Source organism: Citrobacter rodentium NBRC 105723 = DSM 16636 (genome assembly GCF_021278985.1).
GTDB classification, from domain to species: Bacteria; Pseudomonadota; Gammaproteobacteria; order Enterobacterales; family Enterobacteriaceae; genus Citrobacter_A; species Citrobacter_A rodentium.
In genome coordinates this window covers 2008780-2123753 of the sequence record NZ_CP082833.1, presented here as the reverse complement: position 1 = coordinate 2123753, position 114974 = coordinate 2008780, and the positions used below count along the sequence as shown (strand labels likewise).

The window sequence follows — 114974 nt, the reverse complement described above, 5'->3', positions numbered from 1 at the left end:
GCGCTGAACGCCTCGGTCGAAGCGGCGCGCGCAGGAGAGCAGGGACGGGGTTTTGCGGTGGTGGCGGGTGAAGTCCGTAACCTCGCCAGCCGGAGCGCTGAGGCGGCGAAAGAGATCCGCACGCTGATCGGCGATTCTCAGGCGCAGGTCCACGAAGGCAGCGACCTGGCGATGCAGGCGGGGGAAACGATGGATGAGATCGCCAACGAAGTGATGCAGATGACGACGCTGATGCGGGAAATCGCCAGCGCGTCGCAGGAGCAGAGCCGCGGCATTGAACAGGTGAATGTTGCAGTCAGCCAGATGGATGAGACGGCGCAGCAGAACGCGGCGTTAGTGCAGCAATCTTCCGCGGCCACCCGCTCGCTGGAAGAGCAGTCTCAGGCGTTAATCGAGGCGATGTCTGCATTTAAATTACAGACGGCTTAAGGGGAAATGCCGGATGGCTCCGGCCTACAACACACGGTCTGTAGGCCAGTTAAGCGTTAGCGCCATCCGGTCAGGTTTTACGCGTCGGGGAACTCACGAATAAAACGTTCTACGTCCTCAACCATATGGTCGTTGCCGACGAAGAACGAGCGGCGCTGATGCAGGCTCTCCGGAACAATGTCCAGGATACGCTCTTTCCCGTCGCTCGCTTTGCCGCCTGCCTGTTCCGCAAGAAACGCCATCGGGTTGCATTCATACAGCAGACGCAGCTTCCCTTCCGGGTGGCTGGCGGTGCTTGGGTAGAGATAAATTCCGCCTTTCAGCAGGTTGCGATGGAAGTCCGCCACCAGCGAACCAATGTAGCGCGAAGTGTACGGGCGGTTGGTGGACTTATCCTCTTCCTGGCAGAATTTAATGTACTTCTTCACGCCGTTCGGGAACTTGATGTAGTTACCTTCGTTGATCGAGTACGTTTTGCCCTTCTGCGGGAAGCGCATACGCTCCTGGCACAGGCAGAACACGCCCAGCGACGGATCGTAGGTGAAAGCGTGCACGCCGCAGCCGGTGGTGTAGACCAGCATGGTGGAAGAGCCATAAACCACGTAGCCCGCGGCAACCTGTTTGTTGCCCGGCTGGAGGAAATCTTCTTCCGTTACCGGCGTGCCGACCGGCGTGACCCGGCGATAGATAGAAAAAATCGTTCCGACAGAAACGTTAACATCGATGTTGGACGAACCATCCAGAGGATCCATCAGCACCACGTACTTCGCGTGTTCACAGCCTTCAAAGACGACGATCTCATCTTCTTCTTCAGAGGCGATGCCCGCGACGATATCGCGTGCCTTGAGCGCCGCTTTCAGTTTCTCGTTCGCGAACAGATCGAGCTTCTGTTGAACCTCGCCCTGCACGTTCTCAGCACCGCTGGCACCCAGGATATCGACCAGTCCGGCCTTATTGATATCACGGTGGATGATCTTGGCGCCCAGCTTTATTGCCGACAGCAAAGCAGTGAGCTCACCGGTTGCATGCGAGAACTCGTGCTGCTTTTCGACAATAAATTCACCTAACGTTTTCATAACACTTTCCCTGCAATTGATATGGAGTAAAGCGACCTTAACAATCTTAACAAATATTTCAGGGACTGCGCTCAGGTGAATCGCGCCAGCAAACTACGGATTATCCTGAAATGCGTTTCTCACCGGGCTGACATATGCGTAAAATGGCTCCCGGATTAAAAAAGGATAGTGACGTATGCGCATTCATATTTTGGGAATTTGTGGCACCTTCATGGGCGGTCTGGCGATGCTGGCGCGTTCGCTTGGTCATGAGGTAACGGGTTCGGACGCCAATGTATATCCGCCAATGAGTACCCTGCTTGAAAAGCAGGGCATTGACCTTATTCAGGGTTATGACGCCAGTCAGCTCGACCCGCAGCCCGATCTGGTGATTATCGGCAATGCCATGACCCGCGGTAATGCGTGCGTTGAGGCGGTGCTGGAAAAAAACATCCCGTACATGTCCGGGCCGCAGTGGCTGCACGATTTTGTGCTGCGCGACCGTTGGGTGCTGGCCGTGGCGGGAACGCACGGGAAAACCACCACCGCCGGGATGGCCGCCTGGATTCTGGAAGCCTGCGGCTACAAGCCAGGCTTTGTGATTGGCGGCGTGCCGGGCAACTTTGAGGTGTCGGCGCGTCTGGGCGAGAGCGATTTCTTCGTCATTGAGGCGGATGAATATGACTGCGCCTTCTTCGATAAGCGTTCTAAATTTGTTCACTACTGTCCGCGCACGCTGATCCTCAACAACCTTGAGTTCGATCATGCGGATATTTTTGACGACCTGAAGGCAATCCAGAAACAGTTCCACCATCTGGTGCGCATCGTGCCGGGCCAGGGGCGCATTATTTATCCGGAAAATGATATCAACCTGAAGCAGACGCTGGCGATGGGCTGCTGGAGCGAACAGGAGCTGGTGGGCGAGCAGGGACACTGGCAGGCGAAGAAGCTGAACGCCGACGCATCGGCGTGGGAAGTCTGGCTGGACGGCGAAAAGGTCGGCGAAGTGAAGTGGTCGCTGGTGGGCGAACACAACATGCACAATGGCCTGATGGCTATCGCCGCAGCGCGTCATGTTGGCGTACAGCCAGCCGATGCCGCGGCGGCGCTGGGATCGTTTATCAACGCCCGTCGCCGCCTGGAGCTGCGTGGCGAAGCGAACGGCGTTACGGTGTATGACGATTTCGCCCATCACCCGACGGCGATTCTGGCGACGCTGGCGGCATTACGCGGCAAAGTGGGCGGTACGGCGCGGATTATCGCGGTGCTGGAGCCGCGTTCCAACACCATGAAAATGGGGTTGTGCAAAGACGATCTGGCGCCGTCGCTGGGCCGCGCCGATGAGGTGTATCTGCTGCAACCGCCGCACATTCCGTGGCAGGTGGCGGAGGTCGCCGATGCCTGCGTTCAGCCTGCGCACTGGAGCGGCGACGTCGACGCGCTGGCGGAGATGGTGGTGAAAACGGCACAGCCTGGCGATCACATCCTGGTGATGAGCAACGGCGGGTTTGGCGGAATTCATCAGAAGCTGTTAGACGGTCTGGCGAAGAAATCCCAGGCTGGCGAGTAATAAAAATGCCCGGAGGCGCTGCGCTTTCCGGGCCTACATCACTATCCGCGCCATAGTTCTGTAGGCCGGATAAGGCGCATTGCGCCGCCATCCGGCATTGCCGACGCGCGAAATTACGCTTCGTTTTCCGCCAGTTCGCGCAGATACTGGAAAATCTGGCGTGCGGATTTCGGCGGCTTGTTCCCTTCTTTCTCTTTCTTCGCGTTGCGGATAAGCGAACGCAGCTGCTGACGGTCTGCGTTCGGCCACAGGTTCAGCACTTCCGCTATCGCCTCATCCCCGTCGACGAGCAGGCGATCGCGCATTTGCTCCAGCTTATGGAACAGCACGACCTGCTGGTTATGACGGTTTTTCAGCTTGTCCAGCGCCTGACGGATGGGTTCAACGTCACGCTGGCGCAACATTTTACCAATCAGCTGCAGCTGACGGCGGCGGCCTTCCATTTTAATACGCTGCGCCAGCTCAATTGCGGCGCGCAGATCCGGATCCAGCGGGATTTTATCCAGCGCGTTTTTACCCAGATCGACAATCTCTGCGCCCAGGCGCTTCAGCTCCTCGGCATCACGTTTAATTTCACTTTTGCTGACCCAGATAATTTCATCATCTTCGTCTTCGTTTTCATCACCGGGCACGTCGTCGAGCCAGTCTTCGGGCTGCTTTGTCATCTCAGGCTCCTTAAAAAAAGAGGCTAATGTTACCAGTTAAGATGCGCACTGAAAAACGGTTCTCTGTTAGACTTCAAAGAAACTCTCACTACATTATGGCATTTGCAATGAAAGTAATCTCACAAGTTGAAGCGCAGCGTAAGAGCCTGGAAGAAGCAGTCTCGACGGCGCTGGAGTTAGCCTCAGGCAAATCGGACGGGGCGGAAGTATCGGTTAGCAAGACCACCGGCATCAGCGTAAGCACCCGCTATGGTGAAGTGGAGAATGTTGAATTTAACAGCGATGGCGCCTTAGGCATCACCGTTTACCATCAGAACCGCAAAGGCAGCGCGTCATCGACGGACTTAAGCCCGCAGGCTATCGCCCGCACCGTGCAGGCAGCGCTGGACATAGCGCGCTATACCTCGCCAGACCCGTGCGCGGGCGTGGCTGATAAAGAACTGCTGGCCTTTGACGCGCCGGATCTCGACCTGTTCCATCCGGCGGAAATCTCCCCGGACGAGGCCATTGAACTGGCCGCGCGTGCCGAGCAGGCATCATTACAGGCGGATAAACGCATTACCAATACCGAAGGCGGCAGCTTTAACAGCCACTATGGCATTAAAGTGTTCGGCAACAGCCACGGTATGTTGCAGGGCTATTGTTCCAGCCGTCACTCGCTGTCCAGCTGCGTGATTGCCGAAGAGAATGGCGATATGGAACGCGACTACGCTTATACCATTGGCCGCGCGCTGGGCGATCTGCAATCGCCGGAGTGGGTCGGCGCCGAGTGCGCTCGCCGCACGTTATCGCGCCTTGCGCCGCGTAAGCTTTCGACGATGAAAGCGCCGGTCATTTTCGCTAATGAAGTGGCGACCGGGCTGTTTGGTCATCTGGTTGGCGCAATTGCCGGCGGCTCTGTTTATCGTAAATCGACGTTCCTGCTGGATTCGCTGGGCAAACAAATACTGCCTGAGTGGCTGACCATCGAAGAACATCCGCATCTGCGCAAAGGGCTGGCTTCCTCGCCGTTCGACAGCGAAGGCGTGCGTACCGAACGGCGTGACATCGTTAAAGACGGCGTGCTGACCCAGTGGCTGCTGACCAACTATTCGGCGCGCAAGCTGGGACTAAAAAGCACCGGCCACGCGGGCGGCATTCACAACTGGCGTATTGCCGGGCAGGGGCTGAGCTTTGAGCAGATGCTGAAAGAGATGGGTACCGGTCTGGTGGTCACCGAACTGATGGGCCAGGGCGTAAGCGGCATTACCGGGGATTACTCGCGCGGCGCGGCTGGCTTCTGGGTCGAAAACGGCGAAATTCAGTATCCGGTTAGCGAAATTACCATCGCCGGGAACTTAAAAGAGATGTGGCGCAATATCGTGACCGTGGGCAACGATATTGAAACCCGCAGCAATATCCAGTGTGGTTCCGTTCTTCTGCCGGAGATGAAGATCGCCGGTCAATAAGCTTCGCTCTGCGTTAAACGTAAAACGTTTATCCCCTTGATACTGTCGGTATCAGGGGGGAAGCGTTATAAAAGGATTTGTGGATGTTTGATTCCACAGGCTCTGGCATAGCGGGCGATGGTTTCCAGGCTGGCCCTGACAATATTGGCCTCCATTCTGGATACCGTCGGTGGCGTGACGCCCATTCTCTCTGCAACCTGTGCGCGGGTTAAGCCAGCATGATTGCGCCATTCTGCGAGCATAGCCTGCAGACGCGCTTTACGTTCTTCTGCTTCCATTGCAGCCTGTACCTCAGGACTGGACAGAAGGTCTGTTCTGACCTCGTCCCAGGCGACACTTTTAGTTTTCTTCATTGAGCATCTCCTCCAGCCTTGTGAAGGCTAACAGCATTTCGTGTTCCGGCGTTTTCTGCGTTTTTTTAATAAAGACCCGCAGCAGGTAGATCCTTTTACCTTTCTGATAAACATACAGGCCCCGGGCGATCCCGATCCCCATAGTGCGTATTTCAAACAGTCCCGCGCCGAGGGGCTTACTGTCCGGTTCCCGAAGCACTGTGGGGTTCGCTTTTAACTTATCGATCAGGCGGATCATTTTAGCCTGAACAATGGGCGGCAGCTCGGCTAATTCTTTGGCGACGTCGACATGCAATATAACGGTGAACATGGCCTCTCCCTGAATAAATATTAGCATAAAAGCTAAATTAGCTTATAGGCTAATTTCTCTCTCTTCCCTGCGAATGGCGCTGTAAATTTCCTCTATCCTGAAGCATCGTCGCTATTTCTGTCTCAGAAAGTGACGATCTCTGCGTAGCGCTTTGCAAGAATTCGTCATAACGCTTTCTGATATCACCCGCAAAAATCGTTTGTTGTTCACAGTTCTGTGTTTTCTTCCATGTTGCAGACAAGGCAAAAAGACCTTAATAACCGTGAAGGTAATCACATTTTTCCGTCGATAACGCCTCAAAACCGCCTTTTTTGCGGCACAGATCACTATTGCCACTCGCCTTTCCACTTCGAAGTGGAAAACAACTCGCTACAAACTTTTTACCCTCATCGTTAGTTTTAACTCAGAGCCATTAACGGGGTAAGACGAGTGAATAACGGAGCAGTAATGAACGACATGGGTGAACAGGCGGCGCAGCCTGGTGAACTGGCCGATCGCATGCTGGCGCAGGTTTATGCGTTACTGCGTGAACATCACATCATTCCCAACGCCGTACAGGAACAAATGCTGACGTCTCATGTTCGCGCCATGGCGCACCGGTCGCTGACCGGCGAGCCTTTGCCGGAAGTGGATGCCAGTTTATTTGATGAAATATCCGCCGAATCAATGGCGCTTGCCCGCGACGTGGTCGCAGCGTTTGGCAATCTTCCCGAGGAAGAGGCCTGGCTGCTGTCGGTCCACTTTGAAGTCGCGAAAGATAATCTTTAAGGAGCGAAAAATGGAACAAATTACCGTTGTGATTGGCGATCGTCTGGGAAAAGGCCAGAAAGTGGCGGCAGGCGTCGAAAAAGCGGGCGGCCGTGCGGTTGTGGTGCCGGGCGTGGCGGCGGATATGAAGCTGGGTGATGTGATGAAGGCGGAAAACGCCACCTTCGGCATCTCTTTCTGCGGCAGCGGCGGCGCAGGAGCGATCACCGCGCAAAACAAACACGGCTACAAGGCGAAATACGGCATGCGTTCGGTAGACGAAGGCGTGACGGCGATCAACGAAGGCTGCAACGTGCTGGGCTTCGGTTTTATGGATAAAGAAGAGCTCGGCGAACGTCTGGTACAGGCGTGGCAGAAAAAATACGGCGCCTGAGTATGAAAGAACAATTCACCACGACGGTGAGAGTGACCGGCAAGGGCGAAGCCAAAGCGCGCGCCTTTGCCGATGCCCTGAACCACGTTCAGGCCGCGGTGATGAAGGCATCGCCGCATATTTTACTGCGTATTGAGCCACAGGATGTGCAGGTTGTTCAGGCGCGTGAAGCGGTGCGTAAAGAAGCATTTTTGTTTTTCTTTTTGCGCCGGGAAAGACACACGTACAGCGTGGAGCTGGACGTGACCGTGAACGTGACAGCCATCAATCTGGACAAGGTGGATTTCGTCTCGCAACGCTGATTCTTGTTAAGAAGGCATAACTATGTTCCTGATAATTTTAATAAAATCGCTCATCATCGGCGGCCTCGTCGGCGTAGGTGTGGGGGCCGGGGCTGCACGCATGTTTCATGCGCCTACCACTCAGGGGATGGGCGCGTTTCGCACACTGGGAGAGCTGAACTCCTGCGAAGGGGACCCCGCTTCTCACTTCTCCTTTGGCCTGGGCTTCTTCTTCAACGCCTGGGCGTCTTCCGTTGCGGCGGGCTCGTTCACCCAGGACGTCGACCACCGCATCATCCCTAACTGGGGGGCGGCGGCGCTGATGGTGAAAAACCGTAACGTCGGTGAGACGCTGCACGATCCGAAAAAGATGGCGATTGCCTGCGGCATCATCGGCATGATTGTCGTTACCTTCCTCAACCTGACCGCCTCCTCGGTGCCGGAAGCCCTTCAGGTCACCGCCGTGAAGGTGCTGGTGCCAGCGGCTAACCTGCTGGTGAACACCGTGATGCCGGTCATTTTCTGGCTGGCGGCAATCGACGCCGGTAAGAAATCGGGCTTCTGGGCCACCGTATTCGGCGGCGCGGCGCAGCTGATCATGGGTAACGCCGTACCGGGTCTGGTGCTTGGCATCCTGATCGGCAAAGGCGTGGAAGAGAGCGGCTGGAACCACGTGACCAAAGTGATGATGGTCGCCATCGTGCTGCTGTTCGTACTGGGCGGCTTCTTCCGCGGCTTCGACATGAAGATGATCGAATCCTTCCACATGACCGTGCCGAACTGGCTCGAACTGATCCACAACTCGCTTAGCGGCAAATAACGGAGGCCACAATGGAACAGAATAAAGGTTTTTGGTTTGCCGACTGGTCGTTCCCGATCTTCGTTGGCCTGCTCTCCTCCGGCGTGTTTGCCGGGACGCATATGTACTACCTGTACGGCATCGGCGCGTTCAACGAAGTGGCCTTTGTGGCGATGCTGAAGGCGGGGATTGATACCGGCTCCTACGGCGCGGTCGCCGCGTTTGGCGCCAGCTTCCTGTTTGCCCGCATCATCGAAGGCTCGCTGGTGGGGATTCTGGATATCGGCGGCGCCATTCAGACCGGTATCGGCCTCGGCGTGCCGGCGCTGCTGCTCGGCGCGGGCATTGTTTTCCCGGTAGAGAACTTTATCGCTTCGCTGGCGACGGGTCTGGCGCTTGGTCTGGCGATTGGCTACATCATTATCCTGGCGCGTAAGTTCACCATCAACCAGAGCGACTCCACCTATGGCGCCGACGTTATGATGGGCGCCGGTAACGCCTCCGGTCGTTTCCTCGGGCCGTTGATTATCCTCAGCGCCATGACTGCCTCGATTCCGATTGGCGTGGGTTCGCTGCTGGGCGCTCTGCTGTTTTACATCTGGCAGAAGCCGATCACCGGCGGCGCGATCCTCGGCGCGATGATTTTAGGTTCCATCTTCCCGATTGCGATTAGCTAACCGCCCGATGGCGCTGCGCTTATCAGGCCTTGTATTATCCCTTCAGTGCAGGGAGAACCGGCCAGTTCTCTCTGCCATGCGGTCCGCATGCCGTATCAGGCCTCAGGCTAATAACCTGTGACGTAGATTTATGCAGCGGACCGCCGTTCTCCACAAGTGACAAACCGGACAGTATCATGGACCGGTTTTCCCGGTAATCCGCATTCACAAGGCTGGTCTCACTATGGAACAGGAACTTCATTTTATCGGTATCGATGTCTCTAAAGCTAAGCTGGATGTCGATGTGTTGCGGCCTGATGGCCGTCACCGCAGCAAAAAATTTGCCAACACCCCGAAGGGCCACGACGAACTTCTCCGCTGGCTCAGCGGTCATCGCGTGGCACCGGCACATATCTGCATGGAAGCCACCAGTACGTATATGGAAGACGTTGCCGCTCATCTCAGTGATGCCGGTTACACCGTCTCCGTCATCAACCCCGCCCTGGGTAAAGCCTTTGCACAGAGTGAAGGTCTGCGCAGCAAAACCGATGCAGTGGATGCCCGTATGCTGGCAGAGTTCTGTCGTCAGAAGCGCCCTCCGGCGTGGGAAGCCCCGCATCCGGTTGAACGGGCCCTGCGGGCTCTGGTGCTGCGCCATCAGTCGCTGACGGACATGCACACGCAGGAGCTGAACCGCCTGGAGACAGCGCGTGAGGTGCAGCGTCCGAGTATAGACGCCCATCTGCTGTGGCTTCATGCCGAACTTAAGCGCATCGAAAAGCAGATAAAGGACCTGACGGATGATGACCCGGATATGAAGCACCGCAGGAAGCTGCTGGAAAGTATCCCGGGCATCGGGGAGAAAACGTCCGCGGTATTACTGGCTTATACCGGTCTGAAGGAGCGCTTCACCCATGCCAGGCAGTTCGCCGCTTTTGCGGGTCTGACGCCGCGGCGGTATGAATCAGGCAGCAGTGTGAACAGGGCCAGCCGGATGAGTAAAGCCGGACATGCGTCGCTTCGCAGGGCGCTGTATATGCCTGCGATGGTGGCGGTAAGTAAAACGGAATGGGGAAGAGCGTTCCGTGACCGTCTGGCAGGGAACGGTAAAAAAGGGAAAGTGATAATCGGTGCGATGATGCGCAAGCTGGCGCAGGTGGCGTACGGTGTTCTGAAGTCAGGCGTGCCGTTCGATGCGTCCCGGCATAATCCGGTAGCAGCGTAAAATATGGTGGAAGGGATGAAAAAACAGCGCCTGACGGCGCTGTGACTGGTATGCCTGCAATCCGGTAAGGCGGAAAATAAAAAAGCTTGCAGGCGATAACAGTATCTACGGGTAAGCGCAACTTTGTAAGCCGGATAAGGCGGTAACGCCGCCATCCGGCACATCATCCCGGCGGACGTGGAAGCGTCCGCTCAAACAGGAGAGAGATATGTTTGATTTACTCCTGCGCCATGCGCGTCTGGTTGACGAAACGATCTGCGATATTGCGATTAAAGGCGGCAAAATTGCCGTGCTGGGCAGGACTGATGAACCGGCGGTAAAAACGCTCGATTTACGCGGCGAATGTTACGTCAGCGCCGGATGGATTGATTCCCACGTGCACTGCTATCCGAAATCGCCCATTTATCATGACGAGCCGGACAGCGTCGGCATCGCGACCGGCGTGACCACCGTGGTGGATGCAGGCAGTACCGGCGCCGATGATATTGACGAGTTCTACACCCTCACCCGCGATGCGGCGACTGAGGTGTATGCGCTGCTGAATATCTCCCGCGTCGGGCTGATCGCGCAGAACGAACTGGCGAACATGGCCAATATCGACGCCGATGCGGTGAAGCAGGCGGTGAAGCGCCACCCGGACTTTATCGTTGGCCTGAAGGCGCGGATGAGCAGCAGCGTGGTCGGTGAAAACGGCATCACGCCGCTGGATCGCGCTAAAGCGATGCAGCAGGAGAACGGCGAACTGCCGCTGATGGTCCACATCGGCAATAACCCGCCGGATCTCGATGAGATCGCCGAACGCCTGAGCGCGGGCGACATCATTACCCATTGCTACAACGGCAAACCGAATCGCATTTTAACGCCGGAAGGCGAACTGCGCGCGTCGATCACCCGGGCGCTGCAGCGCGGAGTGCGTCTCGACGTCGGTCATGGCACCGCCAGCCTGAGCTTTGCGGTGGCGAAGCGCGCGATCGGCGCAGGCATTCTGCCGCACACCATCAGCTCGGATATCTACTGCCGCAACCGCATCAGCGGTCCGGTGCATTCGCTGGCTAACGTAATGTCGAAATTTCTCGCCATCGGCATGACGCTGCCGCAGGTCATCGACTGTGTGACCGCCAATGCCGCCGACAGCCTGCGGCTGAAAACCAAAGGCCGCCTCCAGCCGGGGATGGACGCCGATTTAACCCTCTTTACGCTTAAACGCCAGCCAACCGTGCTGGTGGATGCTGAAAACGACAGCTTACAGGCTGAGAAGCTGCTGGTGCCGCTTGCCGCGATTCGCGCGGGCAAGGGCTATATGACCGAACAAGGGAGCGCGGAATATGCCTTCGATTTTTGAGAAATACAATTTAAAACAGGTAATTAATACATCTGGCCGCATGACGGCGCTGGGCGTTTCCACGCCGCGTCCGGAAGTGGTGGAAGCGGCGATGGCCGGAATGAACCAGTATTTTGAGATGAAAGATCTGGTCAACAAAACCGGCGAATACATCGCGAAGCTGCTGGATGTGGAGGGCGCGACGGTGGTTTCCTGCGCGTCAGCGGGCATTGCCCAGTCGGTGGCCGCGGTTCTGGTGCAGGACAGCGACTGGCTGCTGGAAAATCTGCACGTCACGCCAGTTGAAAATAACGAAATCGTGCTGCCAAAAGGCCACAACGTTAACTTTGGCGCGCCGGTCGGCACGATGGTGGCGCTGGGCGGCGGTAAGCTGGTGGAAGCAGGCTACGCCAATGAATGCTCGGCAGCCCATCTGGCGGCGGCGATTACGCCGCGTACCGCGGCCATCCTCTATATCAAATCACACCACTGCGTACAGAAAAGCATGCTCAGCGTTGAACAGGCGGTCGTGGTCGCGCGCAAACACAACCTGCCGCTGATTGTTGATGCGGCGGCGGAGGAAGATTTGCAGTGCTACTACCGCGCCGGCGCGTCGCTGGTTATCTACAGCGGCGCGAAGGCCATCGAAGGGCCGACCAGCGGACTGGTGATTGGCAAAACCCAGTATGTGGAGTGGGTGAAGCGCCAGTCGGCGGGCATTGGCCGGGCGATGAAGGTCGGTAAAGAGGGGATTCTCGGCCTGACCTGCGCCATCGAACACTATCTCAGCGCGCAAAAAGAGAGCGGGGCGGAGATGGTGGAAAAAATGACGCCGTTTATCGACACCCTGAACACCTTCAACGGCGTGAGCGCCCGCGTGGTGTGGGACAGCGCCGGACGCGATATCGCACGTGCGGAGATTAAGTTTGATGAAGCGGTAACCGGCATCGCCACCAGCGATCTGGTGGAGGCGCTCAAACAGGGCGAATACGCGATTTACTTCCGCGGGTACAAAGCCAACGAAGGGATTATTGAAGCGGACGTACGCAGCGTAGACCGCGCGCAGCTGGAGATTGTGGCGCGCCGTATCAACGAAGTGATTAACCAGGAGAAAAAAGCATGAAACTGACCCCGAACTTTTACCGCGATCGCGTCTGCCTGAACGTACTGGCAGGCTCGAAAGAGAACGCTCGTGAAATTTATGAGGCGGCTGAAGGTCATGTGCTGGTCGGCGTGCTTTCGAAAAATTATCCGGACGTCGACAGCGCCGTGGCCGATATGCGTGAGTATGCGCAACTGATCGATAACGCGCTGTCGGTAGGGCTGGGGGCGGGCGATCCGAACCAGTCGGCGATGGTCAGCGAGATCTCACGTCAGGTGCAGCCGCAGCACGTCAACCAGGTCTTTACCGGCGTGGCGACCAGCCGCGCGCTGCTGGGGCAGGGTGAAACGGTGGTCAACGGTCTGGTGTCGCCTACCGGCACGCCGGGGATGGTGAAGATTTCTACCGGACCGCTGAGCAGCAAAGCCGCGGACGGGATCGTACCGGTTGAGACGGCTATCGCGCTGCTTAAGGATATGGGCGGCAGCTCGATCAAATACTTCCCGATGGGCGGTCTGAAAAGCCGTGACGAGTTTAAAGCAGTAGCGGAAGCCTGCGCGCGTCATGACTTCTGGCTGGAGCCGACGGGCGGTATCGATCTGGATAATTATGCCGAGATTTTGCAGATTGCGCTGGATGCCGGCGTGAGCAAAATCATTCCTCACATTTATAGTTCAATTATTGATAAGGTGAGTGGTAATACCCGTCCGGACGATGTGCGCCAGCTGCTGGCGCTCACCCGGACGTGCATCGGCTAAAAAAACGAGGAGAGTGACGTGCGATTCCCCAACCAACGTTTAGCGCAACTGTTCGCAATGCTGCAAAACGAGACGCTGCCGCAGGATGAGCTGGCGCAGCGGTTGTCGGTCTCCACGCGCACTGTTCGCGCCGATATCTCTGCGCTCAACGCCCTGCTTACCGGGCACGGCGCGCAGTTTATCCTGAGCCGGGGCAACGGTTATCAGCTCAGAATCGACGACCCGGCCAGTTTTAAGTCTCTGCAAACGCAGCAGCCCAGCATGCTGCGTATTCCGCGCTCCAGCCAGGAGCGGGTGCACTATCTGATGGTACGCTTCCTGACCTCCGCGTTCTCCATCAAGCTGGAAGATTTAGCTGATGAATGGTTCGTCAGCCGGGCGACGCTGCAAAACGACATGGCGGAAGTACGCGAATGGCTGCAGCGTTACCATCTGACGCTGGAAACCCGTCCGCGTCACGGCATGAAGCTGTTCGGCAGCGAAATGGCGATCCGCGCCTGTCTGACCGATCTTCTGTGGACGCTGGCGCAGCAGGACCCGACGAATCCGCTGGTGACGGAAGAAGCGCTGTATGCCGGCGTGCCGTCACAGCTACAGCCGATTCTGCAGGACATTTTTACCCGCTTTCATATTCGCCTGACCGACGAAGGCGAGCTGTTTCTGCGTCTGTACTGCGCCGTCGCGGTACGTCGTATCAGCGAAGGCTTTCCGCTGTCGGAATTTGCCAGCGAAGAGGTGGAAGAGAATGTGTGCCTGGCGGCGCGCGAGATCGCCGCGGTGCTACAGCGTCTGGCGAATCATCCCCTTTCGCTATCGGAAGTGAACTGGCTGAAGGTGCATATCGCCGCCCGCCAGGTGCAGGAGATTGCGCCGAGCGCGATCAACGCCGATGACGAAGAGGCGCTGGTGAACTACATCCTGCAATTTATTAATACCCAGTACAATTACAACCTGTTGAATGACGAACAGCTGCGGGCGGATCTGCTCACCCATATCAAAACGATGATCACCCGGGTGCGTTACCAGATCATGATCCCCAATCCGCTGTTAGAAAATATCAAACAGCACTACCCGATGGCCTGGGACATGACCCTGGCGGCGGTATCCAGTTGGGGAAAATACACGCCGTATACCATCAGCGAAAATGAGATCGGTTTTCTGGTCTTGCATATTGGCGTCGGGCTTGAGCGTAGTTACAACATCGGCTACCAGCGGCAGCCGAAAGTGCTGCTGGTGTGCGATGCGGGCAATGCGATGGTGCGAATGATTGAGGCGGTGCTGGCGCGTAAATATCCGCAGATTGAGATTGTACGGACGCTGACCCTGCGCGACTATGAGCAGCGCGAGAGCATCGCTGAGGATTTCGTGATTTCCACCGCGCGGATTGGCGAAAAAGACAAGCCGGTGGTGCAGATTGCGCCGTTTCCTACCGACTACCAGCTCGAGCAGATTGGCAAGCTGGTGCTGGTAGACAGAACCCGGCCGTGGATGCTGAATAAATATTTTGATGCCGCCCATTTTCGCATTATCGACGGCGAGATGGAGAGGCAGACGCTGTTTAAAACGCTGTGCGATCAGCTGCACAGCGAAGATTTTGTCGACGCGGAGTTTCTCGACTCGGTGATTGAGCGTGAAGCCATTGTCAGCACCCTGCTTGGCGACAGCATCGCGCTGCCCCACGCCCTCGGTCTGCTGGCGAAAAAAACGGTGGTCTATACCGTCCTTGCGCCGCAGGGCATTGCCTGGGGCGACGAAACCGCCCACGTGATCTTTTTACTCGCCATCAGCAAAAGCGAATACGAAGAAGCGATGGCGATCTACGATATTTTCGTTACCTTCCTGCGCGAGCGCACCATGACGCGACTGTGCGCCTGCCAGAATTTCGCCGAATTTAAAGCGGTGGCGATGGAGTGCGTGAGCCGTTTTTGAGAGGCGTTTTCCAGCAACGCCCTGACAGAAGCCGTTCGTCTGCTATTTCATAAACAGGCTTGTTAACGCAGGTGATGCACTACCTGATTACTGCTGCCGCGCCAGATAAGCGCCGGGTCTTTCAGATCCTGCACAAACTTGCCGTCAACCAGCACGTTGATCAGATCCACCACCTGCATTTGCGCGGCGTTGAGTTCGTCGATCTTATAGCCGGTCCATACCCAGATATCTTTGCCGGGGCACTCAGCGCGAATGCGCTGCACCAGCTTCAGAATATCCGGCACGTTCTGCGGATGCAGCGGATCGCCGCCGGAAAGGGAGATCCCCTGGCGATGGATGCGCGTATCGTTCAGATCGTTAACGATCTGGTCTTCCATCTCTTTGGTAAACGGCTGGCCGGAGTTCAGCCGCCAGGTGCTTTTGTTGTAGCAGCCGGGGCATTCGTGGACGCACCCTGACACAAACAGGGTGCAGCGGGTGCCGGGGCCGTTGACGATGTCGACGGGGTAGTACTGATGGTATTGCATAGCGAATGTCCAGAAAGAACGCAGGCCGAACAGGGGGCCTGCACCGTCTTGTCATGCCTGATGGCGACGCGATGGCGTCTTATCAGGCCTACGCAGGCAAAAGGTGGCAAACGAAAGCGTAGGCCCGGTAAGCGCAGCGCCACCGGGCATCAACGTGGCAGAGGATTAACCGATCTGCCCATTGCCTAAATGCTTAACGCGGCGCTTCACCTCTTCCTGCTTGCCGGCGTTAAACGGACGCGCGTCGGGGCTGCCCAGATAACCGCAAACGCGGCGGGTGACCGAGACGCGCGAGGCGTCGTGGTTGCCGCATTTCGGGCAGGTGAAGCCTTTGCTGGTGCACTCGAACTCACCGGTAAAACCACACTCGTAGCACTCGTCGATTGGCGTGTTGGTGCCATAGTACGGCACGTGCTGGTAGCTGTAATCCCAGACGTCTTCCAGCGCTTTCAGGTTGTGCTGAATGTTCGGGTATTCGCCGTAGCAAATAAAGCCACCGCTCGCCAGCGGCGGGTAGGGCGCTTCGAAATCGATCTTGTCGTACGGGTTCACCTTCTTCTCCACGTCGAGGTGGAAGCTGTTGGTGTAATAGCCTTTATCGGTTACCCCCGGCACCACGCCAAACTCGGCGGTATCCAGACGGCAGAAACGGTCACAAAGGTTTTCGCTCGGCGTGCTGTACAGGCTGAAGCCATAGCCAGTTTCTTCTTTCCACTGATCCACCGCCTGACGCAGACGCTCAACGATCGCGATACCTTTGGCGCGCAGCGCTTCGCTGTCATACATATGTTCGCCGCCAAACAGCGCGTTGATGGTTTCATGAATACCGATATAGCCCAGCGATATGGATGCACGGCCGTTTTTGAAGATCTCCGCCACATCGTCGTCGGCTTTCAGACGCACGCCGCAGGCGCCTTCCATATAGAGGATGGGCGCGACGCGCGCTTTCACCCCTTCCAGGCGGGCGATACGGGTCATCAGCGCCTTGCGCGCCAGCGCCAGCCGCTCATCCAGCAGCTTCCAGAACGTCGCTTCGTCGCCTTTCGCTTCCAGCGCGATGCGCGGCAGGTTGAGGCTGATAACGCCGAGGTTGTTGCGTCCGTCATGCACCTGCTCGCCGTTTTCGTTCTCCCACACGCCGAGGAAGCTGCGGCAGCCCATCGGCGTCTTGAACGAACCGGTCACTTTCACCACCTGATCGTAGTTGAGAATGTCCGGATACATGCGCTTGCTCGCGCACTCCAGCGCCAGCTGTTTAATGTCGTAATTCGGATCGCCAAACTTGTGGTTCAGGCCGTCGCGAATGGCAAACACCAGCTTCGGGAAGACGGCGGTTTTACGGTTTTTACCAAGGCCCGCGATACGGTTACGCAGAATCGACTGCTGAATCAGGCGCGATTCCCAGCTGGTGCCCAGCCCGAAGCCAAAGGTCACGAACGGCGTCTGGCCGTTGGCGGTGTGCAGGGTATTCACTTCGTATTCCAGAGACTGGAAGGCGTCGTAGCACTCTTTCTCGGTACGGGAGCGCGCGTAGCCGTCGGCATCCGGAATCTGCCATTCATCGGCGGTTTTACGGTGCTTATTGAAGCTGGCGGTGACAAACGGCGCCAGCACTTCATCAATACGGTTAATGGTGGTGCCGCCATAAATATGGCTGGCGACCTGGGCGATGATTTGCGCGGTGACTGCCGTGGCGGTGGAGATGGATTTCGGCGGCTCAATCTCCGCGTTGCCCATCTTAAAGCCCTGAGTCAACATGCCTTTCAGATCGATCAGCATACAGTTGAACATCGGGAAGAACGGCGAGTAGTCGAGATCGTGATAGTGAATATCGCCGCGCTCGTGCGCCTGCACCACGTCGCGCGGCAGCAGGTGCTGACGGGCGTAGTGTTTTGCCACGATACCGGCCAGCAGGTCGCGCTGGGTCGGAATCACTTTACTGTCTTTGTTGGCGTTTTCATTGAGCAGCGCGGAGTTGGTTTGCTCCACCAGGCCCCGGATCTCCTGATTCAGACGACCGCGCTTCTCGCGCTGAATATCGCGATCGTGGCGATATTCTATATAAGCGCGCGCAAGCTGCTTATACGGTCCGGACATCAGCTGGTTCTCAACCGCAGTCTGGATCTCATTGATATCGACCTGACTGCGTTCATTCATCTGGCTGCTGACGACTTCTGCGACGGTGGCGCAGTAATCTGCGTCATCGACTCCCGCTGCTTTAGCTGCACGCAGAATGGCTTCCTGGATGCGCTCTGATTTAAACGGCACTTTACAGCCATCTCGTTTCATCACATGCGGTGTCATGATCACTCCATATTTATAAGAACAGGTTATCCACAAAGGCCGGGGAAGCCGCGACGTGTTTATTCATCTCTCTATCCAATGACTTCCCGCAATCCGCACCCATGTTATCCACAATGCCACCCTGATTCGGCGTGTTGTAGTTGTAGCAATTGTAGTCGATTAATACAACATGTTGGGGCGGCGTGCATTTTAAATTCTATATGTAGTGATTTGCATCAAAAGTGTTTGAAGTTTTATTGATGTAGCGCAAAGTAAAAATCAGAGCGTACAGATGACGGGCACTGGCGGGATTGTAAATTCTTTCGGGAAAATTCTGATTAATTATTCAACAAAAACAGGTGGTTCAAGAGGTCAGAAGGATTCAGCCCGGCAATTAAACCTTCACCGGGCAAATAATGCGCGGCAGAATTACGTCCGCAGCCACCAGATCGCTTCAAACGGGCGCAGCGTCATCGCCGTCGGCTGCGGCGACGTCTCCTCGTAGTTATGCACTAACAGCCGCCACGCTCCCGGGCTTTGCTCTGGCTGCCAGCGCTGGCATTCACCGCTCAGGTTGGCTACTACCAGCAGCGTCTGCCCCTGCCATTGCCGACGATAGCACCACAGGTGCGGGCTGTCCGGCAGCAGATCCTGATAGTCGCCCCAGCTCAGCACCGGTTCTGCTTTGCGCAGCGCGATGAGCCGCTGGTAGGTGTAAAACACCGAGTCAGGATCTTCAAGCGCCGCCGCCACGTTGATGTCGGGGTAGTTATCGCACAGTTTTATCCACGGTTCGCCGGTGGTGAAACCGGCGTTTTCACTCTTGTCCCACTGCATCGGCGTGCGGCCGTTATCGCGCGATTTACTCGCCAGAATGGCGAGTAACGTATCCGCATCGCCTCCCTGCGCGCGCATTGCCGCGAACATATTGTGGCTCTCGACGTCACGGTAGTCGGTAATCTGCGAGAAATGCGGATTGGTCATACCGATCTCCTCGCCCTGGTAGATGTACGGCGTTCCCTGCATACCGTGCAGCGCCATCGCCAGCATTTTAGCGGCCGGAACCCGGTATTCGCCTTCGTCGCCAAAGCGCGAAACGATGCGCGGCTGGTCGTGGTTACACCAGAACAGCGCGTTCCACGCCACGTTATGCATCCCCTGCTGCCAGTGGCGAAACAACGCTTTCAGCGCTAAAAAGTCGGGCTTTGCCAGCGTCCACTTTTCGCCGCCGGGATAATCGACCTTCAGATGGTGAAAGTTAAAGGTCATCGACAGTTCGCTGCCGGTAAGCGACGCGTAGCGCTGACAGTGTTCCAGGGTGGTGGAAGACATCTCGCCGACGGTCATCAGGTTGCGCGGCGTAAAAACGTCGCGGTTCATCTCATGCAGAAACTCATGGGCGCGGGGGCCGTCGGTATAAAAACGGCGGCCATCGCCGTCGGGGTCGTCAGGAAAGCGCTGATCTTTGGCGATCAGGTTCACGACGTCCAGTCGCAGGCCGTCCACGCCGCGATCCGCCCAGAACTCGCACACTTTTTTCAGTTCGGCGCGCACCGCCGGGTTCTCCCAGTTCAGATCCGCCTGCTCCGGCGCGAAAAGGTGCAGATAATATTGCCCGCTCTGCGCGTGCCAGCGCCAGGCGCTGCCGCCAAATTTGGAGCACCAGTTGTTCGGCGGCTGGTCGGGTTCGCCGTCGCGCCAGATATAAAACGCGCGATAGGGACTGTTTCTCTCCTGCGCCGCGTGAAACCACGGGTGCTGGGTGGAGGTGTGGTTAAACACCATGTCGAGGATAATGCGGATGCCGCGCGCTTTGGCCTGGGCAACCAGCTCGTCGAAGTCGTCGAGCGTGCCGTAGGCCGGGTCGATAGCGGTATAACTGGCGACGTCGTAGCCGTTATCGACCTGCGGCGAGATATAGAACGGCGTCAGCCAGATGGCGTCCACGCCCAGCTTTTGCAGGTAGTTGAGACGCAGGGTCACGCCGCGCAGATCGCCGGTGCCGCTGCCGGTCGTATCCTGAAAACTCCTGGGATAGATCTGGTAGATAACGCCGTTTTGCCACCAGTGGGGAAGAGTGGTCATAGTAAATTCCTGGTTATGCGCGGGGCGCTGCTGCGCCCCGAAAAGAGTCAAACAATCTGTAAGGTGCCCTGACGGAATTTCCGCTGATAAACGAACGAGGTCAGGACGATCGGAATAACAATGGCGATGGCCATCGCGACGGCGTACACCTGCCAGAACGAGGGCTGTATCGAGAGAATGCCCGGCAGGCCGCCAACGCCAATCCCGTTGGCCATCACGCCGTTCAGGCCGCACAGCAGACCGGCAAGGCCGGAGCCGATCATCGCGCAGAGCATCGGGAAGCGATATTTCAGGTTGATGCCGTACATGGCCGGTTCCGTAACGCCCAGGTAGGCGGAAATGGCGGCGGGCACCGAGATTTCGCGTTCGTTATGTTTGCGGCTGGCGATAATTATGCCCACCACGGCGGAGGCCTGGGCGATATTAGACAGCGCAATCAGCGGCCAGACCGGCGTGCCGTTCATGCTCTGGATCATCTGCATATCGATGGCGAGCGTCGTCTGATGCACGCCGGTTATCACCAGCGGGGCGTAAAGGAAGCCGAACAGCGCGGCGCCCACCGGCGCGAAGCTGCCGGTCATCAGATGGCGTACCGCGAACGCCACGCCGTCGCCGATCATCCGGCCAAACGGGCCGATCAGCGCATGGGCCAGGAAGACCGCCAGAATTAACGAGCAGACCGGCACCACCACCAGATACAGATAGTCCGGCACGATGCGCTTCAGGCGCGTTTCAATAAAGCCGAGGGTCAGACCCGCCAGCAGCGCCGGGATCACCTGCGCCTGATAGCCGACTTTGGCGATGCTGAACAGGCCAAAGTCCCATGCTTCCGGCAACTGCTGACCGAGCAGATAAGCGTTCATCAGCTGTGGCGACACCAGCGTCACCCCCAGCACAATGCCGAGAATTGGCGTTCCGCCCATTTTCTTCACCGCGGACCAGCAGATCCCCACCGGCAGGTAGAAGAAGATGGCTTCGCCAATCAGCCACAGGAAGTCATACGCCGTTTTCAGTGCCGGGTACATCTGCGCCAGCGTCTGGCCGTTGCTCATCGGCACATCGCCGATCACGTTGCGAAAGCCGAGGATCAGGCCTCCGCTGATCAACGCCGGCAGCAGCGGGAAGAAGATCTCAGCGAAGTGGGAGATAAGCTGCTCATGCCACTTCATGTTCTGGCGCGCCGCTTTTTTCGCCTGCTCTTTGTCGGCGTGCGCCTGGCCGGTGGTCGCCAGCAGCGCCTTGTAGTAGTCGCCGACCTCGGTGCCAATCACCACCTGAAACTGACCGGCGTTGGTAAAGCAGCCTTTGACCATCGGCAGTTGTTCAATCTCTTTCGGCCTGGCGTTCGCAGGCTGATTGAGCACAAAACGCAGGCGCGTAATGCAGTGGCTTACCGTGGCGATGTTCTCCCGCCCGCCCACTAGCTCTATAAGCCGGTCGATATCCGTTTGTTTGATTTTGCTCATCATGAAGCCTCATGGCGATGACTGTGAAAATGTGTGTTGTTGAACTGGCGACAGCATATATCCGGGATGAATATTTAAAAATGGGAACGTTCCCGAAACGCAGCGAAGATCACAAATTACCGCTCACAAAGTGCTCGTTTGCGGTTCAGGAGAGAGTGGAAGGGATCACGATCTGGCGCAGATCGCAGCGATCGTTAATCTGCTCGATCAGCTGGCAAGCCGCCTGGCGACCGGCTTCGGCATAGCCTGGATCGACGGTGATGATTTCCGGGTGGAGGAACTTCATCAGCGGCGTGTTGCCTACGCTCGCCAGTTGCAGGGTGTCGATCCGCCGCTCCTGCAAATACTTGCTGGCGCCGAGCGCAAGGGTATCGGTGGCGCAGAGTAGCGCGCTGGTTTCGGGCGTCATCACGCTGGCGGCATAATCGTAGCCCTGCTTCATCGCCAGACCCGGCAGGGCGGCAACCGGATGCAGTTTGTGCTGCCTGCAAAACGCAAGGTAGGCTTCATGGCGGCGTTTACCGGTGGTGACGTCGCTGTGCGGCACGCCGAGGAAGCTGATATGGCGGTGTCCTCGTTCATACAGGCGCTGCATCAGCATGTTAATCGCCCCTTCATCGTCGTAGCAAACCGACGCGAAGCCTTTCGCATCGCGCGCCAGCAGCACCAGCGAGGATTGCCAGGGAGCCAGCATCGCGTCAGGAATACCGGTAAAGCCGAACAGCACCACGCCGTCAATATTGCGGCGTCGCAGCATGCCCAGATGCTCGTCGACTTTCTCCGCTGAAAATTGACTTTCCATCATGATGGGATCGTAGCCCTGCTCGTAAAACACCGGCAGCATTGTCTGAACGGCGAGATTTTCCGATAGCGAATCCAGACGAGTGACGATAATGGCGACCACTTTATCGCTCTGCCCGCGCATGGCGCGCGCGGAGCGGGAGGGGGAAAAACCGTGCTGATTCATCACCGCTTCCACGCGCTCGCGGGTACGTTCGCTCACGCCGCTTTCGTTGTTCAGCACGCGGGAAACCGTGGATTTTCCCACGCCGCTCAGGCGGGCGATGTCTTTGATTGTCAATCGATTTTGCATCCTGTGTTCCCGTGGTCTGCCGCAAGTGATGTAAAGAGGGTAACTGTACTCATCTGAAACACAATGGGCAAAGTCTGTTTACACACTTCATCCTTCAGGCTGCCGCCGTCAGGCGACGCGAATAATTTTATGTATACGTTTCGTTTAATCACAGGTAGTTATTATATCGCCAGAATCGCCGTAAATAGTATGATCTACGGCTTAAATCATTCACTTACCGGAGGATTTATGGATCCCGATCCCACCCCTCTCCCCCGATGGAGATACGTTTTTTTCCGGTAAGCCTGCCCTGCGCTGTCTTACCGGCTACGTAAGACAGCGACGCTAAAACGTCCCTGTTACGACTACTATGTTGCCTGTCAGGTAAGGCTTTGCCACGCCTGAAAATGATTTCTGCGCCGTTATGTCTGGCGCGGAGGGACTACCTATGTTTAAAAATATCACTCGTCAACTCTTTGCCCGGCTCAGCCGCCATTTACCCGATCGCCTGGTACACCGCGATCCGTTACCGAACGCCCGGACGTACGTCTGTACCTCGCCCTCTTCTTCACTTAGCGAACAGTGCCTGAAGGCGGCGATGATGGATGAGGCGACGCTGTGGAAAACCTTCAACGCCCATCCGGAAGGGCTGAATCACGCGGAAGTGGAAGCGGCGCGCGAAAAGCACGGCCCGAATCAACTGCCCACTCAGAAACCGTCGCCGTGGTGGGTGCATTTGTGGGACTGCTACCGCAACCCGTTTAATATCCTGCTGACCATTCTTGGGGCGATCTCCTATGCCACTGAAGATCTGTTCGCCGCGGGAGTGATCGGCCTGATGGTGGCGATCTCCACGCTGCTGAACTTTGTGCAGGAAGCCCGCTCCACCAAAGCGGCTGATGCGCTGAAGGCGATGGTCAGCAACACCGCGACGGTGCTGCGGGTGATTAACGAAAAAGGGGAAAGCGGCTGGCTTGAACTGCCGATCGATCAGCTGGTGCCCGGCGACGTCATTAAGCTGTCGGCTGGCGATATGATCCCCGCCGATCTGCGCGTGATACAGGCGCGCGATCTGTTTGTCGCCCAGGCGTCGTTAACCGGCGAATCGCTGCCGGTGGAGAAGTTCGCCGCCAGCCGTGAAGCCGCGCACAGCAACCCGCTCGAGTGCGACACCCTGTGCTTTATGGGCACCAACGTGGTAAGCGGCACCGCGCAGGCCATCGTGATCGCTACCGGCGGCAACACCTGGTTTGGTCAGCTGGCGGGGCGCGTCAGCGAACAGGAGACCGAGCAGAACGCCTTCCAGCAGGGGATCAGCCGCGTCAGCATGTTGTTGATTCGCTTTATGCTGGTCATGGCGCCGGTGGTGCTGGTGATTAACGGCTATACCAAAGGGGACTGGTGGGAAGCGGCGCTGTTTGCGCTCTCCGTCGCCGTCGGCCTGACGCCGGAAATGCTGCCAATGATTGTCACCTCGACGCTGGCGCGCGGGGCAGTGAAGCTGTCGAAGCAAAAAGTGATCGTGAAGCATCTTGACGCCATTCAGAACTTTGGCGCGATGGACATTCTCTGCACCGATAAAACCGGTACGCTGACCCAGGATAAAATCGTACTGGAAAATCATACCGATATCTCAGGTAAATCCTGCGAACACGTACTGCACTCGGCGTGGCTGAACAGCCACTACCAGACGGGGCTGAAAAACCTGCTCGATACCGCGGTGCTGGAAGGCGTGGATGAAGCCTCCGCGTGTGAACTGGCCGCCCGCTGGCAGAAAATCGATGAGATCCCGTTTGATTTCGAACGTCGCCGCATGTCGGTGGTGGTGGCCGAAGAGGCGGCGGTGCATCAGCTGGTGTGCAAAGGCGCATTGCAGGAGATCCTTAACGTCTGCAGCCGGGTACGTCATAACGGCGAAATTGTGCCGCTGGATGACAGTATGCTGCGCCGGGTTAAGCGCGTCACCGATTCGCTGAACCGTCAGGGGCTGCGCGTGGTGGCGGTGGCGACGAAATATCTGCCGGCGCGGGAAGGGGATTATCAGCGTATCGACGAGTCCGATCTGATCCTCGAAGGTTACATCGCCTTCCTCGATCCGCCGAAAGAGACCACCGCGCCTGCGCTGAAGGCGTTGAAGGCCAGCGGCATCACGGTGAAGATCCTCACCGGCGACAGCGAGCTGGTGGCGGCGAAGGTGTGTCATGAAGTGGGACTGGACGCAGGCGAAGTGGTTATCGGTAGCGATATCGAAGAGATCAGCGACGACGAGCTGGCGGCGCTGGCGCAGCGCACCACGCTGTTTGCCCGTCTGACGCCGATGCATAAAGAGCGCATTGTCACCCTGCTTAAGCGCGAAGGGCACGTGGTTGGCTTTATGGGCGACGGCATTAACGACGCCCCGGCGCTGCGCGCGGCGGATATCGGCATCTCGGTTGACGGCGCGGTGGATATCGCCCGTGAAGCGGCTGATATTATCCTGCTGGAAAAGAGCCTGATGGTGCTGGAAGAGGGGGTCATTGAAGGCCGTCGCACCTTCTCGAACATGCTGAAGTACATCAAAATGACCGCCAGTTCGAACTTCGGTAACGTCTTCAGCGTGCTGGTGGCGAGCGCCTTTTTACCGTTTCTGCCGATGCTGCCGCTGCATCTGCTGATTCAGAACCTGCTGTACGATGTATCCCAGGTGGCGATCCCGTTTGATAACGTGGACGACGAGCAGATCCAGCAGCCGCAGCGCTGGAACCCGGCCGATTTGGGGCGCTTTATGATCTTCTTTGGCCCAATCAGCTCCATTTTCGACATTCTCACCTTCTGCGTGATGTGGTGGGTTTTCCACGCGAACGTGCCGGAAGCGCAAACGCTGTTCCAGTCCGGCTGGTTTGTTGTGGGCCTGCTGTCGCAAACGCTGATTGTGCATATGATCCGTACCCGCCGCGTGCCGTTTATCCAGAGCCGGGCCGCGTGGCCGCTGCTGTTAATGACGATGGTGGTGATGGCGGTAGGGATTGCGCTGCCGTTCTCGCCGCTGGCGGGCTATCTGCAATTGCAGGCGCTGCCGCTGAGCTACTTCCCGTGGCTGGTGGCCATCCTGGCGGGGTATATGACGCTAACGCAGTTAGTGAAAGGTTTTTACAGCCGTCGCTACGGCTGGCAGTAACCAATAAATTAAGGCAGCCCAGGCTGCCTTAATTTTTGGGCGAAACGCTTAGCGACGCACGGCGATCGCTTCGATTTCAATTTTCACGTCTTTCGGCAGACGCGCGACTTCCACGCAGGAGCGTGCCGGGAAGGTGGCGTTGTGCTCGGCGAAAAACGCTTCGTAGGTGGCGTTGACGGTGGCGAAGTCGTTCAGATCTTTTACAAACACGGTGGTTTTCACGATGTCGCCCACCTGCAGACCAGCCGCTTCAACGATAGCTTTCACGTTTTCCAGCGACTGACGCGCCTGGGCGGATACCTCTTCCGGTACGCTGCCGGTTTTCGGATCAACCGGGATCTGGCCGGAGGTGATGATCATGCTGCCCAGATCCACGCCCTGAACATATGGACCGATAGCTGCGGGTGCATTTTCCGTCGCGATAGTTTTGCTCATGATTTCTCCTGAAGTACAGCGGTAAAAGAATTTTCTCAGGCCTTGCATTATAGGGAGCCGGGTATTTATAACCAATCCCAATTAGTTGGCCAGCACCACATAATGAGAAAACTCTTTTTCGCAGTATTTGCATTTGAGCGCGATGTCATCTGCGCGCTTTTTCACTGCAAAACTGGACGAAACCGGTTCAGCATGACTGATGCAGTTGCTGTTCGGGCACACCAGCACGCTTTCAATGCGATCCGGCAGGCTTGGGCGCGATTTTCCCACCACCTCGTAGTTGTCGATGCGGTTCACGGTGGCCTGCGGCGCGTACAGCGAAAGCTGGTTAACCTGCTCGGCGGTCAGGAAGGTGTTCTCAATTTTGATCAGGTCCTTGCGGCCCATTTCGCCGGAAGGAAGGTTCAGACCAATGGTGATGCGCTGGTCGGTTTCGGTCAGCTTAAACAGGGTCAGTAATTTGAAGCCAACCTGGGCGGGAATGTGATCGATTACGGTGCCGCATTTGATCGCTTCAACCTGTAGTTTATTGTCATGTGTCATCTTCTTCTCTCCCCTTACAGTGCCAGATCGCGATTCAGAACCAGCGCCAGTAACGCCTGGCGCGCAAAAATACCGTTACCCGCCTGCTGGAAATACCAGGCGTGCGGGGTTTTATCGACGTCGGTGGCGATTTCATCAATTCGCGGCAGCGGATGCAGCACCTTCATGTTTTCACGCGCGCCTGTCAGATCGCTGGCGCGCAGGACAAACTGCGCTTTAACGTTGGCATACTCCGACGGGTCGAGACGCTCTTTCTGTACGCGGGTCATATACAGAATATCCACTTCCGCCATCACCTCTTCGATGGATGCGTGCAGGCTCCAGACAATACCTTTTTCATCGAGCATATCGAGAATGTACTGCGGCATCGCCAGCGCGTCCGGCGCGATGAAATAGAAGCGGTTGCCGTCAAATTTCGCCAGCGCCTGGGTCAGCGAGTGGACGGTGCGGCCATATTTCAGGTCGCCGACCATCGCCACGTGCAGGTTATCCAGTCGCCCCTGGGTTTCCTGAATGGTAAACAGATCCAGCAGCGTCTGGGTCGGATGCTGGTTAGAACCGTCGCCGGCGTTAAGCACCGGCACCTGGCCGGAAAACTCGGTCGCCAGACGCGCCGCGCCTTCCTGCGGGTGGCGCATCACAATGGCGTCGACGTAGGTGCTGATCACCGAAATGGTGTCCGCCAGCGTTTCGCCTTTTTTACCCAGCGAGGTGTTGGCGCTGTCGGAAAAACCGACCACGCTGGCGCCCAGGCGGTGCATGGAGGTTTCAAAAGACAGACGGGTACGGGTGGAGGCTTCGAAGAAGCAGCTGGCGATCACTTTATGCTTCAGCAGCTCCGGCTGCGGGTTCGCTTTTAATTTCGCCGCTGTCGCCAGCACCAGATTGAGGTCGTCGCGACTAAGGTCGTTTATGGAAATGATGTGTTTTTGATATAGCGGATTAGCCATGTTTATCTCCTGACGCCAGGGCAAAAAAAAAGCCCCTCAACTGAGGGGCTGTGAATAGGGTAGCAACGGAAAGAAAAACGGCAGGCCAGCGTCTGCTTTCAGACGCGGTAAGACAGAATGTCGAACACACTGGACCATGCTTCCTCCCGGCAAATTGTCCGCGATTATACTCAGCTCCGTTTGCGGATCAAGCAAAATCATGCCCTTTTTATTCAACGCAAACGGTTTTAATGAATATTAATGCATTTTTAGCAAATAATTAATTTGCTTATGCACCAGCGCCGTGCGCTGTACAACCCGTGGTGCGACCCAGACGATATTGCTGCCGGCAATCACGCCGAGGATCTCTGGCAGGGCGTGATAATTAAGGATACTGGCAACGGCGCAGCCATATCCGGCAACGGTATGGATCAGGATAAATTCGCGATTGTGCTCGACGCTGACCACCATTTCTGCGACGGAACGGGCGGCGTCCGGTGCCGGACGCTGCTGTGGATTCACCGAATAAATTTTTTGGCCTTTTGTATTTCTGATTTTTATGACGCCAAGTATTCTCAGCAGCCGCGATACCGACGACTGACTGATGTTTTCAAAGCCGTGTCCTTGCAGGTCGCGACGAATTTCTTCCTGCGAAAGATACCTTTTTTCGCTAATCAGGCGCTGGCAGACCGCCAGCTGCTGCTGCTCTTTAGCGGGGAAATCATCGTAATCCATCATAATGCACCTTATCTTTATTATTCATATCAATGGACTGGCGCTCTTCTCGCCTTGTCTTATTGATAGCGGAGCAACGACCACCACAATGCCGCGCGCAATGCTGATAATCAACGCCACGCCAGGCAGAATGCGCTCGCCGTCGAGAAACATGCGCTGACGCAAAACTTCATCAGTCAGGGGTGGTGCTCCGACTAAAATTTTCGTATAACGTTTAAAAATGAAACAATGTTTTAAATGTGAGGTATGAGATGATCGTCGGCAATATTCACCATCTGCAATCCTGGCTTCCCGAGGAGCTGCGCGAAGCTATTGAGTACATTAAAGCCAATGTCACTGAGGCTACGGAAAAGGGCAAACATGATATCGACGGTAACAGACTGTTTTATCTGATTTCCGAAGATACGACCGAGCCGTTTGAGCAGCGCCGGGCGGAGTATCACGCGCGCTATCTGGATATCCAGATCGTACTTAAAGGGCAGGAAGGAATGACCTTCAGTACGCTACCTGCGGATACGCCGGACACCGACTGGCTGGCCGATAAAGACATCGCTTTCCTGGCGGCGGGCGAGCAGGAAAAAACGGTAATCCTCAGCGAAGGCGATTTTGTGGTCTTCTATCCGGGAGAAGTGCACAAACCGCTGTGCGCCGTCGGCGCGCCTGCGCAGGTGCGTAAAGCCGTGGTTAAACTGCTGGTGGCGTAATGAGTCCGTGCCGGGTGACGGCTGCGCCTTACCCGGCAACACAGCAACATCACTGCGACAATGTCGCCGCCATCACCGCTTTAATCGTGTGCATCCGGTTTTCAGCCTGGTCGAAGACAATGCTGGCGGGTGATTCAAACACCTCATCGGTCACTTCCATTCCGCCGTGCAGCCCGAACTCCGCCGCCATTTTCTTGCCCAGCGTGGTCTGGTCGTCATGAAACGCCGGCAGACAGTGCAGAAACTTCACCTGCGGATTACCGGAAAGCGCCATCATCTGGCTGTTAACCTGGTAGTCACGCAGCAGCGCGATACGCTCCGCCCATTTCTCTTTTGGTTCGCCCATCGACACCCAGACGTCGGTATAGATAAAGTCCGCGCCTTTTACGCCCGCAGCGATATCTTCCGTCAGCGTAATATTGCCGCCGTTTTTCTTCGCCATCGCCAGGCATTCGGCGACCAGCGCATCCTCCGGCCAGCAGGCCTGCGGCGCGACCAGACGCAGATCCAGCCCGGTTAAGGCGGCGGCTTCCAGCATGGAGTTGCCCATGTTGTTGCGCGCATCGCCCGCGTACACCAGCGTCATCTGGTTGTAGGCTTTCCCCGGCAGGTGCTCCTGCATGGTCAGCAGGTCTGCCAGTAGCTGGGTCGGATGAAACTCATCGGTTAAGCCGTTCCACACCGGGACTCCGGCATATTCCGCCAGCGTTTCGACCACCTCTTGTCCATAGCCGCGGTACTGAATGCCGTCATACATCCGTCCCAGCACGCGGGCGGTATCTTTAATCGACTCTTTATGCCCGATCTGGCTGCCGCTGGAGCCGAGATACGTCACGCGCGCGCCCTGGTCATATGCGGCAACTTCGAAAGAGCATCGTGTACGGGTCGAGTCTTTTTCGAAGATGAGCGCGATATTTTTGCCAGTCAGCTTTTGTTCTTCTTTACCGCTCTTTTTGTCGGCTTTCAGTTTAGCGGCGAGTTGCAGCAGCGCGGTGAGTTCGGCAGGGGTGAAATCGAGTAATTTTAAAAAATGCTTCTGATAAAAACCTGACATAGATCCCTCCAATGGCACAGGCCATTTATTGAATTAAAATTCAATTTATATGGGTGTTTATGCATTTGCAACCCCGTTTAACAAATCTTTTGCGGAAAGGTGGAGGCAATGACGGCGGTATGTGACAATAAGAGTATCGGCAGGACATTATGAGGAACGAGCTATGGCAAACCCGGAACTACTGGAAGAACAGCGTGAAGAGACGCGCCTGATTATTGAAGAATTACTCGAGGACGGCAGCGACCCGGACGCGCTGTATACCATTGAGCACCACCTTTCCGCTGACGACCTGGAAACGCTGGAAAAGGCAGCGGTAGAAGCGTTTAAACTCGGCTACGAAGTCACCGAGCCGGAAGAGCTGGAGGTGGAAGAGGGCGACACGGTGATCTGCTGCGATATCCTCAGCGAATGCGCGCTGAATGCCGAGCTGATCGACGCTCAGGTTGAGCAACTGATGACCCTGGCGGAGAAATATGACGTCGAGTACGACGGCTGGGGCACCTACTTTGAAGATCCGAACGGCGAAGAAGGTGAAGGCGACGACGAAGACTACGTCGATGAAGATGACGACGGCGTGCGCCATTAATCCCTGACGTTCTGAAGTGCGGCGGCGCCTGCCGCCGCACCGTTTACAGGGATTTGAGCATCCGTACTTCGCAGTCGACGTGTCCGGTGCAGCCAAGCGGCTCGCTGATATGCTCAAAGCCTAAATGTTCGTACAGGCCAATCGCTTCGCGCAGGAAGGCGGTGGTTTCCAGATAGCAGCGTTTAAATCCCAGTTCACGGGCGTGATCCAGCGCCATCAGCGCCAGTTTTTTCGCCAGCCCTTTTCCCCGAATGTCCGGTAAAAAATACATTTTTTGCAGTTCGCAAATGTCCGGTTCGCTACAGGACAATGGCGCAATGCCGCCGCCGCCCACGACTTCGCCGTTGTGCTCCACCACCCAGTAGGCATGACCCGGCTGACAGTAAAGCTGATACAGTTCGTCCAGATTCGGATCGGCGACGGTATAGCCTTTGTCGGCGGTAAGACCATATTCGGCGGAAACCTGACGGATAATCGCAGCGATAGCCTGGTTATCGTTAGCCGTCAGGCGGCGTAGAGTAAGGGATTGTGCAGCATTCATTTTACTACCCGGTTAACCAATGCAAATAAACGGCACTAATAGCACCCTCTGTCAGGCGATGCAAGTCTCCTGGAAGGCACAGGTTTTATATTATTTAAACAGATAATAAGATACTATGAATTTAGCAGGTAAATTCTATTGCCTGCTAATAATTCGATTATTTAAGGATAAATAACTTCAGGGATTTTATATGCAGGAAAATCTTATAAAAAATGAAACGGCGTCGCACGCTTTTAAGTTTAATGGCGATGGCGGCAATTACTTTCTCATTTGCCTGGTTAATACCTTACTTTCCATCGTCACGCTTGGGCTTTACCTGCCGTGGGCGCTGATGAAATGCCGCCGCTATATATATTCGCAATTAACTTTAAACGGCCAGGCTTTTAGCTGGAAGGCAACGGGTGGAGATATATTCTTAAGCTGGCTGATGCTGTTAGTGATATATATTGTAAGTTTTATATTGTTCAGCATGGAATATTTTGCCGCGAGCGCGACGATTCTGGCATTATTGTTATTGTCGATTCCCATTCTGGTAATGAAGAATCTGCAATTCCAGGCGGTGATGACCTCCATTAACGGCGTCCGTTTCGGCTTTCGTTTTTCTTCGCTCCAGGCGATGTGGAATCTGTTGGGCCTGCCGGTGCTGATGCTGGTGGGGCTGTTCGTGGTGATCTATTGCCTGTTTCAGCTACTCCCGCAGGAAAGCATAGGCGAAATTATTTTCATGGCAAGCGTCATTGGACTGGTGACGCTGGCGGGAATGGGAATAACCAGCGGCGTGGCTTACGGCCGTCTGATGACGATGGTCGGCGAGGGAGGGCGCTTTGGCGTCCACCGTTTTTCGGTGCAGGTGAACCTTCGCCACTGCATTAAATTCGCGATACTTTCGATGGCGACGCTCATTCCGTTTCTGGTGGTAATAGGCGTTATCACGATCGGGCTCATCAGTTCAGCGGCTGAGCTTGACGTGACGGGAATGACGGAGGCGGAGATTGAGGCGCTGATTGCCAGCGAATTCGATCGGCAAATCATACTTATGCAGATTATTTACTATCTGGGTATTGCTGTTGTAACCAGCTATCTCATTGTCGCGTTCCGTAACCACTTCCTGAATAACCTGACGTTAGCCGACGGTGAAATACGCTTTCGCTCCACGCTGACTTGCCACGGGATGGTCTACCGTCTGTGCGGTCTGTATGTGCTTTCGGCGATCACCTGCGGGCTGGCCTATCCACTGCTGCGCATGTGGCTGATTCGCTGGCTGGCGGAGAATACGTTTGTGGTAGGCGATCTGGATGCGCTGGCGCTGACCGACAGTGACGATCGGGTGGACAACGGACTGGTGGCGCGATTGTCTCGCGGCATGATGCCAAAACTCTATTTCATCTAAAAAACAAAAAGGCCAGAGCTTACTCTGGCCTTTTTTATTGCCGTTCAGCCTGCTTACAGCGCGCTGATTACTGCCTGCTGTTCAATCAGCTTCGCTTTCGCTTCCGCGTAACCTTCCAGCTTCTCACGCTCTTTGGCGATCACCGCTTCCGGCGCGCGCGCCACAAAGCCTTCGTTCGCCAGCTTGCCTTCAATACGGCCAATTTCCGCTTCGACCTTCGCCACTTCTTTCGCCAGACGCGCCAGCTCGGCTTCTTTGTCGATCAGGCCCGCCATTGGGATCAGCAGTTCAGCGCCGTCGATAATTTTGGTCACGGATACCGGACCTTTGTCATCGGCAGGCAGCACGGTGATGCTCTCCAGGCGCGCCAGCGTTTGCAGGAAGCTGCGGTTGTCGTTGACCCGGCGAACCGCGTCGGAGCTCGCTCCACGCAGCAGCAGCGCCAGCGGTTTGCCCGGGGCGATGTTCATTTCCGCGCGGATATTACGCACGGCTACGATCGCCTGTTTCAGCCACTCGGTATCGGCCAGCGCCGCTTCGTCAACCAGGGCGGCGTCGTAAGCCGGGAACGGCTGCAGCATAATGGTGTCCGCGCTGATGCCGCAAATCACCTTCACGCGCTGCCAGATGGTTTCCGTAATGAACGGAATGATCGGATGCGCCAGGCGCAGCAGGCCTTCCAGTACGGTCACCAGCGTATGGCGGGTGCCGCGCAGTTCCGCGTCCGTTCCACCGTTCATTACCGGCTTGGTCAGCTCCAGATACCAGTCGCAGAACTGGTTCCAGGTGAATTCGTACAGGATGCCCGCGGCGATATCAAAGCGGAAGCTGTCCAGCGCTTCACGGTAGGCCTTGATGGTCTGGTTGAACTCCGCGAGGATCCAACGATCCGCCAGCGACAGCGTCATTTCGCCGCCGTTGAAGCCGCAATCCTGATCTTCGGTGTTCATCAGCACGAAACGGCTGGCGTTCCACAGCTTGTTGCAGAAGTTACGGTAACCTTCCAGACGCTTCATATCCCAGTTGATATCGCGACCGGTCGAGGCCAGCGCCGCCAGGGTGAAGCGCAGAGCGTCGGTGCCGTGCGGCTCAATGCCGTCCGGGAACTGTTTCTCGGTACGTTTGGCAATCTTCTCTGCCAGCTGCGGCTGCATCATGTTGCCGGTACGTTTCTCCAGCAGTTCCGGCAGGGTGATGCCGTCTACCATATCCAGCGGGTCAATCACGTTACCCTTGGATTTGGACATCTTCTGGCCTTCGTCGTCGCGAATCAGGCCGGTCATATAGACCGTTTTGAACGGCACCTGCGGCTTGCCGTTTTCATCTTTGATGAAGTGCATGGTCATCATGATCATGCGGGCAATCCAGAAGAAGATAATGTCGAAGCCGGAAACCATAACGCTGGTCGGGTGGAACTGACGCAGGGCGTCGGTGTTTTCCGGCCAGCCGAGGGTCGAGAAGGTCCACAGCGCGGAGGAAAACCAGGTATCCAGCACGTCGTCGTCCTGACGCAGCGCAACCTCAGCGCCGAGATTGTTTTCCTGACGCACTTCCTCTTCACTGCGGCCAACGTAGACGTTGCCCTGCTCGTCGTACCATGCCGGGATGCGGTGCCCCCACCACAGCTGGCGGGAGATACACCAGTCCTGAATGTCGCGCATCCATGAGAAGTACATGTTTTCGTACTGCTTCGGCACGAACTGGATATCGCCGTTTTCCACTGCTTCTACTGCTGGTTTCGCCAGCACGTCGGCACGCACATACCACTGGTCGGTCAGCATTGGTTCGATCACCACGCCGCCGCGGTCGCCGTAGGGTACGGTCAGGTCGTGCGGTTTGATTTCTTCCAGCAGGCCCAGCGCGTCAATCGCCGCGACGACGGCTTTACGCGCGGCAAAACGCTCCAGCTTGCGGAACTCGGCCGGGATTTCGTTTGAGTAAACGTCGGACTCGTTGCCTTTGGTGTCGTAGACTTCCGCGCTTTCGCGGATATCGCCATCAAAGGTCAGGATGTTGATCATCGGCAACTGGTGACGACGACCGACTCCGTAGTCGTTAAAGTCGTGCGCCGGCGTGATCTTCACGCAGCCGGTGCCTTTTTCCATATCGGCGTGTTCGTCGCCGACAATCGGAATGCGGCGGTTAACCAGCGGCAGCACCACGAACTTGCCAATCAGATCCTTATAACGCGGATCTTCCGGATTCACGGCCACGCCGGTGTCGCCCAGCAGGGTTTCCGGACGGGTGGTGGCAACGACCAGATAATCTTTACCGTCGGCGGTTTTCGCGCCGTCGGCCAGCGGATAGCGGATATGCCACATGGAGCCTTTTGACTCGCGGTTTTCCACTTCAAGATCGGAGATCGCGGTGCGCAGTTTCGGGTCCCAGTTGACCAGGCGCTTGCCGCGGTAAATCAGGTCTTCTTTATACAGGCGAACAAAGACTTCTTTCACGGCATTGGAAAGACCTTCGTCCATCGTGAAGCGCTCGCGCTCCCAGTCAACGGAGTTGCCGAGACGGCGCATCTGGCGGGTAATGGTGCCGCCGGATTCCGCTTTCCACTGCCAGATTTTGTCGATAAAGGCATCGCGACCATAGTCGTGACGGGTTTTACCTTCTTCAGCGGCAATTTTACGCTCAACCACCATCTGGGTCGCGATACCGGCGTGGTCGGTGCCGACCTGCCACAGGGTATTTTTGCCCTGCATACGCTGATAGCGGATCATGGTGTCCATGATGGTTTGCTGGAAAGCATGACCCATATGCAAACTGCCGGTGACGTTCGGCGGCGGGATCATGATGCAGAAACTCTCCAGGCTTTCATCGCCATTGGGTTTGAAATAGCCCTGCTTTTCCCAGTGCTCGTAAAGCGGCTGTTCGATATCTTGCGGGTTATATGTCTTTTCCATTATTTCCAGGTTGCCGTATTCAGGTTAAAACCAGCCACGCGGTAGGCTTTATAGCGTTCGCGCGCCGATTGTTTCAGAGAATCTTCGTAAGGAACGAAGTCTATCACTTCTGTGAAAGCGGTGGCAAAATCTGCAAAGCCGACGCGCAGGCTAATCAGCAAATCGCGCGGGCTGCTGTTGCGTTTTTCCGGCCAGGCGATTTCGACCGGCGCGCCGCCGCGCGGGCCTTCCCCGGCCAGATTGTGCGGCACGAAGCTTTCCGCAGGCCTGGCCCACAGCGCTTCGTCAAGGCGCAGCGCCTGCTGTTCATTTTCGCAGGCGATCAGTACGCGCTTGCCGCTGCGCCAACGTTCTGCGGCAATTTCACACACCAGTTGCTCGACGGCGCTCAGGCCATCTGCGGTGTTGTCATTGTCCAGAAGGTAGAACGTTGCGTTTCTCATGATATGGGGCTTCTTGTGGTGGATTTAAATGCGAAGCCGGATGGCGCTACGCTTATCCGGCCTGGGGTTAAATGCCATTTACAGGCCGGGTAAGGCGAAGCCGCCGCCCGGCATTTAACTTTATTCGTCGCCGTTAAGCCCGGCGCGATTGAGCAGGAACTGTGACAGCAGCGCCACCGGCCGCCCGGTTGCGCCTTTGGCTTTTCCGGAGCGCCAGGCCGTACCGGCGATGTCCAGGTGCGCCCAGTTGTATTTACGGGTAAAGCGCGACAGGAAACAGCCTGCGGTAATCGCCCCGCCTGGACGTCCGCCAATGTTCGCCATATCGGCAAAATTGGACTCCAGTTGCTCCTGGAACTCATCGCCCAGCGGCAGACGCCACGCGCGATCTCCGGCCTGTTCAGACGCGCCGATAAGCTCATGCGCCAGCGGATTATGGTTCGACATCAGGCCGGTAATATGATGGCCCAGCGCAATGACGCAGGCGCCGGTCAGGGTCGCGACGTCAATAACCGCTTCCGGTTCGAAACGCTCCACGTAGGTCAGCACGTCGCAGAGCACCAGACGGCCTTCCGCGTCGGTGTTCAGCACTTCCACGGTCTGGCCGGACATGGTGGTCAGCACGTCGCCCGGACGGTAAGCGCGTCCGCCCGGCATGTTTTCACACCCTGCCAGTACGCCGATGACGTTCAGCGGCAGCTGCAGTTCCGCGACCATGCGCATCACCCCGTAGACCGCCGCCGCGCCGCACATGTCGTACTTCATTTCGTCCATGCCTTCGGCTGGCTTGATGGAGATGCCGCCAGAGTCAAAGGTTAAGCCTTTGCCAACCAGCACGATGGGGCGAGCGTCTTCATCCGGGTTGCCTTTGTACTCGATGACCGACATCAGCGATTCGTTTTGCGAACCGTGGCCCACCGCGAGATAGGAACACATCCCCAGCTCGCGCATCTGCTGTTCGCCAATCACCCGGGTAATCACGTTTTTACTGTAGCTGTCGGCCAACTGGCGCGCCTGTGAAGCGAGGTAGGCGGCGTTACAGATGTTTGGCGGCATGTTGCCCAGATCTTTCGCCGCTTTGATTCCGGCGGCAATCGCCAGACCGTGCTGGATGGCGCGTTCGCCGCTGGTCAGTTCGCGGCGGGTCGGCACGTTGAAGACCATTTTACGCAGCGGGCGACGCGGCTCGCTTTTGGTGGTCTTCAGCTGATCGAAGCTGTAAAGGGTTTCTTTCGCCGTTTCCACGGCCTGGCGCACTTTCCAGTAGTTATTGCGGCCTTTAACGTGCAGTTCGGTCAGAAAGCAGACGGCTTCCATCGAGCCGGTATCATTAAGAGTATTTATCGTTTTCTGAATAACCTGCTTATACTGACGTTCATCCAGCTCGCGCTCTTTGCCGCAGCCAATAAGGAGAATACGCTCGGAGAGAACGTTGGGAACATGGTGCAGCAATAAGGTTTGTCCCGGTTTTCCTTCCAGTTCGCCACGGCGCAGCAGGGCACTGATGTACCCGTCGCTGATTTTATCGAGCTGTTCTGCAATCGGAGAAAGGCGGCGTGGTTCAAAGACGCCCACGACGATGCAGGCACTCCGCTGTTTCTCCGGGCTACCGCTTTTTACACTAAACTCCATGCACTACGCTCCTGAATCTTAAAGACAACGGCGGCACCTGCGGTTAGAATTGCAAGCTTTCGTAACTCATGTCCGCTGTTGCGGTGACTTCGTGTTAATCTTAACGTTATTACGGCATTGGCACGTCAGAACGCGTTCTGAGCGGCGAATCCGCTGAGTATAATAATTTTAGCGACGATTTCGACGACTCAAGAGAATAAATGACGTTTAAGCCATGAAACAAGCTAAATTCCTGCAAAAGACGAGTTTTTACGGGCGTATTTAAAGTGATAATCATAAGATATCTGGTGCGGGAGACGCTCAAGAGCCAACTGGCGATCCTCTTTATCCTGCTTCTGATCTTTTTCTGTCAGAAGCTGGTGAGGATCCTCGGCGCGGCGGTTGACGGTGATATTCCGGCAAATCTGGTGCTCTCGCTTCTGGGGCTTGGCGTACCTGAAATGGCGCAGCTCATCCTGCCGCTCAGCCTGTTCCTGGGGCTTTTGATGACGCTGGGCAAACTGTATACCGAAAGTGAAATTACGGTGATGCACGCCTGCGGTCTGAGCAAGGCGGTGCTGATTAAAGCCGCCATGATACTGGCGCTGTTCACCGGGATTATCGCGGCGGTCAACGTCATGTGGGCAGGTCCGTGGTCTTCTAAACATCAGGATGAAGTGCTGGCGGAAGCCAAGGCCAACCCCGGCATGGCGGCGCTGGCGCAGGGGCAGTTTCAGCAGGCGTCCAACGGCAGCTCGGTGCTGTTTATTGAAAGCGTTGACGGCAGCGACTTTAAAGATGTCTTCCTTGCGCAGATCCGCCCGAAAGGCAACGCTCGTCCTTCCGTGGTGGTGGCTGATTCCGGGCATTTAACCCAACTGCGCGACGGTTCGCAGGTGGTCACGCTGAACAAAGGCACCCGTTTTGAAGGAACCGCGCTGCTGCGCGATTTTCGCATTACCGACTTCCAGAACTATCAGGCGATTATCGGCCACCAGGCGGTGGCGCTGGATCCGAATGATACCGATCAGATGGATATGCGCACGCTGTGGACCACCGATACCGATCGCGCCCGCGCGGAGCTTCACTGGCGTATTACGTTGATCTTCACCGTATTTATGATGGCGCTGATGGTGGTGCCGCTGAGCGTGGTCAACCCGCGTCAGGGGCGTGTTCTGTCGATGCTGCCCGCGATGCTGCTCTATCTGATGTTCTTCCTGATCCAGACCTCGCTAAAATCTAACGGCGGCAAAGGCAAGCTGGATCCGGTGATCTGGATGTGGCTGGTCAACCTGCTGTACCTGGCGTTAGCGATTGGCCTGAACCTGTGGGATACAGTGCCGGTGCGCCGACTGCGCGCCCGTTTTTCACGTAAAGGAGCGGTGTGATGCAGCCATTTGGTGTACTTGACCGCTATATCGGTAAAACGATTTTTACCACCATCATGATGACGCTGTTCATGCTGGTGTCGCTCTCCGGCATTATCAAGTTCGTCGATCAGCTTAAAAAAGCCGGGCAGGGGAACTACGACGCGCTCGGCGCCGGGATGTATACCCTGCTCAGCGTGCCGAAAGACGTGCAGATTTTCTTCCCGATGGCGGCGCTGCTTGGCGCGCTGCTGGGGCTCGGGATGCTGGCCCAGCGCAGTGAACTGGTGGTGATGCAGGCATCCGGCTTTACCCGGATGCAGGTGGCGCTTTCGGTGATGAAAACCGCGATCCCGCTGGTGCTGTTGACGATGGCTATCGGCGAGTGGGTTGCGCCGCAGGGTGAACAAATGGCGCGCAACTATCGCGCGCAGGCGATGTACGGCGGTTCGCTGCTCTCCACCCAGCAGGGGCTATGGGCGAAAGATGGCAACAGCTTTGTTTACATCGAACGGGTAAAAGGCGACGAAGAGTTAGGCGGCATCAGTATTTACGCCTTTAACGATCAGCGTCGTCTGCAGTCTGTACGCTATGCGGCTTCCGCGAAATTCGACCCGGAGCAGAAGGTCTGGCGTTTATCGCAGGTGGATGAGTCCAGCCTTCAGGATCCGAAGCAGATCACCGGTTCCCAGACGGTCAGCGGCACCTGGAAAACTAACCTCACGCCGGACAAACTGGGCGTGGTGGCGCTGGATCCGGATGCGCTTTCCATCAGCGGCCTGCATAACTACGTTAAGTACCTGAAGTCGAGCGGCCAGGACGCCGGACGTTATCAGCTCAATATGTGGAGCAAAATCTTCCAGCCGCTGTCGGTGGCGGTGATGATGCTGATGGCGCTGTCATTTATCTTCGGCCCATTGCGTAGCGTGCCAATGGGCGTGCGGGTGGTGACCGGCATCAGCTTTGGCTTCGTTTTCTACGTGCTGGATCAGATCTTCGGCCCGCTGACGCTGGTGTATGGCATTCCGCCGGTTATCGGCGCGCTGCTGCCGAGCGCCTCGTTCTTTTTCATCAGCCTGTGGCTGATGATGCGTAAATCGTAATACTGGCTTTAACCTTGTTGTTGCCCGGCTTACCGTACCTCCGGTTGAGAGGTATCGGTAGGCCGGATAAGGCGTTTACGCCGCCATCCGGCAAAATACCGCCTCCCTTTTGTTAACGCTTTCTGCCGCCCAGTAGACTACCTAACATTCCGCGAATAATTTGATTGGTGACCTGCCGCGCCGCGCTTTTCGCCACGCTCTGTACCACGCCGTCGCGCTTGCCGCCGCGTGGCCCGGTCGTGCCAAACAGGATATCCTTCAGCCCGCCAAGTATGCCGTCGTCAACCGCCGTCTCTTTGCCTTTCGCTGCTGGCGCGTTTTGTTGTTCCGTTGTCGCCTGAACGCTTTTTTGCAGTATTTCGAATGCCGACTCGCGGTCCAGATTCTCTTCATACTTGCCGTATACCGGAGAGTGGTTGATTAACCCGTTGCGTTCGTCGTCCGTTACCGGCCCCATGCGCGAGCAGGGTGCAATCACCATTGCCCGTTCCACCACCGACGGGCTGCCTTTGGCATCCAGAAAAGAGATTAACGCTTCGCCGGTGCCCAGTTCCTGAATCGCTTTCTCCGTGTCGAACGCCGGATTAGCGCGCATGGTTTGCGCAGCGGTTTTCACCGCTTTTTGATCTTTCGGGGTAAAGGCGCGCAGGGCGTGCTGGACGCGGTTGCCCAGCTGTCCCAGCACGTTGTCCGGGATATCCGCCGGGTTTTGCGACACGAACCAGACGCCGACGCCTTTCGAGCGGATAAGACGGATTACCTGTTCGATTTTATCCAGCAGCACCTGCGGCGCGTCGTTGAACAGCAGGTGCGCCTCGTCGAAGAAGAAGACCAGCTTCGGTTTTTCCAGGTCGCCCGCTTCCGGCAACTGCTCATAAAGCTCAGAGAGCATCCACAGCAGGCTGGCGGCGTAGAGTTTCGGCATCTGGTAGAGCTTCTCAGCGCTGAGGATATTAATTATCCCTTTGCCGCTGGCGTCGGTGCGCATCCAGTCGTGAATGTCGAGCATCGGTTCGCCAAAGAAGTGCGTGGCGCCCTGTTGTTCAAGAGTGAGCAATCCGCGCTGGATTGCCCCGACCGAGGCGCTGCTGATGTTGCCGTACTGATTCTGGAAGGATTTGGCGTTATCGCCGATATACTGCGTGATTGCCCGCAGGTCTTTAAAGTCGAGCAGCAGCAGTCCTTGATCGTCGGCGATGCGGAAGATGATATTGAGGACGCCGGACTGCACTTCGTTCAGGCTCAGCAGGCGCGCCAGCAGCAGCGGGCCGAGGTCAGAGACCGTGGCGCGCACCGGATGCCCCTTTTCACCGAAGATATCCCACAGCACCACCGGGTTATTATGCGGCTGCCAGTCGGTCACGCCGATATTCTGCAGCCGGGCGAGCAGTTTCTCTGAGGCCTGCCCCTCCTGCGCAACGCCGGTTAAATCGCCTTTCACATCCGCCATAAACACCGGAACGCCGATCTCCGACAGAGACTCGGCCAGCTTTTGCAGGGTAACGGTTTTGCCGGTTCCCGTCGCGCCGGTGATTAACCCATGACGATTCGCCATGCCTGGCAGTAAAAACAGTTCAGTATCCGGCGTGCGGGCAATTAGCAAGGGTGCGCTCATGAGATTTCCTCCGTTTATCCTGCGTCGAGTATAGGCAACCGTGACGCACTCTTCACCGCTTTATTCAGCAGTTTGCGAGAAGGATTCCAAAGTGAAATTAAGTACCGGGCAGCGAGCGCCGCCCGGCAAGGCTAATCAGAAATCGGCCTTCAGCACCACGCGGTAGCGGGCTTTACCGTCGCGCACGTGCCGGATAGCCTCGTTGATCTGCGACATCGGGAACATTTCAGTCGTCGGCGAGACTTTGCTGCGTCCGGCAAATTTCATCAGTTTACGCAGTTCAAACGGCGTACCGGTTGCCGAACCAGAGATACTGCGGTCGCCTGTGATCAGAGTAAAGGCAGGGACCGGCAGCGGTTTCAGCACCGCGCCGACGGTATGGAAATTACCGCCGTAAGCCAGCGCTTCGAAGTAGGGCTGCCAGTCGAGATCGACATTGACGGTGTTGATGATAAGGTCGAACTCACCCGCCAGCGCTTTTAATGCCTCAGGATCGCGGCTGTTCACCATTTTATCTGCGCCCATCGCCAGCACTTCTTGCTCTTTCGCCGGATTAGAGCTGAACGCAGTCACTTCGCAGCCCATTGCATGCAGCAGCTTGATGGCGATATGCCCAAGCCCGCCAATCCCTATTACGCCGACGCGACTGGTGGCGGTAATATGGTGCATCAATAGCGGTTTAAACACCGTGATGCCGCCGCACAGCAGCGGCCCGGCAGATTCAATATCGATACTTTCGGGCAGCGGGATCACCCACTGCCAGTCGGCGCGCAGCTTCTCGGCAAAGCCGCCGCGGTTGAGGATAGTGGGGACAGCGCCTTCCAGGCAATTGATCTGATTGCCGCTGATGCAGGCATCACAATACCCGCAGCTGCGCGCCGTCCAGCCAATGCCGACGCGCTGACCCACCTTCAGCCCTTTGTCCTGCGCCGCGCTGCCGAGTGCCGCCACGCGGCCAATCACCTCATGACCGGCAACCAGCGGATAGCTGGACATGCCCCATTCGTTATCGATCATTGACAGATCAGAGTGGCAGATACCGCAATAATTAACCTCAACTTCGACATCTTCCGGCTTAAGTTCACCGGCATCATATTCAAAAAGCTCAAGTTCGCTGCCCGCTTCTTTTGCGGCATAGCTTTTTATCATCGACATTGTGTTTTCCCTTAGCGTGCTGTTGAACTGGAAGTGTAGAGCATGGAAAAAGGCATCGCTTCACAGAAGCAGGGGATAAAAGGTGAGAGACAGAAAAGCATGCTGTTTTTTTCGACACTTAGCGAACAAGGCATATGCTACTGCTTGCATGGTTGCGCGCTACAGGTATAATCCACAACGTTTTCCGCATACCTCTTCAGTGCCGAAGTGGCGAAATCGGTAGACGCAGTTGATTCAAAATCAACCGTAGAAATACGTGCCGGTTCGAGTCCGGCCTTCGGCACCAAAAACGATGATGGTAATCGGAAAATCTACAACAATCAGTACGTTGTACAATGAAGCGGGACGTTGACGGCAACTACAAAATGGCCGCATCTCCGGCTTTTTTTGTTTATAAAGCCTCGGGCCGGATCTTTTCACTCACTCCCTGTTTTGTCAATCTCTCTCCACGCAACTTCTGAGCATTTCGACATTGTGTTCAATATAGCTAAGCGTCACCTTAATATCGCGGTGGCCGAGTAGTTTCTGCGTGACATACAGATTTTGCTCCGGTTTCTGCATTATTCTGTGGCAACGGTATGACGGTAGCGATGTGATGAAAAACGGCTGTGGCAGGCATCGCTGAGTTTGGCAAAGAAATAACTGACCTGATTTTCCGTCATTGGTTTACCCTGGCGCAGCGTCCGCCGACTGAAACGATTGATGTTGAACAACTGATCGTCAGTCCGCATTCCCCTTGTTTTCGCTTCTTCAAGCAGATGTTCCAGCCAGGGCCGCAGCCGGGAGGCGATGGGAACGATATGTTCATCATGGCTTTTGCTGCCTTCGCTCTGAATAAACAGCGTGTCATGGACCAGATCGATATCCCTGACCCGCAGGTGAATAAGCTGATTCAGCCGGATAGCGGTGTAATTGAAAGTTTCAACCACGGTCAGCCAAAACCATGCCGGATATAAAGGCGAACGATAGCCACGCTGCATTTTCTCCCGTTCGATATATTGGTTTAGCACTTTACGGGATGCGAGGATTTGTTCGCGGGTCAGGGTTTTCTTTTTCTTACGAGATTCCCGCAGCGATGTTTTCTGAAATGGATTGATAAACTGCTCCAGCAGCCCTTGTTCAATCGCGAAGTTGTACAAGGCCCGCATATGGCGCATATAGTGGTTCCAGCTCACCGGCTTGATACAGCGCACATTTAACAGGTAATGACGCCACTCCAACACCATATGCGACGTCACTTCGGCGGGTAGGACGTCGCGCCAGTGGGTAAACTGATTTACCGCCGTGCGATAGCAACTCTGGGTATCAGGGCGCAGCAGACGGGCAAAAAAATACTCTTCCAAGAGCTCTTCAAAAGTCATGGGAGTCTTCTCCTTCACTGAGCAAGAGATCAGGGTTATTAAAGGGAACGTCATCTCCAAAAAGCGGCGTGGGATCGTCAAGCAGATATCCCTTCAGACGTGAACAACGGCGTGGGCCGACAACGGCGCAGTGCCAGATGTTGAGACCGTTTTTTTGTTTTCGGTGAAGATTCAGGTTCTGGAACTTCTTCTGTACCTCCCGCCAGTATTCTTCAGGGACATTCTGACCGCAGGCGCTAAGCCAGAGTTTGAAAATACCGGGCGTCACTAGAAACACCGACCCAGCGACGGTATGGATTCGGGCGTTAGGTTCATTGACTTCCAGATGTTGAGCCTGAACATTACGAACCAGCCACTGCCAGAAGGCTTTGCCTGAAAGTGGGGTATCGTCCTGTTCGGGTAGGGGGGATGGTTGTTCCACAGTGATATCCGTTGCAATCACTGTTTCTGTCGCATTCTGGACTTCCGCTATCGGCGTAACGGTTCCACCGAAGGTTGCGGGTCGCTGTTGTGGTTCTTCCCAAATTAGCAAAGGGGAAAAGTGTAGCAGCGTGAGTTCACTGCTCCAGCCGCCGCTGGCCTCAATCCGGCAATGCCAGATGGCTTTATCCTCACAGGGAATGAGCAACTGGTGTGCCTGTATCTCATCGAACAGCCGCACGTTATGCTGCGGTACGGCGTCAATACCTTGGCGCAGCAACCAGCCACGCACGGCATCGGCAGCGTTCTTGCTGACCAGCCACAGCGCCTCTTCCGTCAGCCAGCCGTCAGAACCGCCATTCGGGTTGTTGAGTCGGAACTCATGCGCCAGCAAGTTGCGTAGGGCGGCGATGATTTGCTGCGGTAGCGAGGTTTGTGGGCGGTGGATAGCCTTGACCGGATCGCCGCCGAGATTAAACGCCACCGACGCCCGGTCGGCTTTCTGCACCAGTTCACCCGCCAGCCCGGCATACTGATACTGTCCGTTCAGACAGTGCAGCAGAGTGGATAATGCAGCGGCATCGGCGGCGAGCCAGTCAAGGCCTTCCGGTGGGAGTAGTTGGGTGAGCAGAAGAGCTGCCGCAGCCGGATGGCGCAGATAATCACGTTGCGGCAGATAGCGAAACCTATAAGGCTGGGTTAGAGGGCCATGCCAAGGAAACCAGCGTTGACCACTAATATCTTCCACTTCGATGTCGGTGATGAGTTTGCCCAGATCGTGCAGCAACGCGGCGTAGATGATAACGGTGGTCCAGCGTTCGGACTGCGCCGCCTGATCTTCTGGCGCTGCATTAGGCGGGAAAAGATAACTCTGCCGCAGCCGTGCGGCATAGCAGGCGGCTTCGAGACTGTGATCGAGCAGGCCACCTGCGTGGGAATGGTGGTGGTTTTCCGAGGCTGGGAACAACTGCGCCAGTTCTGCGAAGCGGTGGATTGGTATCAGCCAGAAGCGTTCAAATAGTGAGGCGGGAAGCGCGGTGCTTTGGCGAATAAACTGGACCAGCTGTTGACGGGGAGTTTCAGCCAGTAGTGTTTGCGCGGATTCAGGATGCAGCCATCCCTCCGTGGTGCTCGGTTTGCCGTCGGATGGTATGGTCTTTGTTTTTTTGCGCGTCAGCCATATCCGCATAATGGCCCTTTATTCCCAATGGATTTTGAGGTGCAGGAAGGCGGCGACGCAGTGAATCCCCAGGAGCTTACATAAGTAAGTGACTGGGGTGAGCGAGGAAAGCCAACGCACCTGCAACTCGAAAGACGAAGGGAAGACCCTTTTTCGGGTAAGCCCGTTCCCCCTTCACTCTCTTCCCCTTAACCCTTTGGATTTTGCCTTTTGGTGCCGTCAGATTCGGGGGGAAATTGTTTATTGGGTTGCGCAAATTTATTGGAGTGGAGAAAAACGGCAGAGCAGGATGCTCCGCCGTTGATATCAAGGTCATGCGCTCAGCGCTAACGGCTGCTGCGCCCGTTCAGGCAGGTACTCGCAGGCATTACGCGCTAATCCGCTGGCGCGGAAAATCGCTTTTTTGTCCTGCTGCAACACCTTCAGCCATGATGCGATGTAGCTGTCATGCTGTAGCTTCGCCTGAATGCCGACATGGGTGCAGAGAAATGCAGATCCCATTTCGGCGACGAGTTCCTCAAAACTGTACGCCGGATCGCCAAAGGTATGGTTTCCGGCGGTAATACCGTCCCGACTCAGCCGAGAAGCGTGTCCGGTCGCGTGCGTCAGTTCATGCAGTAGTGTGCCGTAGTAATCCTCACGCGAAGCGAACTGCTCAGGATGCGGCATGATGATGCAGTCGCGTCCTGGTGAGTAATACGCCCGGTTCTGACGTCGGTGAGTGATCACTACCGCGCTTTGACGGGCAACCTGCTCGGCAGCAGCGATGGGATCATCGACCATCACGACAGGCTGTAAAAACTCTTCCGGCAGTCCTTCACATTGCTGAATATTGAACAGCCGGAACTCGCGTACCACGGCATAAGACGTCACTTTAGGATTGCCGTCAGCATCAAGAACTGTGTTCCCGTTGCTGTCCACTACCTCGCGCTGCTGGGGCAGATAGAACACGGCCAGTGTAGATTTTTCGCCTTTGCGGATGTTACCACCCGCATTGCGAATTTGTGTGAAGGTCAGCCAGCGATCGCTTTCATATCCCTGTCGTTCTGCGCTGTTCCAGAGCAGAGGGATATTGATGCCGTGATAAAACCGCCCGGACAGGGCATTCATCGGCACCACCGGTTCCCCTTCCCGCCACGGGCGGACCCAAGGGATCACGCCTTTCTCCAGCGCGGCGATGATTTCATCGGTGACTTTCTGGTAAAGATCGTTGCTTCTGTTCATAAGCGTAACCTCATGATAAAGAAGCCGGGTACAGCGCTCCCGGTCGGGAGTCGCCCGGCACGGGGAGTGAAGGATGCTGAGGCAATCAGCAGGTATGAAGGGCAGTAACCAACAGGTGATTATCTTCAAGCGTTAAGCGCAGCGGCGTCATCAGCGGTACATTGCTGCTGCCGTCAGAGGGCAAACAGTACAGACCGAAATTAATGCTCTTACGGTCCGGGCCTGCGCTTTTGAATGTCAGCATGGTGGCGACAATCAGGTTTTCGAGACGGTAGTCTTCCTGAGAGGGATCGGATGGAAAACTGACTACCTTTTCCCAGGCCTCAGATGAGATAGACAATGATAAGGAAGTTGCTTCAGTGATGGATGAAGTTGGCATAGTATTTCTCCAGTGATGAAAGCAGAGAAACACCGCCCGGCAGGGAGGGATTCCCTGCATGGTGGGGTAGAGGATGTATCAGGCGCTAAGCGCTGTCCGCGAGGATGATACGGAGCGGACGAAAAGGCGAGCCTCACCGGGAAGGTGGCAACCTGATGGTTCTGGTTGCTGAAAACAACATTAAGGCTACCTTTATATTTTAAATAGTCACGAAGCAAAATAATAAATTAGTGTGATTATAGGAGTGTTATATTTTTTATTGGTAAATAATAGCATCTTGGAATTTTCTATTAATTGTAATAATAGGTGTTTGTAGTATTGAATTTAACTTTTCACTTTTATTTTAACCATTGGCATCTTAATATTAAGATACTAAAATAAATGGAACTGAAACACATTGTATTATAGTTACAGTATTCCGCAAAATTAATTGATGAAACTGCTAATTATTGAAATAAAGTCATGATGGTGTAATTTTCAACAAAATGGTTCAATAACATCCGATTAACTGGATTTATTGATATTTTCATGTTTTTAACGCACAATATTGCTCATTTATCATGAACGATGCCTTACTTCAATAAGTTCAATATTTTCAAGGGGTTGCTACATGGCAACGAAAAATGACTTCTTCCGAACGGTCAAATTGTCAGAATTACTAATTACAACCAAAGGCAGAAAACCGGCTAATGTTGGGGATAGATCATCAGTTAGAGAAATACCATATATCGATATCAAAGCCTTTGAAAACAATGAGATAACTAGTTATTGTTCACCTGAGAACGCTGTGCTGTGCAACGAAACTGATGTGTTGATGGTATGGGATGGTTCCCGTAGTGGATTGGTTGGAATGGGGATCTATGGCGCTTTAGGGTCTACGCTCGTAGCTATTTCTATACCATTCATTCTACCTCAGTATATTTATTATTTTCTTCTTTCCAAATTCGATGAGTTGAATAATAATACAAGGGGCATGGGTATTCCTCATATTGATCCTGTATATTTAGGAGAGATTGATTTTCCAATTACATCTGTTTCTAATCAGGAAATTTTATATAGTAAAATTGATCAACTATATAACCTGATTGATGATGGTTTTACTAAGACAGAAAAGGCACTTGCCCAGATATCTATATTATGGTCATTAAGAATCACGGAAGCATTATCTGGAAAGTTAACGAAAAATTGGCGAGATAGTAACAGCCAGGGTAAACCACTTCCAGTAGATATAATTTCTATAAATAACCAATTAGAAGAAACTCTTCCTGTTCTTCCAAGTGATTGGCGATATGTAAAACTATCAAGTGTCATCGAAAGTATTAGCTATGGAACCTCAAAAAAATGTACTTATGAACCACAGGAAACTGGAGTTATAAGAATTCCTAATATTGTTAATGGTGAGATCTGTGATAATGATTTAAAGTTCGCTAATTTCACGGAAAAAGAAAAGGATAAATATTCCTTAAAAGAAGATGACATTCTAATTATAAGATCGAACGGAAGTCTTAATTTAGTTGGTGCTTGCGCTCGAGTAAAAAGTAAAGATACTGGTTACCTTTTTGCTGGCTATTTGCTGAGGCTGCGTATAAATTTAGAACTTGTTAACCCTTCATATTTAAAATACGCTCTTGAATCACCTTTATTAAGAAAGCAAATTGAACGTATAGCAAAATCAAGCAGCGGTGTTAATAACATAAATGCTGAAGAGATTCGTTCTTTAATAATTCCAATTTGTTCTATAGAAGAACAATTGGTTATTGTAAACGAACTTGAAAATATAAAGTATAACCTTGAGGCACAACAGGTTCAATTGCGTAATCTGTTAGAAAAGAGTGAGTTAACAAAAAAAGAAATAGTTAAAGATGCATTTTCTATTGGATTTAAAGAGATGGAGGTAGTAGGTGATGAGCTTGAGGATTACATTACTGATATCAAATTAAAAAAAGAAAAGATGCTTGTTGCAAAAAAGAAAAACAGGTCCAAGAAACCAAGGGCGGGAAAGATGAATAATGACCGTAGTCTTCTTGATATATTGAAGGATGCAGGGAAAACGCTCACTGTGAAAGAGTTGTTTGCTAATTCTAAATACAACAATGAAATATCATCTGAAACTGTAGAGGCATTTTATCTTGAGTTGAAAGAATTGAGCAATAATAAAGATATTGCCATTGAAGAAATTAGAGATGGTAATACGAAAATTGAAGATGTAATAACATTTAGAGGTTGATTACATGAAGCTAGATAATCTATGGATTAGTGAATTTAAAAACCTAAAAAATATTAACATAGACTTTGATGAAGGCGAGTTGGTTACAGTTATCATAGGGTGGAATGGAGCTGGTAAATCTAATGTAATTGAGGCGTTAGTAATTATATTTAGAGATCTGGATCTTCATAAAAACCCAATGTTTTCTTATAAGTTAGCTTATATATGCAGAGGGAATAAAATCTTTATCGAAGCTCATCACGATAAAAAAGAAAGATATAACATCAGAGTTCACCCAGTGGGACGCCCTGAAGATATGAGAAATGTTAACAATAAAGATTTTTTTAACGATCAAAATAGAACCTATTTGCCTACAAATGTATTCGGTTATTATTCTGGTCCTAGTGACAGGTTAGCAAGCCATTTTTATGAGCATCAACGTAAATTTAGAGAACAACTGATTTATCCAGAAAAGTACAATCTAAACGAAAAGACTTTACCGTTGCGTCCTCTATTTTATGCACAAAAAGTTCATAGCAATTTTGTTCTATTGGCTTTTTTCTTAAGCGAAGATCAAAAAATAAAGAAATTTCTTAAAGAAAAGCTATTTATAGATGGACTTGAATCAGTGATGTTCGTAATCAGTAAACCTGATTGGAAAAGTAAAAATGGTGATTCAAGATTTTGGAATGCAAAAGGAGTGGTTCAGCCCTTCTTGGATAGATTATTTGAAGCATCTTTGGCACCAATGGATATAAAATTTACGCTTCCACATCCTTTAAAAAAGAATGGCGAAACCATTGATGCGTTATTTCTCTTTCTAAAAGATCTTGAGGCGTTAAAAAAAGTAGGTAACCATACATCAGATAAAGATTTTTTTAAACTTTTAGAAAGTATATATTTTTCAAGCCTAATTCATGAAGTTCAAATCAGAGTAAGAGTTAACAATAAAAATGGCACAAATGAGTTGCTAACATTTAGAGAGTTAAGTGAAGGAGAACAGCAACTTATAACCGTATTAGGATTACTCAGGTTCACTAGAGATGACGAATCTCTTTTCTTACTAGATGAGCCAGATACTCATTTAAACCCGGCTTGGAGTATGGAATATATAAATTATCTTGAAGATGTTGCTGGCTTTAATCTATGTGCAAATGCTAATGTGGAGAAAGGCGCCAAAGAGACAAAAGTAGAAAATAGCCATATTGTTTTGGCGACACATGATCCTGTAGTAATATCAACATTGAAAAAAGAACAAATCCAGATCATGAAGCGAGACGACAATACACTCGAAGTTTTTGCCCATTCCCCTCTGTATGGTCCAAAAGGTATGGGTTTTTCAGGAGTGCTAACAAGTGACATGTTTGGCCTTCGTTCTGATTTGGATCCAAAAACATTAGATATTTTGGATGAGCATGCTGTTTTACTAGCTAAAGAAAATAGGACTGATGATGAAGAAATAAGATTTAGTCAATTGCAGAATGAGTTAGACATGCTTGGTTTCTTGGAGGCATATTCAGATCCATATTTTTCCGAATTCGTGAAGGCTTGGACAAGGCATGATAATATTGATAAATTTAAATGTACTATTATTACAGATCAGGAGAGAGATGAACTGTCTAAAATGAGTGATGAGATTCTTTCTGAATTGAAACGTGAGGAAGGTAAATAATCATGCATTTTATAGATAAAAGTGATGTCGAAATTAGATTGCCAGATAATTGGCAAGAGAAGGTTGAATCTGCTTGGAACTACGTTAATGATAAAGTTACGGAAGTAGAAAATGCTTTAAGGACTAAAGCTATAGAAGAGGGGTGGAGTAATGAAAAATTAGAGCATGAACTAGTTTTAGGTATTACTAAGGCTAGAAAAACAGCTATAAATAATAAAAGTGATATATGGGGAGGGGCAGCTCATATTCTTTCAGAAATTTCTTTTGGAAAGTGCTGGTACTGCGAGACGAGTGAGTTACGATCCGATAATCCTGTCGATCATTTCAGACCGAAAGGGAAAGTTGCTGAATGTCCTGATCATCCAGGATATTGGTGGCTCGCTTTCGAGTGGTCTAATTTTAGATACTCATGCACGTACTGTAATTCTAGAAGAGTTGACGTTGAAACAGCGGGTGGCAAACAGGACCATTTTCCGTTGTTACCTCCTGAGAGATGGAATAAATGTAAGGATGATTTCTATCTAGAAAATCCTGTTTTACTTGATCCAACTGATGTAGATGATGTTAATTTATTAACTTTTAATATAAATGGAGAAGCATGCCCTAACGTTGAAGATAAAGATTCCTTTCAATATCAAAGAGTAAAAACTAGTGTTGACATTTATCATTTAAATCATATGCCTACAAAAAGGGCGAGAAAAACGATTCGGCAAAATGTAAGATCACTTGTTACGAATATAAATAACCTTATTACTCAAAACTTAGAAGAAAATAGAGATACTATCAAGGATCTGAAAACGCAGCTTCATAAGATGATCAGAGTATCGTGCCCCTCGACTTCCTTCAATTCAGCAGCTAGAATCTACCTTAGAGAATTTTATAACACTCATGTTTGGGTGAAAGATATGCTTGATAGGGGCGGTTAATGTCAAATTTTAGTGTCACAGATATAGTTAACCGAGTATGGGGGTATGCGAACATTCTTCGTGATGATGGTATAAGTAATGGCGATTATGTTGAACAACTTACATTTCTTATATTTTTGAAGATGAACGCTGAGCGAGTAAGCTTGGGAAAATTAAAAGGTAATATTGTTTCTGATGCTTGGGATGAACTTCTTAAACTTTCAGGTGAGTCACTGCTAACGAAATACTCAAAAATAATCAGTCAACTTGGGGAGAGTGAAGGGTTATTAGAAACCATATTCTATGGTGCACAAAATAAAATACAGGATGCAGGCAAGTTAAAAAAATTAATATTAATGATTAATGAAGAGGTTTGGTTAAGTTCTAATTTCGATGTTAAAGGTGCAATTTACGAAGGCATTTTGCAAAAAAGCGCTGACACCGAAAAAAAAGGGGCTGGGCAATACTTTACCCCTAGAGCGTTGATTGAAGCAATTGTTGAAGCTGTTGATCCTGAGCCTATGCAAACTATTGCAGATCCTGCATGTGGAACCGGTGGGTTTTTAACTGTAGCACATGACTATATCTTTAATAAAATCGATAAAAATGAGGTGGATAAACATTCTTTTTTAAGAAACAGCACTTTCAGTGGAAATGAAATCTCTAGTTCTGTTGCACGTTTATGTGCGATGAATCTTTACTTACATGAAATTGGCATCTATTCGAATCCAATTTCAGTTTCAGACGCACTCGAATCTAAACCATCTAAGAAAGTAGATATTGTTCTAGCAAACCCACCATTTGGTCGAAAAAGTACATTTACAATTAATATCGATAAATCAAAAATTGACAATAAATATATCCGAGATGACTTTTGGGTAGAGACAACTAATAAACAACTTAATTTTTTACAACATATTTGTAACATGCTTAAAAAAGATGGGAAAGCCGCTGTAGTTTTCCCTGATAATATTCTTTTTGACAGCGGAGCTGGAGAGAAAATAAGAAGAAAATTATTAGATGAATATAATCTACATACTGTTTTACGCCTTCCGACAGGAATTTTTTACGCCCAAGGTGTAAAAGCAAATGTATTATTCTTTGATAATTGTATTGATAAAAAAAGGCCAAGAACTGAAAAGGTTTGGTTCTATGACTTGAGAACAAGCATTCATAAAACGTTCAAACATAATAAATTAATACGAAGCGATTTTAATGAATTTATAGCACTTTATAAAAAAGAAAACATCGAGTCTAGAAAAAGTACGTGGAGTACAGATGTAACTAAATATAGCACTCCTAATGGTCGATGGAGGGCTTTTTCTTATGAAGAAATTCTTTTGCGTGACAAAGCTAATTTAGACATTCAATGGCTAAAGGAAGATGTTTTTAACCAGAGTGAAAATATTGAATCGTCTCCAGTGCTGGTTGATTCTATCATTGAGTTACTTTCGTCCGCATTGGATGACTTTAGAGAAGTTGAAGCGCTTCTGTCTAACAGTCAAAAAAGAAATGATGAGTAATAAATCCGAAATATGATAAAGTTAATAAGATAATTATATTTCACTATGTGAGCGAATGTGCTACCGATTTTATAGAAGTGATATTCTAGGTTAGTAATCGGTAGCTCTAATTTTCCTTTTATACACTAAGCTATATTGAGTTGATTATTCTTGTTATATAACCTTACGGCATTTAGTGTATCAATGTCGATTTAAATATAAATTTTAAAAATAACCACCAAGCATAAACGCAAGGCTCAGAATTGGAGCTATCATCATCCAGTAAGCCGTGAGCAGTATTATTCCTCAGATTAGGACCAAGTGCTTCAGTGAAAATAGCCTTCAACTCGAAAACAAAACTCTCCCCAAATAAATCTGTAGCTGAATTAAAATTAAGTAATTTTCCCAGGCCGACTTCCTGAGTAATTCCATTTTCATCTGTAATGGTTGTGTTTACTCCCGCACTTTTTAATTTTTGACGTATAATATTCTCAATTTGTGGACATAATAGATATATAGCCGTTCGAAAGTCACGTTCAAAACCATACCATAATGCGTTGGCAACAGATCTGTTATAGTTTCGTGGTATTATTGATGAATAAAAGCACAATGCTTCCATGCCATCTTTAGTTATACGGTGTTCTATTATAATTTGATCGAGAGCCGGAATAATAGTTCCATTAACAATAATGCTCAGATTGAAGTTAAATATCTCCATGATTTTACTAAAGATGATTGATTCATCATCTGATGCACTATTATTACTTGATACACTCGGAGTTCTGGCGATCGTGCGTCCATCTTGTGATATTATGGTCCTTCCAATAGTATTTAGAAAACTTGGTTCAGATAAACTGGCAATAGCCTGTTCTCTTAATGCCGAATAACTTTCTGTAATAAAACCAGTAAAATATAAAATCGCCATCCCCAGTGGATGTTTGTTTGTAACATGAGCAATAGCCTGCTCAGCTTGGGTAGATAAATCAATGCCATCTGTTCGAATCTCATACATATTCTCAAGCGCCTCGGCACCTGTTCTGAGAATGGCTTGTTCGATTTCTTCTAACTTACGCTCTACATTATATTCAGATCTATAGGCTTGTGGAACTTTGCGATAGGCTTGCAAAGCGTCTTCATAAAAGCTGTTCGCAACACCGGGATTTGGATTTTCATCAGAAAGTCGCTGCTCAGCTTCATTTACAAATACTTCAGCGATTCTTACCTGACAGTCGATAGCTCGGTTGTGCTCCTTTGCTTTTCTAAATAACCTCTCTGATACTTTAAAATATGATCGCTTGATATGAAAGGCTAATGATATAGTATCTGGTACGGTGATGTCATCCCCTATTTCAAAAAGAGTTTGAGCAATTGTACTCGTATCATTTCCGAATAAATTCGTTCTATTTATTGATTCACCTATGCGGTATCGCATTAATGGAAAATCTTCATAGCTCAATGTCAATGCTTCTATGAAGCGCTGTCTTATTATTTCAATTGATGTGAAGTTTTTTATTTGAAAACTAAGTACTATGGCTCTTTCCCAACATAGCTGCCCACCTTTCGTCCATTGCTCACTAGTTATTGGAAGTGCTAAGTATGATGAAATAACAATTCTGGCATGTTCAACACTTTTCGGACGTTTACGCAGCCATAATAAATCTGCTAAACGTGCTTTAAGTAATGGAATGTCAATATGACCCAAAATAGATTCTATAAATATAAGATCCTCTATGGTAAGATCGTCTGGAATCATACTTCTACTATTTGAAGAAGTTATAAACGGTCTATAAGGTTCGTTGGGGCTTTCAGGTGTAAGTGCCATAGAACAGAGACTTGCGAAAAAATTCATCATATTCGAAAGTACTTCTGATGTTTCCCTATGATAAGCCTCCGCCAGTTCCTGAAAGTTACATTTTAATGAATGATAACCATGTGTGGTACTTGAGGCTGCGTCTCGCCATCTGCTAGCGAGGAAAAGGTCTGAAGTAAAAGTCATGTCATTAAATCTTATTTATTAATTAGCAATGGGGTAGTTGTAACTCACTTTGTGCCTGCTGTTTTAGGGAAATGTTGCATTATTTATTTTGTTACAACAACCGCCCCCCAGCCTTCCCCCCGCTATCCTGCGCTACTTTAACCCCACCCGCCAGCGCCCCATTCACCGCCACGCCAACCCTCACTCCAGCCCACGTCATCGCCCCCAACCAGAACGTCGGCAGCACTAGAAACATCGACCCCATCACCAGATTGATAATCACGTCATCCTGCGTATTCTGGATCCCGGCCAGATTCCAGCTACTGTGGGTATTGCTGTTGTTGAGCACATCCAGCAGCCAGCTATCGAGCCACCGCGCCAGTTCCCACCAGAAGGTGAGGAAGACTAGGGCGAACTGGACAAACGTCAGCGTCATCACCACTTTCACGTCCCATGCCGAACAGAGCGTTATCAGCGGAATACAGATCACCAGCGCCATTTGCAGCAGCGCCTGTACCATCGGCAGAGCCTGGCGCACGCTGTCGAATGCCGTGAACGCCGCTATGCTACCGAGGATATTTCCGGCGTTGGATGCCAGCCGGGTGGCGGCATTGGCGACGGTGCCATCGACATTGCCACCATAGCCGGGGTAAACGCGCCCGTTCTGTGATACCTGCATCTTTCGTTCACTGACCAGCGAGCGCAGCACGGCCTCTTCGTATACTGCCTGGGACTGGCCGATCTTTTTAAACGCTGTCCAGATATCCGGAGCCGGGAGTTGCAGAAGTCGGGCCTTCAGCCCAACCGTATCGTCGGCCCACCACTGTTTACAGGTGGGATAACCGCCTGCACCTATATCGGCCAGCCTGGCATCGCGTGATGTGCTGTATGGCCACGCACTGTGCGGTGAAAGCGCATGGTCGGTATCGTAGTAACCCGCCGTGTTGAGAAAGTACGCTGATCCCAGCCAAGCCGTATCGTCACTGGTGTCATCGTCCAGCTCTCCGGCGTGGAATTTCAAACGGGCGTGGGAAGGGGCATAACACTCTTCAACAAAATCAAGTAACTCCTGAGCCAGCGCCGGATCCTTGATTCGGGTGTACTGCACCTCAAAGCGGATCTGACGCAGGTCAGGCTGGCAGGGCAGGGTAGCAACCGTTGCGCTGGTGATACCTTTGCTAATTACATGAATAAAGTACCACCAGATCGGGACGGCGGCGGTTTTACCGCCCAGCGAGTTTATAATCGGTTGATAGCCGGTATCGGCGGGCTGTGGCACCGACATACCGCACTGCTTTGAGCGCGTGGTGTCATATTTGATGGTATCGAGGTCGATGTTCAATATCGGCACGCAGGTGAACATAATCACCAGCAATGAGGTGTACATCAGGTGCTCGGTCCATACCAAAGACAGGGCGGCTTTATTGCCCTCATCCGCCCCCTGACTTCTGGCCTGTAACCATAGCGCCAGCAGCTTAATCAGCAGCGGCAGGGCGAATAATCCGGTGGCGCTTATCGCGTTCCACAACCCGTTATTGACCATCCAGCCGAGCAGCGTCAGAAAGTATTCCAGATAGCTGTTGGTCGTCACCGGAATACCTCTGGCACGATTTCGTTGAGTACAATCAGTATGATAAATATCAGCGCGATATGGCGAATTGCCGGACGATGTGGCGGCAAGCGGTCATACAGATGCCAGCCCACACCGGAAATCGCAGCGTACAGCGTTATGCGCCAGGGCAGCAGGTCACTACGGTTAATCTGCGGTGTATTGTCAGCAGCCAGATAAAACATCACTGCCATGCAGACCAGAAGCAGGAAGCTGGACAGTATCAGCCATTTCATTGTGTATCCCCGCCCGTGGATTTGCTGAGATCGTCCACCCGTTTGTCGGTGTCGTCTTCTACGCCGACAGCCTGGCCTTTAGTCTTCGCGCGCATCGTCTGGCGTTCAAGGATGGTGAGCGCCGCGTTATCTGCCAGCGCCTGGCGCATATCCAGTTCCAGCTTAAGCTGTGACAGTTCCTGGTCGAGCTGGGCGATGGTTTGGGTCAATGCGGTTTGTGCTTCTTTTTCACCGGAGATATTGGGTTTGCGCATTCCTGCCAGCAGCGTGCGCCGGGCCATCAGCGCCTGTTCCATCACACGGGAGAGCGCCAGTTCGCCGGAGAGCCGCTGGATAAGTACCGCTGCATCAGGATCGTCGCGCAGCGCCTCAATCACGCCGCGCGTTAGATGCAGTTCGCCGCCGCTGGCCTGCGCCAGCGTGTCATCGTTAACAGGCTGGCTGCGTTCACCATATCGATAATCAGCGGCTGGATCTTATCCTACTCTTCCTGAATCAGCGGCGTCAGCCCGACACCGGATTGTGCGCCGCTTTGCTGGTCAGTGTCGTCGGATTGATCGTTATCCGGGGCGACGTTAATGGTCTGTTCGCCAACCACCCGTGTGAGCCATTGCGCGACGTCGTCGGGTTTGCTCCATACCTGGCAAAGTTCCCCCTGACAGTCGTTGCTGGATACCGAACTGGTACTGGTTGCGCTGCGATTATTGAGAATGTTGTAGCCTGCAACCGTCGTATCGCGTATCAGTTTGATGGGCGGCTGGCCTTTGCCGCCGCGATGTTCACCATCAACCCAGCGTTTGCCTTTCTCTGCCGCCTCTTCGGCAGCTCTTTGTTCGGCGCGAACGGCGTCTTTTTCGCTGGCCGCAATCCCCTGATAGTTCTCAGCCTGGGCGCTTTGCGTCCAGGCTGGGCCGAGCGCGTAATCCGTCATCTTGCCAGCCATCTTCTGGCAACTTAATAGTGATTTATCGAAGTCGAGCCGTCCCTGAAGCACGCCGTTGGTCAGCAGATCGTAGAGCTGGGGATTAGCACGTTGGATCACCATTGCGGGCAGGCTGGCGACCGCACTGGTCGCGCTTTCGACAACCTCGCCCATCAGTTGCTGGAAGCCGTCCGTTACACCGTTGAGCTGATTACGCACCGTGGTATCGATATCGAAATTGCCGCACATCATGTCGCTGTTCCAGCTTACGCCTGCCGTCAGCGGGAAGGTGTTGCGCCGTGTTGGCGGTGGAGAGATGGCCGCACCGCCGCCGATGCGATAATACATCCAGTCGCTGATCGCCCCCTGTTGTTTGTATTGATATTTGTCGTCTGCCGGGGCGAGAAAGGCGACGAATAGAAGACACCAGGCTGAGCGCATAGTTAACCTCCGCTGCTGCCAAGAAAGGTCTGCCCACGATGCGGGCAGCATTTATAGGGCCGCCACAGCGTCCAGACATATGCACCATCCTCCGCCAGTTTATCGGCGTAAGAATCGGTGGAGGAGCCATCCGGGAAGATGGCGCAGGAGGCGGATTTTTTGGGAACCAGCATTTGCCATTGGTGGTTACTGCTGTCGCCTTCCATAGCACCTATCTGATCCTCGGCAGTATTACCGCCGTATTCACTCTGTTGTCCGCTTTCTTGCTAACGGTGACCCCACGCCAGAAAACGGCGGACGCCTGCGCACCCGTCACACTCTAATGGAGAGAACATTATGCAACCGAATATTCTGGTCTTTTTCACCGATCAACAGCGCTGGGATACGGTGGGCTGCTACAACCCTGCCGTCAGTACCACCCCGGTGCTGGACCAGCTTGCCCGCGAGGGCGTGAAGTTCGAAAACGCCTTTACCGTCCAGCCGGTCTGCGGCCCGGCGCGTTCCTGTCTGCAAACCGGACGTTACCCGACGCAGAACGGCTGTTATCGCAATAATATCGCCATGCGACAGGATGAGGTGACGCTGGCGAAACTGTTCATTCAGGCGGGATATGACACTGCCTATATCGGGAAGTGGCACCTGGCGGATCTGGATGAAAAACCGGTGCCGGAAGAACTGCGCGGCGGCGGACGATCCAGCCAGCAGAAACTGCGAGCCAATATATTCGGCGGCGTTGGATTTACGTTCGTCGGGGATGCAGGGCAGGCCGTGAGGGTCGGACAGCCAGCCGATATTGCCCTCCGTGCCGCTCCCGGTTTTATCGCCTTCGGCGGGTAGCGTGCGTATCGTGCCGTCGCGGAAGACAAAGGTGATTGATGTTAAGCTGCCGCGCACGCAGGAGAGCGTCCAGTCGCCGGTGGCACTGCCGGAGATCACCGCGCCTTCAATGTCGGGCAACTCGATGCCGTTGGCGGTGAGGTTATCGCGGCCAATCAGCACCTTGAATGGGTAAGGATCGGTGACGCTGCCATTAAGCGGAATGCGTCCCAGCAGTGCGGTCATCGCCACCGAACCGATTAACGTGCTGTTCTGCGGCAGAGTGTAGACCGGTTTGACGGCGGCGGGCGGTGGAGTTTCAGGTTGTGGTGTAGGGCTCTGCATCGCAGAAGGAAAGGCCAGCGCAGGCTGCAGTGGACGACCGTTCTTATCCGTCGGCAGGGCATCGGCGGGGGCTATCCAGCGCATTGGCTCGCTGGAGGCCACTTCAGTTTCATCAATGCCCAGCCCCGGCCAGTGAGTCATCCGTTGTTCTGTTGCCTTTAAGCTGCTGGATCTGCGTCTGTAGCGAGCTGAGCAATTCGTTTTGCTGTTCTGAAGCGCTGGTTTGCTGGCGGTTAATGGCCTCGTTGATACGACTGTCGGTATTCTGCTCGCGTTCATGCAGGCGCTGATTTTCCTGCACCAGTGCGGCGTTGCTGGCTTTCACCGTCTCCAGTTCCTTACGCCAGAGCTTCATCTGGCCGACCAGCGTGGCGACGGTATCGGCGGGCGTATCGCCCTCAATCCCCAGAGCCTTCAGCTCGTCCTGACAGAGGGGCGTTGCAGGCGTTGAGGATTTTGCCGGTGTGGTTTTGCGGTCCTGACAGGCATGAAACAGCAGAACGCTGCCCGCCAGCAGGATAAGTGGTGTCAGGATCCGCAGCAGGATATTAGCCTGAAGCTTCATTTTTTCTTCTCCGGCGCAGGCTCTGGCAGGATCGCCTGTTCAGGACGATGATTGCGGGTGATGAGATAGAGCACGGTGGTGTCTTCGGCGCTGCCCGCAGGCCCCAGCCAGCGATGCTGAAAGGAGGAGGCGTAAAACCACCCATGAAGCTGGCGCGGATCGAGTTCCATCCGGGTGGCGCTTTTATTCTGAAGCCGGATCGCCGCCAGGTGGTAAGGATCCAGCCGCCAGCCGCCGATCGGTATGGCGTTGACGGGTAACGCGGGCAGCAGAGTGGTGATGGTTTTTGCCAGCCGCACGCCTTCGGGCTGAACGCCCGGCAAAGGCTCCACGGTGCGTAGCGGGGCATACAGCATCTGCGCGGCATAGCGGGTGAGCGCGACCGGCAGCGGCGTGGAGGGTAAGGGGTCTGGAACTGCATCGGGCTTTGCGTCAGTCGTTTTTTTCTCTTCGCGGACAATGCGCATCGGCTCCCGGATGTGCTCGCCCTTGCTGGCAGAGACATCCAGCAAAATCAGCTCACCGTTCTCTGTGTCCTGAAGCTGTAGTCGGGTGGCGGCAAACGGCTGGCTGGCGAGCAGGTACAGCGTGCCGTTGCTGCTCTGAATGCGCAGCTTGCCTTCGAGCGCGGCGAGATAGCCCACCCGGACATTACGATCGACAAAGACGATCCGTTCTTGCCCGATGTTCAGCGCCACCGGCAGCGGGATACGTTCCCACTTCATCAATTCGACGGCGTGCAGGGGCAGGGCAACCAGCAGGATCAGCAGCGGGCGTGTATTCATGGTTTAGCCGTCTCCAGCTTCTGCGGCGGCGATGAGAAACAGCCCAGCGCCAGCCCCCACGGGTTTTTCTGTTGGTCGATGTTGTAGCGCAGTACTTTGATGGGGTAACGGACCATCGCCCGCTTGACGGGTTCGGAGTGGAAATACTCATCGACGGTCAGATCCAGCGTCACAATCCAGTTGTCGCGGTCGAGGATCTGCACCTGCTTATCACTGAATCCCCGACCGGGGATTTCATATACGCCGCGTACCCGGTCGCGCAGCTCGCCGTTTTGCAGGCACTGGTGAAATTCACGGTCAATCTGGCTGTAGCAGCCGGGGGTAAGATAGGCCCGTAGGGCGCTGAGGTTACGGGGATAATTGGCCTCGCCGTTGGTCGGCCAGCGGTTAATCTGCTGAAACACTGAAACACTGAAACACTGAAACACTGAAACACTGAAAACGCAAAGGCGTACACTGTGGCAGGCGGCACTTCCCACCACGGACGCTGACTGGCCGCGCGGAGATCCGGCGGCAGGTACACCGTAAGCTGGCGTGGGGCGCTATACCAGCCGAATCCCATGCCTGATGCCAGCAGGAATAACGCGACCAGCGCAATATGCAGGGTGCGGATATGCCCATCCCGCGCGGCCAGCGCGTGCTTAAAGGTGCTTATCGTCGGCTCCGGCGAATGGCCCAGACGCCATCGTGCAGAACAAAACGCTGAGTGCCAATGCCGAAGCGGGCCAGTTTCAGCTTCAGCGCCCGGTACAGCCAGCTCTCCGGGCGCCCGCGCTTCAGCCGTGCCAGCCAGCGTCCACCGCAGAGGATCGCCAGCGTAGCGCCGGGCAGGGCGCTGCCGGGTATAAGGCTCCAGTTTCGCCATAGAACTGCTGGAATGGTTCCAGTGATTGCGCCGGTAGTCAGTCCGAACAGCAGCGCTATCAGCAGCTCGCTGACCGTCAGACCGCGAAACACCGCAGGCTCGCGGTTCAGCCGTTCCGGGAGCAAGGGAATGGTGCTCATGGCTTACAGGATGTCCGAAGCCTGGTTGAGTAACCAGATGGTGATCATCAGCAGAACCGCGCCGACACCCGCCATTGCCCCCAAGTCCTTCCACTGCTTACGCCCGCCCTGAATTTCGGAGTAGGTGGCGATGCAGTTATTGGCGACCACCAGAAAACCCACGGCGCAGACGCCCAGCGTCATCAGGATCACGATGTCATAACCATAGTTCTGCAAGGTTTCCATGATGCCGTCGCCCTGACCGCGTGAGGGATCTTCCATCTCTGGCAGATCGGCCCGGACGGGCAGGGCCGGGAGCCACAGCAGCACTCTGAATAGCCATTTTTTCATAATGCCTCCTGAAGCTGCTAACTCAGTACCAGCCAGAAGCTGACCAGTAGCAGTAAGATGGTTCGCCCGCTGATGCTGCCCAGCGCTCGCCAGCTTAGCCGCGCGGTTGCCACGCCACGGTAGGCGTCATTCAGCACCCAGACCACCCACAACAGCAGAAAGGCGCTGAACAGGCCGAGCATCACCAGGCTGACGGCATCGGGCTTTATCAGACTGGCGGCCTGGAAAGCGCTGATTTGTTCGGGGGTCATGGCGTGGTTTTCTCCTCACGGTATTGCCCGACTAGCGTTGCTGTATCTCGCGGCTGGGCGCGGGCAGGTGTGAGGTAATGTTCAATCCCGTTACGCAGAGTAGTGATATCGTCGTGGATATGTGGGTAGTCGAAGTAGTAGCGTTCGTTGATACCGGTTCTGGCGCTTTGCTGAGCGCGGTTAAGTGAGGCTTCAATTTGGGTAAGCTGGTTGAGGGACAGGGTTAGCTCTTCGCGCTTGGTGAGGGGGCTGCGAAAATACCTCTCGTATGGCATAGAGTTATGAAAAGTATGAAAAACGTATAACAGGGTTTCATGATACATTATCCCGATAACCTATTTTGAACAATAGTAGGGAAGCATTACTGCAAGAACTGTAGGAAAATGTTTATCCACGTGTTATGTTTTTAACTGATTGTGGTAAGTTATCTTTTTCTATTGTTATGCTTCATATTATTCGCTACGCATGTATCATTTATATGGATAAAGATAAAATTTTGCAACGTATGCAAATTCCCTATTGTTTTTCAATGTATTTTAAGGAGGGTTATAAGTATGTCTACGGATAAATATAATAAATACTTTGGTATAACTAAATTCACGATTAGGCCTACAGATAAACATATTCGAGCGTTTTCTCAAGTTGCCGATATACGAAAATTTGAAATCGATATGTATTGGAAAAGAGCAGCTTACTTCTGGACTATTATAGCTGTAACATTTACTGGTTTTTTCGCTTTATCTGCCTCAAGTTCTTTTCCTTATAAAGATCTCTTTTTATTGTTGCTTTCTAATATGGGATTGGTCTTCACATTTTCATGGTATTTGGTGAATCGCGGTAGCAAATATTGGCAAGAAAATTGGGAAAATCATCTTGATCACATGGAGGATAAAATCACAGGGCCTCTTTATAAGACAATATTAGAAAGGCCTAAAGTTAGCAATAAAAAGAATAATAAAATTGATCATTTTTTTACTGGCCCCAGTAAATTATCTGTTTCTAAAATAAATCAATGGGTTGCTATATATATATGCTTCATCTGGTTTTTTCTAATAATGATAGCATCATCGAGTGTTTTTATTGAGTTGAAAAACATCATGCCCATTCCAAAATCATATGTGGCCATGGGTTTTATAGTGCTTTCTTTTATTGCAATGATTCTTATGTATTGGAAAGGAAAGACGCATTCGGGGGAGCATTTATCATCATTAGTTGAAAGGTATTCTCGTATAGTTCCATGATATCAAGAAGAGATATTACCATTATAAGTAATATCTCGTGGTTATTGTGGAAAATATAAAAATTATTTCTTCTTCGGTTTATGTCTTCGACGCAATGCTCGACTATGTATAGAACGCTCTTTAATCAATTCTTGATTAAAGAGCGTAGTGTCAGATGCCATTTGCTCATAAAGGTTATTATTATTCCTTACTTTTTTCAATATGCTTAGTAAGATAGGTGATGCCTCTACACGCCCCTTATCCATAAAAAAGCATAACTGTTTTGCAAAGAAATATAATGTAATAGAATAAGAAAGAACTGTTATCTGAACCCAAAGTGATTGCACTATGTTATATTCACCATCTGCAACTTTGAATGTTAGATAAAGAAAATAAAAAGAAGTTGATACGCTAAAAAGTGAAAAAAAGAACGCTACTTTTTTAGGGTATGATCTGCTGCCAACTTTATAGGTAAACAAACGAAAGGTACCTATATTTCCAAATACTAAAAAACCGAACCCAGCCATGCTAATATCAATAGCTGTATTTGTAAATTGCATGGAGGATAAATTGTATAATAATAGGGTAAAAACAAATAGAGACACCAAACTAATAAATTCTATTCTTACACCTCTATAGAACTCTATCATATAAGGGGAGCTCTTCTTTAGGGTTGCCATAATAAAATCTAACAAATAAACAAATGCAACTATCCATGTTGCCGATGGTAATTGATATTTATAGAGGCTTATGAGCATAGCAATTGGCGATGTTAGATTAAATGGAAATGCAATATAAGACCAAATTATTGATACTGCGACAGATAAGTAAACTATAGCCTTCACTATATAGCACTCTTTTTACGTATCGATTGAGCTTTATTTATACCATGAATAAGTTGTGACGTGTTATACATAGCCACATGGTTATGAAATATTATAAATATTTTTTGAATGTGCCGACAGCCACAGATATGCCAATTCCAGTTATCATTGCTCCCAGCACTAACACAACCCCCGGCTCAAGAAAAACCGGTACCGTCAGCCACACCAGTCCCGTCGCTATCAAGCAGGATGAAATCATACGCCTTGCATGGTGATAAACAAACCCGGACTCATGGCCTGCGCCGAACCGCCGTAAGTCGCGTCTTACTAACCCGTCAATCAGCCCGATGATGATAGTCAGAGCAAACAGTGGCAGCGCCTGCAACAGAATCGCCAGCCGCAGCAGAAAGGTGAGGGTGACGTTACCCGCAGACAGTAACGCACAGCGGATCATCGAAGTGACGGTTTCCGTCCAGAACAACCCATTTTGCCCGTTGAACGAATGAACCAGCGCCGCAATCCCTTGCTGCAGCGTATCGCTGACAAGCGCCAGATCTTCTACTAACCACACTGGTGCGCTAGCGGAACCCCGCCATCACTGCCATGTTGCCTTCAATACCTGTTCACTATGGCTGGCGCAGGAGTTCCGCCAGAAAAATGCATCACCCAGCCACTCCAGCGCTATCGCCAGCATCCATGCGCCGAGGCAAAAGCCAACCAGCACGCCGGGTAATAATACGAGCCAGCCGAGCAATCCGGGGTGGCGCACAGGGTGTGGCGCATGTTCGGGCATCAGTGCAGTGGCAACGTAATGTAGCGGCAGAGGAATCGTGCCTCGTGCGCCTCATCCAGCCGTATCTGAAAAATGTCGTGTTCGCCCTGCGGTGATGTAGCTTCACGCCATGCCTGAAAGCCCTGCAAATTCATGCGAGCGATAATCTGGTCGGGCATTTCTCCCTGCGTCAACGCACCTACCGCCTGTTGCAGGGGAAGTGGCAAGGTTTGCGCGGGCCATATAACTTCAACGCTTACGAGATGGCGATGTGTCCGGGGTGTCATCGGTCAGTTTCTCCGTGGTTTCGCTGTCGTACTGTTTTTCCATATAGCGGGCGATTTGCGCGATGTTTTCCGGCATCAGCGGATCGTGCGCGGTATCCGGTAACGGGATGCGTAACTTCCAGAGCTGGCTGCCTTCCAGCAGAGCGAACGCTTGACCTTTGGGAAGTTGCACCAGTGAGGCGGGTTCCAGTAGCGCCACTTGTACGCTGCTCACGCGATCCTGGGTGTTGCTGGAAAAACTAATGCCGCCCTGAGCGTCGGCGCTGTCGGTGACGCCGGAACTGACACTGTTGCTGAGCACGTCTACCTGTGGCAGTTGTCTGGTCAGCAGTTCGGCGGTAGCGGTCTCCCGCACTCGCATCATGATCAGGCTGTTGAAGTTGCCGACCATCTGGCCCGCTTTGGCGCGGTCGCCGATGCGGGCTTCGATATCGGAGAGCGTCTGGGTGTAAGCCGTGACCTGCACGCCCGCACCACCGCCTTTGTTGATCAGCGGAATAAATTCATCGCCCATCAGTTCGCTGAACTCATCGCAGTGCAGGTTGATTGCCGATTTTTCTTCCGTTTGTGGCAGGCCATCCATCACGCCGTGCTTGTAGATATGCCCGGCGACGCTAACCAGATCGGCAAACATCGAGTTGCCGACGGCGGCGGCGATCTCAGCATCGGATAGCGCATCCAGCCCAACATACACAATCGCCCGTTGGCGAATCGCCTGCAGCCAGTCGAACACCGGGCGCGGGTCGTTGAGATTGCCGTAGTCCAGGGCCAGCAGTTGGGCGATTTTCCCGGTGGTCAGTTTTTCCAGCAGCGGCAGCAGCGAGGCGACGATCTTATCGAAATAGGTTTTGTCGTAGCGCACGGCAGAACGCAGGCCGTCGAGGATCGGGTCATGCAGGCGGGTAGTGGAAAGGTACTGCTCCAGCGCGACGACGTAGCTGTCCCGTCCCTGAAGGTTACGCGGCGTGTTTTTCTCGGTGATGCCACCGGCAATCCGCACCACGTTGTCCCATGCCTGGCGGTCGTGACCGGGCAGAAAGGCGCGGGTGTAGTCGATAAACAGTTCGTCGATATTGATAATGTGACGGGCGATGCGGGCGTAGACCGGTCGCTGGTCCAGCGCAACCAGGGCGCGGGTGATGATGTTGACGAAGCGCCATGCGAACTCGCGGAAGGCAGCGGAGTTGCCCTCCGTGGAAAGCTGCCCGGCGATACGGCTGGCCACTCCCGAGATGCGGCCAAAGCGCCCGACAGCGTTGTAGCGGGCGGAGATCTCCGGCCAGCCAAGATGGAACAGCCAGAAGACATTTTCTCGCCCGGCTCGGTGCGCTTCTGCCCAGACGCGACGCAGCAGGTCTGCGTCACCCTTGGGGTCAAAAACAGGTGGATATCCTGAGCAATCAGCAGTTCTGCCAGCCGGGTTTTGCCGACGCGGGTAGTGCCGAGGACCAGCGTATGCTCCGGTCGGTCGCGCGGCGGCAACGTGACGCGGCCTTCGCGCAACTCCACGCCGTGCAGCAGCGGATCGCCGCCGCTGGCGCTGTAAAGCTCCACCGCCGGGCGCAGGATAAAATCAAGCCTCACTGTTCCAGCCCCTTGTCGGTGATAAGTACTGGATAAGCGCTGATGGGCAGGTTTTTTGCCATATCGTCGGCGCTGACGGGGAGCAGCGTTAACGTCGGTGCGATGGCCCGCAGGGCATTCAACCGCGTCAGCGTGGTGACGTTCACGACCAGCCCGGTGGCGTGCAGGGTTTTTAACGCGTCCCGGTGCTGGCGCAGCCATTCTGTGGACAGCGGATCGTCGCCGATTAAGAACAGCGGCGTCATCCCTGGCAGGCTGAGCGCCAGATGGGGTTGCTGACCGGGATGAAGATTGTGGGTGACGACCGGCAGCAACCGGGCCTCAACCAGCGCCCAGCCAGCTTCCGGGGGAGGCATTGTAGTGCTGACGCAGCAGCAGGGCGGTGACGGTGAGATTGTCCGCCGGATCGAAGCTGGCGCACAGCGAGGGAAACCAGTGCCCGTTCCAGCCGAGGTTAATTTGTCCCAGCCCGGCGTCGATGCGTTTCATGCTGCGGGTGCGGGCGAAGGCCAGTAATGCCTGGCAGGCTGAAGAACGGCTGGGGTAACGGTAGCCGGTTCCGGCAATATTCAGCGTCCACGGCCACGGATGTAGTCCCTGCGCCAGACGGGTGCCGCTTTCCGCGCGGGCTACCGCGTAGAGCAGTTCAGCCGGAACCTGCTGCTGGCGGGCAATTTGCGCATACAGCGGCGGCACGGCACAGGCGTGGGCGCAGATAAGCAGGCCGACTGTCAGGGTGCAGAGACGGGACGCCATTGCTCCCCCTGTTGTTCCAGCAATAACGGTAACTTTCCACCACCGAGGCGTTGCCAGCGCCCGTTATCGTGATTAAGCGTTATCTGCCCGCGCTCGACTTTGCGCATATCAATATGCTGGCGCTGCGCCCAGCGTTGCAGGCTGGCATCGTCGTTACGGCTGTTAACCAGCCAGATATCCAGCGGGCGGTCATCGTTGATAAGCTTCTGCGCCAGCGTCTCGCAGGCTGGGCATTTTTCACTGACGAACAGCGCTATTCGTGGCTGGACGACGCTGCGGATGGGCGTCAGCGTCGGATAAAGCCGCTTCCACGCCTGGTCGTAGGCACGCTGGAACGCCAGCTCTTTCTCCACCCGCTGATGCTCTTTACGGGCCAGCAGCTCAGCATAGCGCTGGCGTTCAGCGTCGCTGTTGGCTTCCACGCCGAGGGTGGTGAGGGGATCGAGCCCCGGCGACCAGATGCCGCGCTCGCCCTGACGCAGTTGCTGGTAGTGCTGCCATTCGCTGTCGGTTAATCCCCACTGCTGTGCCTGCGTGTGGGTGATGGTCTGTTCTTCAATACGGGTTTGCTGTGGGCTGGCAAACAGCGGCAGTAGCAGAAGGCACAGCAACAGATATCTGCGCATTGCGGTTTATCCTCCTGCGTTCAGCGTCAGCCGCTGCCCGCCTTTACGGAAAGTAGCGTGACTGCCGTCCAATTGCAGCAATTGCCAGCCCTGCACGCTGTCGCCGGGGGCCACAAGCTGAAGCTGTGAGAGCGAGCGATAGCCGGATGGGGCGATGACGGCGAACTGCCGCCCGGCGCGAAACTCGCTGCTGATAAGAGAAAAAGGGGCCTTTGCGGCCCAAAGCGGAGATGAGACGGGACGTTTTGCCTTTGCGCGGCTGCGCGTGGCGGACTGTTGTTGCAGGTGTTGATAACTGCTGCTCAGGGTCTGGACTTGTTTCTCCAGCGCCTTGATCTGTTCGTTAATGGGTTGAAGGTGTTCGGCCTGCGCGCTGGCGGCATCGTTAAGCTGTCTGGCAAGGGCTTCCGTGCGATCGGTGATGTTTTTTACGGCAACCTTCAGTTCTCGGTAATTGTCGTCTGGCTGCGGTTGGTTGTGCCATTGCGCCATCTGGCGTTGTGTTTGTAGCTGTGCCAGCGTCAGGGCATTCAGGCGGTTGAAGCCCCAGAACATCGCCGCTACCAGCAGAAGGAGAGCGCTGCCTGCTATCAGGTAAGCCAGATGTTTAAGCATGATGGTCCCCCGTTCCCGGCGTGTTCAGGTGAAAACAAACTTCGCGGTTCAGTACATCGGTCTGCATCAGCCAGCCCGGCCCGGCCAGCGTTTTCAGCGCCTCTTCCAGTCGCATCGGGCCGAGCCGGTATTGCGAAAGCGGCAGTGGTTTGCCAGCCAGAAACTGCGTTGGATGGTCATCGGCGCACAGGCTGTAGCCGCTCTGTTTCAGCAGCCAGGCGAAGGCGTCGCCAACGGTGAGCTTCAGGTTCAGCGGCAGGTTGATGTTGATGATTTGGTGCAGCGGGTTGCGCTGAGCTTCGTCAGGGCGGGTGTTGATCAGCAGGTAGCGGTCATAGCGCACCACTTCAGGCGCGGGCGGTGGTGTTGGTTTTGGCGCAGGCACAGCGGGCTGTTGCGGTGAGTTGCAGCCGTCCAGCATCAGCAGTGTGATAACCCATCCTGTTATTCGCGCCATTGTTTCTCTGAATCTGGTGAGGAATAGCCCGAGGGTGCGCAAAGGTGGAAGGGCAGACAACGCGAAATTGTTTTTCGGTGATGAAAAAAAGACGCCCGGAGTGGGCGTCACGATAAAGATTCAGGCGGCATCAGCTTCTGCCTCTGCTTCCTGGTTTCCGGCCTGCCAGACGACTTCGCCGTCGATTTTGATAAGGCCAATATAGAGCAGTCGGGCTTTCAGGCTGACGCCCGTTTCGCCTTTACGCTCGCCTTTGCTGTAGGTGAACATATCAACGTATAAGTCGCCCAACCGGAAGTGGATTAGCACTTTGCGCTTTTCATTGACCGCCTGCTCGCAGCGGGCAATCAGCTTACGCGCTTCGCTACCGGTGACTTTGCAGTCAAAGCGGACATAGTCCACGTCATCGGCAGCCCCGCTTAATGCGGCAATGTCGCAGCATAAAAAGGGTTCGCCGCGTTTTGGGGTGACGGTACGGACACGGTTAACGTAACCCAGACCGCTGGTGTACAGATTGAAGTAAGTTTTCTCGCTCATAGGATCCTCCCGCGTGGTTACACGCGTTACCTGGTGATATGCTGAGTGCATCGGGTGAAAGGGATGCGCGGAGATGATGCTGCGCATTTAAAAGGCGATGGAACCACGCCGTACGGCGGGTAGCGTGAAGGTTCCGGCTACCGAATAAGCAAGGGGATTTAAACGAGGGGGAAGGGAAATTGCGAGGCGATATTCTGTTTGCTGCACCTTAAATATCGTGTTCCGCGCGGAGGCTGTTAAGGTGCAGCGGGCTGAAGGGGTCACTGGCCGCGTCGGATTACGCGCGATTTCTGTCAGCAGTGTAAATCGCAAAAACTGGCGCTTGCGCACAAACGGATCCCGTTGTTATCCGGTGGGTACCGGAAACATGCAGGCGGTCCGGGCGGATAGCGAGACGGCTGTCGCCCGAAATGAGGCTGAACAGTGGCGTAAAGGTTGTTTTGCGTGACGGAAACGTCACGAGCGCGAATAGGCAAAACAAACCGCGCAGTCAGGTATGGCGTGAGAGTAATCGCGTAGTCGCTTAGTGTCGCGCTGCAATTCATGTCCTGCCTCAGCTATTTTGCTGCCCCTGATACAGCATTTCTGCCTGTTCCATCTTTTCCTGACACTCCCGCGCCTGGCGGATAATGAAGGTCAGTACCGACATCTGCATATTGAATACGATGCGGTCCCGCTCTATTTCCAGCAGAGCATCTCTGGCACGTTGCGGGATTTTGGGATCGCTAATCAGGTTGCAAAATGCCGGGGCGCCGGATTTGTTGTTCTGCTGGTTACGCCAGCGTAGGAAGTTCGCGCCGGAGGGGGCAGGGCCGATGGTGAATATCAGCGGAAGCTGGCGTACGGGGTAGCGTCTGGCGCTCTGGATCAGGCGCTGCATTAACGGCTCCATCATCTCGCGCACGCTTCGGGCGTAGCTCTCCAGCAGCTCCAGCTCCCCCTTACTCTTAAAAGGCTTTAAAAGGCCTTTTAGCGTGGAGACGTAAGCCAGCATTTTATAGTCTTCATCAGCCAGCGATTGATAGCCGGTTATGGGGTTATTCATCATCAGTAACTCTGGGATTTTCGGTCTCGCCAGGCAACGGTGATGAAAACGATGAGCGCAGTTTGCCGCTCAGTATCGCTTCCGGCAGCGGGCCTAAATGCTCAATAGCGGCTCTGGCCTGCGGCGTGTCGTCGATAAAGTCCTGACGGGTCAGGCCGGAACCGTGATACTTCTGCGCCAGGCCGAAGGCGCTGCGGATAACCGTTGCTCCGTTATTTAATCGGTTGTACATTTCCCTGCGGGAGATGACGGCGATATGCGAGGCCAGCAGAAGCTGGCGTGCGAGCTGGTCGAAATCGGTCAGTAGATAAACGCCCTGATAGGCCAGTGGAGCGTTGATAAAAAGCGGAAAGTGGGCAGGCTGAACATTGAAGCAGTTTTCAATATCGATGCCTTCCGGCAATTCGCTGAACATGCTTTTCGCCTGATCCAGCATCACTTGCATCAACTTACGCGACTGCACCAGTTTCTCTTCCATACGCAGCATCCACAGATCGGCATAAGGATCGTTATGTTCTGCGGCAATGCGCATCTGGTTGAGGATTTCGATAAAGCGCGGCATTCCGATGATTGGTGCAGGGCCATTCTCTGTCGCCCGCTGTCCGGTCCACAGCCGGGTGGCGTTGTGAGTGTGAAGCTGAATATGGATCGCACTACGCAGGGGACCCATGTTGAAGGTGTAGTCCGACATATGTGTTTCCTGTTGCGGGTGGGTGTCAACGCAGAGTGATGGCGGGAGGGATTGTGAGCAATGGGAAAACGCATACGAGAAGATTGCTGGGAGAGATATTAATAACGTTATACTCTGTTAGATAATATTTTTAAGTTTGTAAGGGCTTCTCTCTTATTAATTGATGTCGAGGATTAGTTATCCTTGTAACTTTGTTTTTTAATTATATACTTTCACTTTTTATATCTATAAATTAATGTCATTCTGGCGCTGAATTATCAACGCCAGAAAGGCTATGCTCTAATGCTAAAATTCTTAGTGCTGGTTATATTAGCAAGTATATCTTCATTTTTTTCATATTCAATTGCTAGCTTTTGCATCTCTTCATTCCAGTGTGAAGCATCATTAACAATAAAAAGGCGATCCTTGCGTGATGATTGTATATTCGGCAAGCATGCACCAAAAATTATTTTCATATCTCTAAACTTGGATTGTGCAACAAGTAAATATTTACTGAGTTGAGAAAATAATATATTTAGAACAATATCATCAGAGACATCTTCTGGTATCTCAGGGTAAATTAACCATAAGTATAACAATCCCGGAAAATCATTGGATTCGACAATGTTAGCCCAAAAGAATCCAGGATCTTCTTGTGCGACTTCAATTAATGGTATTGAAATAAGTTGACGTCCAAGTCTTGATTCAGAGGCTAATAATCTGAAAGCCCTCTCGTGGTAATTAATTGATTCATCTTGACCAATGATTAAACTTTGGTTTTCATATTCGGTATGAATGTGATCTATCAAATTATCTATAGTATAGGAGTTTTGTCGAGTTTCTTGTCTTATTCTTTGATTTTCATCGCTATTATATTGTTCCCAAAGGCCTGGGCCGATATGATAAATGTCATCTGCTGTACGAAATAGTTCATATGGCATATGGAACGGAGCATTACCTGGCTGGCTAAGCATCCAGGCTGCCAATAGCTCTTCTTCGCCATATATTTTGATGTGATTATCTGAAGTTGTAAGTAAGTTTTCCCTGGCTTGAATGTAATCAATGAAATCTCTGGTTGTATCTAAACATGTAAATATTTTATCTAGACTGCTATCATTGAATATATGGACGAATTTTCTTGTGGGTATACCTATGGTCAATAAGGTGTCTTTTCCGGTACATGCTGTATCAATATTTAATCCATAGCGACCGTATTTTCTATAGCATGCGTCAGAGCAACCATTTGCGATAGCAATTAAATGAATGCATATTTCATCCGAATGTGGTAATTCCATTGAGAATGGCTCTGTTGCTTGAGCATCAGTATATAGATTGTCGGGATATGAGTTTATATGGTTATATGCACCATTTAGCTGTTTTATGCTGCTTTCGATAGCACTTTTATACCATCTATTCCATGCGATTTTTTCGTCAATTTCAATATTATAATTAATAAGTTTATCAGACATGATGATTACATCATTGCCAAAGACGACCATTACATCGCAAAATTCCTTTCCTTTTTTATAGAAAATATTACTGTGAGACCACATTGACAGAAATGTTTTCTTTGTGAAGTTAAGCAATCTCTCTTCTGATTCATTAACGGGCATATCTTTTAACCTCAGCTCTAAATATTATATAGTGTGAAGTTTTTATCTTCACTTAATTTTTTAGTAAATGATGATTTTTACGCTTTTCTTGTGTTTTTAATTTTCATAAAAGTATTGTACTTATTTTTATAATGCAAGAAGTTAAGTTTTCTTGTATTTTTCATTAGTGACGTCTGTATGATCACTTTATTACCCCTAAGTCAGTGAATACTTAAATCTAATGTACATATATAATAGAATCATTATTTTAATATTTTATAGTCATTTGCTTTTATAGCCTTTATTTTAAATCAAAGCAATACTATGGCTATTAATATTTCATTCATTGTTACCAAGCATGTCTAACTAAAAAACTCTGTGGAATAATACTGCTCTCTTGGCTAGCCAGTGATATTGTCGTTTTATCTATTGATTAGTGATGGATTGATAGGTATTGATGTGACTTCACTGGCATCAAAGCTTATTTTGCCTTTTATCTCTACATAAAGGGCACATAAAATTCTCTTTTATGTAGAGATAAAAAACTCCCTTATTTGTCACTCTTAGCCTAACCATCTGGTGTTAGAATTAATTCACACCTTTTCTTCAAGTTATTCGCGCGAAAAACTTGAATTGGGGAATTTAACAATTTCCTGTTTCAGCTCGGTGATTGAGTAAAGTTCATTAGGTGAAGTTGTCTTTTTTACAGTCTATAGGGTGTATTGGTTAAAACAGCTTATAGGCTGTAAAACGTTCTAGAAAATGGTGAATGCCTTATGAATACTGTTTATCCGTTGAAGACCATGAATCAGTTACGCCCTCTTCTGATTGGCTTTCGTAAAGTAAATGGACTGACCCAAAAGGATATTGCAGAGAGGCTTGGCGTAACACAGCAAACCTATGCTCGATTGGAGGCGAACCCAGGTAGCGCCAGTATTGAGCGGTTGTTCAAAGTGTTTACTGTGTTGGGCGTTGAAATAGAACTTTCTTCTCCATTGGCTTCATCAGCCATAAATTCATATAAGTTAACTGATAAATATAGAGATTCTCTAGCCAGACGAGAAAAGTGGTGATGATGTCTATGTGATAGTCTATGGTGAAAACCTTAGAACATGTCGATAAAATTCATTTTTTTAAATATGTTGCCGGAATATGCTTATGGCATCGACACGTTCTTGTTATGTGTCAATGAAATTTGCTTTTTTAAACATGTCTTCTGGATATGTTTACCGCATCGACACATTCCAGTTATATGTCGATAAAGTGTAATTTTTTAAACATATTGTCGAGATATGCTTAAGGTATCGACACGTTCTTGCTATGTGTCGATGAAATTTGCTTTTTTAAACATGTTGTATGGATGAGTTTACCGCGTCGACACGTTCCAGTGATATGTCGATAAAACGTGACTTTTTAAACATGATGACGTGACATGTCGATGACAACGACATATTATGGCTATATGTCGATTAAAACGGTTTTCATAAACATATGAACTGGAATGCAGAAACCCCTTACAACGATTTGCCGATACTGCCGCCTGACCTGGAGCGCATTGAAACACGCAGCGTACTTAAAGCATGCATAAGTGCGCGCGCAGCAATCGCTGAGTTGAAAACTGCTGGTGAGTTGATCCCTGACCAAGGGTTGCTGATAAACATCCTCCCGATGCTGGAAGCGAAGGACTCATCGCGCATAGAGAATATCTTAACTACCAGCGATCAACTCTTTCAGTATGCTGACCGCGCAGATGGCGCAGATCCTGCTACTAAAGAAGCGCTGCGCTATCGTACAGCGCTCTATGATGGCTATACCCATCTTGAGGACTATCCACTCTGTACAAACACAGCGGTAGCTATCTGCACCAAATTACGTGCAGTTCAAACTGATATCAGGAAAACTCCGGGCACGGTATTGCGTGATCAGAATAATAACGTGGTATATACGCCGCCGGTGGGGGAAGACGCCATTCGTGAGCTACTGGCGAATTGGGAGCGGTTTATACACGGTGATGATGATTTAGATCCATTGGTTAAAATGGCTATTGCGCACTATCAGTTTGAGTGCATTCACCCGTTCCCGGATGGGAACGGGAGAACGGGCCGTATCTTGAATATTCTGTATCTGATCCAGAGCGAATTGCTTTCGCTACCAATCCTGTATTTATCCCGCTTTATCTTGGAGAGACGCGATGATTACTACACGCTCCTTCGTAGGGTGACAGAAGAGGGTGACTGGGAATCGTGGATATTATTTATGCTGGAGGCTGTGGAGAGTACGTCCCGATGGACTACTGATAAGATATCGATTGTGCGGGCATTAATGGCTGAAACCACAGAGTATGTACGCGAGAAGCTACCGAAAATCTACACCCATGAACTTGTCCAGGCGCTTTTTGCACAACCATATTGTCGGATCGATAACCTTGTCGAACGTGGAGTGGCCAAGCGCCAGACGGCATCGACATACCTCAAGCAGTTGGTCGAAATTGGTGTGTTGGAGGAAATGAGCGTTGGCCGTGAAAAGCTGTATATCAATACCAGGTTGCTACAGGAGTTGAATCAGTAGTGAATGGGCCCAGAAAACAAAAGCGTGGAGAAAAAGTGATGCCACTGGCATCACTTTTTGCCCGAATCTCCGCAACCAACTTACTGATATCCCGTTTTTGGCGCGGCCTTGTCGGCATTTCCTGCTCTGAAAGCACTGGTGGCACAAACTTCGGCTCCGCCGCTTTGCCGCGCCGATACTGATTAAACTCACCGCCCTGCGCTTTGCGCACCGTTGCCATCAGATAGGCGAGCGGGTTTTGTATGCCGCCACGGGCAACGCGTTGAGCTGCGTCATCAAGCACGTCCTGGCGCAGCGGGGGCGGCAGGTTCTGCATGGCCTGCAAGACAAGCTGTTTTTCAGGATGAGTTAACGGAATTTCCGGCGGCCAGTTCGGCGGTGAGCTGTTCGCGCGCGCGGTAGTACTATTACAAATATCTGTAGATACAGTACGTACAGAAGCCCGGTCCTGATTTGAGACTAAGCCGCCAGGCCCCGGTTTCCGACTTAGTCCTGATTCGGTACCAGGTGAAATTTTGCCTGGTACCGTATTGAGACCGGACGTTTCTGGCTTAGTCTCCTCAGGAGACTGGCGTTGCTGCCAGCGGGCGCGTTCTTCCAGCAGTTCTATACGCGACGATAAATAACGCAGGCTGGTGTCCTGGCGAATGTCGTACAGAATACCTTGCGCAGTGGCGCGGATGGCCTTGTTTTCATGTCGCGAGCACTGCTCCAGCAAATGAAGATAGCTGGCATCGAAACGCACTGCATCCAGCACGCTCAGCGGTTCATCGTGTAGTGCATAGATATTCCCAAGGATGCGCCCGGATACCCGATCCCGTGCCTTATGGCACAGGCTGAGCCAGCGCGTCAGGCGCAACATCAGCAATGCCCGGCTGACGGTGCTGCGCGAGGCTTTTTCATCCTGCGGGCGGTTAGAGAGCTGCATCTGTAATTCGCTGTAAGAGGGGAACACCGCGCCGCCGTTGTCCTGCGCCTGCATCCGGATCACCTGCCAGGCGAATTTATTTCTAGGCGATAACAGCGGATCCTGCAACAGGCGACGCGGAACCGTGTCATGCTGGTTGCCCATAAACAGCAGGCTATCGGAAGCCGATGTCGGATCCTTCTGCATCCGTTGCTGGAGTTTGTCACCGGTCATAGCGATCAGCGCCTGGATATATGGTGTCATGATCTTCCCCTCGGTCACTCAGCTTTTTTCCCACTGTCGGATCAGATTCCAGACCACGGTCAGTGAGATCGAACGTTCCTGTGCCAGCAGCATCATGGCTTCCAGTGCTGGTATGGAGTCGATGTTATCCACTTTGATCTCCTGCCAGCGGTTCCAGAGCGCGGCTTCTTCCTCTTCGCCGGGTGCCTGGTTACGTCCCTGACGAACGTGGATCCCCATCAGCCGACGACGGGCGCTGATTTCAGCGGTCGAGATGCCGAAGTAGTGGATGATTAACGCTATTGAGCCGCCAAGCTGCACCGCCTGGCCGACCAGTTGCTGGAATTTCTGTTCCTGGCGCACCTGAACCAGCATCTTGCGTAGTACATCGTGATTGATGGTGATTTTCAGGAACTGCGCCGAGGTGTTGCCTTGGTGCATTAACTCCTCAAAGGTCAGGGCGTTCAGTTCGTTCAGCTCCTCACGGTCAAAGCCCAGCGCTTCGCAATAGCGCACATTGCCGTCCTTCAGGGCTTGTATCACCTGTGACAAAACGGCCTGATTAATCGTCGGCAGCATGTTGTGCCTCCTGCTGAAATTCTTTGATCCGGCGGACAATACGGATCAACCGGAATGCTTTAATAAGGAATTCATCGCTGAAGAAGAAGCCGTCTGCATCACGTTGAAAAAAGAGTCCAGGCGTCAGTGCAGAGGCCAAATCTTCCGTCAGCGGGATTTCGTTGAGTGCCGCCAGCAGCGCCCAGCAGGCGCGTGACTGTGGCCGGGTGAACATAGGATGATCTAATGCGAATGGCATCACCCGGAAACCAATGCCATTTTCGTTAGCATCCGAAATCACCCGGTCGTCGATGGCGTAATGCTCCGCCAAATCCCACGCCAGGCGATCGCTGGCCGATCGTAAGGACTCAGTGGTATCCCACAGTTGTGGGATGCGCCAGATATCCGTAACGGGTTCGGTCCCTTCACACAATAGCGATGTTGCTTCTTCTGGCTCAGGCTGAGGGGCTGGTGCGCCAATGTCCTCTTCCTCTGTTTCAGGTTTACGCCTGCGCGTTACCGGGCGTGGTTCGGGTTCTTCCAGCGGTATGTACGGTGGTGGTTCCGGCGTCGGGCCGAGCACGGCCTGGCGTTTTTGCTCAGAAGGATCGACGTCCAGCAACAACAGGTTGTAATCAACGTTCAGCTCCTGACTCATCAGCCCCAGCAGTTCATCCTGCACTCGCTCGATGGCGAAGTCTTCCGGCTGGTCGTTGAACAACGACAGCGCGGAAGAGAAGAGGTTATCAAAGGAACCGTCGTCTTCGGCGGCGTGACGCTGCCAGAGGTGTAATGATGCCGCCCGCAGTGACAGCAGTTTTTCCACCTGTGAGCGGCCCATTCCCGCGTACAACACTTCGGGGATGCAGGGTAGCAGGTATTCCAGCGCCTGTTCCATCCGGCTGATATGAGACTGATTAATGGGGTAGCCGTCGTTCTTCAGATGCTCTGCCAGCGCCCGCTGTGAAAGCTGGCACTTTTCCACCTGCTGGTACAGTTCCCGCGCCCCAGCGCCCGCTCGATGAAGCTGAGTTTGCCGTGCATATCGTTTTCCGCCAGATGACCGTTCAGGCAGCGTAGTTCGCCCAGCATGGGTTGATCGGACGTACCGGCCCACGGTTTGTATAGACACTGAATGCGCCAGAACCGTTCGTCATGCGTTTCGCGCCACAGTTCGTTGAGGATCGACAGGCGGGTATTGCCGCCGTTGGCGATGATGCACCACTCCTGATCGGGACGACGGGTGATCGGCGGCGGTGTGTCCAGTCCACGACGACGGATCGATTCCTTGATGTCGTCATAGCTGGGGTTACGCATCAGTCGCGGATTGAGATCGTAAGGGCGAAGCTGCTCCAGCGTGACGATCATCGAGGTTTCCGTCAGCGGATCGGCAAATCGTTCATCAGGTGATCTTCCCCGATCAAAATTGCCCTGTAGCAGGCGGGACTGGAGTTCCGTCGAAGTCAGCTTGTTGTTCATGACCCGACTCCTTGCTGGTTGAGCGATTCGAAGCGGGTTTGATCGCTGATAAATCGGGTGCGCACCGTGCCAATCGGGCCGTTGCGCTGTTTGCTGACAATGACTTCGGCGATACCACGATCCAGCGTGTTGGGATCATACAGCTCGTCGCGGTAGAGGAATAAGATCACGTCGGCATCCTGCTCGATAGAGCCGGAATCGCGCAGATCGGCATTACAGGGGCGCTTGTTAAGGCGTGACTCCAGCGCCCGGTTAAGCTGCGACAGCGCCAGCACCGGGCAATTTAATTCCTTCGCCAGCGCTTTTAGCGAGCGGGAGATCGTCGAGATCTCCAGATTGCGGTTCTCCGCGCCGCCGCTGCGCATCAGTTGCAGGTAATCAACCACGATCAGGGAGGGAAGCCCGTACTGGCGCAGCGATCGTCTGGCCCGACTGCGTAGCAGGGATGGGGTGAGGATCCCGGAGTCGTCGAGCAGCAGACGATCTTTCCACTCGTTCATCAGGATATTGGCGCTGAGGCCAATCTGCTGCCAGTCGTCATCACTGAGATCACCGCTGCGTAGCCGGATCTGCGAGACATGGCCAATCAGAGAAACCAGCCGCAGCAGTAGCTGCTCTGCCGACATTTCCATGCTGTAGATTTGTACTGGCTGGGTGGGGAGGAGCATTAGCGCGTTGACGCACAGCGTCAGGGCGAAAGCGGTTTTACCTACGGAAGGGCGTGCGGCGGCGATAATCAGGTCGGCAGGCTGGAAGCCGCAGGTCAGGGCGTCGAGCTGTTCCAGCCCGGATGGCGTGCCGCTGAGGCTACCGCGTTCTGCCTCATAGCGCTGAGCGATGCCAGCCAGCACGTTGTCAAAGTAGGCGCTGATGTCGGTCAGGCCGCCATCCTGATGCGACTGCGCAATGGCAAACAGCTTTTGTTCGGCAAAATTCAGCACATCGGCCACATTGCTGCGCGGCTGGCCTGCCATATCGCTCAGTTCATTGCCTAATAACAGTAGCTGGCGCAGTTCACCGTAGCTGGCAATGTATTGCGCGTAGGGAATGATATTGGCGGCGCTGGGTGTGTTTTTGGAAAGCTCCGCCAGATAAGCAAAACCGCCCACCTGTTCGAGTTGCTCCTGCTGTTCCAGCGATTCGCTCAGGGTGATCAGGTCGATAGGGTTTCCTTGTTCGACCAGGGTTTGCATATGGCTATAGATAGTGCGGTGCGTGGATATAAAGAAGTCCTGCGCGGAAATCTGCGTGGCTACGTCATCCCAGCGATCGTTATCCAGCATCAGTCCGCCGAGCACGGATTGTTCCGCTTCGACAGAGTGGGGCGGTTGTGACCGTTTGCGCTTACTCATCCCTATTACCCTCCTGACAGGCCACAAAGGCTTCCCACAGTCGGGCCTGTTGATACGGCGGTAGCAGTAAAAGCGGTAAATCGCTGGAGTAGAGCGGCTTATTATTGGACCAGCCGATTTCAAACAGCGCCCAGTCTCTGGGTGCGGTCAGCGAGTCAGAGTTATCACGCAGTTCGTTCTCATCCTCCAGGTTGTAGCAGTCCACCTTTTCCGGCGGGATATGCCAGAGCAGCGACATTAATACCTGCAGTGTTTCCCGCGCTTCTTCACGATCGGCGGCTTCAAAGAACACGATCACTTCATCGTCTTTCTCAAAGGGATGCTGGGCGTAATAAGAGCAAAATGCCCGCCAGATTTTCCGTTTCATGCGATACCCTCTATCCGCTGATGGGGCAGGGCGAGAAACTGCGGGAACAGTTCTTTCGCCAGCATCTGCATGGTTTCGGCGGCGCAGGGGGTTGCCCGTCCTCTGGCGCGAGAAGTATCGAGACGATGTACCGGTAGTCCCAGCGATGCCGCCCGGCGATAGGCCACGCTGGCATAAACCGGCGTCATCAGGATCTCGGTGGGCACCAGTAGCTCCTGTTCTTTCTGCTTATGCTGGAGAACCTGAAGCAGGTTATGGTGAATTTCGCGAGCATCGTTAGTGTGGTCGAGCTTGTTGATCACCGCCTTCAGTGGCGGCAGCGGGATACCATAGCGGGTGAAGGGCTGGAGATCCCGGTACATTTGCAGCGTGCCGCGCAGGAACTCGCGTGCCGAGAGCATTTCCGGTAGAACAGGGGAGATTATGAGATCGCTGGCTAACAGCACCATTTCCAGCGCGATGGTGCGTGCGCCAATGGTATCGATCAGGATGACGTCACAGCCAATTATCTGGCGTACCAGATGGCGCAGACGGATCACTCCGTCGGGTGCAGCCTGAAGCAGGCTCATCAGTTCGCCGCGTGGATCGTTGGAGATGATGATATCCAGTCGGGGAATGGTTGTGTGTGAAATGATGATGGCTGGATCCAGCTCATTCTGCGCGATAAGCTCGTAGATCCCGCCGGGGGCTTCATTACTGAGAGGGTAATAGCTGCTGAGCGTCGGCTGGCGGATATCGGCGTCAATCATCAGGACTTTCAGCCCCTGATCGGCCAGGTAGCCGCCGAGGTTCGCCGTATCGGTGGTTTTCGCCACGCCACCTTTGGTGGAGAGAATGGCGGCAATTAATGTAGGTAAATCAGGTGCATCTGCGTTTCTCATAACCAGTGCCTTTTTCGTTTTCTGAAAAGGACTTCACTGTAAAAACGCTGATTTATTAGTAGGTTAAGTTACCCGATCGCTTTGATTCAAAATCAACCGTAGAAATACGTGCCGTTTCGAGTCCGGCCTTCGCACCATCGGAACATCAATAGACGTCAACTGACGTCTTTTTTTGTGCCTGAAATCCCCGCCACGCAAGGCTTTTCGCGATTTTCCTTTCAACAGAAGTCAATCTGAGTCAACCCACATCAAGTCGCATGTGAGTATAGAACTGAGTATATATGCTGGTTCGATAATGGTTATATACTCACAGCGGCACATGGAAGGAGAACTTTTATGGCTCTGACAGATATCAAAGTACGTTCTGCAAAATCGCAGGAAAAGGAATACACCCTTGTCGATGGGGATGGCATGTTTTTGCTTATTCACCCTAACGGCTCAAAATTAGTGCCGCTTTCTCGTCAGGCATTGGCAATCCTTAAACAATTTCACAATCTTAGTGGTGAGCGTGACTTTGTTTTCGTTAGCGATCATAACCCTCGTAAACCGATGAGTGAAAACACGGTCAACAAGGCGCTGCGTGTTATGAGTTATGACACAAAGGTCGATGTTTGTGGGCATGGCTTCAGGACGATGGCGTGTAGCTCGTTGATTGAATCAGGGTTGTGGTCTAGGGATGCGGTAGAGCGTCAAATGAGCCATATGGAGCGTAATTCTATGCGCGCGGCTTATATCCATAAGGCGGAACATTTGGATGAGAGACGATTGATGTTGCAATGGTGGGCGGATTATCTTGATATTAATCGGGTGAAGGGGATTAGTCCGTTTGATTTTGCTAAATTAAATGCGAGTTGATTAAAAAGAGTTTCTATAAGGCATACGTTGGGTATGCCTTATTTTTTTTTGCTAATTTGGTATTTATAGACTCATAAATTAGCTCGGGCAATGCTATCAATCGCTTGAGCAATCTGTGAAGGCTAATGGACTGACCCCGCCCCGGTAGACGATCCTGCCCTATAGTTGGACTGACCCCGCCCCGGTAGACGATCCTGCCCTATAGTTTGAGCATAGGAGGAGCGTATGGGCACACCACGATTTACACCTGAATTTAAGGAAGAAGCCGTCCGTCAGATAACGGAACGCGGTTATTCCGTCGCCGAAGTATCTGACCGTCTGGGCGTCTCTGCACACAGCCTCTACAAGTGGCTACGGGCTATCAAACCTGATAACAGCGAGCAGCATGCCCGGGATTTACTGGAAGCGAAAAGCGAGATCCTGAAACTCCGGGCGCAGCTAAAACGCACCGAAGAAGAACGGGATATCCTGAAAAAGGCCGCGCGGTACTTTGCAAGGGAGCCCGACTGAAGTACCGCTTTATCAATGAGCACCGCACTGTATGGGGTGTGATGACGATGTGTCGGGTACTGAATGTCGCCCGGGCCGGGTTCTATGCGTGGCTGCATAACCCTGTCTCGGCGCGTGATAAAGATAACCAGCGCCTGCTGATACTTATCCGCGACTCATATTCCCTGAGCGGAGGCGTATACGGTTACCGGCGGGTTCATGGCGATCTGAACGAAATCGGGGAAACCTGCGGTAAAAACCGGGTGGGTCGGATCATGCAACTGAACCGGATTAAAGCCGTGCGCGGCTATAAAGCGCCACGTCGTATCGCTGGCAGGCCTTCAATCGTTGCTCCTAATCGCGTGCAGCGGCAGTTCACCGTTGTCCGGGCCAACCAGGTCTGGGTCACCGATATTACTTATATCCGCACCTGGCAGGGCTGGCTGTATCTGGCGGTGGTTATCGATCTCTTTGCCCGTAATGTGGTCGGCTGGTCGATGAAACCCACTCTCTCGCGCGAACTGGCGCTCGACGCGCTGATGATGGCGGTCTGGCGCCGAAAACCGGACGGCGAGGTCATCGTACATAGCGATCAAGGTAGTCAGTACGGCAGTGACGACTGGCAGCGCTTTTGCCGGGCCAATCACCTGGCACCGAGCATGAGCCGGCGTGGCAACTGCTGGGATAATGCGGTGGCCGAATCGTTCTTCAGTTCACTGAAAAAAGAACGCATCAGGAAGAGAATATACAAAACCCGGGCTCTGGCCCGGGCGGATATCTTCGATTACATTGAAGTGTTCTACAACCGGGCCCGGCGCCACAGCCACCTCGGCGGCGTCAGTCCGGAGGCCTTTGAACAGGCCTCGTCGTGAGGACAGAATTTGTCTACAGGCGTGGGGTCAGTCCAGTCAGTCCAGTCATGAACACATCGCTGTCCCGAATCACCTTGAGCAACAGTCCGCAGTGACAGAACCTAACCAGGTGTGGTGCGGCGATGTGACGTATATCTGGACAGGCAAGCGTTGAGCTTACCTCGCTGTTGTTCTCGATCTGTTCGCAAGGAAACCGGTGGGCTGGGCAATGTCATTCTCGCCGGATAGCAAGCTGACCATCAAAGCGCTGGAAATGGCGTGGGAAGCTCGCGGTAAACCAGCCGGAGTGATGTTCCACAGTGACCAGGGTACCCGATGATAGCCGTACTTTTTGAAGCAGACACGCAGTCCCACGCCCGGGAACGCTATCTTCAGCTTGCTGCTGAGCTGAAGCCACTGTTATCAGACATTCCGGGGTTTATCTCGATTGAACGATTCCTGAGCCTGAGTATCCCCGGGAAAATACTCTCCCTGTCATGGTGGGAAGACGAGGGCGCGGTACTCAGGTGGAAACGCAACGCGCAGCACCATACGGCGCAACAGGAAGGTAAGCAGTCAATCTTTTCATTCTACAGAATACGAATTGCCAGCGTCCTGCGGGATTATGCGTCTGATGAGGAAACACACCAGCATGTATAATATCCATGTACGACTGAACAAAATATCCCGGGGGCGCTTGCGTCTCTCGGCAGAGTACTGGGAAGGAATGGCGTCGGCCTTGAAGGGGGAGGCGTATTCCCCATGCCGGACGCAGGCCACGCGCATTTTCTGGTGGAAGACGGCGAAAAAGCTCACTTGGTTCTGCTTGAAACAGGCTTCGATGTCCAGAGCGTGCGTCGTCCCTTAATCAGGAAATTACGCCAGGAGCAGCCGGGAGAGCTGGGTTAGATCGCGGATGCTATTGCCCAAAGCGGCGTGAATATGGACACTTTTGAGAGCAGGTTGAGAAGGCGCGAAAGAGATAACTGCGGTAGTTTAAATTCAGAATCACAATGGGCTTAAGCCCGTTGCTTTTTCAGGCTTTAAAAATCTGCTTGCGGTGCCAGCCAACGTACTGTTCGGCAGGCCACAGCGATTTGTCATGAGGGAGGTACAACTGCTGGCCATTTCTGTTCCAGAACAGATTATCCACCACCGGGCTACGGCTGACGCCGCCGGAAATACGAATGGTCAGGTTTTTATCCAGTCCGAATGCGCCCATATCGAAAGCATCGTGATGTAGCGAACATAACGCCAGGCCATTATTTACCACGCAGGGTCCACCGTAGGTTTTCCAGTGAATATGGGCCGCTTCAATGCCGATCAGCGCGCCATCCATCCGCAGATCGTAACCGCAAAAAGCACAACGGGAGTGGTAGGCGCGAAGTACGATCCCTCTGAAGCGCGGATCGCGGTTCCTGGAGCGATCGATAAAATCGAAGCCCAGTTGGTTGGCGAGGATCCGCTGAACACTTTCCGGGAAGCGATCGGCCAGGATCTTCTGGGCCAGTTGGTCGATCATCTCAGGATGTGCCAGCAATTGTTGATAAGCCGCTTCATCGAAGCCGCCCGCCACCTGGTTATCAATTAACTCTTTCTTTGTCGGCTGAGTGTTGCCTCTGCGGGGCTTACAGCCTTCCGCATTGGTGATTTCCCAGAAGCCGTCAGTTCTGAGCCGCCAGAAAGGCATATTGGGATAATCGGTACGCCGTTTAGGGCCAAACTCTTTCAGCAGGCGGGTAAGTGGTTCGTGGATCTCCAGGCCATAGTTAAACAGGCGCGGGTGGCCTGCTTTGTACTGTGACAGTACGTACAACAGCAGCAATGGTTTATGCGGCGCGCATACGTCGCCCTGACGCCAGACAGAGATGTTAGAGATAGCGGATTGCAGCATTTCAGGAGCGATCATAAGGATGAACCGGATAACAGGCTGATGTAATTGCGATCATGCTCGCAAAACATCAATGACTCAAGTCCAGTTCATCACAACATCCGGGTGAGAGACTCAGGGAATACACGTTTTACTGACAATCATTTCATTCTCAATAAATTAAAAAAAGCCAGCCCGGCCTTCACCATTAACACAACCCTCATCATGCAGATTAAAGCGCAGAACTTAGCAATATCATTATGATAAGCCGCCTCTCTTTTTGATAACCGAGCGCGGCCTGATTATATCCAGCTGTTTAATTTCAGAATCTTTTTTTGAAGAAACTCACATATCCACACACCAAACTCCCCTTTCAGTATAGATGGCATAACCATTGCTGTATCTGCTTATCACCCTTGATTAGTGGAGATAGAACGTTATGGATACATTGCTGGTTGGCAATGAAGTGCCGCGCGTCGATGGGCTCGCGAAGGTAACAGGTAAGGCGGTTTACGGCGACGATATCAAAATGAAGGATATGCTGTATGGTGTCTGTCGCTATGTGGATATTGCTGCCGGACATATCGATGCGCTCGATTTAACTGAAGCGGAAAAGGTTCCCGGCGTGGTGTGCATCGCTACCTGGGATGACATCCCCGGACAGCGTAAATTAGGGGCGATTATTCCCGATCACCCCCCCATCATCGACAAAGAAATCGCCTATCGCGGCGACGTGATCGCCGTTGTTGCCGCAGAATCCTACGAAGCGGCCTGTGTTGCGGTCGAAAAAATAAAAGTCACCTACACTCCCTGGGAACCGATTACCAGCCCCGAAGAGGCGATGAAGCCGGGCGCAAGGCTGATTCACAGCGAACTCGACAGTAATATTATTAATCGCCACCATACGGTGAAAGGGGATATTGATGCCGGGTTCGCCGCCTCAACCCACATCTTCGAACGTGAATACGAGGTGGGTTTTCAGGAGCATGGCTATATAGAGCCGGAGTCAATTATTGCGTATCTGGATGATAATGAGCAGATCATGACCATTGCCGGTTCCATTCAGAACGCGCACCGCACCCGCGCCGTGGTCGCCAAATACCTCAATATTCCGCAGGCCAAAGTGAACGTGAAGCGCTCGGTGCTGGGCGGCTCCTTTGGCGGCAAAGATGACATTATTGATAACGTCTCCTGCCGCGCGGCATTGCTGGTTCACCTCACTGGCCGCCCGGTAAAAATCTCCTACAACCGCGAACAGTCCATGCGCGAGAGCTATAAGCGCCACCCTTATAAGATGAAATATCGCATCGGGCTGGATGACGATGCGCGTATTCAGGCGATTAAAATCGAGATTATCGCCGATGGCGGCAGCTACTCCGGGCAGACCATGTTTGTCACCTGGCGCAGCTCGGTGCAGGCGGCGGGGCCGTATAACATCCCTAACGTCCGTGTCGATCTGGTGGGGGTTTATACCAATAACAACTACACCTCCGCCTATCGTGGCTATGGCGCGCCGCAGGTGATTTTCGCTAACGAATCCCTGATGGATGAGGTGGCCGAACAGATGGGGCTTTCGCCCGTTGAGCTACGTCTGCGAAATGTCCTTAAGCAGGGCGATACCAGCATGGCCGGACAGGTCTTCGATGGACATACCGTGTCTGCCCGGGAGGTGCTGGAAAAATCGCTGATCAAAGCGGAATACGAGGCCAGACGGGCGCATTACCAGCAGCTTAACGCCAAAGGCGGCCCCATTCGCTACGGCATCGGCTTTGCGTTAAGCCATCGCGGCTGTTCGCTCGGGGCCGAAGGGCTGGATGCCTCCTCAGCATTAATACAGGTTAATGCGGATGGCAGTATTAATATCTCAACCTCGGTTTCCGAAAACGGACAGGGACTGCAAACCACCATGTCACTGCTGGCGGCGGAAGCGTTCGGCGTCGGGCTTGATCGCGTGATGTTCACCGAACCGGCTACCGCGATGATCGCCGACGGCGGCTCCACGGTGGCGTCGCGCGGGACGCTGATGGGCGGACAGGCGATTCTGAACGCGGCAAATAAAATCAAAAAACGGATGGCCGAAGCCGTCAAAGAGACGCTGCAGGCGGAGGGGCCAGACGATCTGGCCTGGCAGGAGGGCAAGGTGTTCAACCGCCATCGCCCGGAGCTGGGCCTGAGTTTTCAGCAGGTGGTCGACATGACCAAAGCCACCGGGGCAAATTTATCCTCTTACGGCTGGCACGTTGCGCCGGATATTCACTGGGATGAAGAGAAAGGCTGCGGCAACCCCTATTTCACCTGGGTTTACGGTTGCCAGCTTGCGGACGTCGCCGTGGATATGCGTACCGGTAAAGTGACGGTCAACAACGTGGTGGCAACCCACGACGTAGGGAAAGTGATCAACCCGGTCGGTTTTTCCGGACAGGTCTACGGCGGGGTGCTACAGGGGATGATCGGCTACGGCATGCTGGAGGATTTCAACACCGAATCCGGAGTGGTGAAGTCAGAGAACTTCGATACCTACCTGCTGCCAACCATAAAGGATATGCCGCACATTGATATTATCGCGGTGGAAAATTACGACAAAGCCGGGCCAATGGGCGCGAAGGTCATTGGCGAACCGGTGCTTGAGCTGGGCGCTGCGGCTCTTAACAACGCGGTGAGTTTTGCCATTGGTCGCCGCAACCGCACGCTGCCGCTGACGCTGGAACAGGTACGTCTGGGCTATAACCTTAAAAAACCTGAGCGGCAAAGCGAGCAGATGCTGGATGCAGGGGAGAAAAAACAGGTTCATCGCCTGAACACGCTGTCGCTCAGCATGCCTCAAACCCTGGAACAGGCTTTAACCCTGCTGGCGGAGAAGGGCGCAATGCCGATTGCCGGGGGAACGGATGTACTGGTGCAGGCGAGAATGCAGTCTGGCGAGGTGCCGCTGGTCAATATTGCCGCCTTAGCGGAGTTAAAAGAGATTACGGATAATAACGGCGGCGTCTCCATTGGCGCGGGCGTCTGCTTCACAGACCTGGTAAGACATCCGCTTATTTCGCAGCGTTATCCGCTGCTGGTGACGGCCTGTAAAACCATCGGTTCCCTGCAGCTGCGCAATCGCGCCACGATTGGCGGCAATATCGTTAACGCCGCGCCCTGCGCGGACTCCATGCCGCCGCTGATTATTTACGATGCCGAAATTGAACTGCGCAGCCTGCGCGGTACGCGGCGGATGCTGGTCAGCGAATTTGTTACCGGCGGATACCGCACCTGTCTTGAGCCGGATGAGCTGGTGACGAAATTTATTCTTCCCGCGCCAGTGAAACAGCCGCTGAGCAATCACTACCTGCAGCTTGGAAGGCGCAATGCGCTCAACATTACCCGCCAGAGCCTAACCGGCCAGTTCCATGTTGATAAAGACAACGTGATTCGTCTGTGCCGGCTGGTGGATGGGGCGCTGATGAGCAAACCGCAGCGGCTGCTGGAGGTTGAGCAGGCGTTAACGGGGAAAGTGCTTAATGCCGAAACCGTTAACCAGGCCGCTCAGGTGCTTAACGGGCTGGTTGAAAAAGCCATTGGCGGACGCTGGTCCGCGCCTTACAAAATCCCCGTTTTTCTCGATATGTTCCGGCAGATGTTGCAGGACGTGATGACTGAACAGAGCAAATAAGGAGCCATTACCATGAATCATATTGAGCTTAAAGTGAATGGCATCCGCGTGAGCCATGACGTAGAGGATAATCTTCGGCTGATTGATTTTCTCCGTGAGACGCTGCGCCTGACCGGCACCAAAGAGGGATGTTCCGTAGGGGAGTGCGGCGCCTGTACCGTCATCATGGATGGAAAATCGGTCTGTTCCTGTCTGCTGCTGGCGGCGCAGTGTAACGGCGCGGAGGTGACGACGGTCGAAGCGCTGCACCACGATCCGGTGGGTAAGAAACTGCAGAATGCGTTTGTACGCCACGGCGGGGTGCAGTGCGGGTTCTGTACCCCGGGGGTGTTGATGAGCGCCAAAGCGCTGCTGGATGCTAACCCATCTCCTGACGATGACGAGCTGAAGGAGGCGCTGGAGGGCAATCTATGCCGCTGCACCGGATATCAACCGATCATTACATCCATTAAAGCGGTTCTGAAGGGCTGAATGCGGTTAAACGCTACCTTTGCGAGAAGGTAGCGTTGATACGCCATACGGTGTCTCGCGATGGAAAAGATAATAATGAAAGAGTGCGTCATGCTGGCGGCCGGGCTTTCCAGCCGCATGGGAAAATGGAAAATGATGCTGCCCTGGAATGAGGGCACCATTCTGGACAGCGCGCTGGACAGCGCCCTGGCGTTTTGCGACCGGGTCGTGCTGGTAACGGGATTTCGCGGCGATGAGCTGGCGGCGTATTACGCCGATCATCCGGCAATTGAGGTGGTGTTTAACCCGGACTATCCGTCGGGGATGTTCTCATCCATTCGCTGCGGCGTTAGCCATGTTCGGGCGCCATATTTTTTTCTGGCGTTGGGCGATATGCCGGAAGTGACGCCCGCCGTCTATCGCGCGCTGTGGGCCTGCAAAGCGCAGGACAGCTGTTGCATTCCGGTGTACGGGCGGGGGAAAGGGCACCCGGTGCTGTTTGCGGAGCGGGCCATTGCGCTTATTCGCGACGCGGCGGATGACGTTACGCTCAGAGAGATAACGGGTCAGATGCCCATACTGAGGGTGCCGGTTAGCGAGCAGGGCGTTCACTGGGATGTGGACACGCCGTTACAGTATCAGCAGATTGCCGGGCGGCGTCTGACGGCCAAAGTGTAAAAAATCGCCCCGACGGGGCGATTTATTTATCCAGCAGCGATGTCCCGCAGGCTGGCTTTCAGCTTGTTGTACTCGTCAATCACGTACTGTTCGGCAGCCTGCTGGTCGGCAATGCGCTCAACGTTAACCGCGCAGTATTTATACTCCGGCGTTTTGGTGATGGGGCTGAGGTTCTCCGTCACCAGTTCGTTGCAGGCGCCTATCCACCACTGGTAAGTCATATAGATCGCCCCGACGTTTGGCCGGTCGTTGACCTTCGCCCGGGTGATAACGCGACCTTTGCGGGAATTTATCCATACCAGCTCTTCATCCCTGATGCCCAGACGCTCGGCATCCGCGGTGTTAATCTGCGCATAGCCCGGCTCGTCTGCCAGCTTCGCCAGCGCCGCGCAGTTGCCGGTCATCGAACGGCAGGAGTAGTGGCCAACTTCACGCACCGTGGAGAGCACCATCGGAAAGTCATCGCTGAGCTTATCGAGAGGCGCCTGCCATTCGCAGGTAAAGAAATGCGCCAGGCCGTCAGGCGTCGAAAAACGCTCTTCGAACAGATAAGAGGTGCCCTGATCCGCCTCCGATTCGTCCCAACACGGCCACTGCACGTAGCCCAGCTCGCCCATTTTCTCATAGGTGGCGCCCAAAAAGCCCGGACAGAGATGACGCAGCTCATCCCAGATTTGCCGGGTGTTGTCATAGTGCATCGGGTAGCCCATCCGGCTGGAAACTTCACAAATGATTTGCCAGTCCGTTTTCAAATCCCACTGCGGCTCCACCGCTTTAAAAAATCGCTGGAAGCCACGATCCGCCGCCGTATAAACCCCTTCGTGCTCCCCCCATGACGTTGAGGGCAGAATGACGTCCGCCACGGCGGCGGTTTTGGTCATGAAAATATCCTGCACAATGAGCAACTCCAGATCCGACAACGCCTGACGCACTGCGGACAGTTCGGCGTCGGTCTGAAGCGGATCTTCGCCCATTATCCAGGCGGCGCGCACTTCGCCTTTTGCCACCCGGTGCGGCAACTCGCTTATCCGGTAGCCGGTGTGTGCCGGAAGGCTTTCCACGCCCCAGGCTTTGGCAAATTTCTCCCGGTTTTCAGGAACGCTGACGTACTGGTAGCCGGGGTAAGTATCCGGCAGCGCGCCCATATCGCAGGCTCCCTGCACGTTATTCTGGCCGCGTACCGGGTTAACCCCGACGTGCGCTTTACCGAGGTTGCCGGTGAGGATCGCCAGGCTGGTCAGCGCGCGGACGGTCTCGACACCCTGCCAGAACTGCGTGACCCCCATTCCCCACAGGATGGTGGCGGTGCGGGCGGTGGCGTACATTCTGGCGCACTCGCGAATCTGCCGGGCGCTGACGCCGGTTATCTCTTCAACCGATTCCGGCGTATAACGCTCAACGATATTACGCCAGGTTTCGAAGCCCTCAGAACGGTTGGCCACAAAGGATTTATCATAAAGATCCTCTTTGACAATCACGTGCCCGATAGCATTAAGCAGGGCGATGTTAGAGCCGTTTTTGAGCGCAATATGCATATCGGCAATGCGCGCGGTTTCGATTTTACGCGGGTCGCAGACGATAATTTTGCCGCCGTTACGTTTGGCGTTAAGAATATGATTCGCCACGATAGGGTGCGAATCCGCCGGGTTATAGCCAAAAATAAATACCAGATCGGTATGATCGATCTCAGTGATGGCATTGCTCATCGCGCCGTTACCGACCGACTGGTGCAGACCTGCAACCGAAGGGCCGTGTCAGACGCGTGCGCAGCAATCCACGTTATTGGTGCCAATTACCGCCCGCGCAAACTTTTGCATGATGTAGTTGGTTTCATTCCCCGTTCCGCGGGAAGAGCCCGTGGTCTGGATGGCGTCCGGGCCATATTTCGCTTTGATGGCGCTGAGGCGCGTTGCGACGTAGTCCAGCGCGGTTTCCCAGGAGACGGACTCCAGCCTGCCGCCGCGCGCGTGGCGGATCATCGGCGTTTTCAGGCGTGGGGTGAGGATCTGGTTATCATTGAGGAAATCCCAGCCGTAGTAGCCTTTCAGGCACAGCGTGCCCTGGTTGTTTTTGCCCATCGCCGCGTCGGCGCGGATAATTTTGCCGTCCTCAATTGTAAGCTGCATTTTGCAGCCTGAGGCACAGTAGGGGCAGACCGTTGTCACCGTTTTCATAATGATATTCCTGTTTTAAAACAGCAGGGCAAAACTAAAACGACTGTTTAAACCCAGCGTTATCGCCTGCTGTACTGCGGGTATCGCCAGCAGCAGTAAAACAAACAGCGCGAGAGACAGGCGAATGAACATAATCAGCTCTCCTGGGTTTCCTCATGCAGTTGGTCTTTCTGGACTTTCCGCAGCAGCAGCCACATTCTGACGGTTCTGACGGCCATGTTTCGCGCGGCTGAGCTGGGCGGAGCTGGGTCAGGCACCGGCGCGTCGTGGTTGATGCGAAAAGGCGCGCTACCGTTGAGCGTGAGGTTGGCGACTATCGCCGTCAGCGTGCCGATGGTGATACCGCTATGCAGGAAGAGCTGGAGCATGGCGTTAAATTGCGTAAACAGGTTCGGCACCAACACCGGCATCATGCCGAGACCGAGGGTTAAAGCCACCACCATGCCGTTATTATTATTTCGATAATTCACTTGTCCCAGGGTGCGGATGCCGGAAACGGCAACCATTCCGAACATCACGATGCCCGCGCCGCCGAGGATGGGTTTCGGGATCAGCACAACCAGCGCCGCCATTTTGGCAAACAGACCCATCGTCATCAGAATGATCCCGGATACCGAAACCACAAAGCGGCTACGCACGCCGGTAAGGCCAATCAGCCCCACGTTTTGCGCAAAGGCGGCGTAGGGAAAAAGGTTAAAGAAGCCGCAGAACAGGGTGGCAAGGCCACAGACGTTAAGGCCATTGCGCAGCATTTTCGCATCGACCTTCTTACCGACGATGTCGCCGGTAGCTAACATCGACGACATGGTTTCAACCATCACTACCACCATCACCATCGACAGTAAGGCTACCGGGATAATATGGAACTCCGGCTTAGCGAATGGCATCAGCGTGGGTAAATGCAGCCACTGGGTTGCGTTAACGAGATGAAAATCGAGCGGCTGGAAAAAACTCCACAGAACCGTACCGATAATAAGCCCGATCAGTACTGAGGTGTTTTTAAGCACTCCGGAGGCGAAGGTGTAAATATTGAGGATGATAACGAGGGTAATTGCCGCCATCAGCAGCGCGAAGGGGGCGCCGAAATTGTCCATCTCGCTGGAGCCGCCGCCGATCCAGCCGCCCGCGACCGGCATTATCGACATGCCGATTAGGGTCACGATGCTGCCCATGACGACCTTCGGGAAAAAACGGATCAATTTACTGATCCACGGCGCGCAGCAGAGTATAAAAATACCTGACACGATAACGGCGCCTGAAATCCCGCCGATGCCATACTCCCGGCCGATAAGCACCATCGGGATGAGCGCCGCGAAGGTACAGCCCTGAATCAGCGGTAATCTACAGCCCAGCCACTGGGTACACCCGAGGGATTGCAACATGGTGGCGGCCCCGCAAATAACCAGGTCGGCGCTGATCAGTAAAATAATATGTTCAGGGGGTAAACCTACCGCGTTGCCCACAACCAGCGGTACGGCGACGGCACCGGCATACATGACGAGCACATGTTGCAGGCCGTAGAGAAACATTTGTGTGATGGGTAATACCTCATCAACGGGGGCGGTGAATGCGGAATTTCGTGAGGCCGGTTCGGCATTATCTTTCATGAAATTATATCTCCTGTACGACTTCACTTCGATCGGTGTGAAGTTACGATTCGAAGGCCGTAGCCTCCCTAAGACAATAGCGTCATCTGAATGCAGCGCGTACGGTTGGGTTATGCGTAAGCTGTGCCAAAAATAATCACATCAGCAATTAAGTCGCATATTTGTGAAATAAATCACGCGATCGCGTCTCGGGAGTAAAAATAAATATGATGGGCCGGTAGTGATAAGTTCCGGTAATCATTCTGATATACCGTCGTCTCTCATTTTGGTATCGATGTGCAGAAAGAAAATTATCATTCTGATTGGCATGACTCAGCGTAAATGCGTGTGGAAACCTCCCCGGTTATTTTAATGAAAGCGGGAGCTGATTGGTGCGGCAGTTATTTTTGAGATGGTTCACAAAAATAACGCCCCTGTACTTCAAATGATAAAACGCGCCTGATTATTGCATCGCTTCCCGGCGTGAGCCTGAAAATAATAAAGGGAAGCAAATGAATAAATTTATCGTGGCTGATGCCGCAAACTGCATTGGTTGCCATGCGTGTGAAGTGGCCTGCGTGACCTCTCATCATCAGGACAGCTGGCCGCAGCAACGCAGCGACTTTCTCCCGCGCATTCACGTTTTCTTCCACCGCAATACCAGCAGCGCAACCACCTGCCGCCACTGTAACGATGCCCCCTGCGTCGCCTCGTGTCCGACGCAGGCGCTGATTTTTGCCAACAACAGCGTCCAGCTCACGGAGGCGCTATGCATTGGCTGTAAGAACTGCGTTATCGCCTGTCCGTTCGGCGCGATTGAGATGGTGGCAAACGATGATGAGGCGCCGCTGCTGGCGCAAAAATGCGACCTCTGTAACCAGCACCCCTCCGGACAGCAGGCATGTGTGGCGAGTTGCCCCACCCGGGCGCTGCGCCTGATGGATGAAGCCGGCATCAATCAACTGCGCCGGGAGCGCCAGATTCGCTCCGCCGTTGGTCAGCCTGTTGATACCGTCCGTGGCGAACGGCGGCGGGACATTCTCGATAAACCGCCGCGCGTCGGGGCAAAGAAAATCGCGAGCGAAGAGCGAAAACAGCATTTTGCCGAGATTTATTCGCCGTTAGCCGGGTGCGACGCCACCTACGAAAGCGGGCGCTGCCTCTACTGCGCGCAGAAAGCATGGTGTAACTGGACCTGCCCGCTGCACAACGCGATCCCGGATTTTATCCGTCTGGTGAATGAGGACAAAATCATCGAAGCGGCGGAACTGTGCCACCAGAGCAGCTCTCTGCCGGAAATTTGTGGGCGGGTATGCCCTCAGGATCGGCTCTGCGAAGGGGCCTGTACGCTGAAAAACGAGGGCGGTTCGGTCACAATCGGCAACCTGGAGCGCTACATCACCGATACTGCGCTGAAGATGGGCTGGCTACCCTCCATCGGCGACGTCACTCCGCGCAAGGAGCGGGTGGCGGTGATCGGCGCCGGCCCCGCCGGACTGGGCTGTGCCGATATTCTCGCCCGCGCGGGAGTGCAGGTTGATGTGTTTGACCGCCATCCGGAGATTGGCGGCCTGCTTACCTTTGGTATCCCTCCCTTCAAGCTTGATAAAAACGTGCTCAAGGTCAGACGTGAAATCTTCAGCAATATGGGGATTCATTTCCATCTGAACCAGGAAGTTGGCCGGGATGTGGACTTCAGCGAGCTGGTGGAGAACTACGACGCCATGTTCCTCGGCGTCGGCACCTATGGCCTGATGAAGGCGGGACTGGAGGGGGAAGATGCGCCCGGGGTGATCCAGGCGCTGCCGTTTCTGATTGCCAGTACCCGTGACGTCATGGGCCTGGAGGAGAGTGCGGAGTACCCGCTTACGGCTATCAAAGGCAAAAACGTCGTGGTGCTGGGCGGCGGCGATACGGCGATGGACTGTCTGCGTACCGCCATTCGCCGCGGGGCTGCCAGCGTCACCTGCGCCTATCGCCGCGATGAACTGAGCATGCCCGGCTCGAAAAAAGAGGTGATCAATGCCCGTGAAGAGGGGGTGAATTTTGAGTTTAACGTCCAGCCGCAGTCCATCCTGCGCAACCGGAAAGGGCAGGTGACCGGCGTCGGGATGATTCGCACAAAAATGGGGGAACCGGGGCCGGATGGCCGACGCCGCCCGCAGCCCATCGCCGGCTCGGAGTTTGAGCTGCCCGCCGATGTGCTCATCATGGCGTTTGGTTTTCAGCCCCATGACACGCCCTGGCTGCGTGGCCTCGGTATTAAACGGGACCGCTGGGGCAATATTGCTACCGGCGGTAAAGGGCGCGCAACCACCCAGACCAGCCACGACAAAATTTTCGCCGGAGGGGATGTGGTGACGGGCGCTGACCTTGTGGTGACGGCGATGGCGGCAGGACGCCGGGCCGCCAGCGAGATGCTTACGCTGTTCAGAGAGAAGGAGGGAATATGACCAGCCTTATCGTCGCCAGCCCGCAGGCCTGTATTGGCTGTCGGACCTGCGAAATTGCCTGCGCGCTGGAGCATGTCTCGCCTGGCGCGGAGTTCCATCCTCGTCTGAAAGTGATGCGTCCTGATAACCTGAGCGTGCCGGTGATGTGCCATCAGTGTGAAAATGCGCCCTGCGTGAAAGCCTGCCCGGTGGGGGCGCTCACGATGGGGCCTGAGCGGGTAGAGGCCGATGCAGGCCGTTGTATCGCTTGCCAGAGCTGCGTGGTGGCTTGCCCCTTTGGCGCCATTACCATCGAAACTCCCGTCGGGCTGACGCCGACGATCGTGAAGTGCGATCTCTGCGGCGATCGCGAGCGCGGACCGGCCTGCGTAGATGTCTGTCCGACGGCGGCGCTCAGTAAAATGACCGAACGCCAGCTTGAGGCGTTGCAAAAACAGCGCAAACTTGCCACTGCCGCGCTGCTGAATTTGTAAGCCTGCAAGTAGCCAATAAAAAGCCCGGCCATTGCGCCGGGCTCACTTTTTCCGTCTTAATCAGGGCAGGGCATCCATGCGTTGCCATAACCGTTTCGCCACCTTCTGTGCGGCGTGGAAAACAGGTTCGCAATCAAAGGCGAACTGACGATCTTCATAAATCATCACCCCGTTGACCATCACGCTGTGAACGCTGCCGGAGCCGAGGCCGAAGGCAATATGCCCGGCGATGTTCTGAGCCACAAGCGGCGTGGGCGGCAGGTAGTCGCAGATGGTGAGATCCGCCTTGTAGCCCGCCTCAATGCGGCCAAAGCGCGCGTTGAAGTTGCGGTTCAGCAGCGTATTGCCGTTGGACAACGCCTGCGCGAAGCTGTCCGGCCAGAGAGGGCCGCCGGCATCGCGATGTTTAAAGAAGGCAAACTTCATCTCTTCAAACATATCGGAGCCGATGCCGTCCGTGCCCAGCGCGAGGTTGCGGATCTGCGGTAGCCGATGGTTATAGCCAACGTGGTTGTTCATATTGGAGCGCGCGTTGTGTACCAGGAAGCCGTCGCTGGCGTTGAGCGCCTCTGTGTCGGCGTCGGAGAGATACAGTCCGTGCGCAATCAGGGACTTGCTGTCGAGCAGGCCAAACTCCGCCAGCCGCACCAGCAGATCTTTTCCATAATGGTGGTGGCTGTGGGAAACGTCGTAGCGGTCTTCGGCGGCATGAATATGCAGCCCGCGTCCGGTCGCTTTCAGTGCCTCCTGCAGCATCGTCAGCCCCTCATCTGGCACCGTGAAGGGGGCATGGGCGCCGATATGAGCTTCCACCAGATAGGGTTGCTCGTCCTTGCGCCGGGCGGCGTCTATTTCGTTCGCGAAACGGATATTCTCCTCCACCCCGGCCATTAACTCCTGCATGCCGTCGTTGCGGTCGGTGGTTTCAAAGCAGGTCATCCCGCGCAGTCCGACCTTGAGAAAAGCGTTGCGTAGCTGGCTCAGGGAACCGGCGATATAGCCCGGGGACGCGTGATGATCGATAACCGCCGTACAGCCGCTGCGTACCGCTTCCATCGCGCAGATAAGCCCGCTGTAGTACAGCGACTCTTCGTCCAGCGCCCGATCCAGACGCCACCAGAGATTTTTCAGCGTTGAGATGAAATCCGGGCTGGGGGCAATGTTGGCCTGGATACCGCGCGACAGGCCGGAGTAGAAATGGTTATGGGCGCAGACCATGCCGGGCATAACCAGCCGACCGCGCATCTCTTTGCTTTGCGCCTGCGGGTAGCGCTGGCCGAGCCCGGAGCCGACGTCGAGGATTTGGTCATCATCAATGGCGATATCGACGTTTTCCCATAATTTCGCCGGATGAAGCTGGACGGCGGTGACATTTTTCAGGATTAACACACTCATACTTCAACCCCTCCGAGCAGATAGCTATGGTGTTGATGAACGTGGCTGATGATGCGGCATAGCTCACTGAGCTGCGGCGGAACGTGGGTGAATTCGCCGCTATCGCTGATGCTGAGTTGCCAGGTTTCCCCCCCATGACGCACCCGCACGTTACCGCCCTCAATAAAGAAACCGGGATTGCTGCTGTTCACGAAATCCTGCTCCAGGCTAAAGATGGTGACTTTGTCCTGGTAAGGGCGGCCCTGCCACGGGCAGAACTGGGCGCAGTTGCCGCATTCATTGCAGTAAGCGTCCAGATGCAGCGTCTGGTAGCGGTTCTGAAAACCGGGAACGGCAATGGAGACGTTGGCGCGGTTCGGGCAGACGTCAACGCACTTGCTGCAAATGTAGTTACATTCAAGACAGCGGCTGGCCTCCTGCTCAATGAAGGCGTCACGGTCATCCTTATCGACCTGGGTAACGGCGATAGCGCCTTTACGCTGATAGATAAGCGCCGGATCGACGTTATTCCAGTGCTTATTGCCGTAGTGGCTGGCGATGCTCTCCCGCGCCAGGATCTCGTCCGTCGCCCGGCGGGCGTTGCCAATCGCGGAGACAATCGATGAGGGGCCGCGCTGCACGTCGCCAATCAGGAAGACATTTTTTCTGCTGGTTTCGCCAATGTCATTGACCACCGGCCAGCCCTGCGGATCGAGCGGAACGCCCATCGCCGCCAGCGCTTCGCCATCCTGCTGTTCACCAACGGCGGTGATCAGCGCATCAATCCGCAGCGTTTCGGTTTGTTCGGTTGCAACCGGGCGGCGGCGGCCTTTTTCATCCGGCTCGCCGAGCTTCATCACCCGTACCACCAGGGTGCCGTCCGCGTTGAACTGCTCCGGGTTACACAGCCATTTGAAGCTGACGCCTTCGTGCAGGGCTTCTTCATACTCTTCACGCCAGGCGGGCATCTCCTGACGGGAGCGGCGGTAAATGATGGTCGCCGTCTCCACGCCGGGCACGCGCAGCGCGGTGCGGGCACAGTCCATCGCGGTGTTGCCCGCCCCGACGACGGCCACATGCCTGCCGAGATGCAGCGGTTCGCCACTGTTATAGCTTTTCAGGAACGGCAGTGATTTATAGACGTTCTGGTTATCGCCGCCTAACGTCACGCCGTTGTTTTTATCGGTGCCGGTGCCGACCAGCACATATTGAAAGCCCTGCGCCTGCAGTTTATCGACCGTCAGATGCGGATCGCAGCCGTAAACGATCCTGACGCCGTGGGTGACGACGAAGTCAATATCATGCTGGATAAGTTCGGCAGGGATACGGAACTGTGGAATGATGTTGCGCACCACCCCGCCAGCGTTAGCCTCCCGCTCAAATATCGTTACCGGATATCCCGCACGCGCGAGGAAGTAACCCGCCGCCAGCCCTGCCGGGCCTGCGCCGATAATCGCCACCGGATGTCGCGAACCGGAACCCGCGGGTTTGCGCCAGCGGCTCAGGTACTCATCCCAGCCTTTTTCAAGCGCCACTTTTTTCAGTTCCCGGATATTGAGGGCGCTGTCGTAATCCAGACGGGTACAGTTGTACTGGCACTGGTGATCGCAGATGTGGCCCGTAATGGCCGGGAGCGCGTTACGCTGGTAGATCAGCTCCAGCGCATCGGCGTAGCGCTGTTCGCCCAGCAGGCGAATATACTCCGGGATATCCTGCTTAATGGCGCAGGCGGTGACGCAGGGGGCCACATAGCAGTCGGTCAGCGGTAACGGCTCGCCGACGTCAATGCGCTCGTCCGGTTTCCACTGCTTCTGGGTATAGGCCATGCTGACCGCCTTTTCTGCCAGCGCGTTGAGGCGAGGAACGTCAACCTGGGTCATCTCCTGGCCGTTTGCCCCTTCCAGCTCGCGCATACACTGGCTGAGGCGCAGATATCCTCCCGGCTTCAGCAGGTCGGTAGCCATCGTGATTGGGCGAATACCGGTTTCGAAAATTTCGCGGATGTTGAGCTGGCTGGCCCCGCCGGAATAGGAGATGGGCAATTTGCCGTCAAACTCCCGTGAGAGCAGGGCGGCAACGTTGATCGACAGCGGGAACAGCGCGCGGCCAGACATATACATCTCGCCGCCGGGCAGGGCGCCTTTGTTATTGATGGTGCCCAGGGTGTTGGTCAGCTTAACGCCGAAGCCCAGCCCGCGCGCTTTCGCCAGCGTCATCAGTCGGGTAAGCATCTCCAGCGCCTGGTCTATTTTCAGATCATGCTCGAATGACTCTTCGCTGAGGCCGATATAGCCAAAGCCGCAGGTGTCGAGTATTTCCCGCACGCGGGAATAGCCCAGCAGGGTTGGGTTAAGCTTCACGAAGGTATTGAGATTTTTTTCTTCCAGCATGTAGCGACAGATGGCTTCGATTTCATCCGGCGGACAGCCATGCATGGTTGACAGCGTTACCCCCTGCACCAGCGTCGCGGGGATACGCTGCGCCAGCGTATCAAGTTGAGAAAGCCGGGCGCAGGAGGGAAGTCGGGCGATAAAGGCGTGGTTATGTAACCAGCGGTTGAGCGTATCGCGATAATCCGTGAACTTAGGATGGGCGGCGGCGTTCATCATGTTATTGATAAACTCCTGCATCGGCGGCTGCTTAATGCCATCGAGGTTATAGCCGACGCTCATATTGAAAATAAAGGATTTGTCATCACCGTTTGGCGTAAGCGGAAAAACCTGTTCCAGCAGGTGCAGAATAAACCATGCTTTAAGATACTCATCCCAGGCTTTTTTCAGGGTGAACTCGGTGGACCACTCGGTATTAAAACACTCATCTTCCGCATCAATACAGGGTTTCTCCAGCTCCAGCCGATCCAGAATCTGAACGGTTTTCAGTTCGATAAACCGCCCGCCGGTCAGCCATGCGGTAATGATATTCTGCGCAAGCTGCGTGTGCGGGCCGGCCGCCGGGCCAAGAGGCGTGGCGCAGCTTTCGCCAAATACCCTGAACTGATGCTGCTTTTCCGGCGAGTAGAATTGCTGTTCGGGAATACCAAAGATAGATCGTTGACTCTGGTACTCATCGAAAATGCGCGTCAAAAGCTCCTCAAACGGGACGGGGCGCATAATATCTCCCATAACCCACTCCTTAGTCTTATTAGTAAGAACGATGTTGCCGGTTTGGTCATCATTCCGGCCGGTGGGTTATCAGGAGCAACAATCACACCAGTTATGCAGAAAATATCGCTGGTGATAGTCGTTTTGTGAGCAGCTTCGAAACTCAACGAGCAAATGTGAAATATTTCACAGCGGCTTAATGAGAATTAAAATCACTCTGCTTTTTCCTGCGGTCTGATTTATCAAAAAGTCAGGTGAAATATCAAAATGATAATGTGATGGCGCATGCGGGTAATATCTGGTCCTGCGGACGGCGGCTATTTCCCTGTCAGTCATCCTTATTGCGTGTGATATCTCACTTTCCGCTTTTGTTTGCCGCTGAAATTGACCCGGCTCACGCTTTGCAAACGGAAATAAGCGACGCGCATGAATATTGCATAACCGAAATATCGCGACAACGTCGCCGGGGCGTTCGCGTCTCAAACTGAGAACGCGGCAGGCTACAGGTCAGAATATTATTCGTTGAGGCTGAAATGACTATTTTCGAAGAAGCTGCACGACTTGAAAAACAGAACCGTCCTTTTGCGCTGGCGCAGATCGTTGACAGCCGGGGATCGACTCCCCGGCATTCTGCTCAGATGTTAATTCGCGACGATGGCTCGATTGTGGGCACCATCGGCGGCGGTATGGTTGAACGCAAAGTGATTGCCGAGGCGCTGGAAGCCCTGCGCGAGAAGGCGTCAAGAATGTTTCATGGGCGGATGGCGCGTAGCGGCAGCGATGCGGTGGGGTCCGACTGCGGTGGGGCAATGTCGGTGTATATCAGCGTTCATGGGCTGCGCCAGAAGCTATGGCTGATAGGCGCCGGGCACGTTAATCGCGCGATAGCGCAGAGCGCGGCGCGGCTGGGTTTTGATATTTACGTGGGCGACATTTACCCGGAAAGCCTCAATCCTGACTGCTTTCCCGCGTCGGCGCATCTGATTCAGGCCGCAAGCTTCGCTGAGGTTATCGATAATATGGCGATGCAGCCCGAAGATTTTGTGCTTATCGCCACCAACAATCAGGATCGCGAGGCGCTGGATAAGCTTATCTCCCGGCCCGTTGCCTGGCTTGGTTTACTGGCAAGCCGCCGCAAGGTGCAGGTGTTTATCCGCCAGATGCGGGAAAATGGCGTAGCGGAAGAGGATATCAGCCGCTTACGCGCGCCGGTGGGCTATGACATTGGCGCGGAGACGCCGGATGAAATTGCTGTCAGCGTTCTGGCGGAGCTTTTACAGGTGAAAAACGGCGCGTCGGGAGGACTGATGTCCCGGGAGAAGCACGTCGGCTTGCGTCTGGAAGAGTCCAGAGAAGTTTTACCTGTTGAAGCGGTAGCGATGTGTAACTGAACAGGGGAAGCGAACGCCATGTAATCTGAGCCCTCACCCCCTCCGGGGGAGTGAGGGGGGAGATTTACTGGCAAATCACAGTGCCGGTTTTACCTTCAATACCTTCTTTTGCCTTATTCAGTACCGTGATGAGCGCCTTACGACCGGGGCGTGAGCGGGCAAAAGCGACGGCGGCTTCCACTTTTGGCAGCATGGAGCCTTTGGCAAAGTGCCCCTCGGCGATGAAGCGTTCGGCGTCGCTTAGCGACAGGTAATCCAGCTGCTGCTCGTCGGGTTTGCCGAAGTTGATGGCGACCTTCTCCACGGCGGTGAGGATGATCAGCATATCCGCGTCAATCATCTCTGCCAGTTTGGCGCTGGCCCAGTCTTTATCAATCACCGCGCTGGCGCCGCGCAGGTGATTCCCCTCACGGATAACCGGAATCCCACCGCCGCCCACGGTGATGACGACGTGGCAGGCATCCATCAGCGCTTTTACCGTCTGTTTTTCGATAATGTCGATGGGCTTCGGTGAGGCGACCACGCGACGATAGCCGCGTCCGGCATCCTCTTTCATGATATAGCCCTGCTGCGTCAGTTTCTCCGCCTCCTCCTTGCTGAAAAACGAACCAATAGGCTTGCTCGGGTTGCGGAACGCCTCATCGTCTCCCCTCACTTCTACCTGCGTGATCAGGGTGGCGACGGGGATGTCCAGCTTGCGCGATACCAGCTCTTCCCGCAGGGCATTCTGGAGATCGTAACCGATATAGCCCTGGCTTAAGGCTACGCAGACCGACATCGGCAATAACGGCGTGTGGGCCTCGGTCCTGGCCGCTGCTTCAAAGGCCAGATTGATCATGCCTACCTGGGGGCCATTACCGTGGGTCACGACCACCTGGTGGCCGTGGGCGATTAAATCGGCGATGGCCTGCGAAGTCTGTTTTACCGCCTGCATTTGTCCTGCAAGATCTTCACCCAGCGCGTTCCCGCCGAGGGCCAGTACAATTTTCTTACTCATAAAATCCTCTCATTATGTCTCAGGTTCGCTGACGGGAAGGTGAGCGGGGGAAAAGGGGGCGCGGCGTAAAAAGCGTCCCTGTCCGGCGCTGCCGGTGAAGGCGCCGTTGTCGAAAATCACCCGGCCCCGTGACAGGGTCTGGCGAATGGCGCCCTGGCAAATAAAGCCCTCCCAGGGGGAGTAGTCGGCATTGTCGTGCAACATCTCATGACGGATCGTGGTGGTCCGTCTGGGATCGATAATCACCACGTCGCCGTCGGCGCCGGGCGCCAGCACCCCTTTTTGCGGCCAGAGGCCGAACAGTTTTGCCGGATTGGCGCTGGTCAGCGCCACAAAACGTTCGGGGGAGATGCGTCCGGTCATAACGCCGTGAGAGAACAGCAGCAGCAGGCGGTTCTCAACCCCCGGCAGGCCGTTCGGGCAGCGGCTGAAGTCCCCCCCGGAGATGCGCTGGCGCTGGGCCATCGAAAATGCGCAGTGGTCGGTCGCGACCGTATCAATCGCGCCATCGGCAATGCCGCACCATAGCGCATCGTTATTGCTGGCATTGCGCAGAGGCGGGCTGAGCAAATAGTTCAGCGCGTCCTCACGCTCATAGCAGCGATCGTCAAGCAGCAAATATTGCGGGCAGGTTTCGACCCATACCGGCTGACGGCGCGCTCTGGCGAGGCGAAGGTAGTCCAGTCCCAGACCGTTGGAGAGATGAACGATATACAGCGGCGCATTCCCGGCCAGTTGCGCAAGGTTGATCGTCCGGGCAATGGCTTCTGCTTCGCACTCCAGCGGGCGGCTCAGGGCGTGGTAGCGCGGCGCGGTTTTGCCGGCGTTAATAAACTCGGCTCGCCGCTGGGCGATAGCGGCATCGTTCTCCGGGTGAACCGTGGTCAGCGCGCCAGCGCGATGCAGGTGATGCATGGCCTGGAGCAGTTCGTCGTCATTCAGCTTGTACTGGTAGGTCAGATAGAGCTTAAAGCTGCTGATGCCTGCTTCGACCATCATCGGTATTTCATCGAGCACGCTGTGGTTCACATGCTGTATCACGCCGTGAAAGCTGTAGTCGATCACCGCTTTATAGGCGGCGTAATCGTGATACACCGCCAGCTGGTGGCGCAGATGGCAGCCGGACGGGCCAAAGCCCATATGGTCGACGATGGTGGTGGTGCCGCCGCAGGCTGCGGCGCGTGTGCCAGTGAAAAAGTCATCGCAGCTACGGGCAAGACCGGTATCAATATTGAAATGGGTGTGGACATCAACGCCGCCGGGCATGACATAGCAACCTTCAGCGTCGATGATGTCGCACGGTTGCTCAACGTCGATGACGTCGGCGAGCTGTTTCACAAGTCCGTTTTCAATGAGCAGATCCTGGCGCACCTGTCCGCAGGCGTTCACTACGGTGCCGTTTTTAATCAATACGCGCATAGGAACCTCGGCATTCCGCCGCAGGGCGCGGCGGAAGTTGTTGCTTATAATTACTCTGTTGCCAGCCAGCTCAGCGGGATGGCGGCATACATTGCCGCGCAGGTGACCAGATGCTCCTTCCAGGTTTTTTCATTCGGCGCATGCGCTTCCGGCTCTTTGCCCGGACCAAAGCCAATGACCGGTATCCCGTGACGGCCCATGATAGAGACGCCGTTGGTGGAGAAGGTCCATTTATCAACCACCGGCGCTTTCCCGAACAGGCCTTCATAGGCGTTGGTCAGGGCGCGGACGGTGAAGTGGTTCTCTTCCACTTTCCAGGTCGGGAAATAGCATTCGGTAGGGTAGACCAGCCCGGTCCACGACGGGCGCTCATAGTTATACATGGAGACCACCGCGCCGCTTTTTTTCACCGCAGGCAGGGCGCGGATCTCTTCCAGCGCGCCTTCCCAGGTTTCGCCCCAGGTGAGGCGGCGGTCAATAGAGACGGCGCAGCTATCCGCTACCGCGCAGCGGCTCGGCGAAGTGAAGAAAATCTCAGAGACGGTCAGGGTGCCTTTGCCGAGAAACTCGTCGTAACCGAGCTTATGGGAAAGCTGTTCCAGTTCGGTCAGGACCGGCGCCATTTTGAAAATCGCGTTATCGCCGCGCTCCGGGGCGGAGCCGTGACAGCTTACGCCCTGGACCTCAACGCGGATCTCCATGCGTCCGCGTTGGCCGCGGTAGATCTGGCAGTCGGTCGGTTCGGTGCTGACCACAAACTCAGGGCGAATACCGGACTGCTCAATAATATATTGCCAGCACAGGCCGTCACAGTCCTCCTCCTGCACCGTACCGGTAACCAGCAGGGTATATTCATCTTCAAGGCCCAGATCTTTAATGATCTTGCCTGCGTAAACCATTGAGGCCATACCGCCTTCCTGGTCAGACGCGCCGCGTCCGCCGATCAGCTCGTCGGTTTCCATCCCCTCATAGGGATCAAAGTTCCAGTTTTTGATGTTGCCAATGCCGACGGTATCAATGTGCGCGTCCATCGCCACCAGGCGCGGGCCGTGGCCGATATAGCCCAGCACGTTACCCATCGGATCAATTTCCACTTTGTCGAAGCCGACTTTTTCCATCTCTTCTTTAATGCGATGCACCACGCGCTTCTCATCGCAGCTTTCGCTGGGAATGGCGATCATATCGCGCAGAAACCGGGTCATATCTTTTTGATAATGTTTTGCTTTTTCAACAATCAGTTCGAAAGGAATTTGCTTAGCCATGAATGTATTCTCCAGTCCTTACTGTTTTCCCGCTTGGCGGGAAGCCTGTGATTCGCCTGTTACTGTGCGGCCGGGTGCTTGCCTTCCCAGACCACTTCCCGGTAGTGCTTAACGTCGGTATCGCCTTCGGTGCTGATCACCAGCACGACGGAATTGCTGTCCAGCTTCAGTTTGTGCATCAGCGCTTCGCGTTGTGGATGGAAATGAACCGCGGCGAGCACGCCAAGGCCGACAGCGCCGGACTCGCCGGAAATCACGCGTGGGTCGTTACCGGGAGGATTACCCAGCACTCGCATTCCCAGCGCGGCAACCGCGTCCTGGCAGGAGATAAACTGGGTGGCGCAGTTGCGCAGAATGTCCCAGCCCAGTGGGTTAGGTTCACCGCAGGCGAGTCCTGCCATAATGGTGTTCATGCTGCCGCCGACGTTGACGATTTTTCCCTTCACCCCTGAGCGGTAGATGCAATCCGCCAGCTCTGGTTCAACGATGACCGAATGCAGGTTGCTGGCCCCGTAAACGTCAACCAGATAGCCGAGCACGCCGCCCGCCATCGCGCCGACGCCAGCCTGCAAAAAGACGTGAGTCGGGCGGGAAATTCCCATTGCCGACATTTGTTCGACGGCTTCATCCGCGAGAGTGGCGTAACCTTGCATAATCCAGGTCGGGATTTTGGTGTAACCCTCCCAGGCGGTGTCCTGCACCACCTCCCAGCCTTTTTCCTGTGCGGTTTGCATGGTGAAACGGACGGTATCGTCGTAGTTCATGTCGGTGACGATACATTCAGCGCCGAGGCGTAAAATGGCGTCCACTCGTTCCTGGGTGGAGCCTTTCGGCATATAGATAACGGCGTGTTGTCCCAGTTGTCGGGCCGCCCACGCAATGCCGCGGCCGTGGTTGCCGTCGGTGGTGGAGGCAAAGGTCATCTTCTCTTTAATGCTCGATTTCAGCGTATCGAAAGAGAGCTCGTTGATGTCCAGATGGTATTTTTCACAGAGTAACTGCGCGATCGCGTAAGCGCCGCCCAGCATTTTGAAGGCGTTCAGGCCAAAGCGCTGAGATTCGTCTTTGACCAAAATTTTATTCACGCCAAACAGGGCCGCCAGCCCGTTCATCTGCACCAGCGGCGTGGGTTTATAACCGGCGATTTTTTGATGAAAGCCACGTGCCTGCTGCGCCTGCTGGCGGGAAAACAGCGGTGATGCCTCCCCGTTGAAAAAGCGGTTTTCGGCAATATCTATTTTCAGTGAGAAAGCAGACATACTCGATCCTTATTCCTGGATGACGAAAGTTTGGGCTGGCCCGCAGGCCAGCCGGAGGCGTTATTTGATCCGTTTTTGCGCGTCTTTAAGGAGTTGTTCCAGCACCTGGCCCGGTTTGGCATATTTGCGGCATAAGATCATTGCGGCGATGATGTAAGGCTTCCAGCTTGCTTCTTTGTAAGTTGCAATGCGGTATTTTTCGAAGACGCCCTGGGTCACTTCACCCTCTTTACATGAGACGTCGGTGATATCTGCGGGCAGGCAGTGCATATACAGCGCCTCGCCGTCCCGGGTGTGCTTCATCATCTCTTCTGTGCAGTGCCAGTCTTTATGTTTGGCGTTCTGCGCGAGGCACTCTTTTTCCAGTGCGGCCAGACCGTCGTGGTCATTGGCACGCAGCAGTTCGGTACGGCGCTCCATCACTTTGTACGGCGCCCAGGATTTCGGATAGACGATATCTGCGTCCTTAAAGGCTTCTTCCATGCTGGTGACCTGACGGAAGCTGCCGCCGGAGTTGTTCGCGTTATTTTTCGCCACTTCGATAACGTCCGGGATCAGGTCATAACCTTCCGGATGGGCGAGAGTGACATCCATACCGAAGCGGGTCATCAGGCCGATGATGCCCTGGGGAACGGAGAGCGGTTTACCGTAGCTGGGCGAGTAGGCCCAGGTCATGGCGATTTTCTTGCCTTTCAGGTTTTCCAGCGAGCCGAAGTGCTCGCGCAGCCAGGCGAGATCGGCCATGGCCTGGGTCGGGTGGTCAATATCACATTGCAGGTTAATCAGGGCAGGCCGCTGCGGCAGAACGCCCTCTTTATAGCCATCATCCAGCGCCTCGCCCACTTCGCGCATGTAGGCGTTACCTGCTCCGAGGTACATATCATCGCGGATACCGATAGCGTCGGCGCAGAAGGCGATCATATTGGCCGTTTCACGCACCGTCTCCCCGTGGGCAATCTGAGATTTACCTTCATCCAGATCCTGCTGGGCAAGCCCTAACAGGTTTAATGCCGAGGCGTAGGAGAAGCGGGTACGGGTAGAGTTATCGCGGAAAATAGAGATCCCCAGCCCGCTGTTGAACACTTTGGTGGCAATATTTTCAGCGCGCAGGGTTTTCAGCGTTGCCGCAACGTCCAGCACCTGCTTTAGCTCATCCGGTGATTGCTCCCAGGTGAGTAAAAAATCCTTTTCGCTGAGGTGAGAGTTGAGCTTATTGAGGTCCTTAATCAATTCGTTAACAGTTTTCATTTTTTGATCCTGGTCGTGAATGACGGGCTTAATGATTGCTGTGCGGTCGGATGAATCCGGTGTCGAATGACAACAGCCAGCGCTATATTGTTGCTAACAATAAATGTGCCAGCTCCTGAATAAAGACGGTGATGATGACAAACAGGGGAAGTGTTTTGTGAAGCCTGTCACGAAACTGTTTTCGGTTCAGCAATATTGCCCGTGAATACTTATTTTACGATGCGTGAGAGAGAGCAGGCGAGCCACTATTGGTTGAATATTTCTCATTATCATAGTAATACAGCGTCAATATGATAATTACGCTGTCGTCATTATCATATTGATATGAAAGTGTGATGGCAGCAACATATTCGGGCAAGACTGGCTGAAGTCGCTACCTATATTGATGGTCATAAGGTAAGAGAGAGTAATATCATTGCGAAATGCCCTTTCCAGGTCGTTACGTATAAGTGCGTATCTGATGAGCAAATTAAAAGGTCGACTATGATTTCAACTACACCATTCTCTATTCTGATGCAAATCCAGCCTAAAATTCAGAAATTTGCGAGGATGCTTTCCAGCGTGCTCCAGCTTGAAGTAGAAATCATTGATAGTTCACTTTATCGCGTTGCTGGAACGGGTAGTTTTAGCAAACAAATTGGAAAAGAATTATCTACAAACTCCAGACTTCTACGTTACATAATCGAAACCAAAAAAGAGAAGGTCGTTACGCATTCCCGCTTTGATCCCCTTTGCAAAAATTGTAGTAATAAAGATGAGTGTAAGGAGAAAGCCTTTCTGGGTACGCCAATTATTTATCATGACCAGTGCGTCGGCGTGATCAGCCTGGTTGCGCTGACTCGCGAACAGCAGAAACGTATTAATGATAATATTCAGGAGTTCTCTGATTACGTTCGCCATGTTTCAACCATTTTTGTTTCTCGTTTCTTATCTGAACACTCTTCGGGAAGGGATATTCAGAAAATATTCTTAACGATGATTGAGAATATGGATCAGGGCGTGCTGGTCATGGCTGACGATCAAAAAGTGATATTTGCTAACCAGACGGCATTGAAAATTATGGATGCCAGTCGGGAGCAGATAATGGGTAAAGCCATTCAGTTTCAGCCCCTGACGTTTGAGAATAATTTCAGACAGGGACATATGCAGCACGTTATTACGTTTGGCGATCGAAAAGAGATCATTATTGGGCAATTGCATGCGGTTCAGGATCAATGGCTTTTTTTAATGGCCTTCCATCAGTCTCACTCTTCTGCGGACTTTAGCAGCGTGCAGGGGGTACCGAAAATTGAGGCGATGGTGGGAGAGTGTCGTGCGATGCGCCAGCTTAAAAAGATGATTGGTCGCGTTGCCCCAAGCCCTTCCAGCGTAATGATTGTTGGTGAAAGCGGCACGGGTAAAGAGGTGGTCGCCAGGGCCATTCACAATCTCAGCGACCGTAAGACCAAGCCGTTTATCGCGATTAACTGCGCGGCCATTCCTGAACAGCTGCTTGAGAGCGAGCTTTTTGGCTATGTAAAAGGGGCGTTCACCGGCGCGTCGGCAAACGGGAAAGTGGGGCTGATTCAGGCGGCCAATATGGGGACGCTGTTTCTCGATGAAATAGGTGATATGCCGCTGACCCTGCAGGCCAAACTTTTGCGAACCATTGAAATGCGTGAAATTCAGCCGGTTGGCGCCAGTTGCCCCGTTCCGGTTGATATTCGCATTATTTCGGCCACTCATCAGAACCTGCAACAGTTCATCGCTGACGGTAAATTTCGTGAAGATCTTTATTATCGCCTTAACGTGATCCCGCTGTGCCTGCCGCCACTGCGTGAACGGCAGGCTGATATTGAGTTATTGATTCACTATTTTCTGAATTTGCATACCCACCGGCTTGGGCTGGTTTATCCCGGTGTGGCGCAGGAGGTTATTGATTTCCTTAAGCGCTATATCTGGCCGGGTAATATTCGTGAGCTGAGTAATTTAATAGAGTATCTGGTCAACGTCGTCCCCTCTGGTGAGGTGATTGGTATGTCGCTATTACCGCCGAATCTGGTGAACAGTAATAATGCCCCTGACCCTGAATCATCCGGAAGTATAATATTACCCGCTCAGGATGAGAGGGGCGCGGCGCTGGAAGCCATGGAACGGCAGATGATCCGCGATGCGCTCTCCCGCAACAGTAATAAAAAACAGGTGGCCAGCGAATTAGGTATTGGCATTGCCACGTTGTATCGCAAAATTAAGAAATATTCACTGGCAGAAGGAGAGATCGGCTGAGCGAAAATAACAGGACGCTATTATTCTGCCTGCCGACAGGTAGATATTGTTGTATGGTGTCAGAAATGGAAGCCATTAATATTAGGGTTGCATAACACCTTTGACCGGGCCGGGTTTATTCTGTTCTGAATGGCCTACGGCCTGCGCAGCGGTATAGCCGCAAAGGGCTATACCGCCAGCTTCATTTCATCGTGCGATTAACGCAAACACTCCCCAGCCAAAGTATTCCCGTGTGTACGTGACGTGGCGTTCAGGCGCAGCCGATAATTCCGCCCGTACAACCTGCGCAAAGTCATCGTCAGGGTTCTCCTCCAGCCAGCGGCGCATGGTCATCCATTTCGCGGCTTCGTATCTGTCCCAGCCTTCCTGGTCCGCCAGCACCATTTCCACGATGACATAATCCTGCTCACCGAATAAGGCAATGAGATCGGGAAGGGTGCGAAAATCAGCGAGGGATGAGGCGCCACAGGCCTGGGCGATAGCTTCCGTCGCAGGAACCTGACGCCAGTAAGGTTCGCCGATGAGCATAATCCCGCCAGGCCTGAGGCTTTTACCCAACAGTTCCATTGTGCCGACGACGCCGCCCTCAATCCAGGTGGCGCCGACACATGCCGCCACGTCGCATTTTTCGTCCGCGACGTAACCCGCCGCGTCGTTATGAATAAAATGTACGCGTTCGCTGACGCCAAGCTCTTCTGCCCGGCGTTTTGCCTGTGCGGTAAAGAGCGGGCTCATGTCGATGCCGGTGCCGGTTATGCCGTGATCGCGCGCCCAGGTACAGAGCATCTCGCCTGAGCCGCTGCCCAGGTCAACTATCCGCGCGCCGGGCTTCATGCGTAATACGCGGCCCAGGGTGGCGTACTTTTCCGGCGTGAACGGGTTATGAATGCGGTGCTCGCTTTCGCTAATGGTAAAAATGCGTGGGATATCCATTAATTAACTCCTTTTTTAAATGGCATATTCAGGGGGCTTCCTTCCGGAGATTGTGATTTTTCAGCCAGCAGAGCAAAAAGTTTGCCCTCAAAAGTCTCGCTGACCGGCCATTCGGTACTGTCCGGTCGCTTCAGTACGTTAAGACCTGCGTTACCGAGAAGGCTGACATATTCCTCATCCCGCCAGGCCGTCATCTGACTGCCGAAACGGGTGGTGCGGCCGCTTTCCTCTATCGCCCAGAACTGCGTTGCGCTGGTTTGCGCCTCTTCATCCCAGGCGTTTTCCGTCAGCAGCAGATGAGGAACCCCGAGGAACAGCCCGTGCGTGCAGCGCTGCCAGCTTGCCGGCGCCATCCCCTGACGTTTAACCTCTTCAAAAGTATGAACTTCCACAAGCAGCCTGCCGCCAGGCGTCAGCCATTGCGCGCAGCGGCTGATAAGGGCGTGGGCGTCTGTGGCACTGAAAACATTCAGCTCTCCGAACGTCATCATGATGAAATCGAACGGTGCTTCCGGCCAGTAAGTGCGGATATCCTGGTGGATGTAATCCATGTTCAGGCCCGTGGTTTGCGCCTGCTGGCGCGCCCACTCAATGGAGGCTGGCGAGAAATCCACGCCCGTACAGTGAAATCCGCGTTCGGCTAACAAACGGGTATAAAATCCGGGACCGCAGCCGAGATCCAGAATGCGTGCGCCAGCCGGTAGCTGGCGGGCAATCCATGTGACCTGCTGTTCAATCACGGTCTGTCTGCGGCTGGCCCAGTCATGTTCCTGCGACAAATGGTTTTCTAACATGCGCTGGCTAAAAGCCGGCTCGTCCCAGGGGATTTTGCTTTCATCCGCTGACAGCTGCGGGCGACCAGAGGCAAAAATAAGAGTGCTGATATCCATAACGCTCTCCTTAACGGTTATCTGGCTGGGCGCGAACATTGTTCAGCCCTGTAGTATTAATGCGGTAGGGCTGACCGTTGACGGACTTGATCAGCTTTTTGGTTTTGAGTTTTTTAAAGACGGTGAGCGTACAGTCGGTGAGCAGCAACCCTTCGCGGCTATAGCATTCAACCGATGTGATACGGCCTGACGTATCGCGGACGTGCACAATACGACCACCTTTGGCAAGAACGTGTAAGGTACGTTGTTCCTGACGGGATAAATTCATACTGGAAAACCTGTTTAATCATCGTAGGCAAAACCTGCAAACACACAGCGGTGCTCGCATCCGATTTCAGCGCATTGATAATCAGCCTGGCCTGAAAAGGTCGGGTAACTGATTATCGGATGATTACATTCTCCAGCATCAAAGCCTCGGGATGAGTAGAAAGGTATTTACAGAGTAAATGATAACACGGCGTTTTTATGAGGGAATAGCAACAACTGAAAAGTGTGATCCTGAGGAGAGCCTTTCCGTTATGCAACAAGGATTATCCGTGTGGGTAGCTCTGCCAGATATAAACACCGGCAAAGGTTGCAACGGTGAAAAATGCCCCTATTTCAGGAGTAAATCTCAGAAGCTCTCTTACCACGGAGGAAACAACTCATGTCATCCCGGACACACCGCCAGCTCGTGAGCGTTGAAGTGATGTGGCCTTCGCAGACGCTGCCGCTTCCCCTGCAACAGGTTGTGGAAGCGCTAACCCAGGGCGAAACGCCCGATCAGATAATTATCCGCATGAACCAACAGGGTCTGCAGGCCTGGCGTGAAGAGGCACCTTCTCAGGATGCGCATGACGTGTTTCAGGTTCGGCTGGATAGCGAGCATGAAGCGAAATTTCTCTGTCGCTACGTTACGCTGCCGTTACACTAATTTTTTGCTTCGGCATGTTGAAAAGTTGTGCATCAGCCTTATATAGAAAACGGGTAAGCAACATCAGCCCGGAAACATGAACTTTTTGAATATTATTTTTACTGTTCAGGAGGTACATGATGACTCTCAGAACTTTTCCAATACTGAACGACCTTTCCGATTCTCTG

The 114974-nt window shown here is 53.6% G+C and carries 99 protein-coding genes, 1 tRNA gene and 14 pseudogenes (2 of these 114 only partly in view); 44 read left to right on the top strand and 70 right to left on the bottom strand.

The window, feature by feature from the left end; genetic code table 11:
- Positions 1 to 429, top strand: the 3' end of a protein-coding gene (locus K7R23_RS10045) for a methyl-accepting chemotaxis protein (RefSeq protein ID WP_012907378.1). The gene continues 684 nt to the left of window position 1, outside the view; only the last 429 of its 1113 coding nucleotides appear in the window; its start codon lies beyond the left edge, outside the window; it ends in the stop codon at positions 427 to 429.
- Positions 430 to 506: 77 nt separating this feature from the next.
- On the opposite strand, the gene fbp is transcribed toward K7R23_RS10045, so the two are convergent.
- Positions 507 to 1505, bottom strand: coding sequence for a class 1 fructose-bisphosphatase (gene fbp / locus K7R23_RS10040; RefSeq protein WP_012907379.1), 999 nt, complete (start codon positions 1503 to 1505; stop codon positions 507 to 509).
- A gap of 175 nt (positions 1506 to 1680) precedes the next feature.
- Between fbp and mpl the strand changes: the two genes are divergently transcribed.
- Positions 1681 to 3054, top strand: coding sequence for a UDP-N-acetylmuramate:L-alanyl-gamma-D-glutamyl-meso-diaminopimelate ligase (gene mpl, locus K7R23_RS10035; protein WP_012907380.1), 1374 nt, complete (start codon positions 1681 to 1683; stop codon positions 3052 to 3054).
- A gap of 113 nt (positions 3055 to 3167) precedes the next feature.
- Here the strand turns inward: mpl and yjgA are convergent, their stop codons facing one another.
- Positions 3168 to 3719: a ribosome biogenesis factor YjgA gene (gene yjgA, locus K7R23_RS10030; protein WP_012907381.1), complete on the bottom strand. Its 552-nt coding sequence runs from the start codon at positions 3717 to 3719 to the stop codon at positions 3168 to 3170.
- A 95-nt stretch (positions 3720 to 3814) separates the two neighbouring features.
- Between yjgA and pmbA the strand changes: the two genes are divergently transcribed.
- Positions 3815 to 5167, top strand: coding sequence for a metalloprotease PmbA (gene pmbA / locus K7R23_RS10025; protein ID WP_012907382.1), 1353 nt, complete (start codon positions 3815 to 3817; stop codon positions 5165 to 5167).
- 65 nt (positions 5168 to 5232) lie between these two features.
- Here pmbA and K7R23_RS10020 read toward each other — a convergent pair whose 3' ends face one another.
- Together K7R23_RS10020 and K7R23_RS10015 are read right to left on the bottom strand one after the other, a co-directional pair.
- Positions 5233 to 5520, bottom strand: coding sequence for a helix-turn-helix domain-containing protein (locus tag K7R23_RS10020; RefSeq protein WP_024132888.1), 288 nt, complete (start codon positions 5518 to 5520; stop codon positions 5233 to 5235).
- Positions 5507 to 5830, bottom strand: a complete 324-nt coding sequence (locus K7R23_RS10015; protein WP_012907383.1) for a type II toxin-antitoxin system RelE/ParE family toxin — start codon at positions 5828 to 5830, stop codon at positions 5507 to 5509. The genes K7R23_RS10020 and K7R23_RS10015 overlap by 14 nt, the downstream gene beginning before the upstream one ends.
- A gap of 429 nt (positions 5831 to 6259) precedes the next feature.
- Here K7R23_RS10015 and K7R23_RS10010 point away from each other — a divergent pair, with 429 nt between their 5' ends.
- The 10 genes from K7R23_RS10010 to K7R23_RS09965 all read left to right on the top strand — a co-directional run bounded on the left by K7R23_RS10010 (position 6260) and on the right by K7R23_RS09965 (position 15042).
- On the top strand, positions 6260 to 6598 hold the full coding sequence (locus tag K7R23_RS10010; protein WP_012907384.1) for a glycine dehydrogenase: 339 nt from the start codon (positions 6260 to 6262) through the stop codon (positions 6596 to 6598).
- A gap of 10 nt (positions 6599 to 6608) precedes the next feature.
- Positions 6609 to 6971 (top strand): SFCGS family glycine-rich protein, encoded by a 363-nt coding sequence (locus tag K7R23_RS10005; protein ID WP_000435389.1) that lies wholly within the window; start codon positions 6609 to 6611, stop codon positions 6969 to 6971.
- 2 nt (positions 6972 to 6973) lie between these two features.
- On the top strand, positions 6974 to 7273 hold the full coding sequence (locus K7R23_RS10000) for a DUF4312 family protein (protein WP_012907385.1): 300 nt from the start codon (positions 6974 to 6976) through the stop codon (positions 7271 to 7273).
- Positions 7274 to 7295: 22 nt separating this feature from the next.
- Positions 7296 to 8072, top strand: a complete 777-nt coding sequence (locus tag K7R23_RS09995; protein ID WP_012907386.1) for a DUF4311 domain-containing protein — start codon at positions 7296 to 7298, stop codon at positions 8070 to 8072.
- A gap of 11 nt (positions 8073 to 8083) precedes the next feature.
- Positions 8084 to 8728, top strand: a complete 645-nt coding sequence (locus K7R23_RS09990; RefSeq protein WP_012907387.1) for a DUF4310 family protein — start codon at positions 8084 to 8086, stop codon at positions 8726 to 8728.
- Positions 8729 to 8951: 223 nt separating this feature from the next.
- Complete coding sequence (locus tag K7R23_RS09985; protein WP_012904434.1) at positions 8952 to 9932, top strand: IS110-like element ISCro4 family transposase; 981 nt, start codon at positions 8952 to 8954, stop codon at positions 9930 to 9932.
- Between the two features lie 208 nt (positions 9933 to 10140).
- Complete coding sequence (locus tag K7R23_RS09980; RefSeq protein WP_012907388.1) at positions 10141 to 11274, top strand: amidohydrolase/deacetylase family metallohydrolase; 1134 nt, start codon at positions 10141 to 10143, stop codon at positions 11272 to 11274.
- A complete protein-coding gene (locus K7R23_RS09975; RefSeq protein ID WP_012907389.1) occupies positions 11258 to 12376 on the top strand; it encodes a DgaE family pyridoxal phosphate-dependent ammonia lyase in 1119 nt (372 codons plus the stop codon). Before K7R23_RS09980 ends, K7R23_RS09975 begins: the two co-directional genes overlap by 17 nt.
- A complete protein-coding gene (dagF, locus tag K7R23_RS09970; protein ID WP_012907390.1) occupies positions 12373 to 13113 on the top strand; it encodes a 2-dehydro-3-deoxy-phosphogluconate aldolase in 741 nt (246 codons plus the stop codon). The genes K7R23_RS09975 and dagF overlap by 4 nt, the downstream gene beginning before the upstream one ends.
- 18 nt (positions 13114 to 13131) lie before the next feature.
- Positions 13132 to 15042, top strand: a complete 1911-nt coding sequence (locus K7R23_RS09965) for a BglG family transcription antiterminator (RefSeq protein ID WP_012907391.1) — start codon at positions 13132 to 13134, stop codon at positions 15040 to 15042.
- A gap of 62 nt (positions 15043 to 15104) precedes the next feature.
- On the opposite strand, the gene nrdG is transcribed toward K7R23_RS09965, so the two are convergent.
- The 5 genes from nrdG to treR all read right to left on the bottom strand — a co-directional run bounded on the left by nrdG (position 15105) and on the right by treR (position 22496).
- Complete coding sequence (nrdG, locus tag K7R23_RS09960; RefSeq protein WP_012907392.1) at positions 15105 to 15569, bottom strand: anaerobic ribonucleoside-triphosphate reductase-activating protein; 465 nt, start codon at positions 15567 to 15569, stop codon at positions 15105 to 15107.
- A gap of 165 nt (positions 15570 to 15734) precedes the next feature.
- Positions 15735 to 17873, bottom strand: a complete 2139-nt coding sequence (gene nrdD / locus K7R23_RS09955; protein WP_012907393.1) for an anaerobic ribonucleoside-triphosphate reductase — start codon at positions 17871 to 17873, stop codon at positions 15735 to 15737.
- A 408-nt stretch (positions 17874 to 18281) separates the two neighbouring features.
- Complete coding sequence (gene treC / locus K7R23_RS09950; RefSeq protein WP_012907394.1) at positions 18282 to 19937, bottom strand: alpha,alpha-phosphotrehalase; 1656 nt, start codon at positions 19935 to 19937, stop codon at positions 18282 to 18284.
- Between the two features lie 47 nt (positions 19938 to 19984).
- Positions 19985 to 21403: a PTS trehalose transporter subunit IIBC gene (gene treB / locus K7R23_RS09945; RefSeq protein WP_024132890.1), complete on the bottom strand. Its 1419-nt coding sequence runs from the start codon at positions 21401 to 21403 to the stop codon at positions 19985 to 19987.
- A gap of 145 nt (positions 21404 to 21548) precedes the next feature.
- Positions 21549 to 22496 (bottom strand): trehalose operon repressor TreR, encoded by a 948-nt coding sequence (gene treR / locus K7R23_RS09940; RefSeq protein WP_012907396.1) that lies wholly within the window; start codon positions 22494 to 22496, stop codon positions 21549 to 21551.
- Positions 22497 to 22559: 63 nt separating this feature from the next.
- Here treR and mgtL point away from each other — a divergent pair, with 63 nt between their 5' ends.
- Together mgtL and mgtA are read left to right on the top strand one after the other, a co-directional pair.
- On the top strand, positions 22560 to 22778 hold the full coding sequence (mgtL, locus tag K7R23_RS25945; RefSeq protein WP_148222100.1) for a mgtA regulatory leader peptide MgtL: 219 nt from the start codon (positions 22560 to 22562) through the stop codon (positions 22776 to 22778).
- A gap of 145 nt (positions 22779 to 22923) precedes the next feature.
- Complete coding sequence (mgtA, locus tag K7R23_RS09935) at positions 22924 to 25632, top strand: magnesium-translocating P-type ATPase (RefSeq protein WP_024132891.1); 2709 nt, start codon at positions 22924 to 22926, stop codon at positions 25630 to 25632.
- A 48-nt stretch (positions 25633 to 25680) separates the two neighbouring features.
- Here mgtA and ridA read toward each other — a convergent pair whose 3' ends face one another.
- The 6 genes and pseudogenes from ridA to K7R23_RS09905 all read right to left on the bottom strand — a co-directional run bounded on the left by ridA (position 25681) and on the right by K7R23_RS09905 (position 28439).
- Positions 25681 to 26067 (bottom strand): 2-iminobutanoate/2-iminopropanoate deaminase, encoded by a 387-nt coding sequence (gene ridA / locus K7R23_RS09930; RefSeq protein ID WP_012907398.1) that lies wholly within the window; start codon positions 26065 to 26067, stop codon positions 25681 to 25683.
- Between the two features lie 81 nt (positions 26068 to 26148).
- Complete coding sequence (gene pyrI / locus K7R23_RS09925; RefSeq protein ID WP_012907399.1) at positions 26149 to 26610, bottom strand: aspartate carbamoyltransferase regulatory subunit; 462 nt, start codon at positions 26608 to 26610, stop codon at positions 26149 to 26151.
- A 14-nt stretch (positions 26611 to 26624) separates the two neighbouring features.
- The gene (gene pyrB, locus K7R23_RS09920; RefSeq protein WP_012907400.1) at positions 26625 to 27560 is read right to left on the bottom strand and encodes an aspartate carbamoyltransferase; all 936 of its coding nucleotides are present in this window, start codon (positions 27558 to 27560) and stop codon (positions 26625 to 26627) included.
- A 2-nt stretch (positions 27561 to 27562) separates the two neighbouring features.
- Positions 27563 to 27698 (bottom strand): annotated as a pseudogene (pyrL, locus tag K7R23_RS09915) (pyr operon leader peptide).
- A gap of 99 nt (positions 27699 to 27797) precedes the next feature.
- Positions 27798 to 28277, bottom strand: coding sequence for an arginine repressor (locus tag K7R23_RS09910; RefSeq protein WP_012907402.1), 480 nt, complete (start codon positions 28275 to 28277; stop codon positions 27798 to 27800).
- A gap of 21 nt (positions 28278 to 28298) precedes the next feature.
- Positions 28299 to 28439, bottom strand: a complete 141-nt coding sequence (locus K7R23_RS09905; RefSeq protein ID WP_156110309.1) for a hypothetical protein — start codon at positions 28437 to 28439, stop codon at positions 28299 to 28301.
- An 86-nt stretch (positions 28440 to 28525) separates the two neighbouring features.
- Between K7R23_RS09905 and K7R23_RS09900 the strand changes: the two genes are divergently transcribed.
- Entirely contained in the window at positions 28526 to 28978 is a 453-nt protein-coding gene (locus tag K7R23_RS09900; protein ID WP_012907403.1) for a YhcH/YjgK/YiaL family protein, read from the top strand.
- 49 nt (positions 28979 to 29027) lie between these two features.
- Here the strand turns inward: K7R23_RS09900 and argF are convergent, their stop codons facing one another.
- A complete protein-coding gene (gene argF, locus K7R23_RS09895) occupies positions 29028 to 30032 on the bottom strand; it encodes an ornithine carbamoyltransferase (protein WP_012907404.1) in 1005 nt (334 codons plus the stop codon).
- Between the two features lie 163 nt (positions 30033 to 30195).
- Here argF and rraB point away from each other — a divergent pair, with 163 nt between their 5' ends.
- Positions 30196 to 30618, top strand: coding sequence for a ribonuclease E inhibitor RraB (rraB, locus tag K7R23_RS09890; protein WP_012907405.1), 423 nt, complete (start codon positions 30196 to 30198; stop codon positions 30616 to 30618).
- 43 nt (positions 30619 to 30661) lie between these two features.
- Here the strand turns inward: rraB and K7R23_RS09885 are convergent, their stop codons facing one another.
- A complete protein-coding gene (locus tag K7R23_RS09885; RefSeq protein WP_012907406.1) occupies positions 30662 to 31159 on the bottom strand; it encodes a GNAT family N-acetyltransferase in 498 nt (165 codons plus the stop codon).
- A 190-nt stretch (positions 31160 to 31349) separates the two neighbouring features.
- On the opposite strand from K7R23_RS09885, the gene K7R23_RS09880 reads away from it, so the two are divergent.
- Positions 31350 to 32549 carry a YjgN family protein gene (locus K7R23_RS09880; RefSeq protein WP_012907407.1) on the top strand — a complete coding sequence of 400 codons (1200 nt, stop codon included), beginning with the start codon at positions 31350 to 31352 and terminating at the stop codon, positions 32547 to 32549.
- A gap of 53 nt (positions 32550 to 32602) precedes the next feature.
- On the opposite strand, the gene K7R23_RS09875 is transcribed toward K7R23_RS09880, so the two are convergent.
- The 3 genes from K7R23_RS09875 to pepA all read right to left on the bottom strand — a co-directional run bounded on the left by K7R23_RS09875 (position 32603) and on the right by pepA (position 37533).
- The gene (locus K7R23_RS09875) at positions 32603 to 35458 is read right to left on the bottom strand and encodes a valine--tRNA ligase (protein ID WP_012907408.1); all 2856 of its coding nucleotides are present in this window, start codon (positions 35456 to 35458) and stop codon (positions 32603 to 32605) included.
- Positions 35458 to 35901 (bottom strand): DNA polymerase III subunit chi, encoded by a 444-nt coding sequence (gene holC, locus K7R23_RS09870; protein WP_012907409.1) that lies wholly within the window; start codon positions 35899 to 35901, stop codon positions 35458 to 35460. Before holC ends, K7R23_RS09875 begins: the two co-directional genes overlap by 1 nt.
- 120 nt (positions 35902 to 36021) lie before the next feature.
- Positions 36022 to 37533 (bottom strand): leucyl aminopeptidase, encoded by a 1512-nt coding sequence (gene pepA, locus K7R23_RS09865; protein WP_012907410.1) that lies wholly within the window; start codon positions 37531 to 37533, stop codon positions 36022 to 36024.
- Between the two features lie 153 nt (positions 37534 to 37686).
- On the opposite strand from pepA, the gene ytgA reads away from it, so the two are divergent.
- The 3 genes from ytgA to lptG all read left to right on the top strand — a co-directional run bounded on the left by ytgA (position 37687) and on the right by lptG (position 39982).
- The gene (gene ytgA / locus K7R23_RS09860; RefSeq protein ID WP_211180521.1) at positions 37687 to 37737 is read left to right on the top strand and encodes a protein YtgA; all 51 of its coding nucleotides are present in this window, start codon (positions 37687 to 37689) and stop codon (positions 37735 to 37737) included.
- Between the two features lie 62 nt (positions 37738 to 37799).
- Positions 37800 to 38900 (top strand): LPS export ABC transporter permease LptF, encoded by a 1101-nt coding sequence (lptF, locus tag K7R23_RS09855; RefSeq protein ID WP_012907411.1) that lies wholly within the window; start codon positions 37800 to 37802, stop codon positions 38898 to 38900.
- Complete coding sequence (gene lptG / locus K7R23_RS09850; protein WP_012907412.1) at positions 38900 to 39982, top strand: LPS export ABC transporter permease LptG; 1083 nt, start codon at positions 38900 to 38902, stop codon at positions 39980 to 39982. The genes lptF and lptG overlap by 1 nt, the downstream gene beginning before the upstream one ends.
- 112 nt (positions 39983 to 40094) lie before the next feature.
- On the opposite strand, the gene K7R23_RS09845 is transcribed toward lptG, so the two are convergent.
- Positions 40095 to 41597, bottom strand: a complete 1503-nt coding sequence (locus K7R23_RS09845) for a helicase HerA-like C-terminal domain-containing protein (RefSeq protein WP_012907413.1) — start codon at positions 41595 to 41597, stop codon at positions 40095 to 40097.
- Positions 41598 to 41732: 135 nt separating this feature from the next.
- Positions 41733 to 42752, bottom strand: a complete 1020-nt coding sequence (gene ahr, locus K7R23_RS09840; protein WP_012907414.1) for an NADPH-dependent aldehyde reductase Ahr — start codon at positions 42750 to 42752, stop codon at positions 41733 to 41735.
- Positions 42753 to 42953: 201 nt separating this feature from the next.
- Here ahr and K7R23_RS09835 point away from each other — a divergent pair.
- A tRNA-Leu gene (locus K7R23_RS09835) sits at positions 42954 to 43038 on the top strand.
- A 149-nt stretch (positions 43039 to 43187) separates the two neighbouring features.
- On the opposite strand, the pseudogene K7R23_RS09830 reads toward K7R23_RS09835, so the two are convergent.
- The 4 genes and pseudogenes from K7R23_RS09830 to K7R23_RS09815 form a co-directional block, all read right to left on the bottom strand.
- Positions 43188 to 44113: pseudogene (locus tag K7R23_RS09830) on the bottom strand (tyrosine-type recombinase/integrase).
- Positions 44103 to 45722, bottom strand: a complete 1620-nt coding sequence (gene mobH, locus K7R23_RS09825) for a MobH family relaxase (protein ID WP_012907415.1) — start codon at positions 45720 to 45722, stop codon at positions 44103 to 44105. The pseudogene K7R23_RS09830 and the gene mobH overlap by 11 nt, the downstream one beginning before the upstream one ends.
- A gap of 303 nt (positions 45723 to 46025) precedes the next feature.
- Positions 46026 to 46937, bottom strand: coding sequence for an ArdC family protein (locus K7R23_RS09820; RefSeq protein ID WP_012907416.1), 912 nt, complete (start codon positions 46935 to 46937; stop codon positions 46026 to 46028).
- 85 nt (positions 46938 to 47022) lie between these two features.
- Positions 47023 to 47316 carry a hypothetical protein gene (locus K7R23_RS09815; protein WP_012907417.1) on the bottom strand — a complete coding sequence of 98 codons (294 nt, stop codon included), beginning with the start codon at positions 47314 to 47316 and terminating at the stop codon, positions 47023 to 47025.
- 610 nt (positions 47317 to 47926) lie between these two features.
- Between K7R23_RS09815 and K7R23_RS09810 the strand changes: the two genes are divergently transcribed.
- From K7R23_RS09810 to K7R23_RS09795, 4 genes are read left to right on the top strand one after another with little or no spacing between them, the layout of a single operon-like run.
- Positions 47927 to 49543, top strand: a complete 1617-nt coding sequence (locus K7R23_RS09810; RefSeq protein ID WP_012907418.1) for a restriction endonuclease subunit S — start codon at positions 47927 to 47929, stop codon at positions 49541 to 49543.
- Between the two features lie 4 nt (positions 49544 to 49547).
- The gene (locus K7R23_RS09805) at positions 49548 to 51194 is read left to right on the top strand and encodes an AAA family ATPase (RefSeq protein WP_012907419.1); all 1647 of its coding nucleotides are present in this window, start codon (positions 49548 to 49550) and stop codon (positions 51192 to 51194) included.
- A gap of 2 nt (positions 51195 to 51196) precedes the next feature.
- Positions 51197 to 52120: an HNH endonuclease family protein gene (locus tag K7R23_RS09800; protein WP_052420732.1), complete on the top strand. Its 924-nt coding sequence runs from the start codon at positions 51197 to 51199 to the stop codon at positions 52118 to 52120.
- Positions 52120 to 53622, top strand: a complete 1503-nt coding sequence (locus tag K7R23_RS09795; protein ID WP_012907420.1) for a class I SAM-dependent DNA methyltransferase — start codon at positions 52120 to 52122, stop codon at positions 53620 to 53622. Before K7R23_RS09800 ends, K7R23_RS09795 begins: the two co-directional genes overlap by 1 nt.
- A 172-nt stretch (positions 53623 to 53794) precedes the next feature.
- Here the strand turns inward: K7R23_RS09795 and K7R23_RS09790 are convergent, their stop codons facing one another.
- From K7R23_RS09790 to K7R23_RS09770, 5 genes and pseudogenes are all read right to left on the bottom strand, one after another.
- The gene (locus K7R23_RS09790) at positions 53795 to 55597 is read right to left on the bottom strand and encodes a DUF4209 domain-containing protein (RefSeq protein ID WP_012907421.1); all 1803 of its coding nucleotides are present in this window, start codon (positions 55595 to 55597) and stop codon (positions 53795 to 53797) included.
- A gap of 91 nt (positions 55598 to 55688) precedes the next feature.
- Entirely contained in the window at positions 55689 to 57167 is a 1479-nt protein-coding gene (locus K7R23_RS09785; RefSeq protein ID WP_012907422.1) for a conjugal transfer protein TraG N-terminal domain-containing protein, read from the bottom strand.
- Positions 57164 to 57421, bottom strand: a complete 258-nt coding sequence (locus K7R23_RS09780) for a hypothetical protein (protein ID WP_012907423.1) — start codon at positions 57419 to 57421, stop codon at positions 57164 to 57166. The genes K7R23_RS09785 and K7R23_RS09780 overlap by 4 nt, the downstream gene beginning before the upstream one ends.
- A pseudogene (locus K7R23_RS09775) lies at positions 57418 to 58784 on the bottom strand (integrating conjugative element protein). The gene K7R23_RS09780 and the pseudogene K7R23_RS09775 overlap by 4 nt, the downstream one beginning before the upstream one ends.
- A gap of 2 nt (positions 58785 to 58786) precedes the next feature.
- Positions 58787 to 58987, bottom strand: a pseudogene (locus K7R23_RS09770) (TraU family protein); the annotation flags it as partial.
- A gap of 133 nt (positions 58988 to 59120) precedes the next feature.
- On the opposite strand from K7R23_RS09770, the pseudogene K7R23_RS09765 reads away from it, so the two are divergent.
- A pseudogene (locus tag K7R23_RS09765) lies at positions 59121 to 59471 on the top strand (sulfatase-like hydrolase/transferase); the annotation flags it as partial.
- Here K7R23_RS09765 and K7R23_RS09760 read toward each other — a convergent pair.
- The 7 genes and pseudogenes from K7R23_RS09760 to K7R23_RS09730 form a co-directional block, all read right to left on the bottom strand.
- Positions 59460 to 60224: pseudogene (locus K7R23_RS09760) on the bottom strand (TIGR03752 family integrating conjugative element protein); the annotation flags it as partial. The pseudogenes K7R23_RS09765 and K7R23_RS09760 sit on opposite strands and share 12 nt — an antisense overlap.
- A gap of 282 nt (positions 60225 to 60506) precedes the next feature.
- Positions 60507 to 61295 carry a TIGR03749 family integrating conjugative element protein gene (locus K7R23_RS09755; protein WP_012907424.1) on the bottom strand — a complete coding sequence of 263 codons (789 nt, stop codon included), beginning with the start codon at positions 61293 to 61295 and terminating at the stop codon, positions 60507 to 60509.
- Positions 61292 to 61950: pseudogene (locus K7R23_RS09750) on the bottom strand (PFL_4703 family integrating conjugative element protein). Before K7R23_RS09750 ends, K7R23_RS09755 begins: the two are co-directional and overlap by 4 nt.
- The gene (locus K7R23_RS09745) at positions 61947 to 62300 is read right to left on the bottom strand and encodes a TIGR03750 family conjugal transfer protein (RefSeq protein ID WP_012907425.1); all 354 of its coding nucleotides are present in this window, start codon (positions 62298 to 62300) and stop codon (positions 61947 to 61949) included. The pseudogene K7R23_RS09750 and the gene K7R23_RS09745 overlap by 4 nt, the downstream one beginning before the upstream one ends.
- A gap of 3 nt (positions 62301 to 62303) precedes the next feature.
- Entirely contained in the window at positions 62304 to 62630 is a 327-nt protein-coding gene (locus tag K7R23_RS09740; protein WP_012907426.1) for a TIGR03745 family integrating conjugative element membrane protein, read from the bottom strand.
- Positions 62631 to 62647: 17 nt separating this feature from the next.
- Positions 62648 to 62881 carry a TIGR03758 family integrating conjugative element protein gene (locus K7R23_RS09735; protein ID WP_012907427.1) on the bottom strand — a complete coding sequence of 78 codons (234 nt, stop codon included), beginning with the start codon at positions 62879 to 62881 and terminating at the stop codon, positions 62648 to 62650.
- The gene (locus K7R23_RS09730; protein WP_042623193.1) at positions 62878 to 63156 is read right to left on the bottom strand and encodes an integrative conjugative element protein, RAQPRD family; all 279 of its coding nucleotides are present in this window, start codon (positions 63154 to 63156) and stop codon (positions 62878 to 62880) included. Before K7R23_RS09730 ends, K7R23_RS09735 begins: the two co-directional genes overlap by 4 nt.
- 279 nt (positions 63157 to 63435) lie before the next feature.
- On the opposite strand from K7R23_RS09730, the gene K7R23_RS09725 reads away from it, so the two are divergent.
- Positions 63436 to 64122: a RipA family octameric membrane protein gene (locus K7R23_RS09725; RefSeq protein WP_012907430.1), complete on the top strand. Its 687-nt coding sequence runs from the start codon at positions 63436 to 63438 to the stop codon at positions 64120 to 64122.
- Between the two features lie 62 nt (positions 64123 to 64184).
- On the opposite strand, the gene K7R23_RS09720 is transcribed toward K7R23_RS09725, so the two are convergent.
- From K7R23_RS09720 to K7R23_RS09660, 13 genes and pseudogenes are all read right to left on the bottom strand, one after another.
- Positions 64185 to 64946: a hypothetical protein gene (locus K7R23_RS09720; RefSeq protein WP_012907431.1), complete on the bottom strand. Its 762-nt coding sequence runs from the start codon at positions 64944 to 64946 to the stop codon at positions 64185 to 64187.
- A gap of 91 nt (positions 64947 to 65037) precedes the next feature.
- A pseudogene (locus K7R23_RS09715) lies at positions 65038 to 65718 on the bottom strand (TIGR03747 family integrating conjugative element membrane protein).
- The gene (locus tag K7R23_RS09710) at positions 65718 to 65984 is read right to left on the bottom strand and encodes a hypothetical protein (protein ID WP_042623192.1); all 267 of its coding nucleotides are present in this window, start codon (positions 65982 to 65984) and stop codon (positions 65718 to 65720) included. The pseudogene K7R23_RS09715 and the gene K7R23_RS09710 overlap by 1 nt, the downstream one beginning before the upstream one ends.
- Positions 65947 to 67526: pseudogene (gene traD, locus K7R23_RS09705) on the bottom strand (type IV conjugative transfer system coupling protein TraD); the annotation flags it as partial. The pseudogene traD and the gene K7R23_RS09710, both read right to left, overlap by 38 nt.
- A gap of 38 nt (positions 67527 to 67564) precedes the next feature.
- Positions 67565 to 67924: an integrating conjugative element protein gene (locus K7R23_RS09700; RefSeq protein WP_024132900.1), complete on the bottom strand. Its 360-nt coding sequence runs from the start codon at positions 67922 to 67924 to the stop codon at positions 67565 to 67567.
- Positions 67896 to 68324 (bottom strand): annotated as a pseudogene (locus tag K7R23_RS09695) (lysozyme family protein); the annotation flags it as partial. The gene K7R23_RS09700 and the pseudogene K7R23_RS09695, both read right to left, overlap by 29 nt.
- On the bottom strand, positions 68300 to 68950 hold the full coding sequence (locus K7R23_RS09690; protein WP_012907432.1) for a TIGR03759 family integrating conjugative element protein: 651 nt from the start codon (positions 68948 to 68950) through the stop codon (positions 68300 to 68302). The pseudogene K7R23_RS09695 and the gene K7R23_RS09690, both read right to left, overlap by 25 nt.
- 6 nt (positions 68951 to 68956) lie before the next feature.
- On the bottom strand, positions 68957 to 69565 hold the full coding sequence (locus tag K7R23_RS09685) for a hypothetical protein (protein WP_012907433.1): 609 nt from the start codon (positions 69563 to 69565) through the stop codon (positions 68957 to 68959).
- Positions 69558 to 70022, bottom strand: a complete 465-nt coding sequence (gene pilL2 / locus K7R23_RS09680) for a PFGI-1 class ICE element type IV pilus protein PilL2 (RefSeq protein WP_024132902.1) — start codon at positions 70020 to 70022, stop codon at positions 69558 to 69560. The genes K7R23_RS09685 and pilL2 overlap by 8 nt, the downstream gene beginning before the upstream one ends.
- Positions 70023 to 70142: 120 nt before the next feature.
- Positions 70143 to 70559, bottom strand: coding sequence for an STY4534 family ICE replication protein (locus tag K7R23_RS09675; RefSeq protein WP_012907434.1), 417 nt, complete (start codon positions 70557 to 70559; stop codon positions 70143 to 70145).
- 553 nt (positions 70560 to 71112) lie between these two features.
- Positions 71113 to 71607, bottom strand: a complete 495-nt coding sequence (locus K7R23_RS09670) for a DUF3158 family protein (protein ID WP_024132904.1) — start codon at positions 71605 to 71607, stop codon at positions 71113 to 71115.
- The gene (locus K7R23_RS09665) at positions 71597 to 72295 is read right to left on the bottom strand and encodes a PFL_4669 family integrating conjugative element protein (RefSeq protein ID WP_012907437.1); all 699 of its coding nucleotides are present in this window, start codon (positions 72293 to 72295) and stop codon (positions 71597 to 71599) included. The genes K7R23_RS09670 and K7R23_RS09665 overlap by 11 nt, the downstream gene beginning before the upstream one ends.
- A 272-nt stretch (positions 72296 to 72567) precedes the next feature.
- Positions 72568 to 73887, bottom strand: coding sequence for a hypothetical protein (locus K7R23_RS09660; protein WP_012907438.1), 1320 nt, complete (start codon positions 73885 to 73887; stop codon positions 72568 to 72570).
- Positions 73888 to 74642: 755 nt separating this feature from the next.
- On the opposite strand from K7R23_RS09660, the gene K7R23_RS09655 reads away from it, so the two are divergent.
- Together K7R23_RS09655 and fic are read left to right on the top strand one after the other, a co-directional pair.
- Positions 74643 to 74939, top strand: a complete 297-nt coding sequence (locus tag K7R23_RS09655) for a helix-turn-helix transcriptional regulator (RefSeq protein WP_012907439.1) — start codon at positions 74643 to 74645, stop codon at positions 74937 to 74939.
- Positions 74940 to 75357: 418 nt separating this feature from the next.
- On the top strand, positions 75358 to 76434 hold the full coding sequence (gene fic / locus K7R23_RS09650) for a protein adenylyltransferase Fic (protein WP_012907441.1): 1077 nt from the start codon (positions 75358 to 75360) through the stop codon (positions 76432 to 76434).
- Here fic and K7R23_RS09645 read toward each other — a convergent pair.
- From K7R23_RS09645 to K7R23_RS09620, 6 genes and pseudogenes are all read right to left on the bottom strand, one after another.
- On the bottom strand, positions 76400 to 77605 hold the full coding sequence (locus K7R23_RS09645) for an STY4528 family pathogenicity island replication protein (RefSeq protein ID WP_012907442.1): 1206 nt from the start codon (positions 77603 to 77605) through the stop codon (positions 76400 to 76402). The genes fic and K7R23_RS09645 overlap by 35 nt on opposite strands.
- Positions 77606 to 77623: 18 nt before the next feature.
- Positions 77624 to 78163 (bottom strand): DUF2857 domain-containing protein, encoded by a 540-nt coding sequence (locus K7R23_RS09640; protein WP_012907443.1) that lies wholly within the window; start codon positions 78161 to 78163, stop codon positions 77624 to 77626.
- Positions 78147 to 79621: pseudogene (locus K7R23_RS09635) on the bottom strand (ParB family protein). Before K7R23_RS09635 ends, K7R23_RS09640 begins: the two are co-directional and overlap by 17 nt.
- Positions 79618 to 80973 carry a replicative DNA helicase gene (gene dnaB, locus K7R23_RS09630; protein WP_012907444.1) on the bottom strand — a complete coding sequence of 452 codons (1356 nt, stop codon included), beginning with the start codon at positions 80971 to 80973 and terminating at the stop codon, positions 79618 to 79620. The pseudogene K7R23_RS09635 and the gene dnaB overlap by 4 nt, the downstream one beginning before the upstream one ends.
- On the bottom strand, positions 80966 to 81340 hold the full coding sequence (locus K7R23_RS09625; RefSeq protein WP_012907445.1) for a hypothetical protein: 375 nt from the start codon (positions 81338 to 81340) through the stop codon (positions 80966 to 80968). The genes dnaB and K7R23_RS09625 overlap by 8 nt, the downstream gene beginning before the upstream one ends.
- Positions 81337 to 82221 carry a ParA family protein gene (locus K7R23_RS09620; protein ID WP_012907446.1) on the bottom strand — a complete coding sequence of 295 codons (885 nt, stop codon included), beginning with the start codon at positions 82219 to 82221 and terminating at the stop codon, positions 81337 to 81339. The genes K7R23_RS09625 and K7R23_RS09620 overlap by 4 nt, the downstream gene beginning before the upstream one ends.
- A gap of 444 nt (positions 82222 to 82665) precedes the next feature.
- Here K7R23_RS09620 and K7R23_RS09615 point away from each other — a divergent pair.
- The 5 genes and pseudogenes from K7R23_RS09615 to K7R23_RS09595 all read left to right on the top strand — a co-directional run.
- A pseudogene (locus tag K7R23_RS09615) lies at positions 82666 to 83076 on the top strand (tyrosine-type recombinase/integrase); the annotation flags it as partial.
- Positions 83077 to 83301: 225 nt separating this feature from the next.
- A protein-coding gene (locus K7R23_RS09610; RefSeq protein ID WP_217968131.1) for an IS3 family transposase occupies positions 83302 to 84437 on the top strand; the annotation gives its coding sequence in 2 pieces (ribosomal slippage) (positions 83302 to 83548 and positions 83548 to 84437; 1137 coding nt in all).
- Positions 84438 to 84486: 49 nt separating this feature from the next.
- Positions 84487 to 84750: pseudogene (locus tag K7R23_RS09605) on the top strand (DDE-type integrase/transposase/recombinase); the annotation flags it as partial.
- A 2-nt stretch (positions 84751 to 84752) separates the two neighbouring features.
- Positions 84753 to 85076, top strand: a complete 324-nt coding sequence (locus K7R23_RS09600; RefSeq protein WP_012907448.1) for an antibiotic biosynthesis monooxygenase family protein — start codon at positions 84753 to 84755, stop codon at positions 85074 to 85076.
- A pseudogene (locus tag K7R23_RS09595) lies at positions 85069 to 85439 on the top strand (amino acid-binding protein). Before K7R23_RS09600 ends, K7R23_RS09595 begins: the two are co-directional and overlap by 8 nt.
- A gap of 13 nt (positions 85440 to 85452) precedes the next feature.
- Here the strand turns inward: K7R23_RS09595 and K7R23_RS09590 are convergent.
- Positions 85453 to 86325, bottom strand: a complete 873-nt coding sequence (locus tag K7R23_RS09590; protein WP_012907450.1) for a phosphorothioated DNA-binding restriction endonuclease — start codon at positions 86323 to 86325, stop codon at positions 85453 to 85455.
- 400 nt (positions 86326 to 86725) lie between these two features.
- Here K7R23_RS09590 and K7R23_RS09585 point away from each other — a divergent pair, with 400 nt between their 5' ends.
- The 3 genes from K7R23_RS09585 to K7R23_RS09575 are packed head-to-tail and all read left to right on the top strand — an operon-like array spanning position 86726 to position 91069.
- A complete protein-coding gene (locus K7R23_RS09585) occupies positions 86726 to 89941 on the top strand; it encodes a molybdopterin cofactor-binding domain-containing protein (protein WP_012907451.1) in 3216 nt (1071 codons plus the stop codon).
- Positions 89942 to 89953: 12 nt separating this feature from the next.
- On the top strand, positions 89954 to 90412 hold the full coding sequence (locus K7R23_RS09580) for a (2Fe-2S)-binding protein (protein WP_012907452.1): 459 nt from the start codon (positions 89954 to 89956) through the stop codon (positions 90410 to 90412).
- Positions 90413 to 90472: 60 nt separating this feature from the next.
- Positions 90473 to 91069, top strand: a complete 597-nt coding sequence (locus tag K7R23_RS09575) for a CTP--molybdopterin cytidylyltransferase (RefSeq protein ID WP_042623306.1) — start codon at positions 90473 to 90475, stop codon at positions 91067 to 91069.
- A gap of 26 nt (positions 91070 to 91095) precedes the next feature.
- On the opposite strand, the gene fdhF is transcribed toward K7R23_RS09575, so the two are convergent.
- Positions 91096 to 93243, bottom strand: coding sequence for a formate dehydrogenase subunit alpha (gene fdhF / locus K7R23_RS09570; protein WP_081442324.1), 2148 nt, complete (start codon positions 93241 to 93243; stop codon positions 91096 to 91098).
- Between the two features lie 134 nt (positions 93244 to 93377).
- The gene (locus K7R23_RS09565) at positions 93378 to 94850 is read right to left on the bottom strand and encodes a nucleobase:cation symporter-2 family protein (protein WP_012907455.1); all 1473 of its coding nucleotides are present in this window, start codon (positions 94848 to 94850) and stop codon (positions 93378 to 93380) included.
- A 491-nt stretch (positions 94851 to 95341) separates the two neighbouring features.
- Between K7R23_RS09565 and ygfT the strand changes: the two genes are divergently transcribed.
- A complete protein-coding gene (ygfT, locus tag K7R23_RS09560) occupies positions 95342 to 97282 on the top strand; it encodes a formate-dependent uric acid utilization protein YgfT (RefSeq protein ID WP_012907456.1) in 1941 nt (646 codons plus the stop codon).
- Entirely contained in the window at positions 97279 to 97755 is a 477-nt protein-coding gene (locus K7R23_RS09555; RefSeq protein WP_012907457.1) for a 4Fe-4S dicluster domain-containing protein, read from the top strand. The genes ygfT and K7R23_RS09555 overlap by 4 nt, the downstream gene beginning before the upstream one ends.
- Before the next feature lie 60 nt (positions 97756 to 97815).
- On the opposite strand, the gene ssnA is transcribed toward K7R23_RS09555, so the two are convergent.
- Positions 97816 to 99144: a putative aminohydrolase SsnA gene (ssnA, locus tag K7R23_RS09550; RefSeq protein WP_012907458.1), complete on the bottom strand. Its 1329-nt coding sequence runs from the start codon at positions 99142 to 99144 to the stop codon at positions 97816 to 97818.
- Positions 99145 to 99146: 2 nt separating this feature from the next.
- Entirely contained in the window at positions 99147 to 102251 is a 3105-nt protein-coding gene (gene ygfK, locus K7R23_RS09545) for a putative selenate reductase subunit YgfK (protein ID WP_012907459.1), read from the bottom strand.
- 512 nt (positions 102252 to 102763) lie between these two features.
- Here ygfK and K7R23_RS09540 point away from each other — a divergent pair.
- Positions 102764 to 103621 carry an XdhC family protein gene (locus K7R23_RS09540; protein ID WP_012907461.1) on the top strand — a complete coding sequence of 286 codons (858 nt, stop codon included), beginning with the start codon at positions 102764 to 102766 and terminating at the stop codon, positions 103619 to 103621.
- 64 nt (positions 103622 to 103685) lie between these two features.
- Here K7R23_RS09540 and arcC read toward each other — a convergent pair whose 3' ends face one another.
- The 5 genes from arcC to ygeW are packed head-to-tail and all read right to left on the bottom strand — an operon-like array spanning position 103686 to position 109806.
- Positions 103686 to 104618 (bottom strand): carbamate kinase, encoded by a 933-nt coding sequence (gene arcC / locus K7R23_RS09535; protein ID WP_012907462.1) that lies wholly within the window; start codon positions 104616 to 104618, stop codon positions 103686 to 103688.
- A 12-nt stretch (positions 104619 to 104630) separates the two neighbouring features.
- A complete protein-coding gene (hydA, locus tag K7R23_RS09530; protein ID WP_012907463.1) occupies positions 104631 to 106037 on the bottom strand; it encodes a dihydropyrimidinase in 1407 nt (468 codons plus the stop codon).
- A 50-nt stretch (positions 106038 to 106087) separates the two neighbouring features.
- Positions 106088 to 107299, bottom strand: a complete 1212-nt coding sequence (locus tag K7R23_RS09525) for a YgeY family selenium metabolism-linked hydrolase (RefSeq protein ID WP_012907464.1) — start codon at positions 107297 to 107299, stop codon at positions 106088 to 106090.
- A 59-nt stretch (positions 107300 to 107358) separates the two neighbouring features.
- Complete coding sequence (gene dpaL, locus K7R23_RS09520) at positions 107359 to 108558, bottom strand: diaminopropionate ammonia-lyase (RefSeq protein ID WP_012907465.1); 1200 nt, start codon at positions 108556 to 108558, stop codon at positions 107359 to 107361.
- A 60-nt stretch (positions 108559 to 108618) separates the two neighbouring features.
- Complete coding sequence (gene ygeW / locus K7R23_RS09515) at positions 108619 to 109806, bottom strand: knotted carbamoyltransferase YgeW (protein WP_012907466.1); 1188 nt, start codon at positions 109804 to 109806, stop codon at positions 108619 to 108621.
- A 483-nt stretch (positions 109807 to 110289) separates the two neighbouring features.
- Here ygeW and K7R23_RS09510 point away from each other — a divergent pair, with 483 nt between their 5' ends.
- A complete protein-coding gene (locus K7R23_RS09510; RefSeq protein ID WP_012907467.1) occupies positions 110290 to 112071 on the top strand; it encodes a sigma-54 interaction domain-containing protein in 1782 nt (593 codons plus the stop codon).
- A gap of 186 nt (positions 112072 to 112257) precedes the next feature.
- Here K7R23_RS09510 and K7R23_RS09505 read toward each other — a convergent pair whose 3' ends face one another.
- Genes K7R23_RS09505 through K7R23_RS09495 form a run of 3 tightly spaced genes read right to left on the bottom strand, consistent with a single transcriptional unit; the run spans position 112258 to position 114162 of the window.
- The gene (locus tag K7R23_RS09505; protein WP_012907468.1) at positions 112258 to 113004 is read right to left on the bottom strand and encodes an SAM-dependent methyltransferase; all 747 of its coding nucleotides are present in this window, start codon (positions 113002 to 113004) and stop codon (positions 112258 to 112260) included.
- Positions 113004 to 113894, bottom strand: a complete 891-nt coding sequence (locus K7R23_RS09500) for a class I SAM-dependent methyltransferase (RefSeq protein WP_012907469.1) — start codon at positions 113892 to 113894, stop codon at positions 113004 to 113006. Before K7R23_RS09500 ends, K7R23_RS09505 begins: the two co-directional genes overlap by 1 nt.
- 10 nt (positions 113895 to 113904) lie before the next feature.
- Positions 113905 to 114162, bottom strand: a complete 258-nt coding sequence (locus tag K7R23_RS09495) for a YjhX family toxin (RefSeq protein WP_012907470.1) — start codon at positions 114160 to 114162, stop codon at positions 113905 to 113907.
- 378 nt (positions 114163 to 114540) lie between these two features.
- Here K7R23_RS09495 and K7R23_RS09490 point away from each other — a divergent pair, with 378 nt between their 5' ends.
- Positions 114541 to 114807 carry a hypothetical protein gene (locus K7R23_RS09490; protein ID WP_012907471.1) on the top strand — a complete coding sequence of 89 codons (267 nt, stop codon included), beginning with the start codon at positions 114541 to 114543 and terminating at the stop codon, positions 114805 to 114807.
- 116 nt (positions 114808 to 114923) lie between these two features.
- Positions 114924 to 114974 carry the 5' end (the start) of an Hsp20 family protein gene (locus K7R23_RS09485; RefSeq protein WP_012907472.1) on the top strand. Its footprint extends 420 nt past the window's final position, so 51 of the gene's 471 nt are visible here — the first part of the coding sequence; it begins with the start codon at positions 114924 to 114926; its stop codon lies beyond the right edge, outside the window.

What these genes read in the sequence shown, in the direction of transcription:
- fbp (WP_012907379.1), bottom strand. Translation starts at nt 1,505, where the DNA reads ATGAAAACGTTAGGTGAATTTATTGTCGAAAAGCAGCACGAGTTCTCG.
- mpl (WP_012907380.1), top strand. Translation starts at nt 1,681, where the DNA reads ATGCGCATTCATATTTTGGGAATTTGTGGCACCTTCATGGGCGGTCTG.
- yjgA (WP_012907381.1), bottom strand. Translation starts at nt 3,719, where the DNA reads ATGACAAAGCAGCCCGAAGACTGGCTCGACGACGTGCCCGGTGATGAA.
- pmbA (WP_012907382.1), top strand. Translation starts at nt 3,815, where the DNA reads ATGGCATTTGCAATGAAAGTAATCTCACAAGTTGAAGCGCAGCGTAAG.
- K7R23_RS10020 (WP_024132888.1), bottom strand. Translation starts at nt 5,520, where the DNA reads ATGAAGAAAACTAAAAGTGTCGCCTGGGACGAGGTCAGAACAGACCTT.
- K7R23_RS10015 (WP_012907383.1), bottom strand. Translation starts at nt 5,830, where the DNA reads ATGTTCACCGTTATATTGCATGTCGACGTCGCCAAAGAATTAGCCGAG.
- K7R23_RS10005 (WP_000435389.1), top strand. Translation starts at nt 6,609, where the DNA reads ATGGAACAAATTACCGTTGTGATTGGCGATCGTCTGGGAAAAGGCCAG.
- K7R23_RS10000 (WP_012907385.1), top strand. Translation starts at nt 6,974, where the DNA reads ATGAAAGAACAATTCACCACGACGGTGAGAGTGACCGGCAAGGGCGAA.
- K7R23_RS09995 (WP_012907386.1), top strand. Translation starts at nt 7,296, where the DNA reads ATGTTCCTGATAATTTTAATAAAATCGCTCATCATCGGCGGCCTCGTC.
- K7R23_RS09990 (WP_012907387.1), top strand. Translation starts at nt 8,084, where the DNA reads ATGGAACAGAATAAAGGTTTTTGGTTTGCCGACTGGTCGTTCCCGATC.
- K7R23_RS09985 (WP_012904434.1), top strand. Translation starts at nt 8,952, where the DNA reads ATGGAACAGGAACTTCATTTTATCGGTATCGATGTCTCTAAAGCTAAG.
- K7R23_RS09980 (WP_012907388.1), top strand. Translation starts at nt 10,141, where the DNA reads ATGTTTGATTTACTCCTGCGCCATGCGCGTCTGGTTGACGAAACGATC.
- K7R23_RS09975 (WP_012907389.1), top strand. Translation starts at nt 11,258, where the DNA reads ATGCCTTCGATTTTTGAGAAATACAATTTAAAACAGGTAATTAATACA.
- dagF (WP_012907390.1), top strand. Translation starts at nt 12,373, where the DNA reads ATGAAACTGACCCCGAACTTTTACCGCGATCGCGTCTGCCTGAACGTA.
- nrdG (WP_012907392.1), bottom strand. Translation starts at nt 15,569, where the DNA reads ATGCAATACCATCAGTACTACCCCGTCGACATCGTCAACGGCCCCGGC.
- nrdD (WP_012907393.1), bottom strand. Translation starts at nt 17,873, where the DNA reads ATGACACCGCATGTGATGAAACGAGATGGCTGTAAAGTGCCGTTTAAA.
- treC (WP_012907394.1), bottom strand. Translation starts at nt 19,937, where the DNA reads ATGACCACTCTTCCCCACTGGTGGCAAAACGGCGTTATCTACCAGATC.
- treB (WP_024132890.1), bottom strand. Translation starts at nt 21,403, where the DNA reads ATGAGCAAAATCAAACAAACGGATATCGACCGGCTTATAGAGCTAGTG.
- treR (WP_012907396.1), bottom strand. Translation starts at nt 22,496, where the DNA reads ATGCAAAATCGATTGACAATCAAAGACATCGCCCGCCTGAGCGGCGTG.
- mgtL (WP_148222100.1), top strand. Translation starts at nt 22,560, where the DNA reads ATGGGCAAAGTCTGTTTACACACTTCATCCTTCAGGCTGCCGCCGTCA.
- mgtA (WP_024132891.1), top strand. Translation starts at nt 22,924, where the DNA reads ATGTTTAAAAATATCACTCGTCAACTCTTTGCCCGGCTCAGCCGCCAT.
- ridA (WP_012907398.1), bottom strand. Translation starts at nt 26,067, where the DNA reads ATGAGCAAAACTATCGCGACGGAAAATGCACCCGCAGCTATCGGTCCA.
- pyrI (WP_012907399.1), bottom strand. Translation starts at nt 26,610, where the DNA reads ATGACACATGACAATAAACTACAGGTTGAAGCGATCAAATGCGGCACC.
- pyrB (WP_012907400.1), bottom strand. Translation starts at nt 27,560, where the DNA reads ATGGCTAATCCGCTATATCAAAAACACATCATTTCCATAAACGACCTT.
- K7R23_RS09910 (WP_012907402.1), bottom strand. Translation starts at nt 28,277, where the DNA reads ATGATGGATTACGATGATTTCCCCGCTAAAGAGCAGCAGCAGCTGGCG.
- K7R23_RS09900 (WP_012907403.1), top strand. Translation starts at nt 28,526, where the DNA reads ATGATCGTCGGCAATATTCACCATCTGCAATCCTGGCTTCCCGAGGAG.
- argF (WP_012907404.1), bottom strand. Translation starts at nt 30,032, where the DNA reads ATGTCAGGTTTTTATCAGAAGCATTTTTTAAAATTACTCGATTTCACC.
- rraB (WP_012907405.1), top strand. Translation starts at nt 30,196, where the DNA reads ATGGCAAACCCGGAACTACTGGAAGAACAGCGTGAAGAGACGCGCCTG.
- K7R23_RS09885 (WP_012907406.1), bottom strand. Translation starts at nt 31,159, where the DNA reads ATGAATGCTGCACAATCCCTTACTCTACGCCGCCTGACGGCTAACGAT.
- K7R23_RS09880 (WP_012907407.1), top strand. Translation starts at nt 31,350, where the DNA reads ATGCAGGAAAATCTTATAAAAAATGAAACGGCGTCGCACGCTTTTAAG.
- K7R23_RS09875 (WP_012907408.1), bottom strand. Translation starts at nt 35,458, where the DNA reads ATGGAAAAGACATATAACCCGCAAGATATCGAACAGCCGCTTTACGAG.
- holC (WP_012907409.1), bottom strand. Translation starts at nt 35,901, where the DNA reads ATGAGAAACGCAACGTTCTACCTTCTGGACAATGACAACACCGCAGAT.
- pepA (WP_012907410.1), bottom strand. Translation starts at nt 37,533, where the DNA reads ATGGAGTTTAGTGTAAAAAGCGGTAGCCCGGAGAAACAGCGGAGTGCC.
- lptG (WP_012907412.1), top strand. Translation starts at nt 38,900, where the DNA reads ATGCAGCCATTTGGTGTACTTGACCGCTATATCGGTAAAACGATTTTT.
- K7R23_RS09845 (WP_012907413.1), bottom strand. Translation starts at nt 41,597, where the DNA reads ATGAGCGCACCCTTGCTAATTGCCCGCACGCCGGATACTGAACTGTTT.
- ahr (WP_012907414.1), bottom strand. Translation starts at nt 42,752, where the DNA reads ATGTCGATGATAAAAAGCTATGCCGCAAAAGAAGCGGGCAGCGAACTT.
- mobH (WP_012907415.1), bottom strand. Translation starts at nt 45,722, where the DNA reads ATGCGGATATGGCTGACGCGCAAAAAAACAAAGACCATACCATCCGAC.
- K7R23_RS09820 (WP_012907416.1), bottom strand. Translation starts at nt 46,937, where the DNA reads ATGAACAGAAGCAACGATCTTTACCAGAAAGTCACCGATGAAATCATC.
- K7R23_RS09815 (WP_012907417.1), bottom strand. Translation starts at nt 47,316, where the DNA reads ATGCCAACTTCATCCATCACTGAAGCAACTTCCTTATCATTGTCTATC.
- K7R23_RS09810 (WP_012907418.1), top strand. Translation starts at nt 47,927, where the DNA reads ATGGCAACGAAAAATGACTTCTTCCGAACGGTCAAATTGTCAGAATTA.
- K7R23_RS09805 (WP_012907419.1), top strand. Translation starts at nt 49,548, where the DNA reads ATGAAGCTAGATAATCTATGGATTAGTGAATTTAAAAACCTAAAAAAT.
- K7R23_RS09800 (WP_052420732.1), top strand. Translation starts at nt 51,197, where the DNA reads ATGCATTTTATAGATAAAAGTGATGTCGAAATTAGATTGCCAGATAAT.
- K7R23_RS09795 (WP_012907420.1), top strand. Translation starts at nt 52,120, where the DNA reads ATGTCAAATTTTAGTGTCACAGATATAGTTAACCGAGTATGGGGGTAT.
- K7R23_RS09790 (WP_012907421.1), bottom strand. Translation starts at nt 55,597, where the DNA reads ATGACTTTTACTTCAGACCTTTTCCTCGCTAGCAGATGGCGAGACGCA.
- K7R23_RS09780 (WP_012907423.1), bottom strand. Translation starts at nt 57,421, where the DNA reads ATGAAATGGCTGATACTGTCCAGCTTCCTGCTTCTGGTCTGCATGGCA.
- K7R23_RS09755 (WP_012907424.1), bottom strand. Translation starts at nt 61,295, where the DNA reads ATGAATACACGCCCGCTGCTGATCCTGCTGGTTGCCCTGCCCCTGCAC.
- K7R23_RS09745 (WP_012907425.1), bottom strand. Translation starts at nt 62,300, where the DNA reads ATGAGCACCATTCCCTTGCTCCCGGAACGGCTGAACCGCGAGCCTGCG.
- K7R23_RS09740 (WP_012907426.1), bottom strand. Translation starts at nt 62,630, where the DNA reads ATGAAAAAATGGCTATTCAGAGTGCTGCTGTGGCTCCCGGCCCTGCCC.
- K7R23_RS09735 (WP_012907427.1), bottom strand. Translation starts at nt 62,881, where the DNA reads ATGACCCCCGAACAAATCAGCGCTTTCCAGGCCGCCAGTCTGATAAAG.
- K7R23_RS09730 (WP_042623193.1), bottom strand. Translation starts at nt 63,156, where the DNA reads ATGCCATACGAGAGGTATTTTCGCAGCCCCCTCACCAAGCGCGAAGAG.
- K7R23_RS09725 (WP_012907430.1), top strand. Translation starts at nt 63,436, where the DNA reads ATGTCTACGGATAAATATAATAAATACTTTGGTATAACTAAATTCACG.
- K7R23_RS09710 (WP_042623192.1), bottom strand. Translation starts at nt 65,984, where the DNA reads ATGACACCCCGGACACATCGCCATCTCGTAAGCGTTGAAGTTATATGG.
- K7R23_RS09700 (WP_024132900.1), bottom strand. Translation starts at nt 67,924, where the DNA reads ATGCCTCCCCCGGAAGCTGGCTGGGCGCTGGTTGAGGCCCGGTTGCTG.
- K7R23_RS09690 (WP_012907432.1), bottom strand. Translation starts at nt 68,950, where the DNA reads ATGCGCAGATATCTGTTGCTGTGCCTTCTGCTACTGCCGCTGTTTGCC.
- K7R23_RS09685 (WP_012907433.1), bottom strand. Translation starts at nt 69,565, where the DNA reads ATGCTTAAACATCTGGCTTACCTGATAGCAGGCAGCGCTCTCCTTCTG.
- pilL2 (WP_024132902.1), bottom strand. Translation starts at nt 70,022, where the DNA reads ATGGCGCGAATAACAGGATGGGTTATCACACTGCTGATGCTGGACGGC.
- K7R23_RS09675 (WP_012907434.1), bottom strand. Translation starts at nt 70,559, where the DNA reads ATGAGCGAGAAAACTTACTTCAATCTGTACACCAGCGGTCTGGGTTAC.
- K7R23_RS09670 (WP_024132904.1), bottom strand. Translation starts at nt 71,607, where the DNA reads ATGATGAATAACCCCATAACCGGCTATCAATCGCTGGCTGATGAAGAC.
- K7R23_RS09665 (WP_012907437.1), bottom strand. Translation starts at nt 72,295, where the DNA reads ATGTCGGACTACACCTTCAACATGGGTCCCCTGCGTAGTGCGATCCAT.
- K7R23_RS09660 (WP_012907438.1), bottom strand. Translation starts at nt 73,887, where the DNA reads ATGCCCGTTAATGAATCAGAAGAGAGATTGCTTAACTTCACAAAGAAA.
- K7R23_RS09655 (WP_012907439.1), top strand. Translation starts at nt 74,643, where the DNA reads ATGAATACTGTTTATCCGTTGAAGACCATGAATCAGTTACGCCCTCTT.
- fic (WP_012907441.1), top strand. Translation starts at nt 75,358, where the DNA reads ATGAACTGGAATGCAGAAACCCCTTACAACGATTTGCCGATACTGCCG.
- K7R23_RS09645 (WP_012907442.1), bottom strand. Translation starts at nt 77,605, where the DNA reads ATGACACCATATATCCAGGCGCTGATCGCTATGACCGGTGACAAACTC.
- K7R23_RS09640 (WP_012907443.1), bottom strand. Translation starts at nt 78,163, where the DNA reads ATGCTGCCGACGATTAATCAGGCCGTTTTGTCACAGGTGATACAAGCC.
- dnaB (WP_012907444.1), bottom strand. Translation starts at nt 80,973, where the DNA reads ATGAGTAAGCGCAAACGGTCACAACCGCCCCACTCTGTCGAAGCGGAA.
- K7R23_RS09625 (WP_012907445.1), bottom strand. Translation starts at nt 81,340, where the DNA reads ATGAAACGGAAAATCTGGCGGGCATTTTGCTCTTATTACGCCCAGCAT.
- K7R23_RS09620 (WP_012907446.1), bottom strand. Translation starts at nt 82,221, where the DNA reads ATGAGAAACGCAGATGCACCTGATTTACCTACATTAATTGCCGCCATT.
- K7R23_RS09600 (WP_012907448.1), top strand. Translation starts at nt 84,753, where the DNA reads ATGATAGCCGTACTTTTTGAAGCAGACACGCAGTCCCACGCCCGGGAA.
- K7R23_RS09590 (WP_012907450.1), bottom strand. Translation starts at nt 86,325, where the DNA reads ATGATCGCTCCTGAAATGCTGCAATCCGCTATCTCTAACATCTCTGTC.
- K7R23_RS09585 (WP_012907451.1), top strand. Translation starts at nt 86,726, where the DNA reads ATGGATACATTGCTGGTTGGCAATGAAGTGCCGCGCGTCGATGGGCTC.
- K7R23_RS09580 (WP_012907452.1), top strand. Translation starts at nt 89,954, where the DNA reads ATGAATCATATTGAGCTTAAAGTGAATGGCATCCGCGTGAGCCATGAC.
- K7R23_RS09575 (WP_042623306.1), top strand. Translation starts at nt 90,473, where the DNA reads ATGGAAAAGATAATAATGAAAGAGTGCGTCATGCTGGCGGCCGGGCTT.
- K7R23_RS09565 (WP_012907455.1), bottom strand. Translation starts at nt 94,850, where the DNA reads ATGAAAGATAATGCCGAACCGGCCTCACGAAATTCCGCATTCACCGCC.
- ygfT (WP_012907456.1), top strand. Translation starts at nt 95,342, where the DNA reads ATGAATAAATTTATCGTGGCTGATGCCGCAAACTGCATTGGTTGCCAT.
- K7R23_RS09555 (WP_012907457.1), top strand. Translation starts at nt 97,279, where the DNA reads ATGACCAGCCTTATCGTCGCCAGCCCGCAGGCCTGTATTGGCTGTCGG.
- ygfK (WP_012907459.1), bottom strand. Translation starts at nt 102,251, where the DNA reads ATGGGAGATATTATGCGCCCCGTCCCGTTTGAGGAGCTTTTGACGCGC.
- K7R23_RS09540 (WP_012907461.1), top strand. Translation starts at nt 102,764, where the DNA reads ATGACTATTTTCGAAGAAGCTGCACGACTTGAAAAACAGAACCGTCCT.
- arcC (WP_012907462.1), bottom strand. Translation starts at nt 104,618, where the DNA reads ATGAGTAAGAAAATTGTACTGGCCCTCGGCGGGAACGCGCTGGGTGAA.
- hydA (WP_012907463.1), bottom strand. Translation starts at nt 106,037, where the DNA reads ATGCGCGTATTGATTAAAAACGGCACCGTAGTGAACGCCTGCGGACAG.
- K7R23_RS09525 (WP_012907464.1), bottom strand. Translation starts at nt 107,299, where the DNA reads ATGGCTAAGCAAATTCCTTTCGAACTGATTGTTGAAAAAGCAAAACAT.
- dpaL (WP_012907465.1), bottom strand. Translation starts at nt 108,558, where the DNA reads ATGTCTGCTTTCTCACTGAAAATAGATATTGCCGAAAACCGCTTTTTC.
- ygeW (WP_012907466.1), bottom strand. Translation starts at nt 109,806, where the DNA reads ATGAAAACTGTTAACGAATTGATTAAGGACCTCAATAAGCTCAACTCT.
- K7R23_RS09510 (WP_012907467.1), top strand. Translation starts at nt 110,290, where the DNA reads ATGATTTCAACTACACCATTCTCTATTCTGATGCAAATCCAGCCTAAA.
- K7R23_RS09505 (WP_012907468.1), bottom strand. Translation starts at nt 113,004, where the DNA reads ATGGATATCCCACGCATTTTTACCATTAGCGAAAGCGAGCACCGCATT.
- K7R23_RS09500 (WP_012907469.1), bottom strand. Translation starts at nt 113,894, where the DNA reads ATGGATATCAGCACTCTTATTTTTGCCTCTGGTCGCCCGCAGCTGTCA.
- K7R23_RS09495 (WP_012907470.1), bottom strand. Translation starts at nt 114,162, where the DNA reads ATGAATTTATCCCGTCAGGAACAACGTACCTTACACGTTCTTGCCAAA.
- K7R23_RS09490 (WP_012907471.1), top strand. Translation starts at nt 114,541, where the DNA reads ATGTCATCCCGGACACACCGCCAGCTCGTGAGCGTTGAAGTGATGTGG.